This window comes from Thalassospira sp. ABL2_045, assembly GCF_056161285.1.
In genome coordinates this window covers 55958-168404 of record NZ_JBSWYV010000010.1, presented here as the reverse complement: position 1 = coordinate 168404, position 112447 = coordinate 55958, and the positions used below count along the sequence as shown (strand labels likewise).

The 112447-nt window shown below is 54.2% G+C and carries 120 protein-coding genes and 4 tRNA genes (2 of these 124 cut by a window edge); 41 read left to right on the top strand and 83 right to left on the bottom strand.

The features are described 5' to 3' along the window. Positions 1-827, top strand: the final stretch of a protein-coding gene (locus tag ACXAIA_RS15155; RefSeq protein WP_475350062.1) for a methyl-accepting chemotaxis protein. The gene continues 1372 nt to the left of window position 1, outside the view; 827 of the gene's 2199 nt are visible here — the last part of the coding sequence; its start codon lies beyond the left edge, outside the window; it ends in the stop codon at positions 825-827. A gap of 86 nt (positions 828-913) precedes the next feature. On the opposite strand, the gene pepN is transcribed toward ACXAIA_RS15155, so the two are convergent. After that, positions 914-3553, bottom strand: a complete 2640-nt coding sequence (gene pepN / locus ACXAIA_RS15150) for an aminopeptidase N (protein WP_475350061.1) — start codon at positions 3551-3553, stop codon at positions 914-916. Positions 3554-3980: 427 nt separating this feature from the next. On the opposite strand from pepN, the gene ACXAIA_RS15145 reads away from it, so the two are divergent. The 8 genes from ACXAIA_RS15145 (at position 3981) to ACXAIA_RS15110 (ending at position 10020) form a co-directional block, all read left to right on the top strand. After that, entirely contained in the window at positions 3981-4652 is a 672-nt protein-coding gene (locus ACXAIA_RS15145; protein ID WP_475350060.1) for a response regulator, read from the top strand. Between the two features lie 98 nt (positions 4653-4750). After that, positions 4751-5962 (top strand): AI-2E family transporter, encoded by a 1212-nt coding sequence (locus ACXAIA_RS15140; protein WP_475350059.1) that lies wholly within the window; start codon positions 4751-4753, stop codon positions 5960-5962. Between the two features lie 138 nt (positions 5963-6100). Next, entirely contained in the window at positions 6101-6871 is a 771-nt protein-coding gene (locus ACXAIA_RS15135; protein WP_475350058.1) for an outer membrane protein, read from the top strand. 102 nt (positions 6872-6973) lie between these two features. Continuing rightward, on the top strand, positions 6974-7807 hold the full coding sequence (locus ACXAIA_RS15130; protein ID WP_475350057.1) for an AraC family ligand binding domain-containing protein: 834 nt from the start codon (positions 6974-6976) through the stop codon (positions 7805-7807). Between the two features lie 89 nt (positions 7808-7896). Further along, on the top strand, positions 7897-8511 hold the full coding sequence (locus ACXAIA_RS15125; protein ID WP_475350056.1) for a LysE family translocator: 615 nt from the start codon (positions 7897-7899) through the stop codon (positions 8509-8511). Between the two features lie 96 nt (positions 8512-8607). Next, positions 8608-8910: a type II toxin-antitoxin system HigB family toxin gene (locus ACXAIA_RS15120; protein WP_475350055.1), complete on the top strand. Its 303-nt coding sequence runs from the start codon at positions 8608-8610 to the stop codon at positions 8908-8910. A 22-nt stretch (positions 8911-8932) separates the two neighbouring features. After that, positions 8933-9313 (top strand): helix-turn-helix domain-containing protein, encoded by a 381-nt coding sequence (locus ACXAIA_RS15115; RefSeq protein WP_475350054.1) that lies wholly within the window; start codon positions 8933-8935, stop codon positions 9311-9313. Positions 9314-9387: 74 nt separating this feature from the next. Further along, entirely contained in the window at positions 9388-10020 is a 633-nt protein-coding gene (locus ACXAIA_RS15110; RefSeq protein WP_475350053.1) for a hypothetical protein, read from the top strand. Between the two features lie 3 nt (positions 10021-10023). Here ACXAIA_RS15110 and ACXAIA_RS15105 read toward each other — a convergent pair whose 3' ends face one another. After that, positions 10024-13992, bottom strand: coding sequence for a hybrid sensor histidine kinase/response regulator (locus tag ACXAIA_RS15105; protein ID WP_475350052.1), 3969 nt, complete (start codon positions 13990-13992; stop codon positions 10024-10026). A 161-nt stretch (positions 13993-14153) separates the two neighbouring features. On the opposite strand from ACXAIA_RS15105, the gene ACXAIA_RS15100 reads away from it, so the two are divergent. Next, complete coding sequence (locus tag ACXAIA_RS15100) at positions 14154-14546, top strand: hypothetical protein (protein ID WP_475350051.1); 393 nt, start codon at positions 14154-14156, stop codon at positions 14544-14546. A gap of 100 nt (positions 14547-14646) precedes the next feature. Here the strand turns inward: ACXAIA_RS15100 and ACXAIA_RS15095 are convergent, their stop codons facing one another. The 3 genes from ACXAIA_RS15095 to ACXAIA_RS15085 form a co-directional block, all read right to left on the bottom strand. Next, complete coding sequence (locus ACXAIA_RS15095; protein WP_475350050.1) at positions 14647-15747, bottom strand: TRAP transporter substrate-binding protein; 1101 nt, start codon at positions 15745-15747, stop codon at positions 14647-14649. Positions 15748-16020: 273 nt separating this feature from the next. Then, entirely contained in the window at positions 16021-17112 is a 1092-nt protein-coding gene (locus tag ACXAIA_RS15090) for a TRAP transporter substrate-binding protein (RefSeq protein ID WP_475350049.1), read from the bottom strand. A gap of 167 nt (positions 17113-17279) precedes the next feature. Then, a complete protein-coding gene (locus ACXAIA_RS15085) occupies positions 17280-17780 on the bottom strand; it encodes a hypothetical protein (protein ID WP_475350048.1) in 501 nt (166 codons plus the stop codon). A gap of 247 nt (positions 17781-18027) precedes the next feature. Between ACXAIA_RS15085 and ACXAIA_RS15080 the strand changes: the two genes are divergently transcribed. Continuing rightward, on the top strand, positions 18028-19347 hold the full coding sequence (locus ACXAIA_RS15080; RefSeq protein WP_475350047.1) for a protoglobin domain-containing protein: 1320 nt from the start codon (positions 18028-18030) through the stop codon (positions 19345-19347). Positions 19348-19379: 32 nt separating this feature from the next. Here the strand turns inward: ACXAIA_RS15080 and ACXAIA_RS15075 are convergent, their stop codons facing one another. Next, positions 19380-20252 (bottom strand): AraC family transcriptional regulator, encoded by an 873-nt coding sequence (locus ACXAIA_RS15075; protein ID WP_475350046.1) that lies wholly within the window; start codon positions 20250-20252, stop codon positions 19380-19382. A gap of 333 nt (positions 20253-20585) precedes the next feature. Between ACXAIA_RS15075 and ACXAIA_RS15070 the strand changes: the two genes are divergently transcribed. The 3 genes from ACXAIA_RS15070 (at position 20586) to ACXAIA_RS15060 (ending at position 24195) form a co-directional block, all read left to right on the top strand. Then, on the top strand, positions 20586-22604 hold the full coding sequence (locus ACXAIA_RS15070; RefSeq protein ID WP_475350045.1) for a TonB-dependent receptor: 2019 nt from the start codon (positions 20586-20588) through the stop codon (positions 22602-22604). Positions 22605-22707: 103 nt separating this feature from the next. Continuing rightward, the gene (locus ACXAIA_RS15065) at positions 22708-23853 is read left to right on the top strand and encodes an ABC transporter substrate-binding protein (protein ID WP_475350044.1); all 1146 of its coding nucleotides are present in this window, start codon (positions 22708-22710) and stop codon (positions 23851-23853) included. Positions 23854-23895: 42 nt separating this feature from the next. Beyond that, a complete protein-coding gene (locus tag ACXAIA_RS15060) occupies positions 23896-24195 on the top strand; it encodes a DUF2218 domain-containing protein (RefSeq protein ID WP_475350043.1) in 300 nt (99 codons plus the stop codon). Positions 24196-24250: 55 nt separating this feature from the next. Here ACXAIA_RS15060 and ACXAIA_RS15055 read toward each other — a convergent pair whose 3' ends face one another. From ACXAIA_RS15055 to ACXAIA_RS15035, 5 genes are all read right to left on the bottom strand, one after another. After that, positions 24251-25270, bottom strand: a complete 1020-nt coding sequence (locus ACXAIA_RS15055; RefSeq protein WP_475350042.1) for an energy transducer TonB — start codon at positions 25268-25270, stop codon at positions 24251-24253. Position 25271: 1 nt separating this feature from the next. After that, positions 25272-25679 carry an ExbD/TolR family protein gene (locus ACXAIA_RS15050; protein ID WP_475345677.1) on the bottom strand — a complete coding sequence of 136 codons (408 nt, stop codon included), beginning with the start codon at positions 25677-25679 and terminating at the stop codon, positions 25272-25274. Beyond that, positions 25676-26065: an ExbD/TolR family protein gene (locus tag ACXAIA_RS15045; RefSeq protein WP_475345676.1), complete on the bottom strand. Its 390-nt coding sequence runs from the start codon at positions 26063-26065 to the stop codon at positions 25676-25678. The genes ACXAIA_RS15050 and ACXAIA_RS15045 overlap by 4 nt, the downstream gene beginning before the upstream one ends. 23 nt (positions 26066-26088) lie before the next feature. Further along, positions 26089-26964: a MotA/TolQ/ExbB proton channel family protein gene (locus ACXAIA_RS15040; RefSeq protein WP_475350041.1), complete on the bottom strand. Its 876-nt coding sequence runs from the start codon at positions 26962-26964 to the stop codon at positions 26089-26091. A 281-nt stretch (positions 26965-27245) separates the two neighbouring features. Next, a tRNA-Lys gene (locus ACXAIA_RS15035) sits at positions 27246-27321 on the bottom strand. Here ACXAIA_RS15035 and ACXAIA_RS15030 point away from each other — a divergent pair. Beyond that, positions 27295-27540 (top strand): hypothetical protein, encoded by a 246-nt coding sequence (locus ACXAIA_RS15030; RefSeq protein WP_475350040.1) that lies wholly within the window; start codon positions 27295-27297, stop codon positions 27538-27540. The two genes, ACXAIA_RS15035 and ACXAIA_RS15030, sit on opposite strands and share 27 nt — an antisense overlap. Positions 27541-27576: 36 nt before the next feature. Here ACXAIA_RS15030 and ACXAIA_RS15025 read toward each other — a convergent pair. From ACXAIA_RS15025 to ACXAIA_RS15005, 5 genes are all read right to left on the bottom strand, one after another. After that, positions 27577-27652, bottom strand: a tRNA-Lys gene (locus tag ACXAIA_RS15025). A gap of 152 nt (positions 27653-27804) precedes the next feature. Further along, the gene (locus tag ACXAIA_RS15020; protein ID WP_475350039.1) at positions 27805-28308 is read right to left on the bottom strand and encodes a peptidylprolyl isomerase; all 504 of its coding nucleotides are present in this window, start codon (positions 28306-28308) and stop codon (positions 27805-27807) included. Between the two features lie 62 nt (positions 28309-28370). Further along, on the bottom strand, positions 28371-28898 hold the full coding sequence (coaD, locus tag ACXAIA_RS15015; RefSeq protein ID WP_062957884.1) for a pantetheine-phosphate adenylyltransferase: 528 nt from the start codon (positions 28896-28898) through the stop codon (positions 28371-28373). Between the two features lie 11 nt (positions 28899-28909). Next, positions 28910-31720 carry a DNA gyrase subunit A gene (gene gyrA / locus ACXAIA_RS15010; protein ID WP_475350038.1) on the bottom strand — a complete coding sequence of 937 codons (2811 nt, stop codon included), beginning with the start codon at positions 31718-31720 and terminating at the stop codon, positions 28910-28912. Positions 31721-31922: 202 nt separating this feature from the next. Next, positions 31923-32894 carry a DMT family transporter gene (locus ACXAIA_RS15005; protein ID WP_475350037.1) on the bottom strand — a complete coding sequence of 324 codons (972 nt, stop codon included), beginning with the start codon at positions 32892-32894 and terminating at the stop codon, positions 31923-31925. A 310-nt stretch (positions 32895-33204) separates the two neighbouring features. Between ACXAIA_RS15005 and ACXAIA_RS15000 the strand changes: the two genes are divergently transcribed. Continuing rightward, complete coding sequence (locus ACXAIA_RS15000) at positions 33205-33459, top strand: hypothetical protein (RefSeq protein WP_475350036.1); 255 nt, start codon at positions 33205-33207, stop codon at positions 33457-33459. 212 nt (positions 33460-33671) lie between these two features. After that, a complete protein-coding gene (locus ACXAIA_RS14995; RefSeq protein WP_475350035.1) occupies positions 33672-34115 on the top strand; it encodes an N-acetyltransferase family protein in 444 nt (147 codons plus the stop codon). 23 nt (positions 34116-34138) lie between these two features. Here ACXAIA_RS14995 and ACXAIA_RS14990 read toward each other — a convergent pair whose 3' ends face one another. Beyond that, a complete protein-coding gene (locus ACXAIA_RS14990) occupies positions 34139-34993 on the bottom strand; it encodes a DUF547 domain-containing protein (protein WP_475350034.1) in 855 nt (284 codons plus the stop codon). A gap of 153 nt (positions 34994-35146) precedes the next feature. On the opposite strand from ACXAIA_RS14990, the gene ACXAIA_RS14985 reads away from it, so the two are divergent. Beyond that, on the top strand, positions 35147-36028 hold the full coding sequence (locus ACXAIA_RS14985) for a putative metalloprotease CJM1_0395 family protein (RefSeq protein WP_475350033.1): 882 nt from the start codon (positions 35147-35149) through the stop codon (positions 36026-36028). A 27-nt stretch (positions 36029-36055) separates the two neighbouring features. Here ACXAIA_RS14985 and ACXAIA_RS14980 read toward each other — a convergent pair whose 3' ends face one another. The 4 genes from ACXAIA_RS14980 to ACXAIA_RS14965 all read right to left on the bottom strand — a co-directional run bounded on the left by ACXAIA_RS14980 (position 36056) and on the right by ACXAIA_RS14965 (position 41944). After that, positions 36056-36760 (bottom strand): hypothetical protein, encoded by a 705-nt coding sequence (locus ACXAIA_RS14980; protein WP_475350032.1) that lies wholly within the window; start codon positions 36758-36760, stop codon positions 36056-36058. Positions 36761-36884: 124 nt separating this feature from the next. After that, on the bottom strand, positions 36885-37928 hold the full coding sequence (gene pyrC, locus ACXAIA_RS14975) for a dihydroorotase (RefSeq protein ID WP_475350031.1): 1044 nt from the start codon (positions 37926-37928) through the stop codon (positions 36885-36887). A gap of 632 nt (positions 37929-38560) precedes the next feature. Further along, positions 38561-39574: a serine hydrolase domain-containing protein gene (locus ACXAIA_RS14970; protein WP_475350030.1), complete on the bottom strand. Its 1014-nt coding sequence runs from the start codon at positions 39572-39574 to the stop codon at positions 38561-38563. A 186-nt stretch (positions 39575-39760) separates the two neighbouring features. Then, positions 39761-41944 (bottom strand): O-linked N-acetylglucosamine transferase, SPINDLY family protein, encoded by a 2184-nt coding sequence (locus tag ACXAIA_RS14965; RefSeq protein WP_475350029.1) that lies wholly within the window; start codon positions 41942-41944, stop codon positions 39761-39763. Between the two features lie 361 nt (positions 41945-42305). Between ACXAIA_RS14965 and ACXAIA_RS14960 the strand changes: the two genes are divergently transcribed. Continuing rightward, entirely contained in the window at positions 42306-43559 is a 1254-nt protein-coding gene (locus ACXAIA_RS14960) for a tyrosine-type recombinase/integrase (protein WP_475350028.1), read from the top strand. Here ACXAIA_RS14960 and ACXAIA_RS14955 read toward each other — a convergent pair. Both ACXAIA_RS14955 and ACXAIA_RS14950 read right to left on the bottom strand, forming a co-directional pair. Continuing rightward, on the bottom strand, positions 43556-43912 hold the full coding sequence (locus ACXAIA_RS14955) for a hypothetical protein (RefSeq protein WP_475350027.1): 357 nt from the start codon (positions 43910-43912) through the stop codon (positions 43556-43558). The two genes, ACXAIA_RS14960 and ACXAIA_RS14955, sit on opposite strands and share 4 nt — an antisense overlap. Positions 43913-44273: 361 nt before the next feature. After that, positions 44274-44684, bottom strand: a complete 411-nt coding sequence (locus tag ACXAIA_RS14950) for an MbcA/ParS/Xre antitoxin family protein (protein WP_475350026.1) — start codon at positions 44682-44684, stop codon at positions 44274-44276. 1075 nt (positions 44685-45759) lie between these two features. Here ACXAIA_RS14950 and ACXAIA_RS14945 point away from each other — a divergent pair. Next, on the top strand, positions 45760-46335 hold the full coding sequence (locus ACXAIA_RS14945) for a DUF6036 family nucleotidyltransferase (RefSeq protein WP_475350025.1): 576 nt from the start codon (positions 45760-45762) through the stop codon (positions 46333-46335). Positions 46336-46918: 583 nt separating this feature from the next. On the opposite strand, the gene ACXAIA_RS14940 is transcribed toward ACXAIA_RS14945, so the two are convergent. The 8 genes from ACXAIA_RS14940 to ACXAIA_RS14905 all read right to left on the bottom strand — a co-directional run bounded on the left by ACXAIA_RS14940 (position 46919) and on the right by ACXAIA_RS14905 (position 55899). After that, positions 46919-47668: a transcriptional regulator NanR gene (locus ACXAIA_RS14940; protein WP_475350024.1), complete on the bottom strand. Its 750-nt coding sequence runs from the start codon at positions 47666-47668 to the stop codon at positions 46919-46921. 43 nt (positions 47669-47711) lie between these two features. Then, a complete protein-coding gene (gene apnL / locus ACXAIA_RS14935; RefSeq protein WP_475350023.1) occupies positions 47712-49553 on the bottom strand; it encodes a D-apionate lactonase in 1842 nt (613 codons plus the stop codon). 36 nt (positions 49554-49589) lie between these two features. Beyond that, positions 49590-50615: a Gfo/Idh/MocA family protein gene (locus ACXAIA_RS14930; protein WP_475350022.1), complete on the bottom strand. Its 1026-nt coding sequence runs from the start codon at positions 50613-50615 to the stop codon at positions 49590-49592. 6 nt (positions 50616-50621) lie between these two features. Next, on the bottom strand, positions 50622-51698 hold the full coding sequence (locus tag ACXAIA_RS14925) for an ABC transporter permease (RefSeq protein ID WP_288349546.1): 1077 nt from the start codon (positions 51696-51698) through the stop codon (positions 50622-50624). Further along, positions 51695-53269 (bottom strand): sugar ABC transporter ATP-binding protein, encoded by a 1575-nt coding sequence (locus tag ACXAIA_RS14920; protein ID WP_475347150.1) that lies wholly within the window; start codon positions 53267-53269, stop codon positions 51695-51697. Before ACXAIA_RS14920 ends, ACXAIA_RS14925 begins: the two co-directional genes overlap by 4 nt. Next, the gene (locus tag ACXAIA_RS14915) at positions 53262-53906 is read right to left on the bottom strand and encodes a DUF2291 family protein (RefSeq protein ID WP_475350021.1); all 645 of its coding nucleotides are present in this window, start codon (positions 53904-53906) and stop codon (positions 53262-53264) included. Before ACXAIA_RS14915 ends, ACXAIA_RS14920 begins: the two co-directional genes overlap by 8 nt. Before the next feature lie 145 nt (positions 53907-54051). Further along, positions 54052-54996, bottom strand: a complete 945-nt coding sequence (locus ACXAIA_RS14910; protein WP_475350020.1) for a substrate-binding domain-containing protein — start codon at positions 54994-54996, stop codon at positions 54052-54054. Between the two features lie 78 nt (positions 54997-55074). After that, the gene (locus tag ACXAIA_RS14905) at positions 55075-55899 is read right to left on the bottom strand and encodes a phosphogluconate dehydrogenase C-terminal domain-containing protein (protein WP_475350019.1); all 825 of its coding nucleotides are present in this window, start codon (positions 55897-55899) and stop codon (positions 55075-55077) included. Between the two features lie 131 nt (positions 55900-56030). Here ACXAIA_RS14905 and ACXAIA_RS14900 point away from each other — a divergent pair, with 131 nt between their 5' ends. Continuing rightward, positions 56031-57278 carry a ribulose-bisphosphate carboxylase large subunit family protein gene (locus tag ACXAIA_RS14900; RefSeq protein ID WP_475350018.1) on the top strand — a complete coding sequence of 416 codons (1248 nt, stop codon included), beginning with the start codon at positions 56031-56033 and terminating at the stop codon, positions 57276-57278. 2 nt (positions 57279-57280) lie between these two features. After that, the gene (locus ACXAIA_RS14895) at positions 57281-58630 is read left to right on the top strand and encodes a four-carbon acid sugar kinase family protein (RefSeq protein ID WP_475350017.1); all 1350 of its coding nucleotides are present in this window, start codon (positions 57281-57283) and stop codon (positions 58628-58630) included. Between the two features lie 243 nt (positions 58631-58873). Here the strand turns inward: ACXAIA_RS14895 and ACXAIA_RS14890 are convergent, their stop codons facing one another. The 4 genes from ACXAIA_RS14890 to ACXAIA_RS14875 all read right to left on the bottom strand — a co-directional run bounded on the left by ACXAIA_RS14890 (position 58874) and on the right by ACXAIA_RS14875 (position 62545). Further along, complete coding sequence (locus ACXAIA_RS14890; RefSeq protein WP_475350016.1) at positions 58874-59635, bottom strand: iron ABC transporter ATP-binding protein; 762 nt, start codon at positions 59633-59635, stop codon at positions 58874-58876. Beyond that, positions 59632-60558: an iron chelate uptake ABC transporter family permease subunit gene (locus ACXAIA_RS14885; RefSeq protein WP_475350015.1), complete on the bottom strand. Its 927-nt coding sequence runs from the start codon at positions 60556-60558 to the stop codon at positions 59632-59634. Before ACXAIA_RS14885 ends, ACXAIA_RS14890 begins: the two co-directional genes overlap by 4 nt. A 55-nt stretch (positions 60559-60613) precedes the next feature. After that, positions 60614-61543, bottom strand: coding sequence for an ABC transporter permease (locus ACXAIA_RS14880; protein WP_475350064.1), 930 nt, complete (start codon positions 61541-61543; stop codon positions 60614-60616). Positions 61544-61612: 69 nt separating this feature from the next. After that, on the bottom strand, positions 61613-62545 hold the full coding sequence (locus ACXAIA_RS14875; RefSeq protein ID WP_475350014.1) for a siderophore ABC transporter substrate-binding protein: 933 nt from the start codon (positions 62543-62545) through the stop codon (positions 61613-61615). A gap of 138 nt (positions 62546-62683) precedes the next feature. Here ACXAIA_RS14875 and ACXAIA_RS14870 point away from each other — a divergent pair, with 138 nt between their 5' ends. Then, positions 62684-64189 (top strand): glycosyl transferase family protein, encoded by a 1506-nt coding sequence (locus ACXAIA_RS14870; RefSeq protein WP_475350013.1) that lies wholly within the window; start codon positions 62684-62686, stop codon positions 64187-64189. Positions 64190-64195: 6 nt separating this feature from the next. Here the strand turns inward: ACXAIA_RS14870 and ACXAIA_RS14865 are convergent, their stop codons facing one another. After that, positions 64196-65086 (bottom strand): LysR family transcriptional regulator, encoded by an 891-nt coding sequence (locus ACXAIA_RS14865; RefSeq protein WP_475350012.1) that lies wholly within the window; start codon positions 65084-65086, stop codon positions 64196-64198. A gap of 108 nt (positions 65087-65194) precedes the next feature. On the opposite strand from ACXAIA_RS14865, the gene ACXAIA_RS14860 reads away from it, so the two are divergent. Further along, the gene (locus ACXAIA_RS14860; protein WP_475350011.1) at positions 65195-66214 is read left to right on the top strand and encodes an MBL fold metallo-hydrolase; all 1020 of its coding nucleotides are present in this window, start codon (positions 65195-65197) and stop codon (positions 66212-66214) included. Positions 66215-66325: 111 nt separating this feature from the next. On the opposite strand, the gene ACXAIA_RS14855 is transcribed toward ACXAIA_RS14860, so the two are convergent. The 3 genes from ACXAIA_RS14855 to ACXAIA_RS14845 form a co-directional block, all read right to left on the bottom strand. Further along, positions 66326-68515, bottom strand: a complete 2190-nt coding sequence (locus ACXAIA_RS14855) for a FepA family TonB-dependent siderophore receptor (protein ID WP_475350010.1) — start codon at positions 68513-68515, stop codon at positions 66326-66328. A gap of 521 nt (positions 68516-69036) precedes the next feature. Further along, the gene (locus ACXAIA_RS14850) at positions 69037-69282 is read right to left on the bottom strand and encodes an SDR family NAD(P)-dependent oxidoreductase (RefSeq protein ID WP_475350009.1); all 246 of its coding nucleotides are present in this window, start codon (positions 69280-69282) and stop codon (positions 69037-69039) included. Positions 69283-69799: 517 nt separating this feature from the next. Continuing rightward, positions 69800-69876 (bottom strand) — tRNA-His (locus tag ACXAIA_RS14845). 336 nt (positions 69877-70212) lie between these two features. Here ACXAIA_RS14845 and ACXAIA_RS14840 point away from each other — a divergent pair. Then, positions 70213-71214 carry a Gfo/Idh/MocA family protein gene (locus tag ACXAIA_RS14840; protein ID WP_475350008.1) on the top strand — a complete coding sequence of 334 codons (1002 nt, stop codon included), beginning with the start codon at positions 70213-70215 and terminating at the stop codon, positions 71212-71214. 83 nt (positions 71215-71297) lie between these two features. Here ACXAIA_RS14840 and ACXAIA_RS14835 read toward each other — a convergent pair whose 3' ends face one another. Then, entirely contained in the window at positions 71298-72470 is a 1173-nt protein-coding gene (locus tag ACXAIA_RS14835) for an aminotransferase (protein ID WP_475350007.1), read from the bottom strand. A gap of 390 nt (positions 72471-72860) precedes the next feature. Between ACXAIA_RS14835 and ACXAIA_RS14830 the strand changes: the two genes are divergently transcribed. Together ACXAIA_RS14830 and glnA are read left to right on the top strand one after the other, a co-directional pair. Next, positions 72861-73199, top strand: coding sequence for a P-II family nitrogen regulator (locus ACXAIA_RS14830; RefSeq protein ID WP_007091888.1), 339 nt, complete (start codon positions 72861-72863; stop codon positions 73197-73199). A gap of 62 nt (positions 73200-73261) precedes the next feature. Next, positions 73262-74671, top strand: a complete 1410-nt coding sequence (gene glnA / locus ACXAIA_RS14825) for a type I glutamate--ammonia ligase (protein WP_475345660.1) — start codon at positions 73262-73264, stop codon at positions 74669-74671. Positions 74672-74827: 156 nt separating this feature from the next. Here the strand turns inward: glnA and ACXAIA_RS14820 are convergent, their stop codons facing one another. From ACXAIA_RS14820 to ACXAIA_RS14610, 43 genes are all read right to left on the bottom strand, one after another. Then, a complete protein-coding gene (locus ACXAIA_RS14820; RefSeq protein ID WP_475350006.1) occupies positions 74828-75406 on the bottom strand; it encodes a hypothetical protein in 579 nt (192 codons plus the stop codon). Beyond that, entirely contained in the window at positions 75393-75818 is a 426-nt protein-coding gene (locus ACXAIA_RS14815; RefSeq protein WP_475350005.1) for a DUF5675 family protein, read from the bottom strand. The genes ACXAIA_RS14820 and ACXAIA_RS14815 overlap by 14 nt, the downstream gene beginning before the upstream one ends. Next, positions 75815-76084 (bottom strand): hypothetical protein, encoded by a 270-nt coding sequence (locus tag ACXAIA_RS14810; protein ID WP_475350004.1) that lies wholly within the window; start codon positions 76082-76084, stop codon positions 75815-75817. The genes ACXAIA_RS14815 and ACXAIA_RS14810 overlap by 4 nt, the downstream gene beginning before the upstream one ends. Positions 76085-76123: 39 nt before the next feature. After that, positions 76124-76330 carry a hypothetical protein gene (locus ACXAIA_RS14805; protein WP_475350003.1) on the bottom strand — a complete coding sequence of 69 codons (207 nt, stop codon included), beginning with the start codon at positions 76328-76330 and terminating at the stop codon, positions 76124-76126. A gap of 118 nt (positions 76331-76448) precedes the next feature. After that, positions 76449-76640 (bottom strand): hypothetical protein, encoded by a 192-nt coding sequence (locus ACXAIA_RS14800; RefSeq protein WP_475350002.1) that lies wholly within the window; start codon positions 76638-76640, stop codon positions 76449-76451. A gap of 7 nt (positions 76641-76647) precedes the next feature. Further along, positions 76648-78663 (bottom strand): hypothetical protein, encoded by a 2016-nt coding sequence (locus tag ACXAIA_RS14795; RefSeq protein ID WP_475350001.1) that lies wholly within the window; start codon positions 78661-78663, stop codon positions 76648-76650. Positions 78664-78725: 62 nt separating this feature from the next. Continuing rightward, positions 78726-81575: a hypothetical protein gene (locus tag ACXAIA_RS14790; RefSeq protein WP_475350000.1), complete on the bottom strand. Its 2850-nt coding sequence runs from the start codon at positions 81573-81575 to the stop codon at positions 78726-78728. After that, positions 81562-83397, bottom strand: coding sequence for a hypothetical protein (locus tag ACXAIA_RS14785; protein WP_475349999.1), 1836 nt, complete (start codon positions 83395-83397; stop codon positions 81562-81564). Before ACXAIA_RS14785 ends, ACXAIA_RS14790 begins: the two co-directional genes overlap by 14 nt. Positions 83398-83400: 3 nt before the next feature. After that, positions 83401-83814 (bottom strand): hypothetical protein, encoded by a 414-nt coding sequence (locus ACXAIA_RS14780; protein WP_475349998.1) that lies wholly within the window; start codon positions 83812-83814, stop codon positions 83401-83403. Further along, positions 83814-85646: a phage tail protein gene (locus tag ACXAIA_RS14775; RefSeq protein ID WP_475349997.1), complete on the bottom strand. Its 1833-nt coding sequence runs from the start codon at positions 85644-85646 to the stop codon at positions 83814-83816. Before ACXAIA_RS14775 ends, ACXAIA_RS14780 begins: the two co-directional genes overlap by 1 nt. 1 nt (position 85647) lies before the next feature. Continuing rightward, complete coding sequence (locus tag ACXAIA_RS14770) at positions 85648-86232, bottom strand: phage connector family protein (RefSeq protein ID WP_475349996.1); 585 nt, start codon at positions 86230-86232, stop codon at positions 85648-85650. Positions 86233-86315: 83 nt separating this feature from the next. After that, positions 86316-86579, bottom strand: a complete 264-nt coding sequence (locus ACXAIA_RS14765) for a hypothetical protein (protein ID WP_475349995.1) — start codon at positions 86577-86579, stop codon at positions 86316-86318. 11 nt (positions 86580-86590) lie between these two features. Next, complete coding sequence (locus ACXAIA_RS14760) at positions 86591-86998, bottom strand: Bbp16 family capsid cement protein (RefSeq protein WP_475349994.1); 408 nt, start codon at positions 86996-86998, stop codon at positions 86591-86593. A 42-nt stretch (positions 86999-87040) separates the two neighbouring features. Continuing rightward, the gene (locus tag ACXAIA_RS14755) at positions 87041-88036 is read right to left on the bottom strand and encodes a major capsid protein (protein WP_475349993.1); all 996 of its coding nucleotides are present in this window, start codon (positions 88034-88036) and stop codon (positions 87041-87043) included. 38 nt (positions 88037-88074) lie between these two features. Further along, positions 88075-88803, bottom strand: a complete 729-nt coding sequence (locus tag ACXAIA_RS14750; RefSeq protein ID WP_475349992.1) for a hypothetical protein — start codon at positions 88801-88803, stop codon at positions 88075-88077. After that, complete coding sequence (locus ACXAIA_RS14745) at positions 88784-89113, bottom strand: Bbp19 family protein (RefSeq protein WP_475349991.1); 330 nt, start codon at positions 89111-89113, stop codon at positions 88784-88786. Before ACXAIA_RS14745 ends, ACXAIA_RS14750 begins: the two co-directional genes overlap by 20 nt. Next, positions 89113-90756 (bottom strand): portal protein, encoded by a 1644-nt coding sequence (locus tag ACXAIA_RS14740; protein ID WP_475349990.1) that lies wholly within the window; start codon positions 90754-90756, stop codon positions 89113-89115. Before ACXAIA_RS14740 ends, ACXAIA_RS14745 begins: the two co-directional genes overlap by 1 nt. Positions 90757-90861: 105 nt before the next feature. Beyond that, the gene (locus ACXAIA_RS14735; protein WP_475349989.1) at positions 90862-90996 is read right to left on the bottom strand and encodes a hypothetical protein; all 135 of its coding nucleotides are present in this window, start codon (positions 90994-90996) and stop codon (positions 90862-90864) included. A 177-nt stretch (positions 90997-91173) separates the two neighbouring features. Continuing rightward, positions 91174-91737 carry a hypothetical protein gene (locus ACXAIA_RS14730; protein WP_475349988.1) on the bottom strand — a complete coding sequence of 188 codons (564 nt, stop codon included), beginning with the start codon at positions 91735-91737 and terminating at the stop codon, positions 91174-91176. Between the two features lie 74 nt (positions 91738-91811). Further along, positions 91812-92690, bottom strand: a complete 879-nt coding sequence (locus ACXAIA_RS14725) for a hypothetical protein (protein ID WP_475349987.1) — start codon at positions 92688-92690, stop codon at positions 91812-91814. Between the two features lie 2 nt (positions 92691-92692). Then, positions 92693-94165: a terminase large subunit domain-containing protein gene (locus tag ACXAIA_RS14720; protein ID WP_475349986.1), complete on the bottom strand. Its 1473-nt coding sequence runs from the start codon at positions 94163-94165 to the stop codon at positions 92693-92695. After that, complete coding sequence (locus tag ACXAIA_RS14715; RefSeq protein ID WP_475349985.1) at positions 94146-94778, bottom strand: hypothetical protein; 633 nt, start codon at positions 94776-94778, stop codon at positions 94146-94148. Before ACXAIA_RS14715 ends, ACXAIA_RS14720 begins: the two co-directional genes overlap by 20 nt. Before the next feature lie 13 nt (positions 94779-94791). After that, on the bottom strand, positions 94792-94932 hold the full coding sequence (locus tag ACXAIA_RS14710) for a hypothetical protein (RefSeq protein ID WP_475349984.1): 141 nt from the start codon (positions 94930-94932) through the stop codon (positions 94792-94794). After that, complete coding sequence (locus tag ACXAIA_RS14705; RefSeq protein WP_475349983.1) at positions 94932-95132, bottom strand: hypothetical protein; 201 nt, start codon at positions 95130-95132, stop codon at positions 94932-94934. The genes ACXAIA_RS14710 and ACXAIA_RS14705 overlap by 1 nt, the downstream gene beginning before the upstream one ends. Continuing rightward, positions 95132-95374 (bottom strand): hypothetical protein, encoded by a 243-nt coding sequence (locus ACXAIA_RS14700; RefSeq protein WP_475349982.1) that lies wholly within the window; start codon positions 95372-95374, stop codon positions 95132-95134. Before ACXAIA_RS14700 ends, ACXAIA_RS14705 begins: the two co-directional genes overlap by 1 nt. Positions 95375-95484: 110 nt before the next feature. Next, complete coding sequence (locus ACXAIA_RS14695; protein WP_475349981.1) at positions 95485-96027, bottom strand: hypothetical protein; 543 nt, start codon at positions 96025-96027, stop codon at positions 95485-95487. Between the two features lie 243 nt (positions 96028-96270). Then, positions 96271-96348, bottom strand: a tRNA-Met gene (locus ACXAIA_RS14690). A gap of 312 nt (positions 96349-96660) precedes the next feature. Then, complete coding sequence (locus ACXAIA_RS14685; RefSeq protein WP_475349980.1) at positions 96661-97125, bottom strand: hypothetical protein; 465 nt, start codon at positions 97123-97125, stop codon at positions 96661-96663. Then, positions 97125-97802, bottom strand: coding sequence for a hypothetical protein (locus ACXAIA_RS14680; RefSeq protein ID WP_475349979.1), 678 nt, complete (start codon positions 97800-97802; stop codon positions 97125-97127). The genes ACXAIA_RS14685 and ACXAIA_RS14680 overlap by 1 nt, the downstream gene beginning before the upstream one ends. 154 nt (positions 97803-97956) lie before the next feature. Next, on the bottom strand, positions 97957-98307 hold the full coding sequence (locus ACXAIA_RS14675) for a hypothetical protein (RefSeq protein WP_475349978.1): 351 nt from the start codon (positions 98305-98307) through the stop codon (positions 97957-97959). After that, the gene (locus tag ACXAIA_RS14670) at positions 98307-98543 is read right to left on the bottom strand and encodes a hypothetical protein (protein WP_475349977.1); all 237 of its coding nucleotides are present in this window, start codon (positions 98541-98543) and stop codon (positions 98307-98309) included. Before ACXAIA_RS14670 ends, ACXAIA_RS14675 begins: the two co-directional genes overlap by 1 nt. Beyond that, a complete protein-coding gene (locus ACXAIA_RS14665; protein ID WP_475349976.1) occupies positions 98543-98929 on the bottom strand; it encodes a hypothetical protein in 387 nt (128 codons plus the stop codon). Before ACXAIA_RS14665 ends, ACXAIA_RS14670 begins: the two co-directional genes overlap by 1 nt. After that, complete coding sequence (locus tag ACXAIA_RS14660; RefSeq protein WP_475349975.1) at positions 98926-99342, bottom strand: hypothetical protein; 417 nt, start codon at positions 99340-99342, stop codon at positions 98926-98928. Before ACXAIA_RS14660 ends, ACXAIA_RS14665 begins: the two co-directional genes overlap by 4 nt. Further along, positions 99339-100028 carry a hypothetical protein gene (locus ACXAIA_RS14655; protein WP_475349974.1) on the bottom strand — a complete coding sequence of 230 codons (690 nt, stop codon included), beginning with the start codon at positions 100026-100028 and terminating at the stop codon, positions 99339-99341. Before ACXAIA_RS14655 ends, ACXAIA_RS14660 begins: the two co-directional genes overlap by 4 nt. Further along, positions 100018-100857 (bottom strand): DUF1376 domain-containing protein, encoded by an 840-nt coding sequence (locus ACXAIA_RS14650; protein ID WP_475349973.1) that lies wholly within the window; start codon positions 100855-100857, stop codon positions 100018-100020. The genes ACXAIA_RS14655 and ACXAIA_RS14650 overlap by 11 nt, the downstream gene beginning before the upstream one ends. Next, positions 100854-101411 (bottom strand): MT-A70 family methyltransferase, encoded by a 558-nt coding sequence (locus ACXAIA_RS14645; protein WP_475349972.1) that lies wholly within the window; start codon positions 101409-101411, stop codon positions 100854-100856. The genes ACXAIA_RS14650 and ACXAIA_RS14645 overlap by 4 nt, the downstream gene beginning before the upstream one ends. Beyond that, a complete protein-coding gene (locus ACXAIA_RS14640) occupies positions 101408-102025 on the bottom strand; it encodes a hypothetical protein (protein WP_475349971.1) in 618 nt (205 codons plus the stop codon). Before ACXAIA_RS14640 ends, ACXAIA_RS14645 begins: the two co-directional genes overlap by 4 nt. Then, positions 102025-102264 (bottom strand): hypothetical protein, encoded by a 240-nt coding sequence (locus tag ACXAIA_RS14635; protein WP_475349970.1) that lies wholly within the window; start codon positions 102262-102264, stop codon positions 102025-102027. Before ACXAIA_RS14635 ends, ACXAIA_RS14640 begins: the two co-directional genes overlap by 1 nt. Further along, a complete protein-coding gene (locus ACXAIA_RS14630) occupies positions 102261-102725 on the bottom strand; it encodes a crossover junction endodeoxyribonuclease RuvC (protein ID WP_475349969.1) in 465 nt (154 codons plus the stop codon). The genes ACXAIA_RS14635 and ACXAIA_RS14630 overlap by 4 nt, the downstream gene beginning before the upstream one ends. A 2-nt stretch (positions 102726-102727) precedes the next feature. Continuing rightward, a complete protein-coding gene (locus ACXAIA_RS14625; protein ID WP_475349968.1) occupies positions 102728-103240 on the bottom strand; it encodes a hypothetical protein in 513 nt (170 codons plus the stop codon). A gap of 372 nt (positions 103241-103612) precedes the next feature. After that, entirely contained in the window at positions 103613-103927 is a 315-nt protein-coding gene (locus tag ACXAIA_RS14620) for a hypothetical protein (protein WP_475349967.1), read from the bottom strand. Continuing rightward, the gene (locus tag ACXAIA_RS14615; protein ID WP_475349966.1) at positions 103927-104442 is read right to left on the bottom strand and encodes a phage regulatory CII family protein; all 516 of its coding nucleotides are present in this window, start codon (positions 104440-104442) and stop codon (positions 103927-103929) included. The genes ACXAIA_RS14620 and ACXAIA_RS14615 overlap by 1 nt, the downstream gene beginning before the upstream one ends. Positions 104443-104683: 241 nt before the next feature. Beyond that, positions 104684-104926 (bottom strand): hypothetical protein, encoded by a 243-nt coding sequence (locus ACXAIA_RS14610; RefSeq protein WP_475349965.1) that lies wholly within the window; start codon positions 104924-104926, stop codon positions 104684-104686. Positions 104927-104983: 57 nt separating this feature from the next. Between ACXAIA_RS14610 and ACXAIA_RS14605 the strand changes: the two genes are divergently transcribed. From ACXAIA_RS14605 to ACXAIA_RS14540, 14 genes are all read left to right on the top strand, one after another. Beyond that, complete coding sequence (locus ACXAIA_RS14605) at positions 104984-105718, top strand: XRE family transcriptional regulator (RefSeq protein WP_475349964.1); 735 nt, start codon at positions 104984-104986, stop codon at positions 105716-105718. A gap of 189 nt (positions 105719-105907) precedes the next feature. Then, positions 105908-106222: a hypothetical protein gene (locus ACXAIA_RS14600; RefSeq protein ID WP_475349963.1), complete on the top strand. Its 315-nt coding sequence runs from the start codon at positions 105908-105910 to the stop codon at positions 106220-106222. Beyond that, on the top strand, positions 106219-106545 hold the full coding sequence (locus ACXAIA_RS14595; RefSeq protein WP_475349962.1) for a hypothetical protein: 327 nt from the start codon (positions 106219-106221) through the stop codon (positions 106543-106545). The genes ACXAIA_RS14600 and ACXAIA_RS14595 overlap by 4 nt, the downstream gene beginning before the upstream one ends. Before the next feature lie 60 nt (positions 106546-106605). Next, on the top strand, positions 106606-108021 hold the full coding sequence (locus tag ACXAIA_RS14590) for a DUF6745 domain-containing protein (protein WP_475349961.1): 1416 nt from the start codon (positions 106606-106608) through the stop codon (positions 108019-108021). A 13-nt stretch (positions 108022-108034) separates the two neighbouring features. Then, on the top strand, positions 108035-108379 hold the full coding sequence (locus ACXAIA_RS14585; RefSeq protein WP_475349960.1) for a hypothetical protein: 345 nt from the start codon (positions 108035-108037) through the stop codon (positions 108377-108379). Positions 108380-108440: 61 nt separating this feature from the next. Beyond that, positions 108441-108653, top strand: coding sequence for a hypothetical protein (locus ACXAIA_RS14580; RefSeq protein ID WP_475349959.1), 213 nt, complete (start codon positions 108441-108443; stop codon positions 108651-108653). Further along, positions 108650-108778 carry a hypothetical protein gene (locus tag ACXAIA_RS14575; protein ID WP_475349958.1) on the top strand — a complete coding sequence of 43 codons (129 nt, stop codon included), beginning with the start codon at positions 108650-108652 and terminating at the stop codon, positions 108776-108778. The genes ACXAIA_RS14580 and ACXAIA_RS14575 overlap by 4 nt, the downstream gene beginning before the upstream one ends. Beyond that, positions 108748-109080, top strand: coding sequence for a hypothetical protein (locus ACXAIA_RS14570; RefSeq protein WP_475349957.1), 333 nt, complete (start codon positions 108748-108750; stop codon positions 109078-109080). The genes ACXAIA_RS14575 and ACXAIA_RS14570 overlap by 31 nt, the downstream gene beginning before the upstream one ends. 67 nt (positions 109081-109147) lie before the next feature. Next, positions 109148-109489 carry a hypothetical protein gene (locus ACXAIA_RS14565; protein WP_475349956.1) on the top strand — a complete coding sequence of 114 codons (342 nt, stop codon included), beginning with the start codon at positions 109148-109150 and terminating at the stop codon, positions 109487-109489. Continuing rightward, complete coding sequence (locus tag ACXAIA_RS14560; protein ID WP_475349955.1) at positions 109489-109998, top strand: HNH endonuclease; 510 nt, start codon at positions 109489-109491, stop codon at positions 109996-109998. Before ACXAIA_RS14565 ends, ACXAIA_RS14560 begins: the two co-directional genes overlap by 1 nt. Further along, positions 109995-110975: a PD-(D/E)XK nuclease-like domain-containing protein gene (locus tag ACXAIA_RS14555; protein ID WP_475349954.1), complete on the top strand. Its 981-nt coding sequence runs from the start codon at positions 109995-109997 to the stop codon at positions 110973-110975. Before ACXAIA_RS14560 ends, ACXAIA_RS14555 begins: the two co-directional genes overlap by 4 nt. Then, entirely contained in the window at positions 110972-112009 is a 1038-nt protein-coding gene (locus ACXAIA_RS14550; RefSeq protein WP_475349953.1) for an AAA family ATPase, read from the top strand. Before ACXAIA_RS14555 ends, ACXAIA_RS14550 begins: the two co-directional genes overlap by 4 nt. Then, positions 112009-112323, top strand: coding sequence for a hypothetical protein (locus ACXAIA_RS14545; protein WP_475349952.1), 315 nt, complete (start codon positions 112009-112011; stop codon positions 112321-112323). The genes ACXAIA_RS14550 and ACXAIA_RS14545 overlap by 1 nt, the downstream gene beginning before the upstream one ends. Before the next feature lie 80 nt (positions 112324-112403). Then, positions 112404-112447 carry the beginning of a helix-turn-helix domain-containing protein gene (locus tag ACXAIA_RS14540; RefSeq protein ID WP_475349951.1) on the top strand. It continues 352 nt past the right edge of the window, so 44 of the gene's 396 nt are visible here — the first part of the coding sequence; its start codon is at positions 112404-112406; the stop codon falls past the right edge of the window.

Here is a 112447-nt window from a genome sequence, read left to right as displayed (position 1 = left end):
CGGTCACCGAAATGATGGCCGAGGTCGCCCGTGTTGCCCAATCCGTAACCGAGCAGTCCGAAGGCTTGCTCAGCCTTGCCAACGAGCTGACAAGTCAGTCGGAAAACACCGTGCAGCAATCCGGCAGTGCTTTGGAGGTATCGCGTGATGCGGCATCCAACACCCAGAACGTTGCCACGGCAGTTGAAGAACTTTCATCCTCGATTGCCGAGATCAACCGTCAGGCAACCGAGGCTTCCAACGTGACCGGACGGGCACGCGAGGAAGCCGAGGAAAGCCAGCGCAATATCGGATCGCTTGAAAAGGCCAGCTCCGAGATCGGATCGATTATTGATCTGATCAATGACATTGCGCACCGCACCAAGCTTCTGTCACTTAACGCGACAATTGAAGCCGAACATGCCGGTGAACTTGGCAAGGGCTTTGCCGTGGTCGCCAACGAGGTCAAATCGCTTGCCGATCAGACCGCCAGTGCGACGGGCCAGATCGGGGACCTGACCGCAGCCATTCAGTTGGAAGTGCAAAAGGCTGCCCATTCGATCAGTACGGTTGGCGAGGTTATCCATCACGTCAACGACATCCAGTCGACCATTACCCATTCGGTCGATGAACAACGTCGTGCGACAGGTGAAATTTCTGAAAACGTACAGCGGATTGCGGCCGGAGCCGGATCGATGGATGAAATGATTACGTTCGTGAATGACGGCGCACAGGGGACGGGCCGCAATGCCCATGACCTTAACACCGCCAGCCATAACCTTTCAGAAGTGGCACACAACCTGTCAGAGAAAATGCGTGAATTCAGCGAGCGGATGAAGCTGACCTGATCAGCTTTCCCGGTTGAACTTTACCCAGAACAAAGGGTGGCACTTTCGGGTGCCGCCCTTTGTCGTTCGACCATATGGTCGTTTGATCAGTTTGCCACGGATTTCGAGGCGATTTCATACAGATCGCGCGAGATTTGCGGTTTGGCGAGGATGCGGTTGAGCGCCGCCCTCATCTTGTCGGCCCGATCTGCATCGTATTTCGCCCATTTACCAAGCGGCGAGCACAGGCGTGCTGCGACCTGTGGGTTGATGTCATCAAGCTCGATCAGGCGATCAGCATAGAATTCATAGCCTGAGCCATCCTTGGCATGGAAATGACGCGGGTTGGCCATGGCAAAGGCGCCGATCAATGCGCGCACCTTGTTAGGGTTGCGCATGGTAAAGGCCGGATGGCTCATCAAATCCTTGACCCGCGCCAGGGTATCGTCGCGCGATGACATGGCCTGCAAAGTGAACCATTTGTCCAGAACGACGGCATCACTGGCAAAGCGTTCCTCAAAATCGGCCAATGCGGTTTCACGACCCGGATGATCAAGATTATTGAGCACCGAAAGCGCCGCCATTTGATCGGTCATGTTATCCGCCGTGCCATATTGCGCGGCCGCCACGCCGGCATATTCATCCGCCCCGCTGGCGACCAGATAAGCAAGGGCCGTTGCCCGCAAGGCACGCTGCCCTGCCGATGCCGCATCCGGGGTAAAGGCCGCGTTTGACGCATTCTGGTGATAGGTGTTGGCGAAATCATCTGAAAGCGCCTGCCCGATGCGTTTGCGAAGGGCTGTGCGGACCTGATAGATCGCTTCGGGATTGGCGGGCTTGCGCTGTTCAGACAGGAAAACCTCGCCCGGCAGGACAAGCGCATCGGCACGGAACGCTTTATCGAGGTCGTCATTGACAAGCGTTGCGCGCGTTGCGGCAATAAAGGCATCAACACGGGCCTGCTCATCGGCAAAGGCGGCATCGATGTCGCCGCCATTTTCCTCATAGGCAGCGATTGCAGACAACATCAGACGGGTTGCGTATTTCTGCCCGGCTTCCCAGCGGTTAAAGGCATTGCTGTCATGGCCCATCAGGAAGACCAGTTCGCCATCGGGTTGATCGGTGATGATGTTGACCGGGGCCGAGAACCCGCGATTAAACGACAGCACCGGCGCCTCGGAAACATCGTCAAACACGAATTCCTGGCTGGCCTTTGTGAGCTCAACCGTTTTGGCAACCAGATCAGATCCATCCGCGCCCAAAAGCCCGATTGAAATCGGCATATGCAGCGGCTTTTTGTCTGGCTGGCCCGGCGTCGGGTCGGTTTTCTGGGTGATGGTCAAACGGTATTGTTTGGCATCCGCGTCATATTCGCCCTGCCAACCGAGCTTTGGCGTGCCTGCCTGCGAATACCAGAGTTTAAGCTGGCTGAAGTCCGCCCCATTGGCGTCTTCCATCGCCTTGGCAAAGTCATCACAGGTCACCGCCTGCCCGTCATGGCGATCAAAGTAAAGGTCGATGCCCTTGCGATAGCCATCAGGACCCAGCAACGTATGCATCATGCGGATCAGTTCCGCGCCCTTTTCATAGACCGTCGCGGTATAGAAGTTGTTGATTTCCATATAGCTGTCCGGGCGCACCGGATGGGCCAGTGGCCCGGCATCCTCGGGGAACTGGGCGGCGCGGAGTGCATTGACGTCCTTGATGCGCTGCACAGGGCGCGACCGTTGATCGGCCGAGAATTCCTGATCACGGAAAACGGTCAGACCTTCTTTGAGCGACAGCTGGAACCAGTCACGGCAAGTCACGCGGTTGCCCGACCAGTTATGGAAATATTCGTGCGCCACGATGGATTCGATGCGTTCATAATCAACATCGGTTGCCGTATCGGGCCGTGCGAGAACGAATTTGGCGTTGAAAACATTCAGGCTTTTGTTTTCCATCGCGCCCATATTGAAATCGGACACCGCGACGATGTTAAACAGATCAAGATCGTATTCGAGGCCATAGACCTCCTCATCCCACTTCATCGACCGTTTGAGGCTGTCCATGGCATAGTCACAGCGATCTTCATTGCCATGTTCGACAAAGATGCGCAGCGAGACATCCCGGCCCGACATGGTTTTGAAGCTGTCTTCAACACAGGTCAGGTCACCCGCCACCAGCGCAAACAGATAGGATGGCTTGGGGAATGGATCTTCCCACACCGCAAAATGACGGCCACCTTCAAGGTCGCCACTGTCGATCAGGTTGCCGTTTGACAGCAGAACCGGGCAGCTTTCCTTGTTGGCATTGATCGTGACCTTATAGGTCGCCATGACATCCGGGCGATCCGGGAAATAGGTAATGCGGCGGAAACCTTCGGCCTCGCACTGGGTGCAAAAGGCACTTTGCGAAACATACAGCCCTTCAAGGCGGGTGTTGTTGGCCGGTGAAATCTGGGTTTCAAGCTCGGCGACAAAGGTTTCGCTCGGAGCTGTAAAGCGCAAGCCTTCCTGATCAACCGTGAAATCGCTGGATGCCAGACGGGCATCATCGAGGGTGACGGAAAGGAGCTTCATATCCTCGCCGTGCAGGAAAACTTCGTCGCCCTTTCCGGTGCCGCGCACAGGATTCGCAGTCATAAACAGGCGCGATTTGACGTTTGTGACGTCACGATCAAGGTCAAAAACCAGTTCGACCTTTTCGACGATAAAGTCAGGTTCCTTATAGTCTTCGCGGCGGATCACTTGCGGCTGTTCAGACATGGAGGCGTCCTTTTTTCCTTGGGCTGCGCGGTTTTGGAACGGATTGTATAAATTCGCCAATTTCGCCATGCAGTGTGGTGTTTCAGTACTGAATTTCGGTCAGTGATATCACTGATAGGATAAATTTCATTTTTCCTCAAATGCGGAGTTTACGGCGCCGATTTTAATGGGCATACTCTCAAACGGTGGCGCGAGGGGGGCCAAAGTTTCACATTTCGTGGGGCGAGAGTGATCTTTGGTTTCCCTCAACCTTTCTGCCCGTTTTTCCACACCAAACCTTCCATGCAGATTGGCGCCAAACGGGTCGCAGCTTACCAAAATCAAAAATATCCCATTCTATTCGCATCTAATAATTTGTGAGTTCCGATTGAACGGGATAGGATAATTGCGACTTGTCGGGGAAACCAACTTCAGGGGAACATCGCCCATGTCCGAGACCTTCCAGATTCTGATCGCTGATGACCATCCGCTCGTACGCGGCGCGCTGAAACAGGCCTTGAGCTCAGAACTGGAAAACGTATCGGTCCTTGAAGCCGGCAGCCTTTTTGAGGCGATTGATCAGGTCGAAGCGCATAAGGGCGATATTGATCTTGTCCTGCTGGATCTGCATATGCCGGGCATGAACGGCTTTACCGGCCTGTTTACCCTGCGTGCCTCCTATCCCGACATTCCGGTTTCCATTGTTTCCGCCAGCCAGGAACTGCCGGTCGTGCGGCGCTCCATCGAATATGGCGCATCGGCCTTTGTGCCGAAATCAGCCCCGGTCGATCAGATCGGCCTTGCGGTCAAAACCGTGCTGGATGGTGGCATGTGGATGCCAGACTGGGCGCGCGAGGCCATGGAAAACGGCCCGGCCGATGACGAGGCCACCGGCCTTGCCGAAAAGATCGGCCAGCTCACCCCGCAGCAATTGCGTGTTCTTAACATGCTGACCGAAGGCAAGCTCAACAAACAGATCGCCTACGAACTTGACGTGACCGAGGCCACCGTGAAGGCCCACGTATCAGCCATCCTGCGCAAGCTTTCCGTCCATAGCCGCACCCAGGCGGTGATCATCGCGCGTGAATTGCAGCTTCAAGAACCGGCCATCGAGACCTGACGCGCGGCAAGTTCGGGAACTTCCACGACCATCAACCGTTACATGCATATCGCTTAAACCTCCGCAGGCGTTTTGCCCTGCCCGCCAGGAGAACATGCATGTCGGTCAGAAGCACTGCGCCTTCGCCTGAAACCGGTGGCGCGACGCCATCCCCGCCCACCGACACCAGCCCGCGTATGATTGCCCGCGCGCTGGTTTATCGCCGTGCCCGGACGATCTCGGTCATCGGGACATTTCTGGTTTTGTTGCTGGGCTGTCTTTATGTCGCGCAAAGCCTATTGCTGCCGATCATATTGGCATTCCTGCTCTCGCTGGTTTTCTCGCCGGTTGTGCGGACACTTGCGCGTTTTCGTATCCCCAATGGCGTCACGGCCTTTGCGATTGTTCTGGCATTAAGTGCCTCCGTCATTGCCGGGATTTACGGGCTCAGCGGGCCAATATCGGGCTGGATTGATGAAGCGCCCAATATCGAGCGCCAATTGCGCCTGCGCCTTGCCGATCTGAGCGAGCCGCTTGATAAGCTCCGCGAAGCCCAACAACAGGTGTCCGAGGCCACCGATCAGGAAAGCAGTGACGAGGACGTGCAAAAGGTTGTGGTTGCCGAACCCAACCTGCTCAGTCAGGCGGCCCAGGGCGCACCCGATATCATGGCGGGCATTACCCTGATGCTCGTGTTGTTGCTGTTTATCCTCTCGGGCGGGGATCGCATTTATCAAAAACTGATCCGCGCCCTGCCGACCTTTGGCGACCGGCGCAAGGGGTTGCGCATTGCCCATGATATCGAACGCGAAGTTTCACGCTATCTGGCAACGATTACTGCGATCAACATCCTGCTTGGCATCGTCATTGGCACCCTGATGGCCATTGTCGGCCTGCCCAATCCGGTCCTGTGGGGGATTGCTGCGGCCGTGCTGAACTATGTGCCGATCCTGGGCGCGATGGCCGGTGTTGTCGTTGTCGCCGTGGTGTCGCTTGTTTCGATGCAAACCACCGGACAGGCCCTGATTGCCCCGGCACTTTATCTGATCTGCACGGTGATCGAGGGGCAAATGATCACCCCTGCCCTTGTTGGCAACCGGCTCAAGATCAATTCGGTCGCGATTGTTCTGGCCATCGCCCTTTGGGGCTGGCTCTGGGGCTTTGTTGGCGTGCTGGTCGCCGTGCCGCTTCTGATCGTAACCAGTGTCATCGCCAAACATGTCGAAGGGCTTGGCGGATTGCGTGAATTGCTTGGGCCGCACAACAGTAACACCAAGGATAACAGCAATTCGGCCCGAATCCTTCCTGAGCGCATGCCGCCTAGCCGATAACACCGTCTCAAAACCTTCCCCCTCACACCCATTTAGTCCGCGCATATGGCGAAAGCTCAATATTGATCCGCCGGGCTAATTCATATAAAAAAACGCCAACCGGATAGGGTGACTACACTTAAACAGGGTAAGAGAGAGATGGGCTTCACGCCAAAGGTCGCAACCATCATTTGCGCGGCAATCGCTGGACATGGGCTGTTCACAAACCCGGCCCATGCAGATCAGGCCAACTGGTCAGGATTTTACGGCGGATTGGCGCTTGGCGGGACGTATGGGCAATCAAACCCCGACACCGTTGGTGAACTCAGCGAATATTTCACCGATGACGACCCCGAAGTACTGAAGCCATCCCTGCAAAAAACCATCAGTGGCTCCGCCCTTAGCGGATCCGTTTTGGCGGGATACGAGCACACGCGTGGTCAGATAGTCTACGGCATTGAAACCGATATATCGGTAATGGACTACTCCGAAACATCTGCAGCTGGACCAATCACCTACAACTCCAATACGACGGTCGACTTCAATGTCCGTACAACAGTCGAAACCAACTTTTCTTTCAGCATCCGCCCCAAAATCGGATATGCCGTTGGAAACTGGATGTTCCACGCCGCTGCGGGTCCGTCGATCGGTTATTTCGACTATGATTTCCGCTACAGCGACACCAACGCCGGCGGTGCCGGCAACGACTTCAGTAAAAGCACGCTGGCATTAGGCATTTCATCCGGACTTGGTGCGTCCTACAAGCTGGATGATGGTTGGGTGCTTCGCGGCGACTACGTCATGAACTACTACCCAGAAGTAATTGATGAACGTCAGAGCTTCCAAAGAGCTGGCTTCCGTGGTTCCTTCGATCATCAGGTTGATTTCCAGTCTCATAACGTGCGGGCCGCGCTGATCAAACGGTTCTGATTCGGCCCTGCTGGATCACGAAATGCATAAGGCGACCTCGAATGAGTGTCGCCTTTCTTTTGCGTCGTTGTCTTCGGCACGGGTTTCTGACACTGTCGGGTTATGTCGCAGGATCAAGTCCGTGTAATTTCCCATGATTGTCTGGGTGTTGAAGCCGTCATGGCCGAAACACGCCATTCCTTTGCCAAGCACACCCACGAGGCGTTTGGCATCGGCTTCATGTATTCCGGGGCTCAAAAATCGGCCTCCGGGCGCGGCATGGTCGAAGCCGGGGCTGGCAACATCATCACGGTCAATCCGCGCGAAGTGCATGATGGCCATCCGATTGGCGATGGGCCGCGCGGCTGGAACATGCTGTATTTCGACCCGGCGCTGATTGCGCAGGCGGCAAGCGACCTTCCGGATGCCGCCACTGATCAATATGAATTCACCCGCCCCGTGATGGACAGCCCCCATGTCCGGCACTGCTTTGGCGCATTGTTCGATGCCATCACCAATGGCTCGGAAGAAAGTGCACGGCTTCGGCGTGAAGAGATGCTGTTGCTGGTGCTTCATCACGCCATGATTTCACCGGGCGAACCCAAACCAAAATCAAATGCGCGCGCTGCTGTTGCCCATGACCGGGTCAAGCGCGCCAAGGCATTGCTTGACGACAGCCCGACAAAAAGCCACAGCCTTGATGACCTTGCTGACGCCACGGGGCTTAGCAAGTTCCAAACGCTGCGCAATTTTACCCGGGCCACTGGCCTGACCCCGCATGCCTATCAGATCCAGCGACGCATTGATTTGGCCCGCGCGATGATCAAGTCCGGCGAAACGCTTGCCGATATCGCAAGTGCCGCGGGCTTTGCCGATCAAAGCCACCTCAACCGTCACTTTGTTCGCGCCTTTGGCCTGACTCCGGGCCGCTATGCGCGCGCGATCCGCTCAAACTAGGCCAACTGCACGTCCTGCAATTCCGTTCAAGAATGCTTGGCTCTCCATCCGTAGATTGAGGGCAACATAGTCAAACGAACGGATGGACCATGATCAGCCTCGACTTCCTGATAACCTCCCTCATCATCGTCGCCCTGCCCGGCACCGGCGTGATCTATACCCTTGCGCTTGGCCTTGGGCGCGGCATGAAAGCCAGCATCTGGGCGGCCTTTGGCTGCACGCTTGGCATCGTCCCGCACATGACCGCCAGCATCCTGGGCCTCGCCGCCCTGCTCCATGCCAGCGCGGTCGCCTTTGAAATCGTGCGCTATCTTGGCGTGGCCTGGCTGCTCTATATGGCCTGGGGCATGTGGCAAGGGACCGGCGCAATGAAAGTCACCGCCAATGAAACTGCCACCGGCGTTCTTAAAATCATCCGTGACGGGATATTGCTTAACCTGCTCAACCCGAAGCTCTCGGTCTTCTTCCTCGCCTTCCTGCCGCAGTTCGTCAGCGCTAACACACCCGACACAACGCTTGAAATGACCCTGCTCGGCCTGATCTTCATGGCGATGACATTTGCGGTATTTGTGGTTTATGGCTGCTTTGCGGGCGCGCTACGCAGCCACATCATCGAACGCCCCAAGGTCATGAGCATTATTGGCAAAAGCTTTGCTGGCGCCTTCGTTCTGATGGGCCTGAAACTTATGCTGACAGATCGTTAGGTTGCTCGTTTAAGAGAATACCGTTGTTCCATTTTTTGGAACATGCTATCCTCCGTTAAATCGAAATGTTTAAACACGCCGAGACAAGGACGCTAAATGCGCATCATTGCCCGAAAGGCGCTTGTCGATTTCTGGACCAAACACCCCGAAACCGAACAACCCTTGCGGGCATGGTTTGATCGTACGCGCAAAGCCAACTGGCAAAACCATCAGGATGTTCTGGCTGTCTTTGGTACGGCAAAAAGCATCAATGCCGAACGGATCAGGTTTAAAATCCATGGCAACGATTACCGCCTGATTGTTGCCTTTCGCTATGACGTCCAGATCGCGTGGATCAAGTTTATTGGCACCCACGCCGATTACGACAAACTTGACGCCAAAACCGTCGACAAGTTCTGATCGGAGTGGGAAGGAGAAGAGAATGCAAACGGCCTATGCCATCAAGCCCATCAAAAGCAAAGCGGACTATGAAGCCGCGATGGACCAGCTTGAAAAGCTATGGGATGCCAAACCCGGCACGCCGGAGGCCGATCAGCTTGAAGTGCTTGGTATCCTGATTGACCAGTATGAAGCGCAGCAATTCCCGATTGCTGCGCCCGATGCGGTCGAAGCGGTACTATTTTACATGGAGCAAAACGGACTGGATCGCGCCGAACTTGGCAAACTGCTCGGCAGTCGTTCCCGCGCGTCAGAATTCCTCAATCATAAAACCAGTCTATCGCTGACGCAGATCAGGAAACTGAATGAGACTTGGGGCATTCCGGCGGATATACTGATACAACCAATCAAAGAAAGTGCTTAAGCACAATTAACCCTAACTTTTTTCTTTCCAATCAACTCATAAACTGCCCGGCAATATCATAAGGACACCGGAGTATGGAGTTTGATCCTGCACAACTAGCGACTCAGATAGCGGGTGACCGTACGGGGTTTGACTGGTTGGAACTAAGAGACTGTATACACTCTTCGCCAACAAGGGAACTGTGGCAAAAGGCATACGATGAGTTTCTGATGAAGAGACTTACAACAAGATATATTTATCCAATCCAACTTCTCATGAAAAATGGAGAACAAAAAGGTGAGGGTTATTCGATTGTATCTATTCAATGTGCACTAATTGAATTTTTGGCAGCATTCCGTGACGGCTTAACATACAAATTCGTTCCGCGCGGGCAATTGCTTGGGGAGTTTGAATACAGCGGAAGCAGGAATCTCTACGTTGATTTCTTAACAAGATCGCCATTGTTTTCAGATTTGTTCGATGAGAATCTAGCCACTGATTTTTACGCGAATATTCGCTGCGCTTTATTACACGAAGCAAGAACAAAGAATGGATGGAGGATCAGAGCCTCTGGGAACAAAGCAGTGTGTAAGCATAGTAAAATTGTGTATCGGGACACACTGCAATATCTGATCGAATCATACCTTTCCCTCTACAAGAAAGAACTACTCGAATCTGCAGACAAAAAGCAGGCGTTCATACGTAAGTTTGATAGCTTATGCGAATAGATTCTACTCCGCCGCATCAATCCCCAAACGGTTGAGCGCGCGTGTCATGAGCGCGCGCAGCTTGGCCGGGCGGAGCGGTTTGTTAAGCAGCGAGAACCCTTGATCGGCGATCAGGTCGGCGGTTTCGGTCGAGCGGTCGGCGGTGATGATGACGCCAGGCACGTTAACGCCGTGAACATCGCGGAGCCGCATCAGGACATCAAGGCCGGTCTGGCCGGAATCAAGGTGGTAGTCGGCAAGGATGATGTCCGGCGCAAAGGGTTGTTTGCCGTCTTCGGCCTTGGTGAGCATGTCTTCGGCGTCGGTTCCGGACTGGGCGGTGACGACGACGCAATCCCAGTTTTCGAGCATGGCGCGCATACCATCAAGGATATCGGGTTCGTTATCAAGACACAGCACCCGCAAGCCGCCCAGTTCGCCGGCCATGCGGCGTTTGGGTTTCGGTGCCGCGGTTGTGTCGGCAACGCCCAGCGGCACTTCGACCGAGAAGACTGTGCCGCGACCGGGGCGCGAGCGCACAGAAACCGGGTGCCCCAGCGACTTACCGAGGCGGTCCACAATGGCAAGACCAAGGCCAAGCCCCTTCACATCAGTGGTTTCAGGACCTTCGAGGCGATGGAATTCGCGGAAGATGATTTTCAGTTTGTCTTCAGGGATGCCCGGCCCGCTATCCCAGACTTCCAATCGGAGGTTATCACCGCGCACACGGCAACCCACCACCGCCCCGCCGGTACGGGTATAGCGCATGGCGTTGGAAATGAAGTTCTGCAGGATACGCCTAAGCAAACGACTGTCACTGCGCACCCAAAGATCACGTTTATGGACCTTGAAGCTGAGCCCGGCATTTTCGGCAATCGGGCCAAATTCGGTTTCGAGCGCGCCCAACACATCATTGATGGCAAAGTCCCGCACAGTCGGCTGCATCGCGCCCGCATCAAGCTTGCAGATATCAAGGAGTTCATTGAGCAACTCCTCAACGCCTTTAAGCGACAGATCGACCTTGCCGACCAGATCCAGCACATCTTCGGCGAGGCCCTGCTTACCACCAAGTGCCACGGTAAACAGGCGCGCGGCATTCAGCGGTTGCAGAAGGTCGTGACTGGCGGCGGCAAAGAAGCGGGTCTTGGTATCGTTGGCGGTTTCGGCCTGTTCTTTCGCGTCCGAGAGTTCGGAGTTGAGCACCTCCAGCGCGTGCGTTCGTTCGGTCACGCGGGCTTCGAGGCCCTCGTTGGCTTCCTTGAGCGCCTGTTCGGCGGTCTTGCGTTCGGTGATGTCGTGATAGATGCAGAAATAGCCCAGCACTTCGCCGGTTTCATCAAAGTGCGGGATATAGGTGCCTTCGGCATAGCGGCCTTCGCGCACACCAAGGGTGGCGCGTTCGTCATTGCGGTTGCGCGTGATGGCGGGGAATTCGATCTCGAAACTCTGTCGGTAGCCCTGCAACACAAGCTCGATCATGGGGGCGAGATGGACATAGCGTTCCTCGCCGACCGCTTCGCGGACCGACATGCCGTGGGCCTCAACCCTTCTCAGGCCAAACATCCGCTCATACGGTCGGTTGGTAAAGCGCAGGCGCTGATTTTTATCGGCGTAGGCAATCATCACCGGAATGTTGTCGGTATAAATCCGGATGTTGCGTTCACTATCCCGCAGGGCTTCTTCGGTGCGCACACGTGCGGTGATGTCGGCAATGGTGGCAACAAAGCCGCCATCGGGCATCGGGTTGGTGCGGACTTCAAGCACCATGCCGTCAGATCGCTTGCGCTCATAAGTATGCGGCAAACGGCGCATCTGTGGCGCAGCATTGCGGCCAAGCAGGATATCAATATCAACCGCCCGGTTGCCATTATCGCGGCAAATATGGACAAGCTCAGAGAGCGGCAATGTGACCTGAATGTCGCTGGTCGAAATACCCAGCAGATCAATGAAGCGATGGTTCCAGGTCGCAAGACGCAAGTTCTGGTCAAACACCCCGACCCCTTGAGAGATGTTTTCAAGCGTGTTGAGCAAAAGATCGCGATTGAACTTGATGGCCTCGGACGCTTCGTCAAGCAGTTCCATGGCATCGCGGCGCGAAACGGCCTTGTCGGGCAGCAACAACGCCATCACCACGCGTGAGGATGCCGCGCCGACCGCGCCGGAGAGCAGATGTTCGGTAAAGTTCGCGGCATCGACATCGGCAATGTCGGACCGCTTTGTCGCTCCGTCGCGCGACTGCAGGTAATTGCGAAAGGCGCGCTGTGCCCAGTGCTTGCCAAGAAAACGTGCGGCAAGGTCTTCAAGGTCGCCCAGCGTTACCCGACCGGGCCAGGTATCATTGCGCGCCCGGGTATCCTTGCGCCAGACATCGACAAAGAGCTGTGCCTGACGACGTTGCGTCACGCCCTGCACGCCCACGGCAGAGCCGACAAACATCAAAACGAAGTTGACGCCAAGCGACCAGACAACCCCGTGGGTCAGATGGTCTTCAATCCCGACGCCCAAAAGGGCCTGGGGATGGAGGATGCCAATACCAAACGGCCCGTCGGTGAGGATCGAGGATGGCAACAGCCCGCCTTGCACAAAGGCCGGCATCAAAAGCGTATAGGCCCACAGCCCGAAGCCCGACAAAAGCCCCAACCGCACCCCGGTCCGGTTGATGTTTTTAAGATAGATCGCCGCCAGAACCGCCGGACCAAATTGCGCCATCGCGGCAAAGGACAGAATGCCGATATCGGCCAGTGCATAGTTTTCGGCCAAGAACCGATAGAAACCATAGGCCAGAAACAGGATGGCGATGATGGCCGCACGGCGGATTTTCAAAAGCACCTGACTGACATCGCCCGACATGCGTTTCTGAAGACGTTCGGAGCGCAGCAAAAGCGGCATGACCAGATCGTTACAGACCATGGTCGAGACCGCGACACAGGACACAATCACCATGCCGGTACTGGCCGAAAGCCCACCGACAAAGGCAAATACCGCCAGCCAGTTCTGCCCGCCCAGCAAGGGCAAGGTCAGAACGAAGGTATCGGGATTGACCGTTGGGTCATCGCCAAACATGAACAGACCGGCAATCGCAATCGGCACAACAAAGATGTTGATCGCAATCAGATAGGCCGGGAACAGCCAGCGCGCGCTGGTCAGATTGCGGCTGTCATCATTTTCGACAAAGGTGACATGGAACTGGCGCGGAAGGCAGAAAATGGCAAAGCCCGCCAGCATGGTGGCGATAAAGAAGTTCGATGTCAGCCAGGTATCGGGGATGAACATCTGGCGTATGGTGGGATCGGCAAGGGCGCGTCTGTTGATATCAACAAAGCCATCAAACATCCCGTAAACGACAAAGAAGCCAACCATCAAAAGGGCTGCCAGCTTGATCAGGCTTTCAAACGCCACGGCCAGAATAAGACCGTCATGATGTTCGGATGCGTGGATGTAACGCACGCCAAACAGGATCGCGAACACCGCCATCAGGATGGTGACGTAAAAAGCTGTATCCTTGGAAAAATGGCCTTCGGCATGGCGCACAACCTGTTCGCCAAGATTGCCGATCAAGACATCAAAAGACAGCGACACCGCCTTAAGCTGTAATGAAATATAGGCCAACACACCGACCAGCGCGATCAAGGCAACAAGGGCGGCCAGACTTTGGCTTTTTCCATAGCGCGAGCCCAGAAAATCGGCGATGGAAGTGATGTTTTGTTTGTGACAGACACGCGCGATCTTGGTCATGATGCCAAAGCCGACAATCATCACCACAATCGGGCCGATATAAATCGGCAAAAACGCCCAGCCGCCGGTCGCCGCCGAGCCGACCGAGCCAAAGAAGGTCCAGCTTGTGCAATAGACCGCCATCGACAAAGCATAGATCGTCGGTTTGAGCTTTGATGCGCGCCATTTATCGGCATATTTGTCGCCATAATGGGCAATGGCAAACAACAACCCGATATAGGTCATGGCAACAATAAAGATCAGTCCGCCCTGGATCATCCGCGCGTAGCCCTGTGTGTCATTCTGTAACCGGCTTCTATTCCGGCCGCCAATTCAGGCGGTTAGGATAAACTCTGATCGGGGACTATACCACGGCGGCGTTATTGTCTAAAACGGCGCAAATCGATTTGAGACCAAAACCCAAGGAAAGCGTGGTCAAGATGGATTCTGATTATGGCTTTTACGCCGGTATCCTGCGGTTCGTTGCCAAGAAAACCGAAACCGAAGACCCGGAAATCCGCATCATGATGGGCCATCTGGCCGGGATTTCCGATGCGATTGAACAAAGCGGCCGCTTCATGGTCGAACGCAACAATTGCGAAAGTGCCGCACGCGCCTTTGCCGGTGTTGCCAAGTTCCTGCAGGAACGCATCCTGCCAGAAGCGCTTAATGCCGGGAACGAGGGTGCGGTTGAACAGCTTAAATGGGCGATTGAAACATCGCTGGTGCTCGCCGCCGAACTGGTCAAACGTGCCGCGAATGAAGAGCTTGCCGATCAGGACAGATTCACCTTTGACCTGCCCGCAACGCCAAACGCCCCGACGCTGCACTAACCACTATGCGCGACGACTGGCGTCATGGCGTCATCGCCCGACAACGCAAAAGGCCGACACCCGAAGGTGCCGGCCTTTGTCATTTCGCAGGCTTTACGGCTCAGGATTTGCGTTTGGCAAAGACATTTGCGCGCTGGTTAAGCGCGGTTGCCTCGAATTCCTTGCCGTAAGGGGCTGCTTTCTTGGCAAAGTCCATCAGCGACGCATAGATGCGACCATTGAGGTCATTCTTGCCTGCGATTTCTTCAATCGCTTCCTTGGCAGCACCGGCAAAGGCAGAAATCAGGTCGTCATTGAAGTGACGGATCTCGGTGCCTTTATCAAGGATCGCCTGATAGGACTGAACGTTGTTGAACGTGAAGTCCGACAGGGTCTGTTCGGTATTGGCCTGTGCGGCCACCGCAACGATTTCCTGCAGATCTTCTGGCAGTTCGGCGAACTTGTCCTTGTTGATAAAGACTTCGATACCCGAACCCGGTTCGGCAAATGCCGGGGTGTAGTAATATTTGGCAACCGATGCCAGGCCAAAAGCATAATCGTTCCAAGGGCCGACCCATTCGGCCGCGTCAATCGCGCCGGACTGCAGGCTTGGCAGGATATCAGATGCCGGAAGCAATGACGGGGTCGCACCCAGGCGACGCATGGCTTCGCCACCGATACCGGCATAACGGACTTTGAGGCCCTGCAGATCATCGACCGAGTTGATTTCCTTATTGAACCAGCCACCGGCCTGAAGGCCCGTGTTACCAGCGAGGAACGGCTTGACGTTGAACTGGGCATAAAGCTCGTCCCAAAGCGCCTGACCACCGCCAAAACGCAGCCAGCCCGAAAGCTCCCACGCCATCAGACCGAACGGAATGGTGGTGAAGAACGAAACAGCCGGGTCCTTGCCAAACCAGTAATAAGGTGTGGCATGGGCCAAATCGGCAACACCCTGCTCGACCGCATCCATGCATTCAAGGGCTGGAACCAGTTCGCCGGCACCATAAACGGTGATGTTCAGACGACCACCCGACATCTTGTTGACACGCTCGGCAAACAGTTCGCCGTTGGCGCCAAGACCCGGCGTCCCTTTTGGCCAGGGCATAACCATGCGCCAGTTGATGGTTTCATCGGCTTTGACAATGGCCGGTGCGGCGGCGGTGGCGGCAAATGCACCTGCGGCAACGCCTGCGCCGCTCAGAAACGCGCGACGTTTCATTGTGGGGCTCCCAATATTGGTAAAATTTTGCGTAAAAAGTTCACGAAGCTAATTTCGTAACCGTGTTTGCGGCTAAAGTTACGTTTTTTGGCGCATGCAACAATTAACGATTGCGGGATGCTGCATCGCACCGAGCGCATGACGTCGACATTTCGTCGACAAATCTTCAACCATAAAGCCAAACAAAAAGGGACTGCCAGTTTGGCAGTCCCTGATCGGGGATCGAACCGTGTGGTTCGATAGAGGTTTGTATTCTGTCGTTTCCAGGTGGGCTTAGTAGCCCCAAACCTTTGCACGATGCAGAAGACCGGTCGCCTCGAACTCCTTGCCATAGCGGGCCGCTTTCTTGACGAGGTCAAGGTAGCTGGTCGCAATCCGGCCCGCCAGATCGTTCTGGCCTGCGATTTCATCGACGGCGGCCTTGGAATGTTCGGCCAGCGTCATGATGACTTCATCAGGGAACTGACGCACTTCAACACCCTTATCAATCAGAGGTTGATAGGACTGGATATTGTTGAAGGTGAAGTCTGCAAAGGTGTTTTCAGCAATGGCCTGTGCCGCAAAGCGAATGATCGCCTGCAGATCCGGGGTAAGTGCATCGAACTTGTCTTTGCCAACAAAGATCTCAAGACCCGGGCCAGGCTCGTGGAAGGCCGGGGTGTAGTAATACTGGGCAACCTGATACAGGCCAAAGGCCATATCGTTCCACGGACCAACCCACTCGGCCGCGTCAATGGCGCCCGACTGCATCGCCGGCAGGATTTCACCTGGCGGGATCATGGTGGCGTTGGCACCGGCACGGCGCATGGCTTCGCCGCCAAGACCGGCATAACGCATTTTCAAGCCCTGCAGATCATCAAGGGAATTGATTTCCTTGTTGAACCAGCCACCGGCCTGCATGCCCGAGTTACCGGCATAGAACGGCACGACATTGAATTCGGCGTAAGCTTCTTCCCACAGCTTCTGACCATCGCCAAAGCGGATCCAGCTTGACAGCTCCCACGCGGTCAGACCGAACGGAATGGTCGAGAAGAAGTTAAGGGCCGGGTTTTTACCCTGCCAGTAATAAGGGGTCCCGTGCGCCATTTCAACCACGCCCTGTTCGACTGCATCCATGCATTCGAACGGCGGCACCAGTTCGCCCGCCCCATAGATGGTAATGTTCAGGCGACCGCCCGACATTTCCTTGACCATGGCGGCGAATTTTTCGGCATTGGTGCCAAGCCCCGGCGTGCCTTTCGGCCACGGCATCACCATGCGCCAATTCAGAGTTTCCTGCGCGGATACGACAGCCGGCGCTGCAACAGAAGCAGCAACCGCGCCTGCGCCCATTCCGGCCCCTTTAAGGAACTGACGACGTTTCATTTCCATCCCCTTAGATTCTTGTGTTTTGGTGGTTTTTTGCGCAACCACCGGCCTGCGGAGGGGGATTTTGGCTAAAACAGCTGTGGTTTTCCACTATTTTTGCCGAAATCAGGAAATATTTTTTCGTGACGCTACGGAACTAAGGTTTTCGCGCCTGTCTTGGACTTTTACGACCCAAGGTAGCGACTGTAATCGGCCACGAACTGTTCAACCGTACCGGCACCCTGGGGCGTGTTGTAGTATTGCTTCCAGTAGGCAGCCAGTCCATTGACGTCATTCGGATCGCTCGGCATGGCGGCCGGGGCGCGGTAATAACGAATGCGACACAGCGCTGTGGCGTAGGCCAGATTGGTCGCCAATTGGGCGTCCTTATCGGGCGTGCCATCGGATTTTGCCGGCTGGGCAGCCAGAAAACCGTCGACCTTCGCTTTCAGATCCGCACGGTAATCAAGGTAGTTTTCATAACAATCATGCAGGGTTGCGGGCTCCATCTGAAAGATACCCAAGGCCGGCCCACCGCCAACCTGTTCAATGTAATCCCCCAAATGACTTTCATGGGCGGCCGTCCCCATGATCAGGTTTTCGGCAACGTCAGATGCTGGCAATCCCAGTTCTGCCAGAACCGGTTTGACGACAAGCGTGCGAAGCTGCGTGGCATTAATTGGCATGGAAGCCTCCATTCAACCATAGATACATACAGCATTATGACGCGCTCGACCTTGAAATGAGAAAAATTTTCATGAGATTCTCCGCATGCGGGTATTTCGACGAATAATGGCGGTATCCCCTCCCCTTAAAAGCATAAAACACCAACCCTATGTATAGTTAAACTATGCTGATCCATACCAACCTAAAGTTCTTCAGGTAGTTTTTAAGTGTTCCATTTACTTGCCGTTTCGTGGGGGACAATAAGTGATGCATCCAGAACTAAAACGCCGTCTTGACTTCATTGGACTGGACGAACCAAAGATCAAGCAGCTCATTCGGGCGTGGCCGGTGATCGAGAAAAACCTCCCTGCCATGCTCGATGAATTCTATCGAAAAGTGATGGGTAATGCCGAGTTGGCCAAAATCGTCGGCGATCCGTCCAATATCGACGGCCTCAAGAATGCCCAACGCAAGCACTGGGCAAAACTGTTTGACGGCACATTTGATGAGGAGTTCTACGAAGAAGTTCGCCGTATCGGCAAAGCCCATGAACGTATTGGACTGACACCGGAATCCTATGTGTCGGCCTACAACTTCATGCTTGGTGAAATTACCGCCGTTCTCTGCAAGAACTTCCACCGCGATGCCCAGCTCCCCACGATGATCATCGCCAGTACGAATGCCTTGCTGGTTGATGTCGAAATGGCCATCACGGTCTATTACGAAGAGACCGAAAAAACCTATTACAAGAAGCTTCAGGAAATGTCCGATGAGTTCGAAAAAACCATCGGAACGGTTGTTTCAGCGGTATCAAGTTCGGCCTCGGACATGTCACAGGCATCCGAGACCCTGATGACCAGCATGCAGGAAACACAGGGCGAGGTTGAGAAGGCCCGCGGTGCTGCAGAGATATCCGCAGACAACGCCACAACCGTTGCCGGTGCGGCCGAGGAGCTGGACAGCTCCATTCGTGAAATCTCAAGCCAGGTCTCACGCGCATCGACCATTTCCAACGATGTCGAAGATTCCGTCCGACAGACGTCAGACACGATCGAGGCGCTTAATACCGCCGCCGAGCAGATCGGCACGGTCGTCGATCTGATCGACAAGATCGCAAGCCAGACCAACCTGCTTGCACTCAACGCCACGATTGAGGCCGCCCGTGCGGGCGAAGCCGGCAAAGGATTTGCCGTCGTCGCAAGCGAGGTCAAAAACCTTGCCAACCAGACAGCCAAGGCCACCGGCGACATCACCGAACAAATCAACAATGTGCAGCAAAGCACGGTGGCCGCGGTGAATGCCATTCACGGGGTGGCCGGCCAGATCAGCAACATCGTTGATTCCGTTACCGCTATCTCGGCCGCCGTCGAACAGCAGGCCGCCGCAACCACGGAAATCAGTGGCAACATCAACGCCGTTTCCTCTGCCAATCGCGAGGTCAACAGCAGCCTTGAAACCGTCAATGGCACGGCCACCCGAACCAGTTCGGTCGCCATGAACGTTTCGGAAGTATCGCAGAAACTGAAACAGAATTCCGAGCAACTGCGCAAAGATGTCGATGCCTTCATCACCAGGCTGACATCGTAACCCCCTAACCCAGAGTTCCGAGGTTTGCGGCCCTAGCGGTCGCGCGCCTCGGACGGGGTAATGCCAAACACCCGCTTGAACGCAGTCGCGAAATTGGCCGGGCTTTTGTATCCGGCGATCCAGGCTGCCTGCGCAATTGTCAGGCCGTCCTTTTCCATGGCGTCACGGGCATTCACCAGACGGCTTTCGCGAATAAAATCCTTTACCGTCATACCATAGGCATCCTTGAAGATGCGCTGCATGCTCGCAACACTGATCCCGATGGCCGCCGCAATCAGCGGCAGCGTTTGCTGCTCAGGATCGCTCGCCAAAATGTAATCGCGAATTTCCTGTGCGCGATGATGACGGTCAAGGGCATCCGGTTCTACGCTTTGGGCGCCATTCCCAACAGTACCGGTTTCGCCCTGAATGGCTGACAGGGCCTCGGCAAGAATTTCCAGCCCCCGGCTTTCCTTATAAAGTTCGCGCACAATCGGATCGGATGCGTGCGGATAGATTAGCTGATCGGCAAGAGCCAACACCCGCCGAGATGGCTTCCAACTGCGTACGGATATGCCGTTTTTGAAGAACTCGGTTATCTCTTGATAGCGTTCCGGGGACTTGCCGAGAAGCTGCTGCACGACCCAGTCATATTGGGCCGAAATCATCACCTTGCTGAGTTCACTGCCCTTGTGAATGAAACGTCGAACCGATGACGGCTTTGGCACAGCCCAAATAAACCCGACCGGATGATCGCGTGCATCAAGGTCAATTGGCATACCATCAAACTCGGCCTGAAGGCGGCCTTTCAAGATCACCGCAACCTTGACGGCGGCCTTCACCTCATAATTGGCGATGGCGTCCTTCATATCGATGGTGTCAGAGGTGTGGATATTCAGAAAGGACGGCGAGTTACTGAAAGACATGCGCCCGCTCATCAAGGAACCGCTGTCGGTCTTCGATCCTTCAGTCGCCTTGATCCGTGTCCCCAGTTCTTCCAGTTGGCTGCTGGTAATAGAGTCACGCCGCGTTATTTGCCGGTGCGCTGTTACCCCCACGAACCTCTCCCATGTTTTGAATTCAAAAAGCATCTTTGAACAAGGGCGCAAAGGGGCATCGAACGGCCTTTGCGCAAACATGCTGACGATTTCGCAAACATGTCCGGCGATTTGGCAAACGTTATTCCTGTTGCGCTATCACCTGCGAAAATAATATTCACAATCATTCGCATTTGCAAATATTTTCACACGGGAATCAAAATGCCAAAGTCACCCCTGCAAGTCACAACGCCCCGAATCAGCAGCTTGCTGCGTTCAACCATCCTTGCCGGTTTCGCCTTGTCGGTCGCACCGACCTTCGCCCTTGCGCAAAGCGCGAGTTCAGATGAAACCGAAACCGTAACCCAGCCGGTCGAAGTAACTGCATCGGTCCAGTCGGCACAAACGCTTCCGGGTGGTGTCGCCATCGACGAGGAAGAACTTGATCGCCAAAACGCGCAAACCATCAAGGATGTGTTTGCCAACGAACCATCGGTGCAGGTTGGTGGACCAACAGCAATTGCGCAAAAGGTTTACGTTCAGGGTATTGAAAACACTAAACTCAATGTACAGGTCGATGGCACGCGTCAGGTTGATTCCAGCTTCCACCATATTGGCACGGCAATTATTGACCCGAGTATGCTCAAATCGGTTGAAGTTGAATCCGGGGTTGCCCCGGCAGATGCCGGCCCGAACGCGCTTGGCGGTTCCATGTCTTATGAAACCAAAGATGCACGTGATATCCTTGACCGTGATGAAGCATTCGGTGGCTTTGCCAAAATTCAGTATAACAGTAACACTGGTGGCCTGACCGAATGGCTGACCCTGGCCGGTCAGCACGAAGGTTTTGAGGCCCTTGCCTATGTTCAAAACAGCAATCAGGGCAACTACGAAGATGGCGATGGCAAGGAAGTAACCGGAACGGCCGATGGCGGCGAGAATGGCATGGGCAAATTTGCCTTTACCGGCAATGATGGCGGCCGGTTTGAGGCCTTTGCCAGCCACCTTGAAGACGAAGGAGTGCGCCCTGCCCGCCCGAACTTTGGAAACCTTCCCGGCAGCACACGTATGCCACAGTGGATTTCCTACAAAGATACCTCCGTGGGTGTCAGCTATGTTGACGAGGAACCAAGTGGCATGCTGGCACCAGAACTAAGCCTGAACTACAGCAAAACACATCTCGACATACCAAAACTTGATAATACCACACACATCGAATCAGAAATTGAAACCCTGAACGGTAAAGCAGCCAATACCTTTGATGTCGGTATGGGGAGTGTAACGGCAGGGGTCGATTTCTATCACGACGAAGCAACAGGTGGCGGCGACACTGCACGTTCAGCAGGGCTTGCTGGCCGGTTCACAGAAACATCAACCAATATTGGCCTGTTTTCTCAGGCGCGCCTGTCCTTAACGGATCGTTGGCGTGTTTCGTTCGGCGGTCGCGGCGATCAGCAATGGTTTGACGGCATCGACGGAACCGACTTCAGCGAATTCGGCCTGAGTGGTAACGCCAATACCGAATATGACCTGACCGATGACCTGATGGTTTATACAGGATTGGGAACATCGTTTGGTGGACTGCCCCTCGGCGAATCTTCGATTTATAACTATACTGCCATGTGGGACTATTCCGGTTTTGCACCATCGCGTTCTTACAATGCGAAGTTGGGGTCACGCGTTACATTGCAGGATTGGGTATTTGACGGGAACCTCTTCTATAACCTGATTGATGAATCGCATGACCTGTCGGATGCAGATCGAAACACCACTGTAGACCTTGATACCCGTGGCGTGAACTTGTCGGCAACTTATAACTATGGCCCAGGCTATGTCCGAGCAAGTTATACACACACTAATGTCAAGTTGGACGGTTCTGTCCCGGCCAGTACAAGTGCCTCGTATCAAGGGGTTATCGTAGGTGACATTCTCAACATTGATGCCGGGCACAGCTTTGATGACTTTGGCATACGTGTCGGGGGCGGCTCAGAGTTGGCATTGTCTAACGACAGCCCCGAGGAAAATGGCCATGAAAAACTCGATACTTACTTCGTCGCCAACCTTTATGCCGAATGGGTGCCTGACGCTATGAACAAAGCCGTTACCCTGCGCGTCGATGCATTGAATATCTTCGATCGCGATTATGTCTCGCGCACTACAACCGGTTATGACAACAGTAACGTTGAACCTTATCACGAACCCGGACGCACTTTCCTCGTTTCGGCTAAAGTCGATTTCTAAGGACAGAGCGACAAAGACAGAGACCGAAATGGGTGGCACGTTGCGTGTCACCCATTTTGGCGTTTGAAATACAACGCATAACACCCCCTCAGGACTACCTGACATGAAAATTCGCAATTTTCTGAGCCTTGCTGCAGCAACAATAATATGGACCGCACAGGCAGCAGTTGGTGAAACAGTCACCCTGACCGATGTCGCGGGCCGTGAAGTCACCCTTGAAGTTCCGGTCAAGCACATGATCCTTGGCGAAGGCCGTTTTCTGCCTTCTATCGGTATTCTTGATCCCGGAAACCCGGTGCGCTGGATTGCCGGAATGATGGGCGAGTTCAAATCGCTTGATCCGGCGTCTTTTTCACAATATCGCGAAAAATTCCCCGAGATTGATGACATCCCGCTGGTGGGTCGCCGCAACGAAGAGACGTTCTCTGTTGAAAAAGCGGTCACGGTTGAACCCGACGTTGCGATTTTTGGCATGTCAGGTGGCCATGGTCCGGGGTCGACCAGCCACGAAGTCCTATCGGTCATGGGAGCCGCCCACATCCCGGTGGTGATGATCGATTTCCGCTCCAAACCGTTTGAAAACACGCCCAAAAGCATTCGCCTGCTGGGCAAGCTGATGGGCAAGGAAGAACAGGCAGAAGCGTTTGTGAAATTCTATGAGGAGAACCTGTCAAAGGTGACCTCGCGCGCAGCGGAAATCACCGAGAAACCCAGTGTCTTCCTTGAAAGCCGTGTCGGCCTTGCCGAGAATTGCTGCGAAGCCATGGGCAACGAGATGATTGGCAAGTTTGTCACCCTTGCAGGCGGCGACAACATCTTTGCCGATACCATTCCCGGCGTCATCAGTCAGGTATCCGTCGAACAGGTCATTGTCACCGATCCCGACGTCTATATCACCACGGCCATCGGAACAGCCGGACTGGATGCAGACGCCAATGCAAAGCGCATTGTGCTCGGCGCAAAGACCAATGCCGAACAGGCGCTTGCATCGCTGGCACACAGTATGGAACGCATCGGCTTGCCGCTTCTAAGTGCGGTGAAAAGCAAACAGGTCTATTCCGTCTGGCATCATGTTTATAACAATCCGATCAATGTCTTTGCCCTGCAGGCGATGGCAAAGTGGGTGCATCCCGACATCTATGCCGACCTTGATCCCGATGCCGCCCTTGCAACCTTTTTCGAGCAGTTTCAGGCGGTTGATCTGAACGGTGTGTACTGGGTCGGACTCAACGATGCGCCTGCAGACTGAACCAGCAAAAACAGCTTCAAACAAAATCCGAGAGATCGTCAGATGTTTATCACCAAAGGATCGGTAAAAACCGAGAAGGCCGCGAAGTACCTTGTCCAACTGTGCAAGCATTTCTCCCACAAGGTCGAGGTTGAATTGCGCGAAACAACAGGCGATGTCGCCTTCCCCATGGGCCCTTGCGTTATTACCGCCCATGAAGACCGCCTGACCTTTGACGGGCAATCCCACAAGCCTGAGGGCATCGAGAAGATGAAGGGCATCATCATCGTTCATCTGGATAAATTTGCCTGGCGCGATGCACCGCTAGAATATCACTGGGAAGATGGTGAAACAGCGGACTAACCCGCGACACCAAATATAAAAAAAACGCCAGCTTTTCCGGGCTGGCGTTTTGTTTTTAATGAAGCTGATAATTCACCGGGACGGTCCAGATAACCTGTTCTTCGGTCATCTCGTCGGGGAATGGCGGGAATTTCCGCACCCGTTCAATCAAACGTTCGGTTTCGCGATCAAGGATGCTTGATCCACTTGAACTGACCATGCTGGCCTCAAGCACCGTGCCATCACGGGCAATAACGAGGCGAATACGGTTCTCGCCCTCGATCCGGCGGCGCATGGCACGTTCGGGATATTCACGATAGCGCGCAAGGGTTTGCAAAACCGATTGCTGATAATCAACCATCATGGCCTGGCTGGCCGCACCGCCGCCGCTTCCCGTCGACGAACTGGCCGCCTGGCTTTGGCTGGTTTCGCCTGTCGTCCCATCCGACTTGACCGAGTTGGTCAGCCCTGAGGGCTGCGGCGTGGGCTGGGCGGCTTTTTCGACCGGCTCTGGCATTTTGACCGGTTCTTGCGCCACAGGCTCCTGAACCGGTGGTTTCGGCTTCATGCGCACCGGCAGAATTTCAGCAAGCTGCTGCTCGACAACCGGTTCCGGCTCGGGCTCCGGTTCAGGCTCAACAACCTCTTTGACGACCGGTTCGGGTTCAGGCTGTTCTTCAACGATTTCGGGCTCTGGTTCCGGCTCCGGGATTGGCTCAGGCTGTTCCTCGACAATTTCGGGTTCCGGTTCCGGGATGACTTCCGGTTCGGGCTCAGGTTCCGGTTCGGGCTCGACCACTTCCTCAGGCATAGGTTCGGGCTCAACTTCCGGCTCGGGTTCCTGTTCTTCTTCGGGCTCGACGATTTCTTCGGGCACTTCGGCCGCTGTGCTGTCAACCGCATCAGCACTTTCGGTGTCGGTTTGGGCCTCGCCAGTTTCCGCCTGTCCGGCACCAAGCGAGATGCTGATGCTTTGCACCGCCCCTGCCCCGCCCCACCCCGATGGCTGCGGGTCGGGCATGGCAAGGACAATGCCACCCGTCAGGACAAGGCCGGTCAAACCGGTTGCAATCAAAAAGTCGACGCGTTTGGACATGCTATTCCTGCCCCGGCTGCATTGCCGTCATCAACTGAACCTTTTCGATGCCAAGTTCCTGAAGACGCGCCAGAAGTGTCACAACCTTGGCCCCTTCGACTTCACGGTCGGCACGGATTTCAACCGGGCGACCGATATAATCGGCCGGCAACATCGACGACAGGCGATCAAGCCCGCCGGTCAGATCATCAATCCCGATTTCGCCCGTATTGCTAAACCACAGAACAATTGTGTCTTCGGGCTGGGCTTCGGCGGTCTGGCTGGCCGGTGGATCGACTTCAAACGGACCCAGCTTTTGCAGGCTTCCGGCGATCATGAAAAAGATCAGAAGCAGAAAGACGATGTTGATCAAAGGCAACATCGGTTCCTGAACCGGTCCGTCCTCGGCAATCTGGATGCGGCGCTTCATTCGATGAACTCCACATCCGTCACACCACCGCGCCCCAGTGTATCCATGACTTCGACCAGGCGCTGCAGATTGGCACCATTGACCGGACGCAGGCGCACCGGCGACCCGTCATGATCGCGCAGAAGGGTCGGTGCGAGATTGGACAGGGCAATCGCATTGCCATTGATCGACAGCCCACCATTCACATCGACTTCGACCGTAACCGGGTGGGTATCGCTTTGGCTGGTGGATCTGCCATCGGTGATGCTGACCGACATCTCAAAGCCCTTCCAGTCCAGGAAGCTTGAGGCCAGCATGAAAAAGATCAGCAAGATAAAGACAACATCAATCAGCGGGGTCAGACCGATCATCGGTGATGAACCGCTGTTGCGTTCGCGCAGCTGCATTGGGCGACTTCCGGAAACGGGGGTTATTCGGCGGCGTGGCGCAATTCGGAAAGGCTCGATACGCGGTGGAGCGCCTTCTGGGCCAGCTCACCACGATTGACCACCAGTGTGCAGACATCCTCCATCGTGGCGGCTGCCCGGCCAATCACGCCCTGCATCCACATATGGAATGCCGTTGCCGGGATCGCCACGACAAGACCAATCGCCGTCGTCAGAAGGGCCAGCCAGATACCGCCTGACAGCACGGACGGATCAATACGGCTGCCCGCCCCTTCCATACGCTGGAAGGCTTCGATCATGCCCATAACCGTCCCCAGCAGGCCCAAAAGCGGGCTGAGCACAGCAATTGCCGACATGATCCGCAGACCACCATTCAAGCCATCAATTTCCTTGCGCGCCCGTGCGGCAATCAGATCCGATGCCGCTTCGCGATCCTGTGAGGAGCTCACCGGCAGCGCCATGCCCGAAAGGCCGATCCGCGCGGCCGGATGACGACGGCGTGCCAGAAGTTCGGCCGCCTGTGCTTCGTCGCCTGCTGACAGGTGACGTTCGACATCCTTTACAAAACCATCGGCAAAGACACCGCGGCGCAGGAAACCGACAAGCTTATAGAAGAATACGACAAGCCCGATCAGCGCCATTGCCGCCAGCACCCAGCCAACCACGCCGGCCCGGTCCACCTGTTCGATCACCGGAAGTGCGGTGAAGTCGCCCAGAAAGCCCGTTGACTGGGTGGTTGCCATGGTATCAACCGGAAGCCCGGTATCGGGATCCACCATGACAGTCCCGTCCGCATTGAGCGTTCCGGTCGCAGCGGCACCATCTGCCTGTGCGCCATCGGAAGAAAGCGGCGTTTGCGCATCCGTCGATGCGGCCGATGAATTTACTGGGTCAGACATGTAACTTTCCCGATCACAAAATTGATCATCACCAGAAGACCTGCTCTGGTGCTCTTGAAACTGATTTGCATTCCTTACAGGAAACAGCATTGCGATGCAATCGCAACCAACAGATCAAGCAACATTTTCATGTCTTTGCCCTGCCCCGGATAAGGCCCAGGGATCGGTCATATAGGGAAGCCCTGCGCAAAGCAGCGTTGGCGTTATGAGAACGGGAAAGATGGCGGCACGGCCCAGATATGCAAAACCCCCGGAACTTCTGGGTTCCAGGGGTTTTGAATTGGTGAGCCCGACAGGATTCGAACCTGTGGCCAACTGATTAAAAGTCAGTTGCTCTACCAACTGAGCTACGGGCCCTCAAGGTTGGTGAGCGGCGTTTTAATGGGCTGGGCGGCATCGGTCAACCCCCCTTTTTATGCGAAGATGCACATCAGCCATGAAAAGATGGAAAATGCCCCAAAATGTCGGGCAAAGGGGGTGGCAAAACACCATCGCGAAAAACACAACATCCTGCTCATAGCGGACGACCGCGCACAGGACATCGACAAAATTCAAAAGGAAAATCCGGACAAATAAAAAGCCCCCGAAACCGGTTAGGTTTCAGGGGCTTATTGGTGAGCCCGACAGGATTCGAACCTGTGGCCAACTGATTAAAAGTCAGTTGCTCTACCAACTGAGCTACGGGCCCTCAAGGTTGGTGAAGCGCGTTTTAATGGCACAGGCCCCATCGGTCAACACCTGTTTTCCATATTTTGGCTCTTTTTGCGCATTCAGCCCCAAAAACGCGAAAGCCGCCCCACAAAGGAACGGCTTTCGGTTGTAACGATTTAATTACTGCGATTACTGCGCGTCAGCAGCAACCTGCATTTTCACGATCTGATCCGGGTCGGCAACGCTGCCATTGGCCCAGGGCGCGCCCCTTTTGATCATGTCGACATACTCCATGCCCTCAGTCACCTGACCCCAGATGGTGTACTGACCATCAAGGTGCGGTGCATCGGCAAAGACGATGAAGAACTGGGAATCTGCGCTGTTCGGGTTGGCCGAACGCGCCATGGAAACGGTGCCGCGCACATGACGTTCGTTGGAGAATTCCGCATCAAGCTTCTGACCCGACCCACCGGTGCCATTGCCCTTGGGATCGCCGGTCTGCGCCATGAAACCTTCGATCACACGATGGAATTTCAGACCATCGTAAAAGCCTTCACGGCTGAGTTCCTTGATCCGGGCAACATGGTTCGGTGCCAGATCCGGGCGAAGCTGGATCACAACGCGGCCATCTTTCAGGTCAAGATAAAGCGTGTTCTCCAGATCCTGTGCGACAGCGTCGTTTCCAGTGGACATGGTGATAAATCCTAGTACGAGTGCGATAATTGAAAATAGACGAAAAAGACGCATGGCCTGCGTTATTCCTTTTCTTCTGCCAGCTTTTCGTGCAGGCGTTTCAGCACGTTGGCGGGCACAAATTCAGTGACATCCCCACCCAGACGGGCGATTTCCTTCACAAAGCGCGAAGAGACAAACTGCTGTTTGTCCGATGCCATCAAAAACACGGTTTCGACTTCCGGCGACAGTCGGGCGTTCATCCCGGCCATCTGGAATTCATATTCAAAGTCCGACACAGCGCGCAGACCACGGATGATGGTACTTGATCCGTTTTCCTGCGCGAACTGCATCAGAAGCGAAGAAAATGGCTTTACGGAGGTACGGGCAGCAACTTCGCCGCCCGCAGCCTTGAGTGCACCTTCAACTAGTGCACAGCGTTCCTCGACCCCGAACATCGGGCCCTTGCCGGCATTGATCGCAACACCGACAATCAGCTCATCGACGATCCGGGTCGCGCGACGAATAATATCCATATGGCCCTGGGTTACCGGGTCAAAGGTGCCCGGATAAATCCCGATACGCGATACGGTAGAAGACGTTTCAGTCATCAAACTTCCAGTTATTCGTCGAGATCCGAGTCATCGGATGCCGGTGCTGCGGATGCATCTTCATCAGATGCCTCGGCAGTCGGAGCTGCGCCCTCGTCAGTACCTTCGGCACCTTCGACAACACCTTCCTCGCCATCAATGAGCTCTTCATCTTCTTCACCAAGGTTTGACAGACGTTCGACCGCCACGACTTCTTCGTCCTTGGCCGTACGGAACAGCGTCACACCCTGGGTCTTACGACCGGCAATACGGATGTCATGGGTCGGCATACGGATGACCTTGCCACCATTGGTGACCATCATCAGCTCGTCGCCTTCTTCGATGACAAACGATGCAGCAACCTGGCCGTTACGTTCAGACATCTCGATATTGGCAAAGCCCTGACCGCCACGGCCCGTCACACGGTATTCATAGGCAGACGTACGTTTGCCATAGCCGTTTTCGGTAACCGACAGGATCAGTTGGTCGCCGTCATAGATTTCCTGATAGCGTTCCGCCGTCAGAACTTCGAGCGGCAGGTTGTCTTCGGTGACTTCCTCGCGACGCAGTTTGCCTGCGATCGAAAGGTATTCGTCACGTTCTTCCATGCTGACATGGTTGCCAAACAGGACCGACATCGCAATGACATCGTCCTCATCGGCCAGACGGATGCCACGCACACCGACCGAGTTACGGCCGGTAAAGACGCGAACGTCGCCAACACGGAAACGAATGCACTTGCCCTGACGGGTTGTCAGAAGAATGTCGTCATCCTCGGTACAGGTCTGAACCGCAATCAGCTTGTCGCCACGTTCTTCTTCAAGCTTCATGGCGATCTTGCCGTTTGATTTCACATTCACGAAATCGGCAAGGCTGTTCCGGCGCACATTCCCGGTCGAGGTGGCAAACATCACATGCAGGTTCGGCCATTCTTCCTCATCCGGAAGTGGCAGGACCGTCGTGATATATTCACCTTCGGACAGCGGCAACAGGTTCACAAGCGCCTTGCCGCGTGATTGCGGGGTTCCCATCGGCAGACGCCAGACCTTCATTTTATAGACCATGCCCTCGGAGCTGAAGAACAGAACCGGGGTGTGGGTATTGGCAACGAACAGCTTGGAGACGAAATCTTCCTCGCGGGTTGCCATGCCCGAACGGCCTTTGCCCCCGCGACGCTGTGCGCGATAGGTCGACAGCGGAACACGCTGGATATAGCCGCTATGAGACACGGTCACGACCATCTCTTCGCGGGCAATCAGGTCTTCGATGTCATGTTCGAATTCTGCTTCCTGAATTTCGCTGCGACGTTCATTGGCGAACTCATTGCGCATTTCAGAAAGTTCATCCTTGAGGATCGTCAGCTTGCGCTCACGCGAGCCAAGGATATCGAGGAAGTCCTTGATCTTCTCACCCAACTCGGTCAATTCGGCCGCGATCTTGTCACGTTCCAGACCGGTCAGGCGATGCAGGCGGAGTTCAAGGATCGCACGTGCCTGCGCTTCGGACAGGCGATACATGCCATCAGACGATCCAACTTGGTTCGGATCGGCAATCAGTTCGATCAGCGGAACGATATCGCCCGCCGCCCAATCACGTGCCATCAGCTGTTCACGTGCCACGACCGGATCGGCCGCATTACGGATCAGTTTGATGACTTCGTCGATATTGGAAACCGCAATACCCAGACCAACCACAACGTGGGCACGATCACGTGCCTTTTTCAGAAGATGGATGGTCCGGCGGGTAATGACTTCTTCGCGGAACTCGACAAAGGCCTGAATGATGTCTTTCAGGTTCATCAGTTCCGGCTTGCCGCGGTTAAGGGCAAGCATATTCACCCCAAACGAGGTCTGAAGGGCGGTAAAGCGGAACAGCTGATTCAGAACAACATCCGAGTTGGCATCACGCTTGAGCTCGATAACCATGCGCACGCCTGAACGGTCAGACTCGTCACGCAGATCGGAAATGCCTTCGAGTTTCTTTTCGCGCACCAGGTCGGCGATTTTCTCCATCAGGGTGGCCTTGTTCACCTGATAGGGAACCTCGGTCACGATGATGGCTTCGCGGTTGGCACGGATTTCCTCGACATGGGTGCGTGCCCGCATGACGACGGAACCACGACCGGTCTTGAAGGCCGAATGGATTCCCGAACGGCCGAGGATCAGGCCACCGGTCGGGAAGTCCGGGCCGTGGACAAATTCCATCAGACCTTCGACGGAAATATTGGGATCATCGACATAGGCCATGCAGCCATCAATGACTTCGCCAAGGTTATGCGGCGGAATGTTGGTTGCCATACCAACCGCAATACCGCCGGCACCATTGACCAGCATGTTGGGGAAACGGGCCGGGATAACAGACGGTTCCTTGGTGGTTTCGTCATAGTTATCGCGGAAATCAATCGTGTCCTTGTCGATATCATCAAGCAGGAAGTGCGCGGCCTTGGCCATGCGCGCCTCGGTGTAACGCATGGCGGCGGCCTTGTCACCGTCCATGGACCCGAAGTTGCCCTGCCCGTCAATCAACGGCAGACGCATGGAGAAATCCTGCGCCATACGGACCATTGCATCGTAAATCGCGCTGTCGCCGTGCGGGTGATATTTACCCATCACATCCCCGACCACACGGGCCGATTTGCGGAACGGTTTGTTATATTCAAATCCGTTCTCGTGCATGGCGTACAGAATACGACGATGTACCGGCTTCAAACCGTCTCGGACGTCAGGCAGTGCGCGGCTGACGATCACGCTCATCGCGTAATCGAGATAGCTCCGGCGCATTTCTTGTTCGATGGAAACCGGGAAGATATCGCGGTTCTCAGGATTGGTCTCTTCGGTGGACAAAGCCCGTGACCTCTTAAACGCTTGATCAGAAATGATTCAATCGGCGTGACATGCCCCGTTTTCAGGCGCATGCCGGACCAGAAAGCCGGAAAGTATCAGGTTTGTCCCACACAAACAATATTGACAAATCCTATCCTTCACGGTTGGGCGAGAAAGTTCGAATTTTATCGCGAATTCAGGGATTTCATCCCCATGAAAACCGTCATTTTCCCGGTGCTTTATCGTCTTTTGGCGTTTCCACCACCGGCGCCATCGGGTTGGCCTTGGCACCCGTTACATTTGCACCGCTCGTTTTGCGTCCGAACCGCAGCTGTGATGCCGCAATACCGCCCAGAATAATCGCCAGCGCAATCAGGGCATTTGGCTGTGGCACTTCGCCCAGAATGACAAAACTGATCAACACCCCGACCGCCGGCACCAGATAGTTGTTAAACACAAGGAAACTTGCCCCGGCCATGGCGATAATTTGCAAAATCAGGAACATGGCAATACCGGTCGGAAAAATGCCGAGATACATGATGGCAAGTGCGCCTTCCAGATCCCAATTCATCGTCCAGGGCTGATCGACAATCAGGGTAAAGGGCATCAGCATCATGGCGGCAAATGTCAGGATCACCGCCGTTGATCCGATGCGTGGCTGATCACGCAGATTGCGCGCAATCAGCGATGAAATGGCATAGCCGATGGCAGCCACCAGAATGGCCAACTGGAACAGGAACTCCCCACCCAGCCCCGAAAGCGTTTCCGGCCCGACCAGAACAATCACGCCAATTGTGCCCAAAATCACGCCCACGACCTTGCCAGTTGAAAGCTTTTCATCATGGGTAAAGAAATGCGCCAGAACGACCGTGGTCAAAGGCACGGTCGACATCAGGATGGCGGCCAGTCCGGCATCGACTTCGGTCTCGCCAAAGCTGATCAGGAAGAACGGAATGGCATTGCCAATCAGGGCCACCATAAAGGTCGAGATCCAGGCACGCTTGCCTTTGGGCATTTCCGATTTACGGATCGCAGCAAAGCACCAAAGCACAAGGGCGGCAAAGGCCAGACGCCCGCTTGCCACCACAAGCGGTGAATAGGCATGCACACCAATCTTGATGAAGGTAAACGAACTGCCCCACATCAGCGCCAGCAGCACCAAAAGCACGTATTCGCGTATTCCCGGACGTTTCATTTTGTCAGCCTATTTTTGCCATACTTGTTGGGCCTGATCGCTTTGGAAAACAGACCAAATACCTGCGTTAAAACCCTGAGGGTTTTTATGCAAGCAAATAGAGTTTAAGTCGATTTACCCCGACAACGCGCCAGGAAAATCCCATGAAACGAAGTTTGCGAAAATCTCGCGCAGATCGCCCCGCCTTAAGGCAGATCAAAGCGTTTCGACGGCGAAAATGAAAAAAAGCATCATCGGAATAAGATAATTGTTGCGAATGACTTGCAATTGCATTATATTTCGCACAACAAAAAATTCGGGATACGAGAAGATGAGTTACATTGATCAGGAATTGACGGTCGAAGACATGCTTGCCGACCCGATCGTTCAGACATTAATGCGCTATGATGGCGTCTCTGCCAGTGACGTCCGTCACACCATCGACAAGGCTTGCCAGAATCGCGATGGCGATACGGGTAATCCCGTGACGACCGTCGAACCAAAACTGCAGCAGACCCACGTTCCCAATGCACAAACCGGTGCGGCCTATCCGGTGCGTTCCGGGGTGCGCAGCACGGCGGCCTGACGGGGCCAAGCAAACCCGTTTCTGAAATCATATGCGCCCGACATCTTGATGATGACGGGCTGTCCTGACGTCTCTCTTGGCAACCCACCAACAACGTGGCACGATTGGCCCGCACAATTTCGCGTAATTGGCCCTTACGACCGCACCACATGCCTTTTAGGGTATCTGCAATCCACGACACTTATGATTGCCCCGCGATAAAGGATGTGATGATGCCCAGTGAAATTCGCCCGATAACCCCTTCTGATTTCGAAGCATGGATGCCGCTTTGGCGCGGTTATCAGACCTTCTATAAAACCGACATTCCGGGCGATGTCAGCCAACAGACCTGGCAACGTTTTCTCGATGCCAATGAGCCGATGCATGCGGCGCTTGCATGGCAGGACGGCAAAGCCATTGGTATGGTCCACTGGATTTATCATCGCTCTTGCTGGACCACGGCTGATTACTGCTATTTGCAGGATCTCTTTGTCGCTGAAGACCTGCGCGGTACCGGCATGGGGCGCAAGCTGATCGAACATGTTTACGATCATGCCGAGCACACCGGCGCGGCCCGTGTTTACTGGCTGACCCAGAAGGATAACGTGACGGCAATGAAGCTTTATGACCGGATCGCCGACAAACCCGGCTTCATTCAGTACCGCAAGATGCTGTAGGACAATGTGCGGCGTTGAAATCCTCAGCGCCGCACTTCGTTCAGTGCCCAGTCATAGTGATAATTATCCACCTCAAGCTCATCGATATTGGCCAGGGCGCCCGAAAGTGCCGGTGCGGCAAACGCCCTCAGATGTGCGACGAAATCCGCATCGCTTTCCCCGAAATCATCGCGATACCAGTCATAGAGGCTTGAGAGCACAAGACGGCCATCGTCTTGTACACGCACGGCACGCGGATGGTTGATAAAGCCGCGTGCGGCTTGATTGAGCTGCGCTTCAAGCGTGTCGGCTGCAAACGCCTCTGGCGCCAAGGCCGGACACCCGATCGATGCACAATTCACGACATAATGAATGCGCGCATCGCGCCAGATCGGACGCAGGATGCGATGTTCGATATCATCAAGGCTAAGCGTCCTTCCCTCCACCGTGATCAGTTTCTTGCCCCACGGGCCGGATGAAAACAGTCCTGGCGAGATATCAATATCGCGGATGCTGTCGACCGGATAATGATCCAGAACCACCTTGACGGTCAGCGCATTATAAAGATTCACCCAATAGGCAAACTGCTGATCACGGTTGTGCTGATCGACCGCGACCTTGGTCATGTCCTCGACATAGTCGGCAACCATCCCAGCCCCGCCATCCTGGCTGGCACGCTCGTATTCAAAGCTGGTCACACCGGGCTCAGTCACCGTGACATAACGATCGAGCACCGCCTGCCAATCCCCATGATCAACCGTTATCGTGCTTTCTGGGTTATGCGCCTGCCAGTCCGGCCACAAATCGGCCTCCGGTGCGGCATGCACCGCAAACGGCTTTGCGAGCATCAGCACGGCAATCACAACAGGGAACAGGGCAGAAGCAACAAAACGCATCATCGACAACCAATCTTGACCAAATTGGCTCCACCTTACCCGCCACGCGCCAAACCACCGCATCAAACCGCCGTGATCATGATGATGATCATCATAACATCGGGCCGGGCATCTCCTTGATCTGCTTATGTACATTTAACCCAGAGTTGGGCTATAATGACCATCATGATACAGGCAGGTGCAATACAGGTTATCCCCGGAAGTGGTGGGCAACTTGGTCAGATTATTGCCACACGCGCCCTGCCCGGCTCCGGGAGCCAACCGCCGACCAGCGGGTCGGGCGGAACGGCTGCGTCTGCGCCGCAAACTTTGCCGGCCGCCGTTGCCCTGGTTCCGCTTTCAAGCACGCTTTCCCCATCACAGCCCCCGGCAAACGGGCCCGGTGCGCGCAGTGAAGCCGCGACATCCCCCCAAACAGGTACGGGCGAACAAGCCGCGCCACCGCCTCCACAACCGGCGCAAACCGCACCGGTCAACAGTGCGGCATCCGTGGTGACGATCATCCAGCAGCTTGATCCGCGTGACATTAATGGCGGCGCGCCGGAAGAACCCGAAACCCAAAGCCCGACACAGCGTCAGCAGGAAGAACGCGAAGCCACCCCTGAAAGCGCGCGTCAACCAACATCAAACCCGGCCCTTCTGACCGCAACCGAACGCGAAATCGTCCAGGAACTGCGCGCCCGTGACGCCGTTGTCCGGACAGAGGAAGAAAGCCATCAGGCCTTGGCCGGTGCCAATGCTGGCATGATCACCTATAGCTACACCCCCGGCCCGGACGGCCGGCTTTATGCCACCGGCGGCAAGGTTAGCATCCGCCCGATTCAGGGCCTTGAAGGTGCTGCCGCCATTGCCAATCAGGCCGCCATTTCGCGTGCGGCTTCCGTCCCTGGAAGCTCGGCCGCTGATTTCAATGTCGCCAAGGGCGCATCCATGAACATCTCGGCGATGATTTCGGCACAGGCCTATGCGGCGGCTGAAAGCTATCGCGCAACCATCGGCCTTAACGCCGCACCGGGCACTGTCGACCTAAGTGGTTAGATCACAACCAAAGCACTGTCTTAGGCATTAGAATGGAATTTCGTCTTCGTCAGCGTCCCCTAAGTCCTCAAGGTTACTGCTGCTTGGCCCTTCGATCATTTTCTGCTCCTCGCCACGACCCAGCCTCTTGATGTCGTTATCTTTTTTTGCTTTTCCAACAACGCCTGCAAGACGCTCAAAGGCCTGAATAGCCGGTTCCAGCTTTTTTGCTGATTCTCCTCCAGCAGAACATAGCTCTATCATCGCCTCACCAAGACGATCTAGTCCAGAGCGCCCTTTATCCACCTCGGCAGCCAAAGCGTTAATTTTCTTCAAAATATTCTCTTTTAGACGCTCTTCAATGTCTACTGCTCTGACAATTTTTCGCACCCTACTCAAATGAGAATGAATTTGATCACGATAATCGTCTTCTAGAGAAAATTCGCTTAGACCTCCCTCTCCCGAACCATGGAAACTCTTCAACTTCAACGACGCGATTAGGTAAGTCAGTTCCGACATAAAAAAGCGAAAATACTCGTCGAATTGCTCATAGTCGGAAGGTGGGGAACCAAATTTGACACCCAAGTCATAATTGTCAGCGAATGCTTTTACACATGAGACAAACTCTTTTTCAGCATCAAACCTGTTACTTGAAGGTGATTGTGACAACTCGTCTTTTAGCTTTTCAACATATCTCAGGAACGCCAATTTTGGATCTTTTGGCAGGTTTAAGAACTCGTCATCGGAAAGCATTTATTTCACCACGAAACATTCCACCTTTGATTGATAGAACATCAAAACCTTTAGTGAAGCAATATAACCAAACAAAAAAAGCGGCCCCGTTGGGGCCGCTTTTTGTTGTGTGGTGCGTTTAAGCTCAGGCGTAATGCCAGAACACATCAAAGCCCGGATTAAATACCGTCACCGGCCCTTCGCCGGTTTCGATCTTTTCGGCAAACTTGGCCGGCTCGCTGCGTTTTTCCAGCGTGATTTGATCGCCATTGAGCGGCAGGCCGTAATATTGCGGCCCATGCAACGAAGCAAAGCCTTCAAGCTTGTCCAGCGCCCCTTCCTCCTCAAACACGTGGGCCAAAAGCTGCACGGTGTTATTGGCGGTAAAGATACCGGCACAGCCACATGGGCTTATCTTGCGCTCATCAGTATGCGGGGCTGAATCGGTGCCCAGGAAGAAGCGGGCATCACCGGATGTTGCCGCCGCACGGAGCGCCAAACGATGCTTCTCACGCTTGGCAACCGGCAGGCAATACATATGCGGATGAATGCCGCCGACCAGAATGGCATTGCGGTTAATGATCAGGTGATGGGTGGTGATCGTCGCACCCAAATTCTTGTCATTGGCTTTGACATACTCAACGCCGTCTTCGGTGGTGATATGCTCGAGAATCACGCGCAGTTCCGGCAGACGCTTGCGCAGCGGCTCAAGAACCCGGTCGATAAACACCGCTTCACGGTCAAAGATATCGATCTCCGGATCGGTGACTTCCCCATGAATACAGAGCGGAATGCCAAGCTCGGCCATGCGCTCAAGCGCAGGCATCGCGTTATCGAAATTGCGTACACCACTGTCGGAATTCGTGGTCGCACCCGCCGGATAAAGTTTGAGTGCGGTGATCACACCCGCCTTGTAGCCTTCCTCGATATCATCGGGATTGCTGCCCTCGGTCAGATAAAGGGTCATCAGCGGCGTAAAATCATGGCCCGACGGGATGGCCGCCGTAATCCGGTCGCGATAGGCCACGGCATCGGCGGTCTTGACCACCGGCGGCACCAGATTGGGCATGATGATCGCACGGGCAAAATGCCCCGATGTCTCGCCAATCACACCTTTGAGCATCTCGCCATCACGCAGATGCAAATGCCAGTCATCGGGACGGCGAAGGGTAATGCGGTTGGTCGACATAGTGCGATCTCCTGGCAAGCAATGAACCCGTTTGGGAAATATGCTGGGTTACCTAGCAGATCAATGAAGATTTGGAAATCGCCTAGCTGATCGAAATCATCAATAAAGTGACGTCGATTTTCTGTTCTTTGGAGGAATGATTGAAATAGAAGCAGCTAAAAATCCATCAAAACGACTCGACTCGTGTATTCGATTCGTTTATTTATAAATCTTCACCGCGAGACAAAACAAGGCGCCCATGGCCGGACGCCTCGTTTCGCAAATATAAACCAGCGCACATGCTGATCACATTTATAGAATCGAATATCATGATCAACGTTACTGACAAGAGTGTCAATAAAAAGTTGGCACTCAAGTAGGGAAGTGCGCAAACGGTATGTGAGGTTGCGATGCCACCTACAGGAGTGATTTGGTGTTATCTATTCATTAAATTGATGGACACGATAGCACGGCTTCTCGAGTTGTACATATAGCGCAATTGAAATCACAGACAACAAAAGGTCAGGCTTATTGGCCTGACCTTTTGACGCTATCTGGGCTCTACGGCGCCGGGGACTGACCGAAAAATAGGATAGATTTATTTTTCTGCCCCATCCTGCCCGCCACCTTTGACATACCCTTTGTCGCCGTCGTCAGGCGAGTGAGAGCACTGCTGCCCCCTCAAGCAGATCCATCAGTTGCCCGAAATATCCGCCTGATCGTGCGGGCGACGTCGGATCAGAGGTGATGACCACCGCCAGGTCCTTTTGGGGGTGTGCCGCGATGATCTGGCCGCCATAGCCGCGGGCGATAACAAAGCCGCTGCGGCTCAGGAACCAGCCATAGCCATAGGCAAGGCCCGAATAAGGCGATCGGGTGTGGGCCTGGGTTGATTGGTCGATCCAGTCGGCCTGAATGATCTGATCACCTTCGAACCGGCCCTGATCACGCATGAGCGCCCCGATCCGCAACATCCCGCGCGGGGTCAGCGCCATCTCGTTGCCGCCAAAATAATAGCCCTGCGGATCGCGTGTCCAGGCTGGAATTTGAATGCCGAGCGGCTGACCAAGAGCAGAACGCGCCTGTTCCAGCAGGCTTTTCCCGGTCGCAACCGTGAGTACGGCACCAAGGATATGCGTGGTGCCGGTCGAATAGATCATACGCCCGCCGGGGCTTGCGACCATCGGGCGGCGCAGCGCAAAGGCAAGCCAGTTGTCGGAATTGACCCAGGCGCCGTAGTTGCGCCCTGATGTGCCCTCAAGCCCGGCCCGGAGCGTCACCAGATCTTCGATGGTGAGATCTTCGACACCCGGGGTGGCGTCCGATGGAATGATAGATGGCGCGATCTCGCCGATGGTGGCGTTGACCGAGGGGATCGCGCCCTCTGCGATCGCGTTGCCGGTCAGCAGACCGATGATGCTTTTCGAGCAGGACTTGATGTTCGCAACCCGATCCAGGCCCGGCCCACGCGGGGCTTCGGCGACGATCACCTCGTCACCGCGCTGGACCATGATGGCATGAAGCTGGGACATTTTCCCAATGCGCGACCGGATGTCAGACGGCGTTTGTGCAAAGGCCCGACCTGCAAAGGGAACGGCCGCAGCCCCCAGAAGGGTCGCTGAGAAGGCACGGCGGGTCAGCATCGAAACGGGGCGGTCGCTCGGCATTTACATCAGTCCTTGGCGTTTGGAAACATATGCGATGCTCAACCTGTTCGCAGTCCAAATGACCACGGGCTGCACTGCACCGCACAGCCTTCCGGTCCATCGCGCCGGAAGATCAATCCCTTATCTGGAAGTAATTCGTCAGGAATGTGACATCAGATCACAATCAGAGAAGCCGACGGTCAGGACCTAGACCTTCACGGCGATGTCCGAAAGCGCTTCGCCTGCCAGTCTTTGCGCAAAGGCCTGCTCAAGCCCCTGCTCAAACCCGCGTGTGTAGCCCTCGGTATCAAACAGCGGCTTGGTCTGGCGGTTGGTGGCAAGTTTGGCGCGGAGTTCGGCCAACATAGCTGGGTCTTGCGCGAGCTTGAGGATGAGTTCCTCGTAAGCCGCTGGCGTCTCGGCGATCAGTTCCGGCAGGCCAATGGCCGACAGCAGGCTGGTGGCAACGCGCGCAGCGAACTGTTTGCCCGCCAGTGTCACCACCGGCAATCCGGCCCACAGCGCGTCGCTGGCGGTCGTGTGGGCGTTGACATTGAAGGTATCGATAAACAGATCGGCATGGCGCAGGCGTGCAAGATGTTCGGATTGCGGCATGTAACCGGCAAAGATCAACCGCCCCCCCGAAATACCGTTCTTTTCCGCAGCCGCGCGCAGATTGGCCTTGGCGACATCATCATTGCACCAAAGCCAGAGCACACTGCCCTCAACCTTTGCCATCACGCGCATCCAGATGGCGAATTCCTGCGGCATGATTTTGTAATTGTTGTTCAGACAACAGAAAACAAAGCCGTCTTCGGGCAGGTCAAGCTCGGCACGCGTCATCGACCTGGTCGAGATTTCGCGCGTGTTGTCGTTGGGCTGATAGCAATCGGGAAGATAAATGATTTTCTCGTGATACCCACCGCGCTGTTCGGGTGGAACAACCACCGGGTCGGCGACGATATAATCAATGAAATCTGCCCCCAGTGTGCCGGGATAGCCAAGGTAGCTGATCTGAAGCGGCGCCATGCGCCCGGTAAAGGGCACCAGCCGGGCATCGCGGGTATAGCCCTTGAGATCAATCGCGATATCAAGGTTGTGTTCGCGGGCAAACTGCGTCAGATCGCTGTCCGACATGTCCTGCACATCAAAGAACTGATCAACATTTTCAAGAACCTGATCGCGGTTCGCATCGGTTTTGCTTTTGCCATAGCTGTAAACGAAGATTTCGAATTTCGATCTGTCATGATGGCGCAAGATACCCGCCATCAGGAACATGGTCGCATGATCATGAAAATCGGCCGAGAAATAGCCAAGCCGGATCTTGCGCCCGTCAGCAGGCGTCGGCTCAATCGTCGAAATCGGGGCGGCTGGGGAGAAATGGCTTTGCGCCCAGTTTCGCGCCCGGGCCAGTTGATGGGCCGGATGATCTTCAAACGGCAGCAGCGGAAATGGCACGGCCGCCTCGCCCGTCACGCCAAGCTGATCGGCGTATTGATCAAACAGGTCACACGCCCGCCAGTCGCACAGTTGGCTTTGTTGACGCAGTTGCTCGACAATGGCCGGGACGTAACCGGGCTTGACCGCCAAGGCACGTTGATAGGCCTCAATCGCTTCGGGCGCGGATTTAAGCGCCGCCATGGTTTGGCCAAGGCCGTACCAGGCCTCGGCCAATTTGGGTTGCAGCTTGAGCGTCTTGAAATATTGCTGTTTGGCGTCCTCAAGCAGATCGCGCTCACGCAGCGTGTTGGCAAGGTTATAGTGCGCGTCAACATAATCGGCCTTGCGCGCAATCGCATTCAGATAGCAGCCTTGGGCTTCTTCAAGCTTGCCCGCAGCTTTCAGGAGATTACCAAGGTTATTGTGCGCCTCAGGGAACTCCGGCGAAGCGGCAATAACAGTGCGATAGCATTCCTCGGCCTCAGCCAGTTTCCCCAACCGTTCAAGAATGACGCCAAGGTTGCTTTTGGCGGCAACCATATTGGGTTGCAGGCGCACGACCTGCCGCAAGGCCTGCTCGGCGTCATCAAGCAGGTTGAGGTTACTGCTGACCGCAGCACGGAAATTCCACAGCTTGGCCGAATTGCCATATTGGCCCAAAAGCTGCCCGGTCATAGCATGCACATCTTGCAGGCGACCGGCCTGATACGCTTGCGACAGTTTGGCAAAGACCTCGGCTGGCGGTTCGCCCCCAGCACCGCTTGCACCACCCTTTGGCCCGGCACCGGGCTTGACCGGACCACTGAGCTCCGCCAGGGCGGATTTGACGCGTTCGTTTTTGGGGTAATCGACAAGAATGGCTTCATACAATGCGCGCGCCTCGGCGATTTCACCTTTGCGCATATGCGCTTTTGCGCGCTTCATTGCCTGATCAACTTTGAGCTTCGCCATGCCGCCCCATATCGCCCCGAACATTGATATTTTCGGGCAGTCTAGATGATAAACCGCCAAAGGCAACCGGGGTGCGGCAAAAAGGCCTGCAAAAGACAAAAGGCCAGGCATTTCTGCCTGACCTTTTCACATGGGGCGAGTGATGGGACTTGAACCCACGGCCCCCAGTGCCACAAACTGGTGCACTTGTATTTTGAAAGTTTCAATAAAAATCGAAAAATCAATTTAACCAACTGATTCTAATAATTTATTTTGTGAATCATAAACAACATGTTTATATAAAATTCGATAGTTTGAAAGTGGATTTTTGTAGATTCTGCTACCTATTTGCTACCTAGAATGAGAAAATGAGGGCGCTTGAGTGACAGCCAAAAAACAATCATTGAGCAATCTACTGTGCAAAAATGCGACGCCTGAGAGCAAGGAATACGTAATTTGGGACACCCAAACCAATGGGTTCTTTTTGAAGGTCACTCCGACCGGCCGGAAAACGTTTGGTCTTTATTATCGCAGCAGCACAGGCAAGCAGCGTCGCCCAAAGATTGGCTCCTTCCCTGAGATTAAATCCAGTGCCGCAAGAGAGATCGCACAACGTTGGCTTTATGAAGTTGCCGTGGGTAACGACCCGAGCGCGGATCGTTCAGAAGCCAGAAATTCAGCGGAACTGACAGTTCGCGATTTGGCCGACCGGCATATGAGGGAGCATGTTCAAGTCAAAAAGAAGGAAGGCGAGAGCCGCTCGAACGATGAACGCAATTTGCGCCTTCATATCCTGCCGGCCATAGGCGACAGGAGAGTCTCTGAGATTGAGCACGACGACATCTTCAAGCTACACCGACAGCTACAAGCCAAGTACGCCGTCAACGGCAATCGCGTTGTCTCCCTGCTATCGAAAATGTTCAACAATGCTGAACTTTGGAAAATGCGTGACTATGGCTCAAACCCATGCCGCTTCATCCAATTAGATCTAGAAGAAGAACGCGAGCGCGACCTTGAAGATTGGGAATGGATAGCACTCGCTAAGGCACTTGATGAATATGAGAAATATCAACTCGGCAATGTTGCGATCTGCTGGCTGATCAGGTTGATTATTTTCACAGGTACCCGGCGTGGCGAAATCATGAATGCCCCCTTGTCTGCAATCGACATGAAACGTGAAGTTCTCATTCCGCTCGACCACAAGGGCAGCACGCTTGGCAAATCGCGAAAAAAGAAGCGCAAGGAAATTGTGCTCAACAGTTTTGCCCTGAAAGTCATTGAAGACAGGCTCAAGCATCCGCGATGGAAAGACAATCCTTGGCTCATCCCTGGGCGGCCTGCAACAACCACCGATGGGTCTGTTATCCATAAACATATGATCAACCCGAAGAAGCCCTGGGAGAAAATAAAGAAAATGGCCGGGATCACGGATTTGCGAATTCATGACCTACGTCACGCATTCGCAACCGTCGGCATTGACGACAATATCGACATGACGATGATCCAGAAGCTGCTTGGCCATTCAAAAATTGAAACAACGATGCGCTATGCTCACCGACGACACGATGCACAGCGCAAAACACAAGACAGAATCGCAAACGCCATTTCAGCAAGGATGCGGGGAAGCGAGAGCTAAGCTGGGAATACCCACGTAGGCAACTTTACCCTGAGCGACTGACTAACCTCTTCAAGCATTGCTCTCGCTTCAAACAGTTCATCAGGCTCAAAATCATCTGGATCGAGCGTAGTGCGACTACCCACACGAAACTCAGCAAATTGCTCCACCAATGCGGCAGCGGGCAAGAGCGCCCTATATCCGTAGGTCGTGATTTCTCGGTACTCATCTTGGCATTTGGCCGGCACAACGGTCCAGGGCTCCAGCAACTGGAACCATTCTTCTCGCACACCAAACAAGTCGAAATTTCCCAGTGCACAGAAATCCCCGGCACCAGCCGGGCCCTTATCTGTTTTCTTCGGAAGAACAGCCAACTGAATTCTTCTGCAAGGCTGCGTGGTCCACCCATTCCCATGCAGAACCGAATGGCCAATGAGCACTGCCTCTGGATACACCTGAAGCAAAGCTTCACGTGTGTACTCCTCCTCAAGCAGAGAAGCACTTCGGCGCTTCTTCAATCGTTCGCTACCAACGTAAACTATCAGTTATGATCCGTTTCAAGATTCGATAATGTCAAAGAAAGCCCCAAACCTGATACATTCACAATCTCAAATATTCTTCCATTTTGTTGGTTTCTGCATCTCGGAGATGCTCGAACCAACAAAATGGAGGTTAAAGGAGGCCATATCTGTGAAGTTTGTCATGCTGCGGCGTAAAAGCAGAGCCAAGACATGCTCAACCGCCGCACTCAGCATTCAGGTACTCTCGGACGACAAGCAGGTCAGCCAAGTCCCCACGTTTCATAACATCCAGGGCACTGAGACCATCAAAGTTGGCATTGGGTTTCTTGACCCAATCATACCCGCGACTGGTATCGACGAACAAATGACGCAACCCTGCATGAATACCCATTAAAACAGCCATACGCGTCAGAGCTTCCTGCTCAATTGCGCTCGTGTCACCGCCCTTCAGAAGGTCCCAACTTTTTTCCGATATCCCGCCAAGAAGGATACGCGCCTCGGCATCCGAGATACGCCAGTGAGAGAACAGCTTTACCGTTGCCCTTGCAAGTGCTGCGGCTTCTGCTTCGGTGAACACGGGCTGCTCCAAACGAGCTTCAACTTTATCAAGCGGGTCGAACTCCACGTGTGCTCTCCAGCGACAATAAGTGCGCCAAACTTGGATTAACTTTTGCAGACATAAAGGCCACATCCAAGCCGACCGATCTGGCCAAAGCTCTCTATTCTAAGTGAGAGCAGTTTGCGCTCGAATAGGCCAACGTCGCAACAGCATTTTGCAGCACTCTGCTTACTGCACCTGTACTGTAATTATTTCTAAAGATGCACTGTTTCCTGACAACTTCCTGAAAAAACCTTTGTCGCACTTTTGTGCCTGAAAACAGTGCCCCAAAACACCCTTCTCCCTATGTTAGTGCGACAAACCTGATCAGGGTGTTAGTATGCCCACAAACTTGTATATCAGTTGTATACCCAATGGCGACCCAATCTATATCGAATATACAATTGGTATCGGTTGGATATAGTGTGCGTCGCCATCTAATGTCGGTTAGATATACATTTGGTATACAAATGCTCTCCGCAGCCTTTCCCAACTCCCGGATCAACTATTCTCACTAAGTAACATCAAGTCTGCCAGAGACGTTAAGTCATTGATGTTGCCGTTGTATATTGAATGCCATCTTTTGTGGCTATGTGAGACGGATACACTGGCTTTAGTCAACTGAACACAACACCATTACCAAAGCCCGAACTCTCGCTAAAGATGCTACTATTTAGAAGTATGGGATGTATCGAAAGCCCGATTGGGTGCACTAGGGATAGAGAGAAAGCATAACTGGGCGATTACACCCTTGTGAGCTATGTGTTGAAGATAACAAAATACCCACGGTCAGATATAAATGGACGAACGAGATCGCGAAGAACACTTATTGGAGCGATGCGCCAAGGTTGGACGCGGTACCGCTTCGTGCGCGTCCCCTTCGTCGGCGATGGAAGCCAATGCCTTCCGTGTGGCCGGCTTGATCCTCAGATCAAAGTTTCCCAACGAAGCCGATCGTCTACTAGTGGCATCGCAGAATTATTTTGACATCAATACGGATGAATTGGTGGAGACCGCAGAGGCTTTACGTCGAAACTGGGTACCAAGCCTGCCACGGTTCCGAGATTTCCTGTCTGTAAAATTCACTCAGGGAACCCGGTAAGTGATTGCACCTCGAAAACTTCATGTTGAAACGCCGTTGGCAATAGCGATGTTCAAGCTGATGCAGGAACTCGAGGGACGTCTTGGCCTCACAACCGAGGTAGATGTCTATTTGGCGGGCGGAATGGCGGCGCACCTCTACACCTGTTATCGATCAACTTCAGACATCGATGCAGAATTCAGCAGGTCTTTTCCGGTTCCACAAGACCTCATGATTGAGTTCGAGGGCGAAGATGGTCAATGCCAGGTGCTATATTTTGACACAAATTACAATTCAAGCTTCGCTCTAATGCATCGTGACTATCAGCATGACGCTCATCCGGTAACCGCATACAACGGTTACTTCAAGGTATTTACCCTCGCGCCGGTAGATCTGGCGCTAAGCAAGGTTGCGCGCTTATCACCGAGTGATAAGCAAGACATCGCGCGATTAGCTGCAGCCGGATTTGTGTCGTCGCGCGATCTGCAGCAGCGAGCCGATGAGGCGCTTGTCAACTACATCGTTAAACCAATTATGCTAGAGCACAATATTCAGGACGCAGTAGAGGTCGTGAAGGAGGCAGAGACAAACCCTTAAGGCTGACGTAACAGCCAGCTCTCCAGACGGTGGCCCCATCTGCCCAGCTGAACGAAACGTCACCCCACGCAGCTGCTGAGCCCCGATGGCTATGGTTGTCTTCACCGCCGAACCGTCATCGAAACTGACTTCGATATCGCGCCCAGTGTCTGCTTGGTTTTCTTAGCGCACCTAGATCAAGCGCACTGTTAATTCGCAATTGTGTTGATCTCCCCTGTTTGGAATGAAGTATTCCCTAATACTTGGTGCGGAGATGTGTAACGTGTAACAAAAGATGTCAAAAATCTGCATAATTGGCAGAAAAGCTGACATTTCTTCAAATCTAAATTCTTTAGTAGATTATTTGAGTCGAATTGCAGAGCTAAGGCACTTGATTATTGTTTCGGACCACTTCACCATGTACTCGGGAGATGACGGATCGTTATCCAACATTCAAATGCTGACCATCGGCTTCGACATGAGGTTCTGACGAAAAGAAATGCCTTGCTTTAACCGATCTAATTACTTTGAGAATTAATCGCGCCATTGCCACATCTGCGGACACTGAGACACTCACATTCGTTGCGAACTTATGATGTCGGGTTCAGCCTTCCCGATGACGATAAAGGTCATTGGAGCGATTCAAGTGTGATTGCATTTCCCGGGCGGCCTGTTCGGAGTCATGCTTTTCAATACACTTCACGATCTCGCTGTGCTCTCGAAGGGTAACATCTTCCTGACCTGACCAGATCAGCAAGTCGGTGTGGTAATTGAAAACCCAGTTCAGCATTGCTTCACTGACGGCTTGAAAAATCGGATTGCCCGAAATGCTCGATACCTTGATGTGAAAGGCCATATCACTCTTGATAAAGGCCGCCGCATCTCCAAGTTTTTCGCGCTGTGTTTCAATCAAACCTTTTAGGTCTTCAACGTCATCCACCGTCGCATTCAGCGCCGCAATCCGGACCATCCCCACTTCAAACAGTCGACGCGCCTCCTTGAGATGTTCAAGATTGTCAGGCGATGCTGACAACAACATGCGCGCAACCATATCCATCTGCCGGAACATCAGGTCTGCGGAAAGCTCGCTCACACGGGCACGTTCACCGTGGGAAATACTGATCAGACCCAAAGTATGCATGGATTGCATGGCCTCGCGAACTGCCGGTCGGCCGACACCGAAACGCTCCATTAAGGTGCGCTCTGACGGCATCAGATCACCTGACCCCAATTCGCCGCGCACAATCATCTCGCGCAGGCGTTCAAGCACCTGATCTGAAAGTTTGCGTCGGACGATTTTCTTATCGTCGCCTGTATCTGCCCAACTATTCATACGAATGTGGTTCCGTGCCATTCTGAAGTTAATCTTGTTGTGCAAACTTCTAGCGTATCTCCAGTCAATTGAGAACCTCGGAGCAAGGTAATTCGAGTTGCAGCATTCCATAAGCGTCAAGCGCTTGGCACCCTGCCAAACCGCCGATCTCCACATTGACTGATTGCTTGGTGAGATTGGCCATCAGAACCCTGACAAGGGCCCCATCCTTTTCGGCAACAGCCGCAACCTGTTTTGGATCATCGACACGGCAAGGCAAAACCGGTTTCCCTGCCATTTTTGAAAACGCCTTTATGACCTCGCCGATTGGCAAGAGATTTGAATTTTCAGCATCAACAATACCGCGCGCACCAATCAACCCGGCTGGCACCCAACGGCTAATATCGTTTGCAGAAACCTGCATTCCATAGCCAATTGCCCAAGCCGCCCCAAACTGTTCCCGGTGACGGGGATCGTCATGGGTCATGCAAACCTGATCTCCATTCGGATTGGGAAATGTGCGTGAACCATAAGGGTTCTGGCGCATGGCAATGGTGGTCGGCCCCAAACGATACTCTTTACCCGAACCAAGAATGGCGCGAGCGGACCGGAAAATATGCGGTAAGGTTTCCAGCGTTTCCATGACACTCTCGTCATCTGCCGCATGGACAATGGGATTGGTCGCATGGGTGACGAAATCAAGCATCTCTACTGGCGGCCGCTTTCGGTTAAGTTCCGTAAAGTAGCTAAACATTCCCCCGCCCAACGAAATATCGGGGAAGGCCTTTCGGGCCGCGTTATAGATATCAGCAAGGGGCGGGCAGTCCGGCCATTCACTTCCTGGCGGCGTTGATTGCCGATCGACCGATGGGCACACCAGCAAACTGTCCGGCTTGAAACCAGCATGCGCCAGATCGTATTTTAGCGCCCTGAATTCCTGATCAAGATTGCCATCACAGACGACCACATATTCAAGTTCATATTGCGCATCAAATTGCTTTTGAAGAGCCGCAAATGACGATAAATCCTGCCCGACATGCCCAACAGTCCGATCGTAATGACACAGCAGAACCTGCGGGCTGACCTTTCTCAAAACATCCAGACACCCAAGAGGTTGATTTGCCTCTTCGGGCGTTACCACCAAGCCTGTTTTCGGGAAAACGTTCCCTGAACCAATTTCTGGGATCACATGGATCGCCGTATCCTCTGCCTTGCCTTTCCTTGGGGGCAGTCCTGCTGCCGATCGGGCCGAGCTGCCTTCGATTGAAAGCTCTATCGATTGCGTGTTTGTTTTCGCACCGTCCAAAAGATACGGCCAAGGAAGTTCAATCGGGCGCACATAGCTTTTAAAAGAGGCATCAGACCAGTTCCGCTGATCCTCCATTTCAAATTCGTCCCCCAGGAAACGACAGATCGCCGTCAGTCCCGCATCGGGATAGTGCGTCAACGCGCGGATGGATTTGAAGGGTTGCCACGGCTCAATCAGATCGGGAAAAATGGTATCTTCGAGATCACCATTGCAATGCTCAACCCTCACAGGCTGCCCGGCAACGCCCTCAATCGGATGAAGCACATTAAAGCCGCATCGATTGGTTTCAAAACCTCCATCGGGCGTGGCATCAACACAAAAACGAAGCATCCCATCTGCAGAGCCGCTGATTTCAGCTTTCAACACAAGTTCAACACCGCTGTTGCAGCATGTTGCACCATAGGAAATGCGAAAACTGTCAGAGTTTTCGTCAATGACGATATCTGACAACACCAGCGAAAGTGTTCCCCAGTCCCGATCTCGCACGACATAGGAAATGGCCCGCAATATTTCTATCCCGTGATAGCGGACATATCTCAGGTAGCCATGTTCAAAGCGCACTTGCAGCGGCCCTGCTTTGAGGGTCCTGACAGGACTTGCTTTGCTGACGTTGCTCATCAATTCATAACCTTTGGGTAACCTGGTAAAAGATGATCATCCATTTCCGACCTTGACCACCTGCAGGCCATTATCCGCCGACTGATAGGCACCATAAACAAGCGCCAGTGTTTTCAGATTGTCATGCCCTGAGGTTTCTGGCTGCCGGTTATCGCGCAGACAATCAACAAAGTGTTGCTCGATATTGAAAACGCTTTCCTGAATGTTGTGCCATGGCTTTTCTGCCCAGTGCAAAAGTGGCGGCGCGACGTCGATGTGCCGTGTGCCATCATGGTTGTGACACATCAGCTGATACCCAGAATTCAGGCGCAAACTCCCTTTGCTGCCATCAACCTCAATCAGGGTTTCAGGAAAATTTTCGACCGGCAGGCTTGTGGCATAGCTGCAATCAACAATACTCGTGATGCCGTTGTCATGATCCAGCATCATGGTTGCAACATCTTCGGCGCGAATATTGGGATTAACGCGTTTTGTCCTGGCAGAGATTGAACCAACATCCCCGAACAGGAACCGGGCAATATCCAGAATATGGATCCCAAGATCCTGAATGATGAATTTTTCATCCGTCGCAAGATATGGCTGCCCGGAATAAACATCATAGGCAGACCGGAAACTGACACGTCCCCAAAAAACGTCTCCGATGCCCCCCTCGTCGATATGCGTTTTGACGGCACGAATTGCTGACTGCCAGCGGAAGTTTTCATGCACCATCAAGGTGACACCGGACTTATCGGCCATTGAAACCATTTTGGCCGCATCATCCATCGACGAGGCAAAAGGCTTCTGGCAAATGATATGAACGCCAGCTTGTGCCGCCATCTCAACCAATGGCAAATGTGTTTCTACTGTCGTCGCGATATCGACAAAATCCAACTCTTCGTTGGCAAACATCTCTTGTGCGTCGGTATAAGTGTTTTCGATACCAAACCGTTTCGCGGTTTCGCTCAGGCGTTGTTCATCGCGGTCACACAGTACGGTAATGTTAACATCATCAATGTCACGCCAGGCGCACAGATGATTTTGTGCAAAGAACCCGCATCCAATTAAAGCACCTTTTAACATACAGATTTATCCTTCCTGTTTGCTGAGTGCTGCCTGCTGCTGCAAGGCGACTTTCGCCTGCAGACGCTGCTGTGCCTGATCGACGACCACGGCGGCAATAATTACCAGCCCCTTGATCACGGTTTGCCAGAACGAACTAACCCCCATCATGACCAAACCGTCAGAAAGAATACCGATCACAAAGGCACCGATGATGGTTCCGGCAATACGCCCCCGTCCCCCGGACATCGATGTCCCACCAAGAACCGCCGCAGCAATTGCGTTTAATTCGAATGTCTCGCCGGTTGCCGGATGGGATGCGACAAGCTGGGATGAAATCACCAACCCGACAATTGCCGCACAGAACCCGGAAAACATATAGACGAACATTTTGACACGGTTGACCTTCACGCCCGACAATGCGGCCGCGTGTTCATTTCCCCCAACCGCATAGATGTGACGACCAAGCGGAGTCCGACCTGCGATATAGGCAGCACCGCATCCAACCGCGATCAAAATCCAGATTGATACCGGTATCCCCATAAACGCACCCGACCCCAGCACACTTAGCCCGTTAGACCCATATTCCGGGTTACCGACTAAATTCGGGAATGTCGCCCCATCAGAGGACAACAAGGCGAGCCCCCTTGCGACATATAGCGTTCCAAGGGTCGCGATGAATGGCGCAACATTAAGCTTGGTGATCAAGGCACCGTTTATCGCCCCGAAAAGCACACCAACAAAAAGCGTGATCGCAAATATTTCAAAGATATTGAAATAGAGCGTGTACCCGATTCCGAGATCAACACCGTTCAGGATCAGCCACCCCGCAACCATGCCGCAGAGCCCAACAATTGAACCAACCGAAAGGTCAATGCCCCCGGTAATGATGACAAAGGTCATCCCAATCGCAAGGAACGCGTTCAAGGCCACATGTTTTGACATGATGACAAAATTTGCCGCGCTTAGGAAATTCGGGGCTGCAAACGCAAAAAACGCAAAAACAAGAATAAGCGCAATAAATGTGCGCAGCTTCAACAGAAGCAAAAGCCAAGTCTGATTGCTGTTTCCTGACGCCGTTCCGGCCGATGCGATAGATGTCATATCTGCAACTCCCTGTTCTCAGCCGTTTTCTGGCTTGTTGTTGTGTGACCGACTGCAGATGCGGCAATGATCTGTTCTTCGGTCGCTTCTTGCTGGGTAAATTCCTTGATCACCCGCCCCTTTGACATCACCAGAATTCTGTCAGAAAGAGACATCACCTCTTCAAGGTCAGAGGTCACAAACAATATCCCCAGACCATCCGCGGCAAGCTTGCGCATTTCTTGAAAGACTTCGCCCTTTGCCCCGATATCAATGCCGCGACTTGGTTCATCCATCAGCAGCAATTTGGGGTTGGTCATCAGGGCTTTGCCGATGACGACCTTTTGCTGGTTGCCACCTGACAATGAGCTGACCGGATTTTCGACACTTGCAACCTTGATAAACAGGTCGCGCACCATATCTGCGACGGCCTTACGCTCTTTCTTGATGCTCAGGTACCCGCGTTTGGTAAATTTCATCAGGCTGGACAGCGACATGTTTTCACGGATCGGCAAGATTTGAACCAGTCCCGCACCTTTTCGGTCCTCCGGGATCAAGGCAATTCCGCGCTCTATTCGCCCCGCCACGCTGGTTTCATCAAGGGGCTTTCCATCAACATAGAACTTTCCGGTGCACATCGGATGCTGGGCCATGATGCATTCGAAAAATTCAGACCGCCCTGCCCCCATCAATCCATAAATGCCAACAATCTCGCCAGCCTTCAGGGAAACAGAAACGCGATCAACAACAAACCCGCCATTCTTGCTTGGCAGGCATATGTCTTCGGCCCGGAATACTTCTGCACCAAGTTGATGGGTCAGTGATTTTGAGAAATCCTTGGACGCAGCACCGATCATGTTGCGCACAATCCAGCTGACCTCCACCCCCGCCATCGAACGCGACCCGGTAATGCAGCCGTCACGCAACACCGTGATGTAATCCCCAATCCGGATAAGCTCTTCGAGCCGATGGGAAATGTAAATGATTCCCACACCAGACTTTTTAAGATCCTTGATCACACGGAAAAGAATTTCCACTTCAGCAGCACTGAGCGCCGATGTTGGCTCATCCATAATCAGAATGCGTGCATCCTGTGCGAGGGCCTTGGCAATTTCGACAATCTGCTGTTCGCCGATACTTAATTCGCCCACAAGTGCATCGGGGGAAATGTCGTGTTCCAGCCGTTTCATCAAGCTTGCGGCTTCTGCCTGCTGGTTGCGGCTGTCTATGTCGACACCTCCGCGTGTTTTTTCCCGCGCAATGAAGATGTTGTCGGCCACCGTCATGTTCGGGAACAGATTAAGTTCCTGAAAAACGATGCCGATGCCATGCGCCGCGGCAGCACGTGTATCGGCAAACTGAACCCGTTTGCCATCCACCGCAATCTCGCCGGACGTTAATTGTTCAACCCCGGCGATGACCTTCATAAGGGTCGATTTCCCGGCACCGTTTTCACCGACAAGGACATTCACAGCCCCCAGCCTGACATCAAAGTCGACTTCATTCAGGGCCAACGTTCCCGGATAAACTTTCGTTGCCCCCCGCACCGTCAGTCCGATTTGATGTTCTTCGTTATATGAAAGATCATTCATTTCCGGCCACCTCGATTTCAACCGGGGTAATCAGAACGGTGTCGTCGGGTTTTCGCATTGTAAATGCGCCGGTAGCAGCAACAGATTTACCGACCAGGCCCTCAAGCGACAGATATTTCAAAACAGTGTCAAAGGCCTTGGTATTTAGAGCACGCGACAATTGCGCAAACTCAATCTGATCGGTAAAGGACGTAAAATCGAAGAATGGCAAAACATCACGCAACGTCGTACCACGGATGACCGGGCCAAGCTGTATGACGGCGTCTGCACGCCCATCCCCATCGATATCAACATCTGCGGTCGCTGCCCGCGTGTCTGTTTTTGCAGCGACGATTTCACCCTCAATCCGGGTGGCGAAGTTCCACGGGCTGCCCTCGCTGGATGGACGATATCCAAAAGAGTTACCGGCAGCATCGAGGTCATCCCCAAGCGCTGCCGAAATGTCAGCGAAATCAGCACCCGAACTCTTAAGGTGCGGGACAACCCGATCTTCCCAAATCCCCTCTACCAGGGCAGGCATATCTCCATAAGACGAACCTGAAACAGTTGCCTTATTATCATTTTCTGCATCGTTCTTTACCAGTTGGCATGCCTCAACCGAGAACACCAAAGGCAAAAGCAGAAGCAATTTTATCATTGGCCCAACGCGCTTCAAGCTGGCCTCCTTCAGAAGATTGCACAACTCAATCTCTGCGGTAAGCGGGGAACGCAGCCCAAGCTGCGCCCCGCCCATCCGGCACAAAAGATCGCGACCGACGACATATACTGTCGTGGTTGCTCACTTACTTAAGTGCGAAGGTTTCCAACTGCTTGGCGTTGTCAGCAGTGATCAGGACACAATCCATCAACTGCTTTTCATCATGGCCGGTTGAGCCGGTTTTCAGATACAGGTCAGCTTGCTCGACCGCGATCTGTGCCTGACGGTAAGCAGGCTGCAGAACCGTCGCCTTGATACCACCTTCAAGAATGGAATCACGAACGTCATTGCTGCCGTCGAACCCGACAACAATCACATCATTGCGACCGGCTGCCTGAAGCGCTGCAATAGCGCCCATCGCCATGGTGTCATTTCCTGAAATCACACCTTTGATATCCGGGTTGGCCTGAAGGATGGTTTCCATCTTTTCATAGGCTTCGGTCTGGCTCCAGTTGGCAGACTGCTGGGCCACCATTTCCATGTCTGGATATTGGTCAATGATATCGTGATAGCCCGAAGAACGAATACCGGCATTGGTATCGGCTTCACGTCCAAGAAGTTCGGCGTATTTGCCTTCTTCACCCATCTGGCGAACGAATTCCTCCGCACCAAGCTGAGCACCCTGATAGTTGTTCGAGACAATCTGCGACACAGCAATCCCCGATTCCTTGATCTCGCGATCAATAAGGAAAGACGGGATACCGGCTTCTTTCGCACGACGCACCGGTGCGACCGTTGCTTCTGCACCGGCGTTATCAAGAATGATCGCCTTTGCACCGCGGGCTATTGCCGTATCGTAAAGCTGGTTTTGCTTGTTTGGATCATCATCATGCACCAGAACAAGGGTATCATAACCCAGTTCCTCGGCCCGCTGTTTTGCACCTTCAGCTTCTGCTTTAAAGAAGGGGTTGTCGTGAGACGGGGTAATAATCGCAATCAAGTCTGCTGCGGATGCTGACATCGGCATGGCAGTAGCCAAACCCATCACCATTGCCACGCCCGCAAAAAGTGCTCTACGCGTAAACGCCATTTGTACCTCCCTAGATACATAAAGTTTATAGTCACCATGCGACATGCTTCTGTTTCGAAGTTCTGTTGTCGCGCCTTATCAGGTGATCCGACGGATACTTTCTTTGATTTCGTCCGGTTCGAATACCCCGATCCAGTCATCACGCATCAAGCGTGGCTTTCCGTTATTGATCGCCTTGTTACACGCATCAGAGAATTCACCCTGTATTTCGCCCATAACAACAGCACCAAGAATATTAAGATGCCCCAAAAGGAAATCACGTGCCGCCTGCTCATTGACGCCCCGGCGCACGACCTCGTCAAGCGCGTCTTTCATGACAACCAGCAAGGTAGCACAGACCGTTTCGGACAACCCGGGCTCAAGCAGGGCCATTTCATCAACTGACACGCGATGAGACCTGAGAATCGGCTGGAAAATTACCTTTGCAATCTCTTCGCCAAGCGCAAAGTCCTCTTCGGGACCTTGCATCAAGGCGCTGACAATAGCCTGTCTTGCCGCAACACCACCGAAATAGTCGCGCTTGGCGGCCATGTCTGTTTCTTCATTGAAAATTGGCGGATGACAAGGATGTGTAACGAAATAGGTCACATCATCGCGCTTTGGGAAATGGCCCGCAAAGGGTGCAGCCGCATCAAGTGCAATGATCATGGTTCCAGGTGCAACCTTATCGATCAAGCCATGTGAAACGGCCTTAATCGCTGTATCTGGAACAGCAAGAATAACGGCACGTGCACCGGCCAAAGCATCATCTAGCGCAACACAGCTGACACCCACCGCATCCTTGAGGCGGGCCTGCCCGGCTTCGGTGATTTCGACATGTGCAACATCAAAGCGCGAGCCCTTGAGATTGGCCGAAAGCCGAACCCCCATTTTGCCACCGGCGCCGATCAACGCGATCTTCATGCTTCCTCCTGTTGGTGTTTTTGTTTGTTAAAACGAGAATTACCGACATTCATCATATTGTCAACTGGTATGATGAGATGATAATTATGACCTCAATTCAAAGAAGATTGACCGTCAGGAGGACTACACCAATGGAAAGACTGCGCGCCCAGTACGAGGTTGAAAGCCCCAAAAGCCTTGAGCACGCCGCCAAAGTCATTGCTGGCGAACAATCATCGGGAACTTTTTTGAAACTTGCCGGGGAAACAGACGCATTGCGCCAACGATCCGGTGCCCGGGTTGAACTCATCGAGGAACAGTCGCAATCAGCCTCACCATCCCTGCCCACCAGAACGCAGGGATCGCAGTATTCACGCGGGGTTATCACGCTGTCCTGGCCTTTGGACAATATGGGCACATCGCTTACCAATGTGCTTGCGACAGTCGCAGGCAATCTGTTCGAACTGGCAGATGTATCGGCATTGCGTTTGATTGACGTCGAATTCCCGGATGCATTTTCGCAGGCCTATCCCGGCCCTGCATTCGGGCGTAAGGGCACTCTTGATCTTGCCGGTGTTTCCAACCGCCCGATGATCGGCACAATCATCAAACCCAGTGTCGGCCTGTCACCAGATGAAACCGCGCAACTTGTTCTTCAATTGATCGAAGGTGGAATCGATTTTATCAAGGATGATGAATTGCAGGGAAATGGCCCCCACTGCCCATTCCCCGAACGCGCCCGAAAGGTCATGCGGGTCATCAATGACTATGCCGACCGTACCGGCAAGAAGCCGATGTATGCCTTTAACATCACAGGCGAGGTCGACGAGATGAAACGCAATGCCGATCTGGTACACGAACTGGGCGGTACATGTATCATGGTCAGCCTCTTTTCGATCGGATTGGCAGGGCTAAGTGCCATTCGCGCGCACGCCGCTCTTCCCGTGCATTGTCATCGCAACGGTTGGGGCATTTTCTCACGATCACCCGACATCGGTATTTCGTTTCGCGCCTGGCAAAAATTCTGGCGGTTGGTTGGCGCTGATCATCTGCATGTCAACGGGATCGCCAACAAATTCACTGAAAGTGACGAGACGGTCATGGAGTCAGCCCGCGCGCTTGGTGAAAATGTGACCCCCAATCAAACGTATCACGCAATGCCGGTTTTCTCATCTGGCCAAACTGCAGTGCAAATGGCACAGACCATCGCCGCACTTGGTCACACGGATTTCATCTATTGCGCAGGCGGAGGAATCATCGGTCATCCAGGTGGTGTTTCAGGCGGTGTCGCAAGCATTCAGCAGGCCGCTGCAGCTGCAGTTCAAGGCATCCCGGTTGATGAATTTGCCAAAGACCATGAAGAACTCCGCCTTGCGCTGTCGACTTTCCGGAAAAATTGATCATGTCCAACACTTCATTCGCTCAGGATCTGTTTTTCTCCTTTTACGGGGATGACTTTACCGGCTCCACCGACGTTATGGAGGCACTGTCTTCAAACGGTATTGAGACCGTTTTGTTTACCCGCATCCCCGAAGCGCATCACATTGAACAGTTTAAAAACTGCAGCGCCGTTGGTCTGGCAGGGATCAGCCGAAGCCAGCCCCCTGAATGGATGGATGACAATCTACCTGATATTTTCCGCTGGTTGCAGCGTCTGAACGCAAAACACTGCCATTACAAAACATGCTCCACTTTCGACAGTGCCCCCCATCAGGGATCAATCGGACGTGCCATAGAAATCGGCAGAACCGTCTTTGACCAAAAGCAAGTTCCGTTGATTGTCGGCGCCCCCCAGCTTCGCCGATACACCTTCTTTGGGCATCTGTTTGCCGCATATCGCGACCAGACCTATCGCATTGACCGGCACCCGGTCATGAGCCAGCACCCCGCAACACCGATGACGGAATCTGACCTGCTGGTCCATCTGGGCCGACAGAGCTCGTTGTCATCAACCTGCGTAACTGCAGATCAAATGAAGACCCTGCTTGGTGAGGCGTTTGGCCAACACAGGGAGAAACACACACACCCGGAACAACAATGTCTCCTTCTTGATGTTTACGATGATCAAAGTCAGGCGACCGCTGGCACGTTTTTGCATGTTTTTTGTAAATCACTGGGCCCGTTTGCTGTTGGATCATCAGGTGTTGAGTATGCTTTGCTGCGGGCATGGCAGCAGGCTGGCCTCATTGGACCAGCACCGCAAATTTCCCGCCCAAAAAAACTTGACCGCATTGCTGTTGTGTCGGGGAGTTGCTCTTCGACAACGGCAAATCAGATCGAAATGGCCCTGTCAGAGAATTTTGCAGGCGTCCCGATTGACTATCATGCCTTGGTTTCCGGGCAAGGAACCGAGCTTGCCCTTGAACAAGCCGCAACTTCTGCGTCGAAACACCTAAGGGATGGCAAAAGCCCGATCATTTATACAGCCCGCGGCCCTGAAACTGTCACCAATGTTCAAACCGCTTCTGCGGACGTCGCCGGGCGCCATCTTGGGGCCCTGCTTGACAGATTGATCCGCGAACATCAGTTGGAACGCGCCATTATTGCAGGCGGTGATACGTCTAGCCTGGCTCTAAGCGAAATGAACATCTACGCCTTAACGCTGCGTCATCCGATACCGCAAACACCAGGCTCGCCTTTGTGCAATGCTTTTCGCCAGGATGGAAACCATCTGGAAATAGCCCTCAAGGGCGGTCAAATCGGTAAGGACGACTATTTCATTTCTTTGCGGGATGGAAAGCTCACCACTTAGAATACGAGCAAAGCTCGACCTGACAACCCTTATCAACACCCACCAACGATAAAAGTCTGATGATTGAAGATGGCCAGATCAAGCAATCATACTACAATACGATGATTACTGCCTTTGCAAATCTGTCATCCGATGCGGTGAACCAACCCGACGCATCACATCGGCAATCGTTTTGCCCGCTTGGTGCGGGCACAGTGATGCAAAAACTGAGAATTAGAGAGGATACCTACACCGGTCCCGGATCTATACGCCGTAATAGGTTGCGATCATTTGCCCGTTAATATTTTGGACCTGAAACGGTGTATTATAAATGTCGGCAAGAACACCAGCATCAATGATCTGATCCGGCGATCCCTGCTCAGCCAACTTGCCATCCTTCATCGCGATAATATGATCTGAATAACATGATGCAAAATTGATATCGTGGATAACGACAACAACCGTCTTGCCAAAATCGCGTGCGGCCTGCCGGAACAGTTTCATCATTGAAACTGCATGATGGATATCAAGATTGTTCAACGGTTCGTCAAACAGCATGTAGTCCGTATCCTGACACAACGTCATTGCGACAAAAGCACGCTGCCGCTGCCCACCCGATAGCTGGTCAAGAAAACGGCCCGACAGATCAGTCAAACCAAGATAGGTCAGCGCACGATTGACATGCTCCAGATCATTCTCATTCGTGCGGCCCTTACTGTGGGGATACCTGCCAAAGGCAACCAAATCACGCACTGTAAGTCGCGCAGTTATATGGTTATCCTGACGCAGCACGGCCAAGCGTTTTGCCAATTCAAGGCTATCGGCGGTCGCGATGTTCAAACCATCTACTGTAATTTCGCCACCATCCATGTTTACCAGTCTGGCAATCATGGACAGCAATGTGGATTTTCCCGCACCATTTGGGCCAATGATTGATGTCAGCCCGTTCCGCTTTAAACCAAGTGTCACATCATCAACCACAAGGGTTCCATCATACGACTTGGTCGCATTGCGTACATTAATCACCGAACACCTCTACGCAAAATAAGCCCGATAAAGAACAATCCGCCTGCAAACTCGATCAAGATTGCCAATGCTGTGTTGAAATCAAACAGCTTCTCAAGCACCAATTGCCCGGACGACAAGCAAATAAAGGCGATCAAAACGGCACCCGGCAGAGTATGTTTGTGCTTGGCCCCTGGCAGCACGATGTAAGCCAGATTTGCAACCAGCAACCCAAAGAAGGTTACCGGCCCAACCAAGGCGGTCGACACAGCCACCAGAACAGATGCAAGCGCCAGGATAATAACTGCAGTGCGAGTGTGATTGACGCCAAGTGAAATCGCGCTGTCGCGCCCCAACAGCATGACGTCAAAGCGGCTGAATATCTTGGCCCCGATGGCGCTTACCAAAATAATCACAGCAACCGACACCCCCAAAAGAGATTTGTCGACACTATTGAAGCTTGCAAACAGGCTATCTTGCAAAACGACGAAATCATTCGGGTCGATAATCCGCTGCAACAGCCCTGAAACACTGCGGAACAAAAGCCCGAAGAACAAACCGCTCAGTAAAAGAAGGTGCACATCCCGAAAAACACCAAAGAACAGAAAGCGATAAAGGATCAACGCAAAAACAGTCAGACAGACTGCCTCGATCAGGAATTTGATTTGCGGATCCAGCGCCGATATCGCCTGCGCCCCAAAGACAAAAATCAAAACGGTTTGCAAAAGCACATAAAGCGCATCAATTCCCATAATCGAAGGCGTCAGAATTCGGTTGTTGGTTACTGTTTGAAACAAGACGGTTGAAACCGACACGGCATAGGCAACAAGCAAAAGCGCCAGAAGCTTGGTTCCCCGAAATTCAAGAATGAACCCCCAATTGCCACGCGCCCCAATCGTCATAAAGCCAATTGCGGACAACAACGCCAAACAAAGCAAGATCATCAATACTCTGTTCGGGCCAAGTCGGCGCCTGACGGTTTCGGTTCGCGACATCACATTATCTGGCATATGCGTTTCTGCCCAAAACCAGATACAGGAAGAACAGGCTTCCGATCACACCAAGAACGGCACCAACCGGCACTTCAAATGGCTCGATGATCAGCCGTCCAACAATATCGCACACCAAAACAATTGCCGCGCCAAACAAGGCGATCCAGGGCAGCGTCTTCTTCAGATTATCGCCAAATGCAATGCTGACCAGATTGGGCACGATCAGACCGACAAACGGAATCATACCCGCCGATACGACCACAGATGCCGTGACAAGCGAGATAATCACCAATCCGAATGTCATGACCTTGCGATAATCCAATCCAAGACTGACCGAGAATTCCTGTCCCAAACCGGCCATCGTCAATTTATCTGCCCCGCGATAGGCGATGATCGCCAGCCCAAAGGCCAGCCAGAGCACTTCGTACCTTCCCCTCAAGACTGTCGAAAAATCGCCACTGGTCCAGACATTCATGGCCTGCATCATATCAAACCGATAGGCGATGAACGCCGCAAAGGAACTGATCACTCCTCCCAACATCATTCCGACCAATGGAACGATGACCACGGAACGCAATGGTATTTTGGTCAGCAACCACAAAAACAGCCCGGTGCCCGCAAGGGCAAATACGCCCGCCACCAGCATCTTTCCGACAACCGGTAAATCAGGCGCAAACAATAACACCACCAACATCCCCAGCGCTGCTGCTTCAACAGTGCCGGTTGTCGCCGGTTCAACAAATTTGTTACGTGCCAGCATCTGCATGATTGCACCAGCGACAGCCATACTTGTCCCGGCAAAGACAAGCGCCAGGGTTCTTGGAATTCGCGATGTTTGAAGAACCAGCCAATCGGTTTGACTAACCGTGCCATCAAGGAAATCGATCAGCGAGATGTTGGCAACACCAACAAACAAGCTGGCGACAGCCAAAGCCACCACCGCCACACACGCAATGACGTAGATTTTCTTCCGGGAAACCGCACCAGCCAAAATCAGCGACCTTTGTTAACTGCCGGAAACAGCAACAAAACGCTGAGCCAACTGTTTGATATTGCGGTGAAGTGACCCGATCCCCGCATTGACAAGATACCAGGACGCAGAGTCCAGATAGACAATCTGGTCTTTTTTCCACGCACTCGTTTGATGGATCAGGTCATTATCCAGCAAAGCCTCTGCAGCAGCGCCTGATTGGCCGATGGCAGAATCGCGATCAATGACGAACAACCAGTCCGGATCGGTTTCCAGAATATATTCAAACGATACCGGCTGCCCATGATTCCCGGCTTTAATATTCTCGTCCGCGGGAACGACGCCAAATTCTTTAAACAGTATTCCGAACCTTGAATTCGGGCCATATGTGCTCATACGTGCGCCGTTGGTCATGATCAGCAATCCGTTACCCGCCTTTGCGGACAAAGCCTGCAAAGAGGCTATGGATTCTTTCAAACCTTCAATTTCGGCGGTCGCTTTTTCCGATTTATCAAAGACGGTGCCCAGAACCCGGATATTGCGAAAGACATCTTCAAGAAAATGATCTTGACGCACAGTCAAATCGATTGTTGGTGCCATTGCGGAAAGTTCGGCAAACTTTGGCGCGGCACGACCCGAAATGATGATCAGGTCAGGTTCCATGGCGTTAATCGCCTCGAAATCAGGTTCGAACATAGACCCAATTTTTGGCAAATCCCCAAATTGCGCCAATATTTCAGGCAGCGCGATTTCCGGTATTCCGTCCACAGGCTCTTCAAGAACATTCAGCGTATCAAGTGCAGACAAATCAAAGGTCAGCACAGTTCGCGGTGTCAATGGAACGTCACTCTCACCTTGTGCATGAGTAACCGTGACCACCGCCCCATCGGCATAGGCAGGCGCACCGGCCGCAGAAAATGCGACTAGGAGTAATCCGCAAAAAATGCTTACAATAGACCGAAGATTCATGTCAAATCACCTTATCTGCCAGACTCGCATCATCAACTTGGCATCTGCTGAAACAAGTTTCTTATTCAGTTACCTGCCTCTGCCTTGATTGTTCAACCGAACAATTTTTTAATAATTCCAAATTGTGACCATTGAAAATTGCAGCCTAAACTACCGAAAAACAGCCACACCGCAACAGCTGAGAATGCAAATCAGCATCAAAAAAGCGAAAAAAACAGCACACTGATGCAAAAGACCCGTTTGTTGATTGCATTTGATGCTCTTTTACGAGTTGGCAGCGTCACACAAGCCGCAGAAGACGTTGGCATCCAGACTTCGGCTATGAGCCGCATCCTGTCGGAATTGCGCAAGATTTATGATGACGAGCTGTTTATTCGCACCGGTCAAGGGATGCGCCCTACGCCACTTGCAGAATCGCTTCGCCTGCGCGTCAGAGCCTTGGCGTACGAAGCTTCAGAGTTGCTTTTTCCCACAGCAGATCGCAATCAGACCTCATCCGCAGCAGAGGAAAATGAATGGCAACACCCCACGGTTTTGCCGATGCCACCACTGGCTTCAAGCCGCGAACCAAAACTTGATGTATCGCCGACGCCCGAAACCCTCTCGAGAAAAATCTCAGAGATTGATCACCGCGCATCCCCTGCCAAGCGTCTGGCAAAATACATTGCCGTCACCTGCCCTGGTCCGGGAAAAAGCCGGCCACTGACGCAACGCGAAGCCAAAGACTGTTTTGATATTATCCTGAATGGCCATGCCCATGAAATTCAAATCGGCGCGCTGTTGATGACCATTCAGCACCGCGGCATCACGGGGCCAGAATTGGCCGGGTTTATTGAGGCCGTGCGCGCAAACATCATATCGACCGCGCCGGTTGGCATCCAGCCGGATCTTGATTGGCCGGCATATATCTCTGCCAACTGGCGACATGCACCATGGTTTATCCACTCCGCGCGGCTTTTGGCAGAAGCAGGTCACAAAATTCTGTTGCATGGCTATTTTGGCAACGGTTCACATAGCGGAAAGCTAGAACTGGCAATGAACGACTGCGCCATTCCGGTATGCACAACGCTTGAAAACGCCAGCGAGGTTCTCAACACCTCAAACATCGCATATGCGCCGCTGGGTGCGATTTCTCCGCAAATGCAAGCATTGCTGGATATTTACCAGTTGGTCGAAACCCGGTTGCCGGTTCATTATATTAGCCATCTGGTAAATCCCCTGAATGCAAAATCCGTTATCTTGGGGGCCGCTCAGCTTTCAAAGCGTGATCTTTACCGGGACGTTGCACATCTGTTGAAATACCAAAACGCGACAATTGTCGGCTCTGTCAGAGATTTTGCGCAAATCGCGCCTCAAAAGACAACGCCGCTTTACCGCATCTGTAACGGACAATCGCTTGACACCATCGCACCGGGAAATCGCACGATCGCTGATGCGCCACCAAGACATATCTTTACGCAGCGCGAACATTGGCAGGCTGTCTGGACCGGGTCCGCAACAGATGAAATGGCGGAAAATATCATCACATATACAGCTGCAACGGCCCTGATCAGCTTGCCACAGCATTCAGACATGTCATTTGAAACTGCGCTGTCCCATGCCCAGCTCTTATGGCGAGATCGCAATCGGGCAATGTCCAAATAGGCACTTTCATAGTTCGCCAAATACGGATGCGACTTCATCTCGCACCAGATCTGCAAAAGCATATGCAAGTGACATCGCGTCAAACTGACGACCAAGTGCAAGAACCAAAGGGATACGACGCAGGTCTGATGTGGCGGGAAGCTCCACCAGTCGCCCAGCCTGCAAGTCGTCTTTTACACTATGACATGGAACGTACCCGTAACATTTACCCGAGCGAATGGCAGCAATTGCAGCATCAAGCGAATTGACCCGCCACTGCCCGGGGAGCAAAAAGTCATGATTGACCTTATCTTCAACGTCTATGACCACGCGTGGGATCGCTGCTAATTGCTCTTCAAGTTCTGATCTGGTGACCTGTGCGATTGGATGATCTGCTCTTACAATCGGGCGAAGCGCAATATCGATCAAAGGCGTCGCGTTCAAACCGCTATCATCCCAATATCCGATCGCGACATCCCAGCTTTCCGGCTTGAAATAAGAAATCGGTTTCCGGACAAACTCCTGAACCGAAACCTCGGTCTGGGGATGCTGATTTTGCAGCTCTGTAATCGCAGAAAAAAGAACATCGCGCGGAAATAGACAATCGCATAGAACCCGTAAAGAGGGCCTCTGCCCGCTTGCCATCAAAGATGCACGCTCTTCAAGATGGTTCAGACCGTCAATCAATGGAATGGCCGCCATCAAAAGACGCTCTCCCGTTTTGGTCAAAACAGCACGGCGCCCGACTGTCTTGATAAGGTCTACATTCAGTTTCTTTTGCAATTCGGCAATTGCATAGCTCACGGATGATTGGCTGCGGTTAATCTCAAGCGCCGCCTTGGCAAAGCTCCCCGATCGCACCGCAGCGCGCAAAACCGCCCAATGTTCAATGTCGGTACGTGGAATGGTATTTTTCATCAAATTTTTCGATCAATATGAACAGTTATTCTCGCTTTTCGTTCGGTATTTTTGATCATAGATTCAGTTGAGAATAAAGATTAATCTCACAAACAACACGGTAACTTCATGAAGACCATTGGAACGGCCTCAGTGATGTGTTTGATGCTTGCCCTTGCATCAACTGCTGCAAATGCGAAACCACTGACATCAAAAGAACTGGCTGACAAGGGCCTGAAAGCAGGTGAAAACTATCCCGGCCTGCATAACCTTTGTGATCTATCATCGCGCTTTCGTATCGCCGGATCCCGCCCAGCCGGAAGCACCAAAAAACGCGAACTTTCTGCCGAGGAACGCGAAAAAAGACGGCAAGGCGCCTATGTCGAACCGACCCGTGTGTTTGACAACCTGTACTTTGTCGGCAACCGGTCTGTTTCAAGCTGGGCCATTCAGACCAGTGACGGCATCATTCTCGTTGATGCTCTGAACAATAATGATCAGGCGGAACGCTATATCGAAGACGGCCTGATCAAACTTGGCCTCAATCCGGAAGATATCAAATACCTTGTTATCACCCACGGCCACGGTGATCACTATGGTGGCCAGGAATATCTGGTTAACAAGTTCCACCCCAAAGTCGTGATGAGCGATCAGGACTGGAACATGCTCGAAGATCCGGAACAGATGATCCAAAATCCGCGCTGGGGTAAACCGCCGAAACGCGATGTCACGATCAATGACCGGGGAACCGTAAGTCTGGGTGATACCAATGTGATGTTATTTGTTACACCCGGTCATACGCCTGGTACAATATCGTTGATTTTCCCGGTCCAAGACGGCCAAACGCGCCATCATGTCGGGCTTTGGGGTGGTACGGGACTAAACTTCGGCCCCAAAGAAGATCGCATCCGGGAATATGCCCAATCAGCAGAAGACTTCGAAAAAGCAGCCCAGCATCACAATGTTGATGTGTTTCTGTCAAACCATCCGCGCCGTGATGGTTCCGTTGAAAAGATGCAAAATCTTCAAAGCCGTGCTCCTGACACCACACATCCCTTTGTTGACGGCGAAGATGCCCTTGGTGCGTTCAAGTTGCTCCATTACTGCACCTTGGCCCAGGCGGAAAGACTGGCTGAAAGAGACCAGTAACCCTGCACGATAAATCACGATTTTCAAACAAAGAAAAGGCCCCGAAAATACTGCTGTTCGGGGCCTCTTCTTATGTACAAGTTATCTTCTGAAAGATCAGCCGATCACGGATCAGAACGTCGCCGTCACAGAAAGATAGTAAGAGCGTGAACCTTCATTGAAGGTGTTTGCACCAGCTTGGGCTCCGCTTGCGCGGCGTAATATTTCCGTATTCAGAATGTTATTGATCCCGGTCGACAGACTGAAGCTGTTATTTAGCGCGTATTTCAGGCCAATATTGAACAGGTGGTATGGTTTGCGTGGCTCGCTGTTGGTCAATTCCGCACCGGTTGCACCGTTAATGGTCGCCGCATTGGTTTTGCCATAACGTGTGGCCGCAAACACCACATTCAGATCATCAGTTGCCTGCCAGTCAAGCCAGCTATTTACGGTATATTTCGGAATTAGGCTTAGGGGCTGACCATCAGACTTGTTCTTGGATTCCGTCATATAGGTAAAATTGGTGGTCCATGACAAATTTTCAGATACCGGATAGGTCAAATTACCCTCAAATCCTGCCACGACCGCTTCGGGGACATTTTCCCACTGGAAAATCCCGACGGTTTCGGCGGCATTCGCATAGCCCAGCAGCTCCTGACCAGATGAAATACGGTTTTTGTAGGTATTGTGGAAATAGGTTGCACTTGCCGCCAAACCGTCGCGATCAGCAAAGGAAACACCAAACTCCTTGTTTAGGCTGGTTTCCGGTTCAAGGTCCTCATTACCAACAACATAGCAACCGCCCGACAATGTGTAACCCGCAGCACAACCATTGCCACGTGAATAGAACAAGTATCCCGGCGTGCCCTGATACAGGTTTGGTGCCTTGAAAGCGCGCGCAACACCAAGCTTGAAAGCGACTTCTTCAGTCATCTGATAGCTGGTATTCAGGCTTGGGCTATAATGAATCCCGAAGCTTTCCTGATAATCGGCGCGAAGCCCCGGCGTCAGCATCCAGTCATCAGACAACATTATATTGTCTTCGACATAAAGACCTTGCATCCAGGCCTCTGCATCCGGATCACGGTCATCGGGATCGCTCGGAATACCAGGAATACTCGACGCGCCGGTTATTTCCTGACCGATTGACACGGGGTTATGCATCCACTCTCCGCGGAACTCTGCCCCCAGCGTGACATTTTGGTCAAAGCCCATATGGAATGGCAGATCCCATTCGCTTTTGGCTGTCAGGTTATCAACCGTAATTTTGCTGAATTCCAGATCACTGCCAATCACCCCTTCGGAACCGCCCGACAGACCTTCGTTCAAACGCCGGTTCTGCGTATTTTCCCATTGGATGTAGCTAAGTGAATCACCGAAATCGTAAAAACCTTCATGCGTCAGAGATAAGTTGCGCCTCTCCATCGAATTGGTTTCCGTCCCGGCAAGTTCCGTCAACCGGTCTTGTGATCCACCGTTTGGCGCACGCTGGCTATCGCGCGTATAAATATTGCCTTGGCGACTGTATCCGGCTTCGACATCGAATTCATGATCCATGCTGGGCATCAGGGTCAGTTTGGCGCTGACATCTTTATTGATGACACCTTCTCGGCCCGCAGCCGGAAAGTCCGACACAGAATCAGATTCATTGATGGCCTGATCATCTGCATCCCGGTGGCTATATCCACCAATCAGCTGCAAAGAGACTTTCTCATGGACAGGTCCACCAACCACGAAATTGGTTCGAAATGTTTTACCTTCCTCCGGGTTTTCCGGAATATTGGCAAATGTGGTGATGGATCCTGAAAATTCGTCTGGCTTTTTGGTAATAATGTTGACGACACCGCCCGATGCCCCTGAACCATATCGTGCCGCAGCCGGCCCCCGGATCACTTCAATACGCTCGATTGCTTCTGGTGGCACCCAGCTGGTATCGCCACGCGTATCACGTTCTCCTGATCGACCTAGCCGGACTGCATTTCTTGACATTACCGGTTTTCCATCGATCAAAATCAAGGTATTCTCGGGTCCCATCCCGCGAATGTCAATCTGACGCTGGTTCCCGCGCTCACCACTTGTCGAGGCCCCGGTAAAATTGACACCGGGCATCTTGCGAATGATCTCGGATATATCATTCACCACAGGTGTTTTCGCTAAATCGTCTGCTGTAATCGTCGAAACACCAAGTGACTGCTTAAGCTGATCCTTCGTCGCAATCACATGCACCGTATCCAGAACAGTCTCGTCATCCATCGACAGATTGTCTTGTGCCAGCGCCTCAAACGACCACGTGCTCATCAACGCGACCAGGCTCGTTTGCATCAATTTGATCCGATATCCGCCAGGTTCTTTTTGAATTTTTTTCACAGTTAGACACCCCACTTTGCAAATGCGAGGTATTCTTATTATCGCCACTCCTCTAGTGCAATAATTGTTATTTAGAATTATTCTAAATTATATGCAGAGCAAAACCCACGACCAAACCAGTCAGTTCCATTCGTTTTGACGATACCCTTGCAATTGCAGCCCCTGGCAACACCCTCGAATTATGACAAAGGTCCAGGAACAAGCTATCGTTCAAAAATATGATGATTTCGGAAAGCAAAAAGATGACCACGGGAAATAGTTATATAATATGATTGATTCCCGTCCGGCGTCACAAAAGGTGAAAAAATCTGCAGAATTGGCAGAAAAGGTAACAATTTCATTTGGGCAGAGTGTTTCGGGATCTGCCCAAATAATCATAGTGTTACTGGAGCGACCACACAGTTAGATATCAAAGTTTGTTGGCAGGACTATCATATCGCGGATGGTGACAGTGCGAGGGCGCGACAGCATATAGATCACGGCGTCCGAGACTTCGCCTGGATCAAGCAATGCTCCGTTTTCCTTGGCTTTACGCGGTTTTTTTCCGGCCAATCGGCCAGAAGGGCTGAAACGACGGGTCCCGGCGAGACCTGAGCAACGCGAATGCCGTGTTTATTGAGCTGACGGCGCATGGTCTGGACAAAGCAGGTCATCGCCCATTTTGACTCGGAATAGTGCCACCCCATGGGAATAATTTGCCTTCTTGTGTCCGCTTGCGTCACAGACCAGGCAGACGACCAACCACACAACCTACCAAAGCTCAATCTGCTAGTTAACCACAGAGAAAGAAAATTTCAGTGACAGGGTTCGTCGCTACCATGATGAAAGAACATGGAGTGACTTAAACATGACGCCTGAGACGAAAAGATCAAAATGGCTAATGCCCGGGCTCAAGTTAGCGTTGGGAGCCCCTGCATGAGCACACCGTTATTTCTGACATCACGGCAAGTTTCTGACCGTTGGGCACAGGCTGGTATTCTTGGAAGATGCAATAAGCCTATCTCAACTGCGACCCTAGCTTTCTGGCGCAGCGAGGGTACGGGCCCCAAACCTGTGAAGGCGGCAGGTGCAATCCGATATGGCATCAAGGCTTTGCGGCAGTATGAACGAGAGAACTTTGGTCAGGAATGTGACGTCATCCCAAGTTCCGACGTGCCCGGATAGCTCAGTTTTTTGCTACCTTTTGCTACCTAGACCAAAAAAGGCTTAGAGGGCAAAACCTCTAAGCCTTTGAATTTTTGGGGCGAGTGATGGGACTTGAACCCACGGCCCCCAGTGCCACAAACTGGTGCTCTAACCACCTGAGCTACACCCGCCATCGTGTGGCGCGGTTTATATGGCCCGAGGCCTGCGACGTCAAGCGCATATTTTCACTTTTTTCCCGCCAAAACGGGCAAGTCATTCAAAGCGCCGAATTTTGCGGGATTGCGCTTTGCCATCACGGCCTAAAGCCTTAAATCCTTCAGTTTTTTGCCCACCCTGACCTTTTGGGCATCTTGCATGTCGTGACATATGGCTTAATTAGATCAATTCGATTACGGACCCGCAAAGCTGTTGGGATCACCATATAATACAGCAGGCGGGCTGCCTGACCCGCGGAAAGTGCACCGGGACACAGGCCACAAAAGAGAAAAAACAGACGGAGTATCGGAATGAAGTGGGGCGTTCTTAGCACCGCCAAGATCGGCACGGAAAAGGTCATTCCGGCCATGCAGGAAAGCGATCAGCTCGAAATCCTGGCCATTGCCGGACGCGATCTTGAAAAGACCCGTGAGGTCGCAGAAAACATGCGCATTCCGCGCGCCTATGGCTCCTATGAGGAACTGCTGGCCGATCCGTCGATCGAGGCAATTTACAATCCCCTGCCCAACCATTTGCATGTCGAATGGACGATCAAGGCGCTTGAGGCCGGCAAACATGTTCTGTGCGAAAAGCCGATCGGCCTTCATACCGAAGATGCCAAACGCTTGATTGAGGCCCGCGACAAAAGCGGCAAACAGGTTCTCGAAGCCTTCATGGTGCGTCATCACCCGCAATGGCTTGAGGCCCGCAAGATCGTTGAAAGTGGTCAGATCGGCACGCTTACGACCGTGCAGAGCATCTTTACCTATTTCAACGCCGACCCGAACAATGTCCGCAACAAAAAGGACATTGGCGGCGGCGGTTTGCTTGATATCGGCTGCTATTGCATTGTTGGCCCACGCTTTATCACTGGCAAGGAACCGGTGCGTGTGGTGTCGCTGATGGACAAGGATCCGAAATTCGGAACCGACCGTTTGGTATCGGGCATGCTCGATTTCGGGTCCGGCCTGCAGGCAAGCTTTGTGTGCGGCACCCAGTCGGCGGCGGTTCAGCGCGTTCACATTCTGGGTACCGAAGGCCGGATTGAAATCCTGATGCCGTTCAACGCCGTACCGGAAAACGAAGCGGTCATTCGCGTTGCCGGCCAGAAACAGCCGGGTTTTGACGAAGCCCGTGAAATCAAATTCCCGGTCTGCAACCAGTACACCCTGCAAGGCGAAGCTGCGACCGCAATCTTTGCCGGCGACAGCCCGGTCGATTACCCGATTGAAGACGCCATTGCCAATATGCAGATTTTGGATGCCTTCACCCGCTCTGCCAAAACCGGCAGCTGGGAAATGGTCAAATCCTGACCCTTACCTGCGACAGACGAAAAAGGAGCGCCAATCATATGTTGGCGCCACTTTTTCGTTTTGATCGTTGATTGGCGGACGGATTACTTGGCAAACGCCTTTTTCATCCGTGCAATCGCCTCGTCCATCTTGGTTTCGTCCTTGCAGAAGCAGAAGCGCACAAAGTGGCGCACCCCGCCATCTTCGCCCTGATAGAAGGCCGAGACCGGAATGGCGACCACACCGGCTTCCTTGATCATAATCTGACAAAACTCGACATCATCACAATCATATCCCAGCGGACGGAAATCACAGGTGATGAAGTATGTCCCCTGGGAATCGAGCACTTCAAACCCGACGTCCTTAAGGCCCTTCATCAGGTAGTTGCGCTTGGCTTCCATTTCGGCGGTGAAGTTCGCGAAATAGGCATCATCCTTGTTCAGCCCGAACGCCACACCATGCTGAAGTGCCGGCGATACGGTAAAGACAAGGAACTGGTGCGCCTTCTTGATCGGCTCCATCAGCTTGGCACAGGCCGTGATATAACCGATTTTCCACCCCGTAAGCGAAAAGGTCTTGCCCGCCGACCCGATCCGTACGGTGCGTTCATGCATGCCAGGGAACGTCATCAGCGGCGTGTGTTTGCGCCCGTCAAAGACAAGGTGCTCATAGACCTCGTCACACAGCGCGATCACGTCATGCTTGATGCAGAGATCGGCGATGAATTGCAGCTCGTCCTCACGATAGACCTTCGAGCACGGGTTTTGCGGCGAGTTCAGCAGAATCAGCTTAGTCTTGTCGGAGAAGGCCGCTTCAAGCTCTTCGCGCGGTAATTCCCATTCCGGCGGGGTGACGCGCACCAGCTTGGGAATGCCGCCAGCCAGCTTCACCATCGGAAGGTAGCTGTCATAAAGCGGCTCAATCAGAATGACTTCATCGCCCGGCGCAACGAGCCCCAGAATGACATCGGCCAGACCTTCGGTCGCACCGACGGACACCAGCACTTCTTTTTTCGGATCGACCTCGATGCCATAGAAACGCTTGTTATGATCGGCAACAGCCTGAAGCAGTTCGGGCACACCGGCCAGCGGCGGATACTGGTTGGACAGATCGGTCAGTGATTTGGCCGCGGCCTCGCGAATATCGGCCGGTCCATCTTCATCTGGTGCGCCCTGCCCCAGATTGATGGCCTTATGCTTGATGGCCAGTTCGTTCATCACTTCAAAGATCGTAATCCCGCCCGAAGCGAAAAGCGGATTGCCGACGAATTCAGTCATGAGGCGTCCTTTATATTATGGTCAATCACCGGATTGGTGGCCTCCGGTCGAGTCCCGATCATCGTGCACATTTTCGCGCCCGATAGAACCCTTTCATCGCAAATCCTGTTGCATGATGGCCCATGATTGGCAAGCGCGTAACCGATTGAATGGGCCTGCCTGTCTTCTAAACAGGCCGTTTGCATATTTTTTGAACATTTTGCCTAAAACGCAGTCAGCGATATGCCCGAAAATCTTAAAAATTTCATGGGTTTTGCTGGGTTTTCGCTGCGAGAATCCTTAGAATGCCGTGGCCGGTGAAAACTGGCATGGTCCGTGCAATAGTCAGCGGGCGAAGCATTACGCTTTATAGAGTTCAACGCAACTCTCGCCAAAAAGCAGAGGGCGCTAATGAAAAAAATTGAAGCCATCATCAAGCCGTTCAAGCTTGACGAGGTAAAAGAGGCCCTTCAAGAGATCGGTCTCAAAGGGATTACCGTTACCGAAGCCAAAGGTTTCGGACGTCAGAAAGGTCATACGGAGCTGTATCGCGGCGCCGAGTACGTTGTGGACTTTCTGCCGAAGGTAAAGCTGGAAATCGTCGTCGAGGACACGCTGGTCGAGCGTGCGATTGAGGCAATCCAGCAAGCCGCTCATACCGGGCGTATCGGCGACGGTAAAATTTTCGTTTCCTCACTCGAGGACGCGATCCGTATTCGTACTGGTGAACGGGGCAACGACGCGATCTGATCGGTCACGCCTTAAGAAGAACACCATACGGTAACTGTTTATGAGTTTTAAAGGGTTGCATCATGTCTGACGCTGCTTCTGTACTTAATCTGATCAAAGAAAAAGGCATCCAGTTTGTCGATCTGCGCTTTACCGATTCCAAAGGTAAATGGCAGCACACCGCGCAGGATATCTGCACGATCGACGAAGACGTCTTTGTTGACGGCATCATGTTCGACGGTTCGTCGATTGCCGGCTGGAAAGACATTAACGAATCCGACATGATCCTGATGCCGGATCCGGCCACCGCTGTTGTTGATCCGTTCACCGCTCAGCCTTGCCTGATCCTGTTCTGCGACGTTATCGAACCGGCCACCGGCCAGGGTTACGAGCGTTGCCCGCGTTCGACCGCGAAACGCGCACTGGCTTACATGAAAGCCGCTGGTATCGGTGACACCGCATTCTTCGGTGCAGAGCCGGAATTCTTCCTGTTCGACGATGTTCGCTGGAGCACCACCCAGGAAAGCATGGCTTACGCTGTTGATTCCGAAGAAGGTCCGTACAACACCGGCACCGAATTCGAAGGCGGCAACCGCGGCCACCGTCCGGGTCCGAAGGGTGGTTACTTCCCGGTCCCGCCGGTTGACTCGGCAAACGACATTCGTGCCGAAATGGTCAACTACATCAACGAAATGGGCGTGCGTTGCGAAAAGCACCACCACGAAGTTGCACCGTCGCAGCACGAACTGGGTATCGCATTCGGCACCCTGATCGAACATGCCGACGCCATCCAGATTTACAAGTACTGCATCCAGATGGTTGCACACCAGTATGGCAAAACCGCAACCTTCATGCCGAAGCCGATCTTCGGTGACAACGGTTCGGGCATGCATACCCACCAGTCGATCTGGCACGAAGGCAAGCCGCTGTTCGCAGGTAACGGCTATGCTGACCTGTCTGACACCGCTCTGTACTACATCGGTGGTATCATCAAGCACGCCAAGGCCCTGAACGCCTTCACCAACCCGTCGACCAACTCCTACAAGCGTCTGGTCCCGGGCTTCGAAGCACCGGTTCTGCTGGCATACTCCGCCCGTAACCGTTCTGCATCCTGCCGTATCCCGTACACCGCATCGCCCAAAGGCAAGCGCGTCGAGATCCGCTTCCCGGATGCGATGGCCAACCCGTACCTCGCCTTCACCGCGATGCTGATGGCTGGCCTTGACGGTATCGAGAACAAGATCCACCCGGGCGAAGCAATGGACAAAAACCTCTATGACCTTCCGCCGGAAGAGCTCAAAGAAGTTCCGACCGTTTGCGGCTCGCTGCGTGAAGCGCTTGAAAGCCTCGATGCAGACCGTGACTTCCTGAAAAAAGGCGACGTTATGACCGACGACCTGATCAGCGCGTATATCGAGCTGAAAATGGAAGAAGTCATTCGCTTCGAACAGGCTCCGCACCCGGTCGAATTCGACATGTACTACAGCGCATAACGCTAAAACGTTGTTTCTCAATGATTATTTGAGATAGACGTTAGACTTTTAAGGCCCCTTTCGCCCAAATACCGTCAAGGAAACTCAACGAGTCCCAAAACGGTGTCTAACGCGGAAGGGGTCTTTTTATTGGCTTATGGTCCTCAGAATGGAAGATCAAACGATCTTGGGCGGGGTTTGCTTATTGCGCGTTCCGAACCACCAAAGGAAGGCGGTCGTAAACAGATACAGGAATGTGGAAACCATAAGGCCCATCATATCCATGGCATCCGAAGCGCTTGGCTGAATCGCATACGTTTCGATCATGGCCTGGAACTGCCAGTAAATCGAAGTTGTCAGCCCGGCAAGATAGATGGTCAGACCCGGGCGAACACCGCCGCGTACAACATCAAGGAAGCCAAGCAACAAACGGACGATCCAAGGCGCATTCTCAAAGTCCGAATAGCGCTTCGGTTCCATTTGATAGCTGGCAGCAAAGGATTCGTCAGCGGCAACCTGCTGCTGCGTTTCACCCTCGACAAGCGCAAGGCGTTCGCGCCCCTGCCATTCCTGTTCCATGATCTTTGCGTCGGCATCACGCAGCTTGAGTTCATGCTCGTTATTGATCTGCAGAACCTTGATGTCTTGCTGACGCTGCTTGTATTCAGCAAACTTTGTGATGGCCGCGCCAAACAGACCGGTAAGACCGCCAGAGAACAGGCTGGTCGCACCCATGAGAATATCACTGAAATCCATCAACAATCTCCAATTTGAACGGCTCACCGTGAGCCCATTTCTCCAAAGCCCTGACGGCAGGTCGTGAGACAAGAAGAGCCTTCTGCCCCTTCATTGCCCCGATCCGTTCACCAAGCGCGATGCAGCCGTACAGATGCGACCGGAAACCTTTGTCTCGGTCGCCCATCAGGTTTGCGGGGTGGATGCGAATGCCGCTTCTGCCTTCAACCTTGCTAACCAGATGCATCATGCGGCCAAATGCTGGGCTATGTGTCCACAGCACGATATAGACCCCGGCAGGAATGCATGACCGGTTCGCCTTGTTATCAAGCCAAGGCTGCTCACCTGTATGCTTGATCGTGCCGCCGAACTCGATTTGACCAAACGTCCCGTGATCGCCTGTTTCAAGCCGGTAAAGAAATGCTTCTTTCATTTCCGATCTTCCTTTCGGTCGATCTTGTCTTCAATGCGCCGAAGTGCGCTGCGGATCTCGGAGAGCGCCGCATCCGTGCGGTAGGTTTCCCGGTTGATGCGGCTTTCAATGGCGGCAACATTCGTCTTCAGGACTTCGATCTGCGTTTCCTGTCTGACGAAGAAGATCGTCGCCCCGACAATCAGGGTTAGGGTTGTAAGGAGATGACCGAAGCTGATGCTTCGCTCGATGTGAAACCTTTGCGGTTGATTGGTGTTGTCCGCCATCTACTCCCCCAGCACTAAACGCGCATAAAAAAAGCCGCTCTAAACGGCCGGTCCTTTGAGTTTGTCTTCGAGTTCTTGCCATGCCTCGCCAGAGGCGACGAGACAGCTTGGCCCAGATGGGTAGGTGAACAGGATCGTCCATGTACTGTTGTCCGGGGCCTTAAGAACCTCGATCACGCCGCCATTGCTGGTGACACCAACAGCAACAGGTGCCTCGCTGTATTTGGCGCGGAGACTGTCGATCACCTTTGACCGATCCCCGCAGACCGGTGACGCCTCGGCCCCAGATGTGAGGGGCCAAGGCAATAAAAAAAGGACCGCTGCATAAGCGATCCCGAAACAACGGACAATCGTTTTCATGGCGTCACTCTTTCTTTGGCTTGGGGATGTCGCGCTTGACTTTGTCGCAGTGGTCAATGAAATCCTGCATATTCTGCGGAATCTTCACTCCCTGCGATTGAAGCGATTTGACCATCGAGTAGACCGCTTTGCGGAACATAGCCTCGGGAAAATCGAAGTACGATTCTCGCCTTTTCCTTGAAATACTCTTGCTCATTTTCACCTCAGTACAATGGGATAAGGCCGATGCAATCGTGATACCGGATGCTTTTCGTGTTGAAGGTTGTGATTTCGTAGGTGAGAGATGATCCTGATTGAGCGGAAACGTCAGCGTCCAGCCGATATAGTTCTTTCCCAGTACTTCCCAAATCACCTACTTTTGTCCACGTTCCTGCTTCTTTTGTTGTGCCACCGTCCACGCTAACTTTGCCGACGACATCTGTCCCAAAAGTTGCGACATCAATGGGCTCGAAGACAAAGTATCCAACGATATCTGATGGATCCGCGACACTGATTGCAGATGCCGTTGGGGCAAGTGTCATGTTATCAGGGCCGGTAATGTCCACTTCCCAGATTGGGCTTTCAAGAACGACAACGTTTGTCGTGCTGCCCCCGCCGAGATTGGACGCTCCGACAGCGCGATACTTGTTCCCTGTATCGATACTCCCAGGGAAGGTGTATGCCGTTTCCCCGTTGATTTCCAAGGTGAGAGTTGAGCCAGAACGACGCAGACCAATAGTATCGTTTTGCGAGATTTCGATATTGATAGCAGTTTCAAAAACGCCATCTTTAAATGGACGAACTTCCGCGCTTGCGCCAAATCCGTCGTAAAGAGTAACGCCCCAAGTAGTGCCAGAATAACTAGATAGCGGTCCCGTTGCTGTAGAAGCGGACGAGGAGACGCCGAATTCAAAACCTTTGCAGTCTGCTGCCGACAACGTGCCTGACCACACAAAATCTCCTGTGAGGTCCTGAGTGTCACCAAATGCTTTGACACCGTTTGTCTCTGGCTCCACGTCGCCGCCAGTCATTGTCCACCAGGTTCCGGAGTTGGCAAACTGCCAATCTGAGCTGGAAGAAGCAGCGTCGCTAGTTCCGCTATAGTTTGTATAGAAGTCACCGCTGGCGTTGTGTAATGCATTCGTGCTGGTCAACAACGTGTCTGATTGGAAATTGTCTGACAGCTTGAGGTTGCCTAGGCTTGCTCCTGCAACGGACAAAGAGTCAATTTGCGTAAGTTGCCACGCCAAAGCAGTAGCTGCCATGTCTCTGGCTACAGCATCGGCGCTATCCAGATTGGTCAGGTTGGCGCCACTAACCGAGGGCAATTCTCCCAGTTCGTTCAGCTGAACAAGATTGTTCGCGCCTGTGCCGATCGGCAAGCCGACCAGTGCCTTGTCAACCGCAACCCACGCGTCGCCAGCTTCATTGATTGTGAGATCAAGACATAGATAGTCGCTGGCATGAACAATGCTGGCGGCACCATTGATCTGTGCGCCGTCGTCTGCGGAAATCGTCATATCGCCACTTCCTGCGGTGCGACAAATGCCGATGTTGTAACCTGCGGCCAAGCCTGAAAGGGCGGGCAACGTGACTGCCGCCGCCGATCCGCTGTTATAGGTAAACAACGTCAGGCTTTCGCCAGCCCCTGGCATGAATGCGCCGGTTTTCTGTTCACCGCTGGTATAAGGATAAGTCGCTGCTGCAACGGCGCGATCGGCCTGCGCCTCGGCCTGATCTACATAGGCTTGGGATGCTGCCGCACCTTCGACCATCGCGAAATCGCTACCGTCTGCGGTGAAGCCAAGAATTTTGTCGGCGCGCTGGGCTTTGGCCGGAAGGGTCGGAATTTCTTCGTCGCTGCCGGGAAACCGAACGGTGCGGTTGATCTCGGACTGCTGGCGCTGGTTAATGATGGCTTGTGCATCGATTGCACGTTCAACCGTGGCCGGCGGTAACTTGTTGCCGGTAAACGCTTCGATCTGTGACAGTGGGGCGATGCTGTTTATCGTCACAATCATGCCATCTGCCGGGGCTGCGGCAAACGTAACGGTTCCCCCGCCGTCATCGCCAACGCCCGTCACGCTATCAATCTCAAGATCGCCGGTTTCACCCGTGGCAATGACGGTATACATGGCTGTCAAATGCTCTTCGCGCGTTACCTTGAAGTTGTATTCAAACGTTGTTGTCGTGCCGTCACTGTTGTTGTTGGTCGGCGGAAGGTTCGCTTGTACCGTCATGTCGTTTTCCCATTAAAAAACCCCGCCGTGTGGCGGGGTTGTTTTGGTCCATGGAATGTTTTTTATTCGTCGTCGGATAGCTCGGTCAGGCCGATCTGCCAGAGGTAACTGTGCATCCTTCGCGCCAGTTCGATCTTTTCTTGCAGTGATCCTGAACGTTCCATCAGTTCGGCCATCAGGCGCGGGTCTTTGGCCGCCTCGATCAGAAGGTCATTGACCTTGCCGCGTGGCACCTTGTCGAAAATCTTCCGCGCCGTTGATGCGCCGCGACCAGCTGCCACAAGTGACGCATTGCTCTGACTGGCCATCGCCCCGAACCGGGCACCGATGATGGATGAAACCATGTCAATCAGCATGTCAGGGCCATTTGACAGGTCATCAAGCGCACCAACACCTGACAGGGCATCAATGATACGCTCGGCCTGATCAAACAGGGTATTGAGGCGTTCGACTTCATCCGTTTTGAAGATTCCGGCCTTGGTCATGATATCCATGATCGATGGCTGGCCCGGTCGGATCGGAGCTTCAAGAACGCGACGAATGCCGCCGATATCAATTGCGCCAGAACTGGCTGTACTGCGCCGCACGGCATAGTCAAGAATGGTTGCCTTAAGCCCTTCAACCCCGTCAGCGCCGCCGCGCTTGGCGGTTTTGGCAAAGCCTTCAAGGGTTCGCAGCGGTGCGTTGCCAGAAGAAATAGCACGGCCCAGCGCATCGACTGGGTTTTCAAGGTTAGCCAGTTTCGAGAATGCGGCCTTCTGCTCAATCGCCTTGCTTGATCCGGTTGCGGCCCGCTCCATGGCCTTCATGCCTTCGCTGCTTTTAACAGCTTCAAGCATATCTGCCTTGGCCTGCGGGAACCGGTCAAGCACAGCACCATTGTCGCGGATGAACTTTGACAGGCGTTTGGCGTTGACCTGTCCGGTTTGTGGGTCAATGGAATCCGCCGCCGCGATGCGCAACATGCGTTCCTGGGCATCGATCATTTCATCCACGGCAAGCTGCGCATCCGGCGATGCCATGTTCATGTCGGGGATAAATCGCGTTGCCCGTTCCAGTTCATCCATACGCATCGCAGTAGCTTCTGCCCCACCTGCAAAGACGCGGCGCACCAGCAATTCAGGCGGGATGCGATCGGCCCCGTTGCGGGTCGACGCCGAAGCAGCGCCGGCAAAGGTGCGGCGGAATGTTTCGTTAAGCTGGCGCGAGAACACCCGCGCATCTGTCACGGTCTGGGCCACGTCGTCACCAATACCGGAAAGATCATCAAGGGCCGCTTCTGCCATCTGGCCATAGATGCGCGAGTCATTGAATTCCTGCTTGGCATCTGCTTCACGGGCAAGTGCGAGCATGCGCGACCGGAATCGCAAAATCTCCGATACGTCGGTGCGGCCCTGCCCCTCGCGCATGCGGGCGACAAAGCCTTCAACGATGGACGGCAGCTTTTCTTCCTCCAGAAGTCCTGCACGAACATCATCAAACGCCGAAATAACATTCCCGGCATTCGCTTCACGATCCACTGGGATACGACCCCACAATTCACGTTCAACGGATCGGGCCTCGGAAAGTGCGGTTTCAACCGCGTCACGCGCCACCCGGCCAAGCTCTGCCCGTGCCGCTGGCGTGTCCTTGGTGATCTTTTCTGCGGCTTCAAGCGCCACGCGCTGGGCGTCCTGCACCCGTGCCGTCAGAATGCCGTTGAAGTAACGCTGACGAAGCTGTGCAGCGGCGCGCAATGCCTCCGGGTCACCGGTTCTGGCAAGGGCGGTGATCATATCCCCGATGGATTTCAGACCATCTTCGGCACGCGCCTTTGCCTCTGCACCAAATTTTGCACTGCTTTCCGATAGCTTCTTTTCCATCGCAATCAGGGCCGGTGAACCGGTTTTCTGGCCCGCTGTCATATCAAGGCCCGGCAGACCGGATTGACGCAGGGCAAGGGCAAGCTGCTCCGGATCCTCGCCAAAGTCGCGCACGATTTCCTGAATGATCTGGCCGGCACGGGTTTCGCGCGCGCCGGGGCTGAAAGTACCTGCTACGCGACGAAGCGTTGACGCCCCGGTCGATGACAGGCTGGTTGCGATGCTGACCGGGCTCAAAAGTCCTGCCGTGATTTCGGCACCGATACGAACCGCGTCATTCCCCGGATAATAGGTTTCCGCAACACCGGACGCCACGCCAGCCGAGGCAAGCGCCGACACTTCCGCCATGGTGAAGGCCTGCGGGGCGCGGGCCGCCGTTTCAATGATCTTGTTGATACCATTGCCGATGAATGACGGCGCAAGACGCGCACCGGCACGGGCCGCCGCCAATGGTGCCGCGGCAAACGGCAAACCACCCCCAACAACCTCACCGCCAAAGCCATAAGGCCGCAATTCAGGCGGAAGGTCATCGACATTGCCATAGGTCATTGGCGCATCGGCACCGGGAAGCGTAACGTCAGACGCAATGTCACGCGCCTCATTCCCCGCCATGTTGCCAGCGATACCACCAATGATCGCACCGGCAGGGATCGTAATCGGCCAAGCAACAGGCGGCGCAGCGGCACCAATCGCCGCCCCTGTGCCCATCCCGGCAAGCGTGCCACCGGTTTCGATCATTGATCCGGTTGCGCCACGGCCCACGGTCGAAACCTTATCGGCAAGGCTGGTGGTCGGTTCCGGGTCGCTTTCCCATGGTGCAGCGGTATCGGATGCCTGACCGTTCTGGCCTGCCATTGCCTCGCCACTGTTTTCGGAAACAGATGACCGCGCCAAATCCGGTGTTGCCCCGCCGCCGATCAGGTTGCCATCGACATAGGCGCCATACCCGCCGGTATCAAGCGGGCGCACGTCCACGTTTGGCTGCGCAGATTGCGCAACAGCGGCACCCGCGACGGTATCATTTTCCCATGGTGCGTTACTGTTCGCCATTCTCGCCGCCTTTCACGCGGATAACGCCATTCGGATCAACATATTGCTGCCCGGCCGGGATGTTCTGCCAGTCCTGCTCGGTTTTCACCCGTGGCGGAACGCCAAGGTTCTGTCGGAAGTCGGCCAGCGCATTAAGGATGTTCATTGCCTGGACACGTTCCTCGCGCCCGACCTGCGGGTTGTTTGCCGTTTTATAGGCAAAGTCCTGCCGCTTCTGCAGCGCATCATCGATGCCGATCAAACGGTTGCGATATGCTTCCGGGTTGTCGATCAGTTGACCGTCGATATTGATTTCCTGCTCGATGGCTTGGCGCTCACCCTCGGCATAGCGCGGGTTGTTTTGCAGGACGCGCACCAAGTCACGTTGCAGGTTCGGGATATAGGACTTGGCTTGCGTCACCTGCGGATCGTCAAAGTTTTCGCCAACGACCGGCAAGCTGCCAAGGAAATTAACGGCGGCAGGCCCCGGACCTGTCACCTTATCGGCCAATGCCCAAGCGGTCTTGTTCGGGTCAACTTCGGTTTCGGTCGGCTGCATCTGTTGCGCTATGGCCTGTTGGTCGGTCAGGGCGCCGCCTTGACCGACCGCACCATTGACGGACTGACCGCCGGGGCGGATCAGGTTGCCACTATTAATGTCCCAGCTGTATCCACGCTGCTGCAAAGCATCGACAACGTGCGGAGGCAGGCTTGGCATTGTGATTGCGCCTGTGTCTGCGTCACGCTGCGGCGTCATATACGCCACAACAGAACTTTCAAAGTTGCGTTCTTCTTCCGGCGTCATCATGCCTGCGGCAAATTCAGCGCTGCCATTGGTCATGTTCGCCATCGCAATGCCGGACATGCCCTTGCCAAAGCCGAACCCGCCGCTATCAACATCGGCACCCGCCATTTTCTGAACTTCGGCTTCCGTGGCAGGCCTGCCGACAACACTTTCGAACTCTGTCACCTTGTCCGGCAGGGCCTTGCCACCGGTCGATGAAATTCCGGCAAGTCGCAGACGTTCCTGCGCTGTCGGAGCGCGGCCCATGATGGCGGCAAATTCGTTAACCTTGGCCTGACCAGCCAGCGCGGCCTTGTCAAGTTCAAGTCGCTGTGTCGCGACACGGGACCGGATGCGCCGCGCCGTGCCCGCGTCAAGGTTTTCAAGGATACCTGGCACGGAAAGGATTTCTTCCGCCCCGTCAACATCACCGCGATCAAGCAACGATGTCGCGGCCCCGACAATAATGTTCTGTCGACCGGCTTCCTGTGCCGCAAGGAAATCTTCCTGCGTCAATGCCGGACCCATATCGGCCAGTTCTTCGTCAAGCCGTTCGAACAACCCCGTCATTGCGCCGGGATCGGTATAGGCAGCATCGGCCAGTTCGCGGGTTGTACCGTCAAGCTGATCCGCAACAAGGCGGCGTCCCTCGGTAATCTGGGTAACTGCGGCCTGATCTGTCAGTTGTGAGCGGATGCCGTCAAGGCGCTCGAACAGGCGAACCTTGCTGTCCGGGCTGCCCTGCCAATCGTTCAAAAGCTGGTCTTGCGTCTCGCGAAGTTGACCGGCATAACTTTCGGCAACGGTCGGATCGCTGAAATCACCTTCGGTCAAAAGACGACGATATTCGCCTCTGGCCTGTTCCTCGAAGCCGCGAATGGCACGGGTCAGGTCAACGGCCTCGCGACGGGTGCGAATACGGTTTCCCGCTTCTTCCGCCGAACCGGCCAATGCCGCCACGCCCTGCGCGATGGCATTGCCCGCCCGGCCTTCCTGTGCCGCTGCTTCGACCGGAACCCGGACATTCGCATTTACCGGCTGTGGGATATTACCTGCCATGTCTTACCACCCGAAAAGAGTTTTCCAATTGTCATAGCCGCCAAGAAGGCTGCCACCGGCATCAAGCGTCCCGCCGATCATCGCGGCCCGGCCAGAACGACGCGCTGCGTCACTGCTTTGCTGACCGAAGTAATAAAGATCTGAAATATCCTGCGCGGCCATGCTGTCGGTTTCATCCAGAACAAGGTCCGGTGTGCCTTCAAGGGTCACGCCTGCTGCGCTATAGCGGGCCCGCTGGCTTGCCAGAAGTCGCTGGTTCTGTCTGCGGCGCTGCGCCACGTCGCGATCGGTCTGTTCGCGCCGCAACTGATCCTGCCGTTTGAGGCTACGCCGTGTTTCATTGGCCGCATAAAGCTTGGCCCCGGCCCCAAGAAGTGGCGCCGCCTTGGCCAGTGACGAAAAGATGCTTTCAAACATTAATCACCTGTAGCAATGCGCTGGACAAAGGCGCGGATGTTGCACGGCAACGGCCCGTCACCGCCAAAACCGAATGTTCCGTCCTCGTTGAACACGTCATTGATGGTAAGCTTCTCAATCCCGGTAAACATCGGCACCAGATCGCCGACAAGGGTCTGGGTGGTCATGAAACTTGCATCGCGCAACGTTTCCCGGTTCTTGCCGATCTGCAAAACGGATGTGTTGAGAAGGTCAAGACTTGCCTCTGTCACCCGCTTTTTCTTGGCCCGTCCGCTGCCCTGTGCCGAACCCGGATCAATTGGCAATGTCTGGCCGTAGAACGGCGCATTTAACCCGGCAAGAAGTTCATTCGCGGTCAATCCGTCCGGCAATTCGATCTCGCCGTCGCCTTCACCATCATCCGTAACCGTCACAGCCGGAAGGGCCGCACCATCTGCCAAGAGCTCAACGCTTTCGCCCATCAAATGCGCAATACCGCCAAACGTCGAAAGCGCTGTTTCCTCGGAATATGAAAGCGCACAATCCAGATACCGTGCTGATCCGATATCGGTGTCATTTTCTGGATCGTGGAAGTCCTCAAGGATCTCGAGATACCGCACCGTTTCCTCGTTGACGGTGCGCACCACTTGAAGCCAAAGAACATCGCGCCCATCCATGAAGACGGCGCCGATATCCTCGACCTTGCCCCAGTCATTACCGCCATAGGATCCGCCGATCTTGTGGCGGGTCCAGGCATACACGCTGTTTTCCTTGTAGGTCATCGCAACAAGCTGGCCGTCACCGCCGCGCACGCCCCAAATGATCGGGACCGGGTCACGCGCAATGGCAAGCTTGATGATTTTCCCGTTCTTGCCCGGCCCTGCGATATGCTCGGCCCAAGCCGTGATGTCCGGCGCGTTAAACGCATCATCTTCAAATGAATAGTTAAATTCATGAACGCGCTTCTGCGACTTCGACAGGAAAAAGAACGAATTGTTCTTGCGCACCGGCTTGATCGCGGCCGAACGGTCATTGGCGTGGTCACGGTTCAGAATTGATGTCGGGGTGATCGGCTCGTAAAACCCGCCTGCACCCGATACGGTTCTGGCTTCGTCACTGGTGCCAAGATAAAGCGCCCGGCCAGATGCCAGCCACGCAATGGCACCCTTCGCTGAAATGTTGAAGACAAGCGCGTCTTCGTCATCTGTGCCGGTGGTGAAGTTCAGCAACCTTGGCCCGCTCGTATTCGGCGTCATGCTGACCCACATCTTGCGTTGTTTTGCCGGGGTCGCGGCCAGCACAAGGCGCTGCTGATGCTCGGTGATATAGGCAGGCCAGTTTGTACCGGTCCATTCCGTCGGCTTGCCGGTGATCGTCGGGCTGTCGTCAAACGTCCAATCGGCATGGTCGGTGCGGGTCAGCGTCGCAATCCCGATTGCCGGATGCGTCAGATAAAGAACGTCTTCGACCTGCTGATAATCAAACCCGAAAATCTCGGTGTCGTCATAGGGCGTCGTGACTTCATAGATGTCATCGCTGCCGTCAAGAATGTGTCCGATATTGCCTTCGCTGTCGGCGCGGAAAAACCGGACATAGCTATCTCCGAACTCAAGCATATAGGTATCATCGGCGCTATATTCGAACGGGACAAGGCGCACCCGCTTGCTGCTGTCCTTGACCTCGGAAATGAACCGCGTGCCGGGGCGGCGCGTCAGAATACCTTGCGGCAGAACGATGATGTTCTCGCACAGCGCAAGGCTGCGCTGATACCGCTCAAGGTCGGAGTTCCCGGCAAATTTCGGGCTGACCTCGCCGCCGTCAAACCCGAACTGGGAAAGAAGCCGAACTGCCATGTCAGAGCCCCATCTCGCGCTCGAAACCGGACTTGTCGGGCTCGCTGCTCTGGTTCTGCCAAAGCTGATCGTTGGTCTTGGCAATGGCAAGGAACCGGTCATAGGTCACTTGCATGCGCTCGACCCCGGTATTCGATCCTTCGGTTGATTGCGCCACGGCAAGGGCAAGCGATGCCCCCATCACATCGGCAAGATACTGGTCAAGGCGGGCATAGCTGGTGCGGCGGCATGAAAATACGGCCTGCAAGGGTGCTGAAACATTGGTCAGAAGGTAATCGCCCTCACGCTCCCACTTCTGCGACACGCCAAGATCAACACCTTCTTTGGCAAGCGACCAGATGCGCAAACAATCGGCCGGCAGCAGGTATTGATATGAATACCCGAATGCCGGTGTTTCGGTGGCCTCGGCCAACAGGGTGCGTTTCTTCGCCCATGTCCATGAATGGGCGGCAAGGGCACGGTCAACTGCGCCCCGGAAATAAGCTTTGGCAAGGCGCGCCCGGTCGCTGTCCTCGTCAAGCGACGTGATCGGCTGTTCCCCGATCAGTTGCATGGCGATATTGGCGATTTCAGTTTCGCTCGGCATGGCGCACCTTCATCAAAGGGTCAAAAGAAAAGGGCCACCCGAACGGGCAGCCCTGAGTTTTATGAGGAAAAAGAAAACCCGCCTTATTGGGCGGGTTTGGTGTCGGGTTTTGCTGCCGGTTTGGCCGGTGGTTTATCAGCGGCCTTGTTGGCGGGTTTGGTGTCGGGTTTTGCTGCCGGTTTGGCCGGTGGTTTATCAGCGGCCTTGTTGGCGGGTTTGGTGTCGGGTTTGACCTTTTCCATCCACGACTTAGCGAAAGCTTCCTCATCGATGGTGAATGTGTCGCCCGGTTTACGCAGGGAACCAACAAAGCCCAAGCCAGTCGCTTTAACAGTGATCTGTGCCATGACAGTTCCTCTTAGCTGTTGGTTTGAATTGCGGCAACAAGACCAGCCGTGATCTTGCCTGCCGTCATCGGGCCGGTTGCGACTGTGTAATGCAGACGCGCATATTGCAGGTCGACACCTTCCGGCAGGTAGTTCCAGTGGAACCGCTTACCAGCTACGAGGTCTGCGACCGGCACCGCCGACGCAATCGGGATCGACTTGTCCGGGGTGAAGGTTTCCGTGCTGTCAAGTTGCAGCGCAATGGTAAGCGTTGCAGAACCGTCAGCGGTGAAGTCTTCCACCACTTGGATAAGCAGCGGAACAGGATTGCCAGGGCCGTAATCGTCACCAGCCGAGCCAAGATCAATCGCATTGGTCGAGGCGGCGGTAGCGGTGACGGCCTGCGCATCCGAAAACAGATTTTCTGCATCGAAAAGCATGGTTATCTCCATTCTGTGAAGTGATTACCGGTCACCGGATGATCAGGTTACACGGCCTTCGGCATTGATGAGCGAGTCATCGCGGCGAATCGGATAGCCAAGGAACTTGGTGACCGGTTTGCCTTCGAAGTTCTCAATGGTCAGATTGACGTTCTTGCCATTCATGGCCTGCTTGTGCAGGAAGGTTTGAATGGTGCGGTTGCAATAGATCGCAACCTTGCCAGATGCCTGTTCCGGGTTCTGGAGGCGGTAGTATGCGTCGATCATGTAATCGATGAGATCGGCGCCAGACTGGGCGTCTTTGGTCAAGTCGCCAACGTCAATATTGGCAACGCGCGAAACACCACGCCAATCCGGAACAGAAAGCCCGATATCCTGACGGAAGTGGTCACGCAAAACCTGCATCATGGAACCGTCGCTAAATTCCTTGGTCTGTTCGCCAAGGTCTTTGTTCTGGAAACCAACGACCGAGTTTTCCGGATAGATCAGATGGCAAGTTTCCTCGCCCCAGGTCACAAACCAGATCGAAGTGTTTTCGCTTCCAGTGCCCTGTGCATCGACAACGTTTGCGCCTGATGGCGCAGACAGATCATCAAAACGTGGGGCGAGACCAAGGAAACCTTCCGGTTCAGTGGCCGTGTTGCCATAGAAGCAGTACCGCGAGGTCTTCTGGTTAAAGCCAAGCAGCTTACGCTTTGCCTGCTGGGTGCGATAGGCACCTTCATCAGCGTGCTTGCGGGCAAGGGCCGCGTCGACTTCGCCATAATCTTCCATCATGGCAGTCGTGTCTTCGACCTGCACCTGCCCGCCGTGCGACGGCTGAACGCCTTTGTTGTATTTGCGGAATGCAGGCTCCGGGATACCAGTGCTCATCGACGTGATGTGCTTGGTTCCGTTGTTGCATTCCACATAGATTGCATCCATGAGGATGTCATTCCACTTGGCCTTCTGTTCGATGATCTTGAGGGTGCGCCCCTTCGGATCACGCGTTTTCATCAGGTCAAGCAGGGTCGGAAGATCGCTGCCAATGGTAGCCATCTCTTTACTCCTTACGTGATTTTAAGTGAGAAAGTTGCTCAATCCTTCGAATAGAGCGCTTCTTGCAGGGTTGCCGGGGCTTTATCCCCACCCTTGCCTCCGTCACCATCGACAAAGGCGCTTTCGCCCACGGCACCCGCGAGTGCATGGGCAAACTTGATGAACCGGGCGTCCTGGTGGAGGCCGGTCTTTTGCATGAATTCGCCAAAACCTTCGGGCGCGTATTTCTGCACCACACGGTTGGCAATGGTGATGTTCTGGGCCGCGTCCTTGCCCCACTCTTTCTTGAGGGCCGCGGCGGTGTCTTTCTGTTCCTTGGCCGCTGCGGCTTCGAGTTCCGCCATGTAGCTGGCGGTATTCTCGGCATCGGCTTTCAGGATGGATTGCAGGCCAGAAACCGGGATATCGGCGGCAAGGGCTGCTTCGGCGAGATAAGCAGGCGGGGCGTAGCCTTCGGGCAGGTCCAGCCCTTCAAGGTACCCTTCCGCCGTTTCCGGCACGCCAATCGCGGCACGGTACGCGGCGCGGTCTTCGTCGGTCGCGTCTTCGCCCGGCACCTTGAAATAGCCCTCTGGAATGGTCGGGGCTTCGGTGTCGCCACCTTCACCGCCATCAGTGGCCGGTGCATCGCCTTCCGGCAGTTCCAAAGAAACACCCCCGTTCTGGTCATCAGAAGCGGGGGTGTTGTTTGCGTCGGTATTTTCGGTCGTCGTATCCGGTGCGGGCGTTTCCGTGCCCTGACCCGGATCAGTCGTTTGATCGGTCATTTTTCTGATCCATTAATAGTGTTGCGTTGTACTTGGCTTGCTCGTTCGCGGCCTCTAACCGCAGCTTCGCCATGTCTGATTCAGAAAAGCGAAGCAGATTGAGGATGTGATGGGCGATCTCGCGCTTTCCTTCGTTGCGCTCTATCGGCCCGCCGTGCGGGGTGATATCGGCCCAACCGGCTTGCAGAAGGATGTCTTCCAAAACCGCCTTGCCGTTCTCTGTCGAAAACACCTGACGGTATTGATCGACCAGCAACACAGCATCATTTGGCCGTTTCTTGTGCGGCCAGAACCAGAACAGGGGTTTCATTATTGCTGACCTCCACCGGTCATGGTTTCAATCACCGGGGCCATCTTCGCGGCCTGTTCGACCTGCATGGCCTGTTGTTCCTGCGCCTGCATTGCTTGGGCCTGTTGCGCCTTGGCTTGGCGGATGGCCTGAACCGCTTCACGGTCCCGCCAGACAGACGGTGCCGCGCCGAACGACTGGCCGACTTCATAGGCCGCTTCATCGAAATCAACGATATCAAGCACACCCGGATCAAACTGCGCGATCTGGCCCACGGCATTGATGGCCTGCATGTTGTTGCTGGCCTGACGGGATTTGCGCAACTGCGACAACGGGCTGGTGAATTCAAGATCGATCCCGCCATTGTCACGCAACACATCTGGCATGGCCGGAAGGTTCAGTTCGCCATTCTCGACCTTGCGGTTAAGGATACTGACCTCACGCGCTACAAGACGGCCAAGCATCGCTTCCTGTTGCTCGAACGGTGGGGAAAGCAGGTCGGCGCGTTCCTGTGCGCGAATAAGTGCCTCTGTCGCAGTGGTGTCGGGCTTGTTCAGGAACACGGCAAACAGGTCAAGATACAGGCTGGCATTGACCTCGTTGGTGAACATCTCGAACATTTCATTGCCAAGGCTGGGATTGCCACCCATGGCAAGGGGTTGCACAAGCTGCTGACCGCGGGCATTGATCGCGCCCCGGTTCTTGGCGCCGGCATTGATGTTCAGAACGCCTTCAAAGTCCTGATGAGTGGCGTATGGCGGATCGATGTTCTTTTCAGCGGCCCGCATCAAAAGCTTCTTGGCGTGGTGCGCCGCCTTCATGTCCGGCAGGGCGCGCATGCCAGGGCTGTAGCCATACGGCAAACGCGGATCTACCCGGCCAAAGCTTGAGAACAGATAGGGCATCTCATATTGCCCGCCCTCGCGCATGACCTTCTTGTTGTCGACATCGACATAGACATCATCAAATTCAAAATCGGTGCGGTCGTTGGTGCTTGGATACACCGCGTGAATGACATCGAAATGCTTTTCACCGCGCTGCTTCGGATCTTCCAGTACACGTTTGACCGGCTCGGCCAGATTGCTCTCGCCAAACTTCTGCGCCATCTGCTTCGCGGTCATCGGGAACTTGCGATAAACCGTGTCCTCGATCCCGGCCGCATTGACCGTAAACACGATCTGCTCCAGCGGGATATATCGATACAGGAACGGCGCATCTGATCCGAACTGTTCCTCGACATGGATGCATGGCACGCCATAGGCCATCATTTCCCGATATGCCGGGCCGATGGCGGCCTGAAAACCGGCCTTGCTGTCATAGCGATAGGAAAACAGACGCTTGCGATAGGCGCTGGTATATTGCTGAACGGCCTTGTTATCGATCAGATCGTCATCGATCGGTTTCAGGTCGTGCCACATATCACCACTTGGCACCAGCAACGACAACGCCGCAGATGCCGACCGTTCCAACGCAATCACCGGGCGCGAGTTTCCGATCTTCGCCAGTCGTTCAACATCCCATTTCGATGACGGCGACGTATCGTTGAACGACGACAGAGGATCGCAGACCTCCGCCACGCGCCGCCAGATCGACCGGAACCCGACACGGTCGGAATTCAGCGCATCGCGGCGAACGATAATGTCATTTGCCAGTGAATCGGCCATTGCGTTTTCCCAAAGAAAAAGGCCGCCCCGGTTGGAGCGGCCTTGTGTCAGTGTGGTTGGTGTGTCTGTGGTCAGGTCAAAGAAAAAGGCGGCCCGTGAGCCGCCTTAGTCGCAGTATTTGGTGTATCCAGAGCCGAAGCAGTTGATGTCATCAACCTCCTTTCCTCCACCTCCGAAGATCGCTGTCAGCGCGAAGAACACGACAAAGCCGATAATGAGCCACCAGGTTTCTTTGGTCATTTGATCACCACCACCCCGTCGTCTTGAGTAATATAATCATCACAAACGAAACTGCTCCGCAGGCCAACATCATCAAAACAAACAGCCCTGCCTTTGCAAAAGCATTCGTTTGTCTGTGGATGATCGGAAAGCATAGCCAGCACACTAGCAAGGCGCTTAAACCAACCAGAACAGCACTCACCCGCCCCACTCCAGCTTTTCAGGTGCACCGTTGGGCACTTCAACGGTCTGGTAGGCGGCATGCGTGATAAAGCTCACTCCGCGCGAAACCTTGCCTTTGTCGAAATCGAAGGACGAGAACAGCACAACGAAGTCGTGCCCTTTAATCCGCCCATACCCGGTTTGATTATCCAGCGCTGACGGGCGAAAACCGCCGTAAACCTCAGCGCCAAGGTTAATCTGTACTGCGTCAATATCTGCAACGTTGTTCACGAATGTAACGCCACAGCTTCCCGGCCCACCAATCGCAATAAACGAAACGTTGCGGCCATCTTCCACGATCTGATAATGCCATACCTTGATCGGGCCGGTCGCGTCGACAGAATCAAACTCCTTGCCACTGTCGCCGGTATATTCCATTGCCGCTTTGCGCAGCGCCGCTGCATCTCCGACATAGGGCATGCAGACCCTTTTGGCCGCGTCGGCAACGGTTGCGGAATAATCCTTGTTGGCCGGCGCTTGTGTCGTCTGACACGCGGACAGAACCACCAAAACAGCAGCAACAGCAATATTACGGATCATCTGATATCCCTCCATTGATCCCTAATATTACCTTTTCAACTCTGGCGCGTCCATTCCAATCATCTCGGCGTTTTCTACAGCAGTTCTTCAATGCCGCGTAGACGGGCATAGCTGATATTGAGCGGGCTGAACGTGCGACGGATCGTATTCGGGTTCGGTTTGGGCTTTGCCGGTTGCGCAGTTCCGGTGCGGGCCGATGCCAGCGCGGTGTTGGCGGGAAGGATAGGGTTATCTCCGCCCTGTCGCCCTCCGGGGAACTGGTTGCCAAGTGTGGCTCTGTTGCCTCCCGGTGAGAAAAGAGATCCTGCAGTATTCGTGCTGGTCGCCGTTGTCGAAGCCACTTCATCCAGATCCAAAACATTATCGTCAAACAAACTGACGGCGGACCCAACCATACCAGCCACCCCCGGCGCACCGATACCCAGCGCCCGCGCTGCATTGCCAATCATGTTCGGCTTGCGGTCGGCATAGGTGCTGTGGGCAAAGTTCGCCACACCGGCACCGACCGGACCGCCAAGAGCAAACCCACCAACCGTGGCCAGCCCCGTGGCCACATCCGACTTTGCAAACCCGCCAGGATTATTCACACCGAACCGGTCTTGCACCCACGACCCGAAACGATCCCGCGCTTCACCGATGGAATTGATGCCCTCTTCATCATCATTGAACGCATCAACGGCCATGTTCATGCCGCTGCTGTCATAGGCCTTAAGCGCGGCCTTTTCGCGCCGCGCAAGCTCATACCGGGCCGTGCGCATTGCTGCGGTGTCCCGCGACGGCGCCCCTGACCCGCCACGATCCCCCTGCGGCGCATTGTTGTTCCGACGACTGCCGCCGCTCAGGTTGACGTTGTTGCGGGCCGGACCTTGCCCGGCGCGATCACTCCCCTTGTCACCACGCGGCCCACCAAGCGCTTCACTGGCACCCCAGCCGCCACTACCACTGATCGACATGATTAATACTCCGGTTCATAACTCATTTCTGCGCGGTCGGACTGGCTGGCCGGCGTGACGGAAACAGGTGTCGTTGCATGCGCATCAATCAGTGCATCGCCGCGATCCGGGCTGCGTCCGATACGCTTCTTGATGTCGGCCTTTTCTTCGATCTGTATCTTGCCGCCGCTCAGTTTCCAGCGTGGCGCGGCAAGGTCTGCTGCCAACGCCCGGTCTGGCGGAATGGCAAGTTCCATACCTGATTTCGGGTCAAGCGCCTCGCGCAACATCCAGTGGTCATAGGCACGGTCATTCTTGAACTCCAGCCGACCGGAACTGTCTGTCTTGCCATCGCTTCGCCGTGTCGATGCGCCGTTTAGTTCCTCGACACGATCACCGATCAGGTCTTTGAGGTGGTCATAAACGCTGGCGCCAATCCCGATGACATCAACACCGATCCGCGTGCGTTTCTGTGCATTCGCAATACAAAGCCCTGCAACGGTCTGACCATCCGGCGCGCCAGTTCCGGGAATAACGATCTGCGTCCCGAAATACCGTGGGCCATACTTTGGCGACATCACGGTTTCATCCCGCCCGCCGCGCGATGGATCAACGCCAAGTGTCGTCATCGGCGTGTCACTCGGTTTCTGCTCAGTCCAGCGGGCCTGCGCCTGTTTGATCCATTCGGTCGGGATCACCTGCCAGACATCATCGTCAAGGCCTGCACCAAATTCACCGTCGCGCATCATGGATCGCAACGGTTCGGGCAAGGCCTCCAGCGTATCTGCGTAACCTGTATCCATCAGAAACTTGTTGTCCTCTACACGGGCCGGGATAAAGGTGCGCGATTTGGGCCGGATAATTCGGATGCTATCGCCGCGTTTGACCTCAAGCGGCTCGTCTGTTTCAAACTCCTGTTCCTTGCCGTCAATCATGGCAAAGAACCGCAATTCACCGGGTTCAGCCGGGTTGCGATGCCCGTCATCAAGCCACGGCGCAAAAAAATCGACAATCCATTGACCTTCTGCCGTGGTCGGCGGGTTGAAGCCAAGGAACAACCGGCAATGATGGCCTGAAGCTGACCTGTTCCAGGCCATCAGCTTCCTAACCTGCATTTCCAGAAAGTTCGCGGCCTCGTCAAATGCCAGAAGGTCGTTCGGCTGCCCCTGGTATTTCATCCAGTCATCGGCCTTGGGCAGGCCACCGAACCGGATGCGCTTGCCGTTTGGCAGCTTCCAGATGTTTTTGGACCCGTTAAACCATTTATCGTTTCCGATGATCTCTGTTGACCGCTCCACCAGACCGTTAAGCTGTGTTGCTTCCCGGCGCAGGATCAGCGATCTGTGATGCTCAAGCACCGAAATGCCAAGCATTGTATCGGTTTTGCCGCCGCCGGCCGCCCCGCCATATCCGATCTGCGAGGCTGGCGTCATCATCGCCATCAACTGCGGCACCGAATGCGGCATCCACAGACGATTAGCAATCTTCTTCGCCATCTCCATCTTCTGCGAGCTGTTCAAGCAGCCCAAACGCCGTTTCAACTCGGCTTTCGTCAGACCCGTCGTCATTTTCATCTGATCCGTTCGGGTTGGCCTTTTCGAGTTGCATAAACGTTGCCACGGTGCGCAGCGATCGGTCGGCCGCCTTGGTCAATTCGATCAATCGGCCGTCATAGATAACCTGCTCGGCCTTGGCCTTTTCGTCGTCAAGCGCCGCCTCGCTTTGCAGCGTCTTTGCCGCGCGCATCAGCATGATATTTGAAATCAGGTCCGCCCGATCCTTTGCCGTCATGCCCTTGAACTGCTCAAGCAGCGGCAGATCTTCAATCCTGACATACATGCTATGCGGCTTGTCCGGCTTAACCGCGTTCTTGCTGCCCTTGGGCGGGCCGTTGCTGGCCCCGCCGTGCTTGTCGCAACACGCCCCGACCTCGCCTAGTCGTTTGGTGCCTGATCCAGCGATCTGCTTGCACTGTTCGCCTTGCTGCCGCGACCATGCCGGGCAACGTGGTTTGCTTCGGCGTTTGTTATCCGGCCAATCATCAGGGAAATGGGATTCCGGCTCGAAGTCATCCGGCTTCTCGATCTTTGTGTATTGCTGCTTCGCCACATCAGATCGCCCACTACTGCCAAGGGTCAGAAAGGTTCATTTTGTCCAGCTTGTTCAATGCGCGCCACATGCAGACACCACCGAGCGCGAGGCATAGCAGCACCAGCAGCGAGATCCCTGCATATGTTGCCGCGATGTCTGCGAGATCTGCCATCAGTTGCAATCCGATGCTTTCTGACCAACACGCACCCACTGCCATCCTTCTTTGTTGAACGAGGCCAGCAATGTGTCGACCCGGCCATTGTCGTAAACAGATAGAACCCCATCGGTCACGGCAATCTCAATTGCCTCTCCCTCAAAGTTCCACTCGCGCCGGCCATCGCTAACCTTGCAGTGCTTCCAATGTGTTTCCATCACTTCCACCCTGCCAAATCCTCATAGCGCAGCAGCACAGCCACAACGGGCCGTTCACCGCAGCTTGAGCAGCGGAGCCTTTCTCGTATTTGTTTCAGGGTTTCACCGCCACGGTGTCGCTTGCAGATGTCCTGCCAAAGCATTACGCGGCGTTTGCGACCGCAGGCACATTCACAGCCTATCGCGGCGTAGACACGATGGTTCCAGATGGTCCCTATCGCGGTGTTGTCGAGTTCTTCCATGTCGGGCCTCTTGGCCCTGTCCCTGCTTTCAGATAGCGGAACGGATGGGGAACTTCAAGGCGCTTCGGGACCGCAGGTCAGGCGGCCCCTACTGATCGCGAGCGTGACGATCAGGATTGGTCGGCAACTGCCTTTGCCATATCCGAAAAGAAGTTATGAACGCTGCTCGCTTCGCTGACGATTTCGCAAGCGCTGGCATAAAGGCGGGCGTCAGCATAATCCCTCATCGGATCTGCCGAACTAAACAGCTTGATGTCTCCTGTCTTGCCTTTGAGGTCGCGCTCAACCGAGAAACCGGAATAGCTTTCGACATCGAACTCGGTGTATTTGCAGCTGATCAGAGCATGCGGTACCGACCGAACATTCGTTGCTGAATGCGTCGGGTAGATCTTATCCACCGTCTGCCCTTGCTCGTTCATCACGTAGATCAAGCCGGCAACATTCGGGTTCATTGGTGCCTGCGCAGCATCGCCCTGCGCCACGGGAAGATAGATATCCTCGTTCGACAGCATGATCGACCTGTCGCTACAGGACTGACAAGAGCAACCATTATCGCTCAAGATCAATTCGTTGTGCTCAGGAACAAACTCAATCGTCTTCGTGGTAGTGGTCTTGACGCGACCACTACGCATCATTGCTTTGATAACCAGCATCTGACTTCCTTTCTGTCTGAAACGAAAAACGGCGGCACGCTCTCACGTAACCGCCGTCTGGCCCGACGATGTGCCGGGCTATTGCGTCCGCATAAGGGCGGACTTCACTCCCCACAGTGGCACTATGGGACGAGCAATTTGCATAATCTGCAATTTGGTCAAAACAAAACCCGCCCGGATTGCTCCAGGCGGGTGAATGAGGACCGGGACGTACCTTTCGGAAGAGGCCCCGGCCATGTCATCTGGTTGCGCGGGACGGATTTGAACCGCCGACCTCTTGGTTATGAGCCAAGCGAGCTACCGAACTGCTCCACCGCGACACAGGAATCAAAAAGCGCCCGGTTTTCCAAGGCGCATTGATCAAAACTTATCTGGTTTGTCTCACAACTGATCCAGATTGTCAATTGATCTGATCTCAGTGGATGTGTGGACGCCATTCAGTCGGGACCTCTCGCCCCTTAAGATCAGGGAGCCATGCTCTTGTCTCTCGGCCAAGACGACTCAGCCAATACCCGCACCGGATATCCCATCGCATGCCCTTCATTTCACGATTAAATCTTCCAACCCTGCCGCGCAAATCCACCTGACTTCCGTCCCGTGGCGCTGTCTCTATTGATTGCCACCCGTCTTGCATCACCCTTCTTCCTCTGGTGGCGTCCACCCTGCGGCGATCAGCGCCTGCCTGACGGCTTCTTCCTGAAGGTTGACCATGTGATAGGCAACCGTGCCCATCATATCCGTCTCCACCAAAATACGCTGGCCGTCATCAGAGACACCTGCTCTAACTGAGATGCTCTCATTCCAGTGATCTTTATCCCATGCTTCGGATGCTGGGCTGCCGTAGACCAAAGCACCAACATCCTTGCCTTCCTGAGCATTTGCCCGGTAACGTCGCTCAAGCTCCTTGTTGAGCTTCTCAGACGTGGACGGGCTCATGTTTGGTACGCCTGCCAGAAGGTTTATTTCTTTCTCGATTGCTTTCTCGCTCATCTCATCAATCACCTTCACCAACCGTTCTTTCCCGCCAGTCCAACCGTTACCCGCCAATTCAAGAAACCGGTCACAGTTATCATCGAACTCTTTGCTATGCTCGGCCATCACTTCCCATCCCATCCCGGCTGCCGGTTATCGTGCATCATGTCGCAGTAGACCTCAAGCATGTTGACCAAGTGCTTCTTTGAAGAGCCATTCGACGTGTGCAGTTTTGTATCGGTCTTGCGCCACTTCGCATCGGTCTGCCGGCAGGATAATCCGAACACGATGATATCGATCGCTCTGAGATAGGCATCGTTCCCGCCGTGGTTTGCGATGACTTCATCGGCCCACTGCAGATAGTTCCGCTCCACATCCATGAACCATTCCTGGCTGGGCGGTTCGCCTGCTGCTTCGGTCAGCTTATCACCGTATCGGGCAATGGTGTTCTGCACGTCAGCTGTCGCCAGCGTGAAACCGAACTCGATCATCTCCAAGGCCCTGACCAATGGCTTCGGGTGCCGTTCAAGGCTATCGAACAGCCGGTCATCCTGTTTGCGTCTGGCACAGACGGCTTCCTCAACCACCTCGACGCCGGTCTTCTTGCCCTGCTCTGTCTTGACCTGGGTTCGGACCTTCGACTTGATCTGCTCGGTTTCTCTGCTCTGGTCAAGATCGATCTCGACAACGCGGAACCGGCGCAACACCTTTCCAGTATAGTGATCTCGTTCGAGATTGAACATGTTGCCGCCGCTGACAACGTGTTCGATCCGTGTTCTGGTATCCGGGTCAATTGCTGACATCTGGCTTGTTCCGCTCTGTTGCTGTTCTGCTCGTGTTCAACATCGACGCTATGCGTGTTTTTCTGCCCGTGTGGCGCGTTTGAATGGAAAATACCCCGTTATAGCCAAATTCTCTTTAAACAGCCGCCACCGGGCAAAATACGCGCCGCAATCGCTATTCCCTCCGCCCAATCGGCTCCGGCCCGCTGCCGTAGGGGTTGAAGCCGTCTTTGCGTTTGCCGACCTTTGCCGGCACCTCGTGAGCAACGGGAAGATGCCAGTAGATCCCGACAGATTCCTCCATTTCGAGGATTGAGCCTTCGATGGGGCTACCAACAGATCCACCATCCCGATCAGGTGCTTGGTACGGGAATGTGACGCGCTCAACAAGCGACGCCCTATGCTCTGCTGATTTTGCGGCAAGGACATCCGGGGAGTCGCCAAGGCGCATGAAGTCAGGTTTGGTTTTCGACGACACGGTGACCGGTGTGTAGGGCGCGAAGCCGGTTAGGTGTTTGCTGTCCATCACTTCCTCCAAATGAACCGGACGCCGAAAACAGAGAACGACCAGAAGCCAGATGACATTTTTGGCTTGTTGTTCCGCACGAAGAACAGTTCCTTTGCGCCAAGATCTCTGCGGATGACCAAGGTGCGCCACCACATCGCAATGACAAGCGACCACCTGAGTTTTTCTGCGACCTGACCTTGCGTTAACTCGGCTTGTTCGCTGTGCAGAAAAACGACGCCAATTTGCCTTTGCATCACGCACCGCCTTTCAGGGCTTGCTGAGTGCGGTCGTGCACCCAAGCCATCAACCCGGACCCCGGCTCACTTGCACGGTCAATTTCTTCCAGCGCCGCCCGCAGCCTGATGTTGTCACCTGACAATTCCGAAATCTTTGCGCGATCATCAGCACGGCGAACAAGCGGACCATCACGCCATTCCCCGTCGATATTTTCGACGGCGGCCAGCACCAAAGACAGGTCGGACGATGTGACGGCTACTATCTTCCCATCCGGCTTGCGTGCCTGCATCAGAGTGACGAGGATTTCTGTGTACCCGCAGCGGCCATTAAAACGTTCGGCGTCAAGAAATTCGCGGATATTCTCGATGGCACACAGGTATTCTTTGCGTTCAGATCTGTTCACGACTGCCCTCCTTTCAGGGCTTGCTTGGCCCTTGCTTCCCATGCGGCCAGATCATTCTGGTAAGCCTGCTCAAACCACATTGGCAGGTCCGGATTCTCTGACTCCTGCTCCGACATGCGACGGGCGCGGACACATAAATCGAGCCCATCGTTCAGCGCCGCCCGCAGCCGTTCGATCTCGGCGGATTGGTTTTTTTGCATAACATCCATCGCCGCTTGCGCCTGTTCGATAGTGAAGCGGTAAGCCGAATCCCCGAAGCCATCCCTGAAATCTTTGGCCTCATTAAATGTGATCTCGTTTTCGCTGCAATCCCAAATCGCACGGGCCACATCTTCGATCAGCTTGACGTCATGTTCCGTCGTGTCCTGCCTCATGGGGTTATTCCTGCCGTTTTCGGTGTGGTTTGTGGTCATGCGATTGCTCCTTGTTCATGAAACTGCTGTTCCTTCTCGAAGTTATCGACAGGCACACGTTTCACATCCGGCTTTGCGCCGAACCCTTCGTCTGTCTGACGTTTGAAGTGATCCATGGCGCGGGCCGGAACTTCGATCTCGATGCGGCCAAGGCGCTGACCTCGGCGATACAGTGCCCGTGCTTCGTGGAGATCGTTTTCCGCATCGGTCCAGACCATGTAGCCGGTTGCGATGCGATCAAACGCCATGCGCGGCGGATCGGATAGCTGGGTCGAAAGCACACCTTGCGCCATCACCCATGCCGCGGCTTGGAGATATTCCCGAAGCATCATCTGCCCTGATCGGGTCTTGATCTGCTCAAACAGCGGCTTGCAGTTCGCAATCACACGGCCGCGTTCACGATTTGCAAGTTCGCGGGCCTGGTCGTAGAAATGCTTCGGTTTGGCGTTGTCCATCTTGGCCGCTGGTCGCAGCTTGGAATATTCAAGCTTGATCCGGTTCACTGTCACGTCGCGGCGGTTCGGGACGTTGCTGATCAAATCCGTGACGACGCGGTCAAGCGTTACCGGGTCCAGACCATTGAGCGCGAACTCAAACTCGCGCATGGTTTCCGGCTCAAGCGGGTATTGCGGCCAGCCGTTGTTGATCCGTTTGACGATGGTCACGATTGCGGGATTAACCGACATTGCCTTGGCCCTCCGGTTCTTGGTTGCGCAACGCATCGAGCTCGGCCAGATAGTCGTCGCTGCGGCGTTGCTCTTCTTCGGCCTTACCTCTGGCCCGATCATTGGGGAATTGCTGCAGGTTCGATCTTGGTCCGTTGCCCAGAACCGAGTTGATGTAGGACAACGGCTTTGACGCGGCCCTGACCTGAGCCGTCGCTATCGCGTCTCGGACCTGCTTCGGGGGGTAGGCTTTCAGCCAGTCATGAATCAGGATATCGACCTGGGCCTCTGATGTGGCATAGGCCTCCATCCACTTCCGACCATCCGAATTGATCCAATCAACATTCTCGTCGCGCGCCTGCGCGTCAGAGAGAGATGATAGTTTACTATTATCTCTCTCTTTAGTTGGGTTGTTGGGTTGTTGGGAAGGATATTCCCCGGATTGGTCCGTGGTTGTATCCGTGGATTGATACTGATCGTTATTATTCAATGGCTTATCTGATTTTTTACCTTTTTTTCGGTCAGACTGTTGCTTAACCTGTCGTTCAACGTAACCCGCTTCTTCTCGTAACCTGTTGCTGAAAATCACGTCGTTTTCGATGGTGAAAAACGCGGTTACGGCAGGTCCAATTCGCGACTTCCAGAGCCGTGTCGATACCCGCGCAATGCGTGCCAGGCGCATGTCGTCATCTGGCAGGTCGCAGCTTTCACGGGTCCACATCGCCATAAGAAGGCAGATATACGCCCCCACCTCGTCGGCCTGCAGGTGTTGTGTGTCACGCTGGAACGCATCTACCCATAGCGGGCAAGGGCGTTTTGAACGGGATTTGGCGGCGTTAAATTCGGTCATTCCGCCGCCTCCACGTCGAACTTTCCGACCTCATTACCCCATGCGTCCCAGCCCGGTCGTGTCTGGCGCGCGAAAAGCTCCAGATACGGGCCATCAAAAAGGTTCTCGATCAGGTCATAGGTGCAATCAGGCTTGCGACTGTGTTCGCGTACTTGTGCTTCGATAAGGTTGCGAGTGGATCGGTTGTTGATAGATGGTTTGCCGCGTGTCCCGACAAGGAAAAGCTCGGCAGCACTGCGAAAAACGTACCCGGTCCCGAAATGGGTCTTTCCGTGCTTGGTCTTCTTGTGCCATGCGCCGCCAGATTTGTATTTGAAACCCCAAGCCGCCATCAGATCGATTGCTTCTGGCAGCATCAGGAATGTCGCCCACATGAAGCAGACCGAGTCATCTTCTGCCGCAAACTCGACGGGGATGCGCTTAAGCTCTTCAATCGATGTGCATTGGTAGTGCGCGCTCGCGTTTCGATAGGATCCCGCAGCGGACCAGTTGTTGAACTTCCACGGCGGGTCGGCATAAATCACGCCATATTTGAGGGATGGAAACTGCGTCACTGCGGCAACTCCACCCCGGCCTCGGCCAGAAACTTCATCGCCGGATACGGAAAGCCGTTCAGGAAGCACACGCCGTCCCGCACTTCTGCGGTCTTTCCCGGCATTTCGTCAAGAATGCGCGCCGCGATATAATACGGGTGTTTCCCGGTATCTATGTTGGCGCTCATTGATGACACAAGCTCGATGTGTTCTTGTGCCTCTTTCGCTTTTTTTCGGACTTTCTTGGTGTGATAATGCTCCTCTGGAAACTTGACCCCGTTTCGCGAAAGAGATGTGGCCGCCCCGGCGCGGCTCAAATTGAAACGCTTGCCAATCCGTTCAAGAATTTCGTTGCGGTCAATACCATCATCCAAAAGACCGTGCGCCATTTCCACAAGGCTTTCACGTTGCTTTCGCGTCAGGCGCTTGGACTTTCCGGGTTTGGTGCTAATTCTCTTTGCTCTTCCAAGCCCGAAGTTAAGGTACGTTTTCAGCGCCCATTTAACACTTTGGGGGGACCGCCCGATTTTCGGTCCGATGTGATCGGCCAAGGGCTGTCCAACAAGCCCCTGGGCAACTGCATCTGCGTGAACCTTACGGAGTTCTTCTATTTCGTCTTTAAACCAGTTCGCCATCACTGACCCCGCCCGGCATTGACGTAATCAGTATCGGCCTTGCCGACATAGCCAACCGCATTTGTCGCGGCCAACTCGTCCAGAAGCGAATTTGCGCAACGGCTGCGGTATTTGCCCATGGCACGTTTGTCTTTGCGTGCCCGCGCCGCCTTTGCCTTCTTGCAGTTTTCGCGATGTTTGCGGCCTGCTGCGAATGCCTCGGCATAGGCCTGCCGTTCGTCTGGGGTGTAATGGTTCATAACAAAACTCCGTTCTGTTCCTTCGCCCAATACAGAAGGGCGATGGCGTCTGCTTCGTTGTCGTCTTTCGGGGAGTGACCGCGACGTTTCGCGGCATCGATCATCGCGTCTTTGTTCGCGTTGCCTTTGCCTGTCGCGTGCTTCTTGATGGTTCCGACCGGTACGCCTTGATAGGCAATGCTCTGCTCCTCGCACCACGCCGTAAGATGGGCCATGAGCCCGCCATAGACGTGCGCCGCACTTGTGCCGGTATGGCGTCGGACTTCCTCGAAATACACGGCATCCATGCGACCGTGCATATAGAGAATTTCCTGCAACCATCTTCGAAATTTGAGGTATCGCATCCCCCCGCCCTCGAAACGGCCGGCGGCAAAGTTCTTTGTTCCGCTATCAATGGATTTCGCGCCAAAGGTCGAAGCCCAGCCGGTTGTCGTTCCGAGGTCGAGGGAAAGGATTTTCATGATCAGGCCGCCTCGTTTTCTTCGTCGAGGTTGTCGACTTCTTCGCTCTCGCCTTCACCTTCGAAGCCTTCGCCGTCTTCTGTTTCGCCTTCCAAAAGATCGCGCTGGTCCGGTTCGGGCTGCGGCATGTCGCCGCCGGTGTAATCTTCACGCTCACCGGCGACGACCAACAAAACGCATTGGCCCTGCGCATCAAACAGGGCATGACGGTCTTCGGCACTTTTCGACATCGAAACCACGCCCTTGATCCCGTCTTTGATCGTCACCTGATCAAGCTGGGCACTGATGACGGTGCGACCCTGACGGGCAATGGCGCGAATGGCTTGTTCGATCAGGTTTTCGATGTGTTCGGAAAGACGGGCGATAAATTCTTTCTGTTCGTCTTCGCTCATTTCCTGCCAGGTCTTCGGCGCATTGCGGAACCAGTCACAAACGGCGCGGGAATAGTCGCCCTTGAGATTGGCGGCAACTTCGCCGATTTCGTTCTCTGTCACTTCTTCATGGGTTTCTGACATTCTTTTCCTCGGTGTTATGTTGTTTCGTTCTTTGCTCGTTTTCCCGCCAAACTCGGCGGTGTGGTGCGGGCCGGTCGCTACTCCGGCTTACCTTTCTGGCGCACTCCATCAGGAACCGAATCCCCCCGTCGCTCATGCGATAGCCAAAGGGGGCCGAGCGTGTCTGCTTTCCACGCCGCCGCACCAATCAGCAGACCTTGATCTGCTCGTTGCTGAGGCAGAAACCGGGGCAACCAAATGCTTGCAACAGGCTGGGCGCCCCGGTTTGTGTGACTTGCCGTTTCACCAGACATGCACCATTGGCGTGCGGTGAAGGCGGGTTGCGTCTTTCGGAGGGTCTGAACCGTGCATGGTGGCCTCCTTGGTTGTTGGTTAGTTTCCCGCAAGCTCGCAGTCGTCCGGGTCAACCCAGTCCGGATTCGCCTCTGGCACAGCCTCGTAGGTCTTCTCGAAGATGTCCGGCTTGCATGGGTAGAACTCGCCATGAACGCCTTTGATGATCCAATCGCCAATACTGGCGGTCATAACGCCTTCCAGTGTTGCGATTTTCACCTCGTCACCGATCACGAAACTGGTGCCATCGCCATGGTCTGCTTCGGTATCAATGAAATCATCAATGCGTTTCGCGTTGGACCCATCCCAACAGACCGCCTCAATCACCACGGGTTTCTTTCTGAATTTCGCCATCAACTGGCCTCCTTCTTGCTGTTAAGGTTGTGGACGTTCTCATTCTTGCGCAGCGCCTTCACGTCGCGGAGCTTGGCTTCCAGCGTTTCGATAGCCTCGCAAATAGCTGTTTCGATACGATCAAGCTCATAGGGAACGACTGCTGCGCCTCCCGGCCCGCTCGGGTCATGTGCCGCGCGAATTTCGCAGGCAATATTGCCCATGGACTCAGTGGCTTCTGCCAGGCGCTCAAACAGGTCTTTGGCCTTGTGCGGAATATCGCCGCCCGCGGCCTCCTGAATGATGCTTTGCATGGCTTCGAGGAATTTTGGCTCATCACCAGCGCGGATCAGGGCTGCATCCAATTGTGCCGCGTCACGAAAGCTGATGCGCACATCTTCGTCTTCCGGGTTGCTGGCCCGGCGAAGCGTGGAAACGGTCTTGCCGATGGCTTCTTTGATGGCGTCGCTTGAAAGCTCGGCAACGCAGTATGATGCGGCACTGAATTCCGTTCTTGGCTGGCGTCGAATGGTCATTGGAAAAACTCGCTCCGATTGCAAAAGACATAAACGCATCAATTAATTATTGTTCGACTTGTCCGGCTGCTCACCGGACTTCTGCTCCGTGAAAAAGGGCCGGGACTTCGCGTTGAGGGAACAACAAGTCCCGGCCTAGTTTTTCGGGAGGCTTCACGTCTGGAAGACGTAGGACCCTCTCGGGCCCTGCCACATATCGGAGTGGCCACGATGCCCGGCGCGACAAAGGGTCGCCGGGAATTCAGGCGGCAGGCTTTGCGAATCGCTCTTCTTTGGCTGCTTCCCACGCTGCTGGGTCGTTAAATACTGCTTGAAACTTCTCATAGGCCCCGGTGGAGCAATCGCCGCCATCTTCGAGGCGCTTGAAGAAGCCGCCATGGTTCATGACCACGCGGGCAAGGTGAGATTTAGATACCCCCTGCTTGACGCAAAATTCCTCGGCATCTTCAATCAGCTTTTCTCGAAGGGTTTTGCTTTCAGCCACGACGGGATTCCTCAGTTGGTCCAGTTGATAACCTCACAATGTGGGAACTTAACCACAATGTCAATGGTAAAAATACCACATGCAAAACAACATCCGTTGTGGGATATTCCCCACATGGAAGAAAACCCTTTATTCACGCGGATTAAAGCCCGCCTCGATGCACTGAATCTGTCATCCAATGCCGCCAGCGAGGCGGCGGGCTTGGACCGGACATTCATCAAGCAGATCGAGTACGGGAAAAAGAAAGGCATGCGCTCGGACAGCGCATCGCGCCTCGCGCGTGTGTTGCGGTGCGACGTGGGCTGGCTGATGTCAGGCGAAGGTGATCCGACCCCCACCCTTGCAGATAGCAGCGAACAGGACACCCCAAACGCTAAGATGCCTCATTCCAGCGTTGATTTCGTCGCAGGCCCAAGAGACCTGCCCATTAGAGGAAATGCACGCGGCGGATCAGACGCGTTCTTTCTGGACAATGGGGATATTCAGGGAATGGCACACAGACCAGGCGCATTAGTTGGCGTTAAGAATGCCTTTGCTTGCTATATGACAGGGGATTCTATGGAGCCGCGATACGAGGCGGGCGACCTTCTTTATGTAAATCCGATCAAGCCTATTCGACCTCGTGACTATATACTGCTAGAGCTTGATGACCATCAGGCCTACGTGAAACGCCTCGTGCGGCGCACACCAGACAAAGTGATTGTCGAACAGCTCAATCCACGGAAAGAGCTGCATTACGACGCCAACCGCGTCATTCACATATATCGGGTAGTTGGGCAGATCACAGAATAACCAGCCATACATACCATCCGATCACCCGCCCACGTGGCGGGTTTTTCTTTGCCTAAACCTCAAAAACCACATTTATGGTATTTTTCCCACATTTCTTCTTGACGTGGTAAAATAACCACATTACCGTAAGTCTCATCACAGCGAGAACCGCGCCACGATCAATCAACCGGCGCAACATAGGAGCAAGTGATGAGTGAAGTTTCCAAACATACGCCGGGGCCGTTGCGGGTTATCACCCCAGCAAACAACGACGGTGAATTTCCGATTGAAAAAGATGACGGATCAATGGAGCCGGTCGCGTTTGTCGTTTCGAAAAACGAAGCCGATGCGCATCTTTTTGCCGTCGCACCTGAACTGCTGGCAAGCGTCAAGCTGTTCCGCGACACAATTGAATATTTGATCAAAGCTGATCGTGTCGCTGGCGATGACGAAGGCGCACGACTCAAATCGTTCACGCTTGAAGGCGTTAAAGACCTGATCGCCAAAGCCGAGGGCCGGTCATGAGCAACACCTATTATGACCTTGATGAAGTCGATTGCGCCGCGCAAATCGCATTGCTCCGGGAAGAGCAGACCAAGTTCAAACGCATGATTTTCAATCTGCAATTCGAACTGATGCCATCAACGATCGATCCTGCTGCTGCCGAAAAGCTGCGCGAAATCCTCAGCAACCTCGAAAGCGACATGTTCGGTCAGGTCGATGATGAAATCATTGCCGACCTGCAGGCCCGGATCGATGAAATCCGCGAAGAAGACGCCCGCGAAGATTACCGCGCCGAGGTCCGTCACCAAACCGCGCAATACGTCTTTCTCAAAGCCGAGATTTAACCCTGATCGAAGCGGGTCACGGCCCGCTTTCTTGAGTGTTTTACGACAAGGGTATTTGAAATGAAAATCGACCTGACGCCAGAGCGCAAAGAAATCATCGCAAACACCTACCGCGAGTTTCTTGAGTGTGGTTTTTCAACCGAACCCGCCGATTTTGATCGGGCGGAAACGGCGATCACGTCTCTTTACGAAAGTATCGGAAAGAAAAAGCCGCATTTTGTTCGGTTGTCGTCACCTATGGGCGCTGAGATCTACATCAATTTGGCCTGCAAGGCTTGGCCTGCAATGGTGAAGGGTAACCAGCTCAGGGACCAGCTCGGGGACCAGCTCAGGGGCCAGCTCGGGGACCAGCTCAGGGGCCAGCTCGGGGGCCAGCTCGGGGGCCAGCTCGGGGACCAGCTCTGGGACCAGCTCTGGGACCAGCTCGGGGGCCAGCTCAGGGACCAGCTCTGGGACCAGCTCTGGGACCAGCTCTGGGGCCAGCTCGGGGGCCAGCTCTGGGACCAGCTCTGGGACCAGCTCTGGGACCAGCTCTGGGGCCAGCTCGGGGGCCAGCTCTGGGACCAGCTCTGGGACCAGCTCTGGGGCCAGCTCGGGGGCCAGCTCAGGGGCCAGCTCAGGGACCAGCTCTGGGGCCAGCTCGGGGGCCAGCTCAGGGGCCAGCTCAGGGGCCAGCTCAGGGACCAGCTCTGGGGCCAGCTCAGGGACCAGCTCTGGGACCAGCTCTGGGGCCAGCTCGGGGGCCAGCTCAGGGGCCAGCTCAGGGGCCAGCTCAGGGACCAGCTCTGGGGCCAGCTCAGGGGCCAGCGACTTTCTTACATGGGAACATGGTTCTGGGGGAATCAGGATTATATCTGGGCGTGGCTTGAAGGTGGTCGGCGCGTTGGTGCCGCTTATGATGCAAAGCAGAACGATCAATTATCAGCACATGTCGAAATATTGAAGTCGTGTGGGTGGTGGTACCCGTTCAACGATTTCTGCATCATCACCGACCGGCCAGAAACCGTTTCATTCGATTTCGAGGAGCGACGTCTTCACAGCGAAACAGGCCCTGCGATCAAATATCGCGACGGTTATGCGCTGTACGCCTTTCGTGGGACACGCGTTCCAGGCCATTGGATCGAAAATAGCGACACCCTTGAACCTGCTGAGGTTCTTCGCGCCGACAATGTCGAACAACGTGCTGCCGGTGCCGCAATCATCGGCTGGCCGAAGATGCTTGATGTTCTTGACGCGAAAATCATCGACAGCGACGAAAACCCGGATCACGGCGACCTGATTGAACTGACCCTTCCCGGATTACCCGAACCAGGTCTGTTTCTTCGCGCCTATTGTAAACGAAACGGCCTGATCGTCGAGGGCGTCCCGCGTGTTTCAGACATTGACGGCAACCCCATCAAAACCGTTCGTGCCGCACAGGCATGGAGTTTCGGCAAAGCAGAAGCCGATTTTGAATACCCCGAATTCGTCAGCTAACAGGAGATTTGAAATGACGATTATCCGCCAGGGTGAAGTTCGTATGCAGCCGATTGCAGAGCTTCCGAAATGCGAAATGAAGCCGATTGAAGTCAAAGACGGTGTGATCGTGGTCGGCGAAAGCGAAAGCCACCACCACCACGTTCTCGAAGCCGAAGGCGTCACCGTAATGGAACGCACCAGCGACGTTCCGCAGGGCATGCGCATTCTTTATGCCGTGGTCGAAAAGGCAACGGTCCTGAAGCAGACCGCAGGCAATCCGCACGGTGCGCACGAGATTCCCAAAGGAACTTACGAAATCCCGATCAAGCGCGAGTTTGACCCGTTTTCGGAACAGGCCCGTCGCGTGGCCGACTAACCCCTACCAGATGCCGCTCTGCGGGGCGGCATCCAGAAGAGGTTTAGCAAAGGAGCAGGTTATGAGTGACTTCAACTGGCACCAAACCGGCGAGTTCGAAAAGCACATCCGATCAACGCCGGAAGTTCATGACTGTGAGTGGGTAGATGAACTGTCACCCAAACATGACATCAAGAGGGTTGCAGCCATTGTCGCTCCCCTACTGATAAGTATCACCGCGTTCCTGTACGCAGGCCGCGAGATCGTATCAATCATTTCCGGGTGGCTGTCATGACGCCCCTTCCCTTCGAACTGGTCGCCCGTTGGCGCAAGCAGGCAAAGGCGATCCTCAACGACACCAGCGCCGGAACGCATAGCAAGCGGCTGGCATGGCGCTTTTTGAAACAGTGGGGTGTGTGATGGCTATTGCAAATGAAGCAAGCACCAAAGAAGTGATCTCATCAATTCCAGAGGGCCACGAAAAACGCCGCAAACTGGAAGTTATCGCTTCACACGGCATCAACATGCGACGCGCCAATATCGGGAAATTGAAGGTCATCGAGCTCTATTTCCCAGATACAGGCGGCTATTACGAAGTGGTCAAAATCCATTCAGGATCACAGCTAGACCATCCGTCATTCTTGGCCCGCATGCACAGCGTAATTCATGGCAATGACGGCCTTGATGGTCTACGCGAACGAGTTTGGGGGCCAGCACAATGACCGCCCTCCTCCACAAACTCACCCGCCCGATCAGAAAGTGGTTGGCGCACAGAAGGATGTTTCAGTGATGAGTGAACCGAAAATTACGGGGTTTCGTTCTGTCAGCTTCTCGCTGGGTCAAGTCGACACAATTGCATGCAGCTACGCAACCAGTGATGACCATCAAGAATGGGCAGACATGAAGCACATTCACGAGCTGGTATCCGATGCGAATTACGAGCTTCATGATGCTATCGAAGCCCAATCCACCCTCATCACTGAACTGGTTGGGGCGTTGGAGTGGTACGAAGAACAGGCGCGGAATTGCAAGAAGATCACGCAAGAAGGTCAAACAGCGCGGAGTGCGCTTGATGATGATGGTGGAGAGATAGCCCGAGCCACCCTCACCAAAGCCAAGGGGGCGGAGTGATGGGAAAGCGTGCCTATCCGACCACCGTCAAAGACTTTGAAGCCCTGCGCGACCGGTTCGTCGCATGGCTCGAGGCGCGCGGTAGTCAGATCCATGCCACCACCAACGATTATGAACTGATCAGGTTCACAACGTTTCGCGGCATGGGTGTGATTTATCGCAACAAAAAGGACTGGGTTTCGAGCGCCAGCAATGGCGCCGCTCAGGCCCTGAGCGCCTTTCTCGACGGTTCGGAATGGCGTGCGCAAACAAAGCCATCACGCGGCAACCGAAAACGGCACGGATTAATCATGTCGCTGATCGAACGTGACGGCGAAACCTGCGCCTTTTGCGGACGTTGCCTGACAGTCGAAACGGCGACCATCGAGCACTGGGTGCCGGTCACCCAAGGCGGTCCAAACAAACTTAGCAACATGATGCTGGCCCACGAAGACTGCAATCAGAAAGCAGGTCATCTCGATGTACGCGCCAAACTGGAACTGGCGATCAGCATGAGGAAGGCACAATGATCCAAATCACCAAACCGGGCCTCTATCCCGATATCAGCAACGAGGACTATCACGCCGACCCTTGCCCGGAGCCGAGCCTTTCATCATCGCTGGCAAAGCTGATGGTCAACAGAACGGCGTCGCACGCCAAGCTGGCGCACCCGAAGTTGAACCCGGATTATCAACCGAAGGTCCGCAAGGATTTTGACCTTGGCTCTGTCGCGCATTCCATGATGCTGCATGACGAGCGCGACATTGCCGTTCTGGATTTTGCTGATTACCGCAAGAACGCGGCAAAGGATGCCAGGGATGAAGCGTATGCCGCTGGCCTGATCCCCATTCTGATTGATCAGTATGAGACAGCCTGCGCCATGGTTCGTGCCGGCCGCGCCCAACTGGACCGCCACGAAGAAGCATGGGAAGCCTTCCGCAAAGGATACGGCCAGCCCGAGCAAACCGTGATCTGGCGCGACGGCCCGGAAAATTTCCCGATTTGGTGCCGGATGCGCCTCGATTGGAAGCCGAACAACGGCAACATCATTTGGGATTACAAAACCACGGGCGGCATGGCGGGGCCGCTTGATTGGCGCCGTACCCTGCTTAACACCGGGACGGATGTGCAGTCTGGTTTCTATCGCCGGGGCATTACCAAGCAACTCGGCATTGAAGACCCGCATTTCCGTTTTGTCGTGCAGGAAACCGAACCGCCCTATGCCTTGGCCGTGCATGAGCTTGATCCGTACTTTAACGGTGTTGCGTTCCGCAAGGCAGACGCCGCCGTCACGTCATGGGCGTGGTGCCTGAAAACCGGCAACTGGCCGGGATATGTCGGGCGCGTTCATTACCTCGAATGCCCGACATGGGAAGCCAACAAATGGGAAGACCGCAATCTTGATCACGATGATCAGGAACTGCTCGAAATCTCGTTGCGCTGGCAAGCGCCAGACGCGGCAACCGAAGAAGCCGCAGTTAACCTTTTCCGAGGAGAAAACAAATGACTTTCTCATTCCGTCCCGCCGTGCGGGAACGCACATCGCTTTTGATCGGCATTGCCGGTGCGTCCAGTTCTGGCAAGACCTATACCGCCCTTTCCGTCGGCACTGGCCTTGCCGGTCCTGATGGCAAGATCGCGGTGATTGACACAGAAGCCGGTCGCGCCCTGCACTATGCCGACCAGTTCAAGTTCGATCACGGCGACATGAAACCGCCATTCAGCCCGAGCCGATATGTCGAGGCGATCAAGGCCGCCGACGATGCCGGGTATGACGTGATCATTATCGACAGTTTCAGCCATGAATACGAAGGCGAAGGCGGCATTATCGAATGGGCGGACCGGTTGGCCGAAGATGGCGTTAAAAGCCCTGGAAACTGGAAAGAACCGAAAACTGCACACAAGAAAATGGTCGGCAAGCTTTTGCAATGCCGGGCGCACCTGATCTTTTGCCTGCGGGCCGAAGAAAAGATGCTGATGCAACCGGTGCCAATCACCAACCCGGACGGCAGTCCGAAGATCGGCCGCAACGGCAAACCGATCATGGCAACCAATGTTATCCCGGCCGCCGACCGACCGATCAATGAACGCTGGCAACCGATCTGTGAAAAACGGTTTCCGTATGAATTGACCGTCAGCCTGTTGCTGCTTCCGTCACAACCCGGCGTTCCGATCCCTCTCAAGCTGCAGGAACAGCACCGAGAAGCATTCCCGGAAGGTCGCCATGCAGGCAAGCAGGCCGGTGAAGTTCTGCGTCAGTGGGCCGTTGGCGCAAATGCCAAACAGGCGCAGTCAGAAGCGGCGCAACCGTCGCACGGGATACTTCCACGATACACCCCGGAAACAGAGGAAGAATGGGTAACAGAAGCCCTTGCCGCGATGGATGATTGCTCGGCAGATGGTGGCGACCTTGCCGCCCTGTGGCGCACCGAAATCTGGCCGACCTATCAATATCTGCGCGACAGCGAAAGCCCGAACGCGTCCAAGATTTGGGACAAAAAGGAACAGGTCAAAGAAAAACTTTCACAGGATGCAGCGTGATGGCCAGTCAGGCAATCAAGGATGTAATAGCAGAACGTGAGCGTCAGCAATCGGTGGAAGGCTGGACGCTAGCGCATGACGACACGCACACCAAAGGAGAGCTTGCAAAGGCCGCCGCGTGTTACGCCGGTTTCAGTAAGGGTGAAGAAATCCGCAACGATACGATTATGCAGCAAGCCCTTGCGAAGCTTTGGCCTTGGTTCAAGAAATGGTGGAAGCCGAAAAGCTACCGCGAAAACTTGGTTCGCGCATGTGCGCTGATCGTTGCCGAGATCGAACGGCTCGACCGTATCGAAGCAAAGACCGGAAAATAACAAAGCGGCGCTGACGAGGCGGCAACCTCGCCAGCGCCCGAACACAACCAATTCACTCCATCCAAGAGCAGGAAAGAATCATGTCCAACAACGACAATACCACCGATATGATCGGTCGCAACCG

Bases quoted from the DNA above. Each gene is read 5' to 3' on its own strand.
- pepN (WP_475350061.1), bottom strand. From the start codon at position 3,553: ATGTCTGAACAGCCGCAAGTGATCCGCCGCGAAGACTATAAGGAACCT.
- ACXAIA_RS15145 (WP_475350060.1), top strand. From the start codon at position 3,981: ATGTCCGAGACCTTCCAGATTCTGATCGCTGATGACCATCCGCTCGTA.
- ACXAIA_RS15140 (WP_475350059.1), top strand. From the start codon at position 4,751: ATGTCGGTCAGAAGCACTGCGCCTTCGCCTGAAACCGGTGGCGCGACG.
- ACXAIA_RS15135 (WP_475350058.1), top strand. From the start codon at position 6,101: ATGGGCTTCACGCCAAAGGTCGCAACCATCATTTGCGCGGCAATCGCT.
- ACXAIA_RS15130 (WP_475350057.1), top strand. From the start codon at position 6,974: ATGTCGCAGGATCAAGTCCGTGTAATTTCCCATGATTGTCTGGGTGTT.
- ACXAIA_RS15125 (WP_475350056.1), top strand. From the start codon at position 7,897: ATGATCAGCCTCGACTTCCTGATAACCTCCCTCATCATCGTCGCCCTG.
- ACXAIA_RS15120 (WP_475350055.1), top strand. From the start codon at position 8,608: ATGCGCATCATTGCCCGAAAGGCGCTTGTCGATTTCTGGACCAAACAC.
- ACXAIA_RS15115 (WP_475350054.1), top strand. From the start codon at position 8,933: ATGCAAACGGCCTATGCCATCAAGCCCATCAAAAGCAAAGCGGACTAT.
- ACXAIA_RS15110 (WP_475350053.1), top strand. From the start codon at position 9,388: ATGGAGTTTGATCCTGCACAACTAGCGACTCAGATAGCGGGTGACCGT.
- ACXAIA_RS15105 (WP_475350052.1), bottom strand. From the start codon at position 13,992: ATGATCCAGGGCGGACTGATCTTTATTGTTGCCATGACCTATATCGGG.
- ACXAIA_RS15100 (WP_475350051.1), top strand. From the start codon at position 14,154: ATGGATTCTGATTATGGCTTTTACGCCGGTATCCTGCGGTTCGTTGCC.
- ACXAIA_RS15095 (WP_475350050.1), bottom strand. From the start codon at position 15,747: ATGAAACGTCGCGCGTTTCTGAGCGGCGCAGGCGTTGCCGCAGGTGCA.
- ACXAIA_RS15090 (WP_475350049.1), bottom strand. From the start codon at position 17,112: ATGAAACGTCGTCAGTTCCTTAAAGGGGCCGGAATGGGCGCAGGCGCG.
- ACXAIA_RS15085 (WP_475350048.1), bottom strand. From the start codon at position 17,780: ATGCCAATTAATGCCACGCAGCTTCGCACGCTTGTCGTCAAACCGGTT.
- ACXAIA_RS15080 (WP_475350047.1), top strand. From the start codon at position 18,028: ATGCATCCAGAACTAAAACGCCGTCTTGACTTCATTGGACTGGACGAA.
- ACXAIA_RS15075 (WP_475350046.1), bottom strand. From the start codon at position 20,252: ATGTCTTTCAGTAACTCGCCGTCCTTTCTGAATATCCACACCTCTGAC.
- ACXAIA_RS15070 (WP_475350045.1), top strand. From the start codon at position 20,586: ATGCCAAAGTCACCCCTGCAAGTCACAACGCCCCGAATCAGCAGCTTG.
- ACXAIA_RS15065 (WP_475350044.1), top strand. From the start codon at position 22,708: ATGAAAATTCGCAATTTTCTGAGCCTTGCTGCAGCAACAATAATATGG.
- ACXAIA_RS15060 (WP_475350043.1), top strand. From the start codon at position 23,896: ATGTTTATCACCAAAGGATCGGTAAAAACCGAGAAGGCCGCGAAGTAC.
- ACXAIA_RS15055 (WP_475350042.1), bottom strand. From the start codon at position 25,270: ATGTCCAAACGCGTCGACTTTTTGATTGCAACCGGTTTGACCGGCCTT.
- ACXAIA_RS15050 (WP_475345677.1), bottom strand. From the start codon at position 25,679: ATGAAGCGCCGCATCCAGATTGCCGAGGACGGACCGGTTCAGGAACCG.
- ACXAIA_RS15045 (WP_475345676.1), bottom strand. From the start codon at position 26,065: ATGCAGCTGCGCGAACGCAACAGCGGTTCATCACCGATGATCGGTCTG.
- ACXAIA_RS15040 (WP_475350041.1), bottom strand. From the start codon at position 26,964: ATGTCTGACCCAGTAAATTCATCGGCCGCATCGACGGATGCGCAAACG.
- ACXAIA_RS15020 (WP_475350039.1), bottom strand. From the start codon at position 28,308: ATGTCCACTGGAAACGACGCTGTCGCACAGGATCTGGAGAACACGCTT.
- coaD (WP_062957884.1), bottom strand. From the start codon at position 28,898: ATGACTGAAACGTCTTCTACCGTATCGCGTATCGGGATTTATCCGGGC.
- ACXAIA_RS15005 (WP_475350037.1), bottom strand. From the start codon at position 32,894: ATGAAACGTCCGGGAATACGCGAATACGTGCTTTTGGTGCTGCTGGCG.
- ACXAIA_RS15000 (WP_475350036.1), top strand. From the start codon at position 33,205: ATGAGTTACATTGATCAGGAATTGACGGTCGAAGACATGCTTGCCGAC.
- ACXAIA_RS14995 (WP_475350035.1), top strand. From the start codon at position 33,672: ATGCCCAGTGAAATTCGCCCGATAACCCCTTCTGATTTCGAAGCATGG.
- ACXAIA_RS14990 (WP_475350034.1), bottom strand. From the start codon at position 34,993: ATGATGCGTTTTGTTGCTTCTGCCCTGTTCCCTGTTGTGATTGCCGTG.
- ACXAIA_RS14985 (WP_475350033.1), top strand. From the start codon at position 35,147: ATGACCATCATGATACAGGCAGGTGCAATACAGGTTATCCCCGGAAGT.
- ACXAIA_RS14980 (WP_475350032.1), bottom strand. From the start codon at position 36,760: ATGCTTTCCGATGACGAGTTCTTAAACCTGCCAAAAGATCCAAAATTG.
- pyrC (WP_475350031.1), bottom strand. From the start codon at position 37,928: ATGTCGACCAACCGCATTACCCTTCGCCGTCCCGATGACTGGCATTTG.
- ACXAIA_RS14970 (WP_475350030.1), bottom strand. From the start codon at position 39,574: ATGCCGAGCGACCGCCCCGTTTCGATGCTGACCCGCCGTGCCTTCTCA.
- ACXAIA_RS14965 (WP_475350029.1), bottom strand. From the start codon at position 41,944: ATGGCGAAGCTCAAAGTTGATCAGGCAATGAAGCGCGCAAAAGCGCAT.
- ACXAIA_RS14940 (WP_475350024.1), bottom strand. From the start codon at position 47,668: ATGGCACGGAACCACATTCGTATGAATAGTTGGGCAGATACAGGCGAC.
- apnL (WP_475350023.1), bottom strand. From the start codon at position 49,553: ATGAGCAACGTCAGCAAAGCAAGTCCTGTCAGGACCCTCAAAGCAGGG.
- ACXAIA_RS14930 (WP_475350022.1), bottom strand. From the start codon at position 50,615: ATGTTAAAAGGTGCTTTAATTGGATGCGGGTTCTTTGCACAAAATCAT.
- ACXAIA_RS14925 (WP_288349546.1), bottom strand. From the start codon at position 51,698: ATGACATCTATCGCATCGGCCGGAACGGCGTCAGGAAACAGCAATCAG.
- ACXAIA_RS14920 (WP_475347150.1), bottom strand. From the start codon at position 53,269: ATGAATGATCTTTCATATAACGAAGAACATCAAATCGGACTGACGGTG.
- ACXAIA_RS14915 (WP_475350021.1), bottom strand. From the start codon at position 53,906: ATGATAAAATTGCTTCTGCTTTTGCCTTTGGTGTTCTCGGTTGAGGCA.
- ACXAIA_RS14910 (WP_475350020.1), bottom strand. From the start codon at position 54,996: ATGGCGTTTACGCGTAGAGCACTTTTTGCGGGCGTGGCAATGGTGATG.
- ACXAIA_RS14905 (WP_475350019.1), bottom strand. From the start codon at position 55,899: ATGAAGATCGCGTTGATCGGCGCCGGTGGCAAAATGGGGGTTCGGCTT.
- ACXAIA_RS14900 (WP_475350018.1), top strand. From the start codon at position 56,031: ATGGAAAGACTGCGCGCCCAGTACGAGGTTGAAAGCCCCAAAAGCCTT.
- ACXAIA_RS14895 (WP_475350017.1), top strand. From the start codon at position 57,281: ATGTCCAACACTTCATTCGCTCAGGATCTGTTTTTCTCCTTTTACGGG.
- ACXAIA_RS14885 (WP_475350015.1), bottom strand. From the start codon at position 60,558: ATGATCTTGCTTTGTTTGGCGTTGTTGTCCGCAATTGGCTTTATGACG.
- ACXAIA_RS14875 (WP_475350014.1), bottom strand. From the start codon at position 62,545: ATGAATCTTCGGTCTATTGTAAGCATTTTTTGCGGATTACTCCTAGTC.
- ACXAIA_RS14865 (WP_475350012.1), bottom strand. From the start codon at position 65,086: ATGAAAAATACCATTCCACGTACCGACATTGAACATTGGGCGGTTTTG.
- ACXAIA_RS14860 (WP_475350011.1), top strand. From the start codon at position 65,195: ATGAAGACCATTGGAACGGCCTCAGTGATGTGTTTGATGCTTGCCCTT.
- ACXAIA_RS14855 (WP_475350010.1), bottom strand. From the start codon at position 68,515: ATGCAAACGAGCCTGGTCGCGTTGATGAGCACGTGGTCGTTTGAGGCG.
- ACXAIA_RS14840 (WP_475350008.1), top strand. From the start codon at position 70,213: ATGAAGTGGGGCGTTCTTAGCACCGCCAAGATCGGCACGGAAAAGGTC.
- ACXAIA_RS14835 (WP_475350007.1), bottom strand. From the start codon at position 72,470: ATGACTGAATTCGTCGGCAATCCGCTTTTCGCTTCGGGCGGGATTACG.
- ACXAIA_RS14830 (WP_007091888.1), top strand. From the start codon at position 72,861: ATGAAAAAAATTGAAGCCATCATCAAGCCGTTCAAGCTTGACGAGGTA.
- glnA (WP_475345660.1), top strand. From the start codon at position 73,262: ATGTCTGACGCTGCTTCTGTACTTAATCTGATCAAAGAAAAAGGCATC.
- ACXAIA_RS14820 (WP_475350006.1), bottom strand. From the start codon at position 75,406: ATGGATTTCAGTGATATTCTCATGGGTGCGACCAGCCTGTTCTCTGGC.
- ACXAIA_RS14815 (WP_475350005.1), bottom strand. From the start codon at position 75,818: ATGAAAGAAGCATTTCTTTACCGGCTTGAAACAGGCGATCACGGGACG.
- ACXAIA_RS14810 (WP_475350004.1), bottom strand. From the start codon at position 76,084: ATGGCGGACAACACCAATCAACCGCAAAGGTTTCACATCGAGCGAAGC.
- ACXAIA_RS14800 (WP_475350002.1), bottom strand. From the start codon at position 76,640: ATGAGCAAGAGTATTTCAAGGAAAAGGCGAGAATCGTACTTCGATTTT.
- ACXAIA_RS14795 (WP_475350001.1), bottom strand. From the start codon at position 78,663: ATGACGGTACAAGCGAACCTTCCGCCGACCAACAACAACAGTGACGGC.
- ACXAIA_RS14790 (WP_475350000.1), bottom strand. From the start codon at position 81,575: ATGGCGAACAGTAACGCACCATGGGAAAATGATACCGTCGCGGGTGCC.
- ACXAIA_RS14785 (WP_475349999.1), bottom strand. From the start codon at position 83,397: ATGGCAGGTAATATCCCACAGCCGGTAAATGCGAATGTCCGGGTTCCG.
- ACXAIA_RS14780 (WP_475349998.1), bottom strand. From the start codon at position 83,814: ATGTTTGAAAGCATCTTTTCGTCACTGGCCAAGGCGGCGCCACTTCTT.
- ACXAIA_RS14775 (WP_475349997.1), bottom strand. From the start codon at position 85,646: ATGGCAGTTCGGCTTCTTTCCCAGTTCGGGTTTGACGGCGGCGAGGTC.
- ACXAIA_RS14770 (WP_475349996.1), bottom strand. From the start codon at position 86,232: ATGCCGAGCGAAACTGAAATCGCCAATATCGCCATGCAACTGATCGGG.
- ACXAIA_RS14765 (WP_475349995.1), bottom strand. From the start codon at position 86,579: ATGGCACAGATCACTGTTAAAGCGACTGGCTTGGGCTTTGTTGGTTCC.
- ACXAIA_RS14760 (WP_475349994.1), bottom strand. From the start codon at position 86,998: ATGCTTTTCGATGCAGAAAATCTGTTTTCGGATGCGCAGGCCGTCACC.
- ACXAIA_RS14755 (WP_475349993.1), bottom strand. From the start codon at position 88,036: ATGGCTACCATTGGCAGCGATCTTCCGACCCTGCTTGACCTGATGAAA.
- ACXAIA_RS14750 (WP_475349992.1), bottom strand. From the start codon at position 88,803: ATGACCGATCAAACGACTGATCCGGGTCAGGGCACGGAAACGCCCGCA.
- ACXAIA_RS14745 (WP_475349991.1), bottom strand. From the start codon at position 89,113: ATGAAACCCCTGTTCTGGTTCTGGCCGCACAAGAAACGGCCAAATGAT.
- ACXAIA_RS14740 (WP_475349990.1), bottom strand. From the start codon at position 90,756: ATGGCCGATTCACTGGCAAATGACATTATCGTTCGCCGCGATGCGCTG.
- ACXAIA_RS14735 (WP_475349989.1), bottom strand. From the start codon at position 90,996: ATGACCAAAGAAACCTGGTGGCTCATTATCGGCTTTGTCGTGTTCTTC.
- ACXAIA_RS14730 (WP_475349988.1), bottom strand. From the start codon at position 91,737: ATGATCCGTAATATTGCTGTTGCTGCTGTTTTGGTGGTTCTGTCCGCG.
- ACXAIA_RS14725 (WP_475349987.1), bottom strand. From the start codon at position 92,690: ATGTCGATCAGTGGTAGTGGCGGCTGGGGTGCCAGTGAAGCGCTTGGT.
- ACXAIA_RS14720 (WP_475349986.1), bottom strand. From the start codon at position 94,165: ATGGCGAAGAAGATTGCTAATCGTCTGTGGATGCCGCATTCGGTGCCG.
- ACXAIA_RS14710 (WP_475349984.1), bottom strand. From the start codon at position 94,932: ATGGCAGATCTCGCAGACATCGCGGCAACATATGCAGGGATCTCGCTG.
- ACXAIA_RS14705 (WP_475349983.1), bottom strand. From the start codon at position 95,132: ATGGAAACACATTGGAAGCACTGCAAGGTTAGCGATGGCCGGCGCGAG.
- ACXAIA_RS14700 (WP_475349982.1), bottom strand. From the start codon at position 95,374: ATGGAAGAACTCGACAACACCGCGATAGGGACCATCTGGAACCATCGT.
- ACXAIA_RS14695 (WP_475349981.1), bottom strand. From the start codon at position 96,027: ATGCTGGTTATCAAAGCAATGATGCGTAGTGGTCGCGTCAAGACCACT.
- ACXAIA_RS14685 (WP_475349980.1), bottom strand. From the start codon at position 97,125: ATGGCCGAGCATAGCAAAGAGTTCGATGATAACTGTGACCGGTTTCTT.
- ACXAIA_RS14680 (WP_475349979.1), bottom strand. From the start codon at position 97,802: ATGTCAGCAATTGACCCGGATACCAGAACACGGATCGAACACGTTGTC.
- ACXAIA_RS14675 (WP_475349978.1), bottom strand. From the start codon at position 98,307: ATGGACAGCAAACACCTAACCGGCTTCGCGCCCTACACACCGGTCACC.
- ACXAIA_RS14670 (WP_475349977.1), bottom strand. From the start codon at position 98,543: ATGCAAAGGCAAATTGGCGTCGTTTTTCTGCACAGCGAACAAGCCGAG.
- ACXAIA_RS14660 (WP_475349975.1), bottom strand. From the start codon at position 99,342: ATGACCACAAACCACACCGAAAACGGCAGGAATAACCCCATGAGGCAG.
- ACXAIA_RS14655 (WP_475349974.1), bottom strand. From the start codon at position 100,028: ATGTCGGTTAATCCCGCAATCGTGACCATCGTCAAACGGATCAACAAC.
- ACXAIA_RS14650 (WP_475349973.1), bottom strand. From the start codon at position 100,857: ATGACCGAATTTAACGCCGCCAAATCCCGTTCAAAACGCCCTTGCCCG.
- ACXAIA_RS14640 (WP_475349971.1), bottom strand. From the start codon at position 102,025: ATGGCGAACTGGTTTAAAGACGAAATAGAAGAACTCCGTAAGGTTCAC.
- ACXAIA_RS14635 (WP_475349970.1), bottom strand. From the start codon at position 102,264: ATGAACCATTACACCCCAGACGAACGGCAGGCCTATGCCGAGGCATTC.
- ACXAIA_RS14630 (WP_475349969.1), bottom strand. From the start codon at position 102,725: ATGAAAATCCTTTCCCTCGACCTCGGAACGACAACCGGCTGGGCTTCG.
- ACXAIA_RS14625 (WP_475349968.1), bottom strand. From the start codon at position 103,240: ATGTCAGAAACCCATGAAGAAGTGACAGAGAACGAAATCGGCGAAGTT.
- ACXAIA_RS14620 (WP_475349967.1), bottom strand. From the start codon at position 103,927: ATGGCGAAATTCAGAAAGAAACCCGTGGTGATTGAGGCGGTCTGTTGG.
- ACXAIA_RS14615 (WP_475349966.1), bottom strand. From the start codon at position 104,442: ATGACCATTCGACGCCAGCCAAGAACGGAATTCAGTGCCGCATCATAC.
- ACXAIA_RS14605 (WP_475349964.1), top strand. From the start codon at position 104,984: ATGTCAATGGTAAAAATACCACATGCAAAACAACATCCGTTGTGGGAT.
- ACXAIA_RS14600 (WP_475349963.1), top strand. From the start codon at position 105,908: ATGAGTGAAGTTTCCAAACATACGCCGGGGCCGTTGCGGGTTATCACC.
- ACXAIA_RS14595 (WP_475349962.1), top strand. From the start codon at position 106,219: ATGAGCAACACCTATTATGACCTTGATGAAGTCGATTGCGCCGCGCAA.
- ACXAIA_RS14590 (WP_475349961.1), top strand. From the start codon at position 106,606: ATGAAAATCGACCTGACGCCAGAGCGCAAAGAAATCATCGCAAACACC.
- ACXAIA_RS14585 (WP_475349960.1), top strand. From the start codon at position 108,035: ATGACGATTATCCGCCAGGGTGAAGTTCGTATGCAGCCGATTGCAGAG.
- ACXAIA_RS14580 (WP_475349959.1), top strand. From the start codon at position 108,441: ATGAGTGACTTCAACTGGCACCAAACCGGCGAGTTCGAAAAGCACATC.
- ACXAIA_RS14575 (WP_475349958.1), top strand. From the start codon at position 108,650: ATGACGCCCCTTCCCTTCGAACTGGTCGCCCGTTGGCGCAAGCAGGCA.
- ACXAIA_RS14570 (WP_475349957.1), top strand. From the start codon at position 108,748: ATGGCGCTTTTTGAAACAGTGGGGTGTGTGATGGCTATTGCAAATGAA.
- ACXAIA_RS14565 (WP_475349956.1), top strand. From the start codon at position 109,148: ATGAGTGAACCGAAAATTACGGGGTTTCGTTCTGTCAGCTTCTCGCTG.
- ACXAIA_RS14560 (WP_475349955.1), top strand. From the start codon at position 109,489: ATGGGAAAGCGTGCCTATCCGACCACCGTCAAAGACTTTGAAGCCCTG.
- ACXAIA_RS14555 (WP_475349954.1), top strand. From the start codon at position 109,995: ATGATCCAAATCACCAAACCGGGCCTCTATCCCGATATCAGCAACGAG.
- ACXAIA_RS14550 (WP_475349953.1), top strand. From the start codon at position 110,972: ATGACTTTCTCATTCCGTCCCGCCGTGCGGGAACGCACATCGCTTTTG.
- ACXAIA_RS14545 (WP_475349952.1), top strand. From the start codon at position 112,009: ATGGCCAGTCAGGCAATCAAGGATGTAATAGCAGAACGTGAGCGTCAG.